Here is a 115343-nt window from a genome sequence, read left to right as displayed (position 1 = left end):
CTCTACGCAAAAGTAGTGCCGTAGATGAGGCCACGTGCATTTCTTTTAAGGCGAGTCCTAATGTAGTATAAATATAGCTTTATCGCAAAGCAGCGCGTCTGCTAAACAGTAAACAGGCTGCTCGCCTGGTTGTTTTACGCAAAGCCTCACTTCTTTATATAACTGTTATCCATATTTTTTCGTTTCCGAAGCATGCTTATACCTGAAGATCGAAGCCAACTATTTGTGTCATGTGCGTGGTGCAGGCACTGCCTTCGTACAACTATGACATTGACCAAAGCAGGTATGTGAATAGGTATAGCCAGGGCCAATTGACTATGAAAACAATTCTTTTTTTCGGGGATAGCTTAACGGCAGGGTATGGGTTGCCCACGGCTCAGGCCTACCCGTCGCTGATACAGCAAAAGCTGAAAGAAGAAGGATATGAGAATCATACGGTGATCAATGCAGGTATAAGCGGCGATACCACGGCGAGCGGTCTGTACCGAGTGGATCGTTGGCTTTCTGCTCCGATTGATATCTTTGTGCTGGCACTTGGGGCCAATGACGGATTGCGTGGCATACCTGCCCGCGAAACGTCTCAGAACCTGCAGCAGATCATTGACAAGGTCAAACACAAACATCCTGAAGCAAAGATTATCCTGTCAGGTATGGAGTTTCCTGACATTGTACCAGGGCGTTATGCGGCGGAGTTCAGGAAGATTTTCAGAGAACTGGCTATCAAAAATAACGTGACGTTTGTACCATTTTTGCTGGAAGGAGTGGCGGGCATGCGTCATCTTAACCTGCCGGATGGTGTGCACCCCAACGCGGAAGGGCAAAAAATACTGGCCCGCCATACCTGGACAGTACTGGAAGGCTTGCTAAAGCAGGGAGTCTAACAAAACAGGCGATGCTACCAGCATCGCCTGTTTTGTTAGATCATTAGTTCTTGTAATCCTGTCTCGAACGCATGGCGTTTTCCATCTGAGCCCGAATCTCCTTCGTTGTATTGCGCGCCCATAGATTAAAGGTCGTATTATCAGTCTCCTCTATATCCTTTACGTTATCTTCAAACTCACTGAGTGCATCTTTATGGGCATCTACTACGGTGTCCCAATAAGCACGGTCAAACTCGTCTGTGTTTTTGTCACGGAGTTCCTGCACACGTCCGGCATGGTCTTCTTCCATCTGCTGTGGCAACGTCACACTATACTGTCCTGACATCTCCTGTAGCTCGTCGAGCTTTTTAGAATACAGATCTACCATCTGCTGACCATAGTCGCGTACCTGCGCAGTCACACCTTTTTCAGAGGCCAGTTTGCCCAGCTCTACCTGCTGTGTGCTGATACTGTGTGCCTTGCCCATAAACTCGCGCTTGTTCTCGTTAAGCGTAGAGTCAGTAGCGGCGGTTGTATTCAGCTCAGTGTCTACATTAGTGGTGGTGTCAGTTTCCTGTGTATCAGAACTACAGGATGCAAAGGCAAGCGCGCCCAGTGTAAAGGTGGCTGCCATCCATAGGTTTTTCATAGTCTTATTTTCCTTTTTGTAATTTCTATATGTTTTAAGGGCATACGGAAAAACGGTAAGTATATGTTCAGTTTATTCTCTGGCTGGCAGTTTGTGCAGGGTGACGGGCACTTGCTTTGGTAGGTATAAAAAGCAAAAGCTCGACTTCTCCACAAGGGAAAAGCCAAGCCTTTGATTTCCTTAAGGCATTAAGCCTTAGTAATAAATATGCTCTCCGCGATTCTTCTGGAAATGATCCTCAAAGTAGCGGGCGTCTTCTGCTGAATGCGGCTTAAAGCCCAGCACGATATTACCTTCTTTTACGCCTTCTTCATATACCTTGGCGCGTTCTTCAGGTATACCGGCACCTACCAGCGCACCAATCAGGCCGCCTGTCAGACCACCGGCACCGGCACCAGCCAGACCAGCCGCTAGCGGACCTGCCACAACCAGACCCAGACCAGGTATAGCCACTGAAGTACCAATGGCTGCCACGGCACCCACAATAGCACCCAGCGTACCACCGATAGCGGAGCCAGCTCCGGCACCTTCCAGTGATTTATTTCCTAGTTCAGTATCACCGTCACTGTCTACTTCATCACCAAAGTGACGCTTGCGGCCCTCGTCCGACAGCACCACGTTAATATCATCTTTGTCGTATCCACGTGCACGAAGTTCTTCATAGGCGCGCTCTGCGCTGTCACGGTCTCGGAACATGGCTGTCATCATGTTCGCATTGTCATGTCTGTCCATAGCTTATTTTTTTAGTTTGTATTAGTTTGATAAAGAATGTTCGGTCTTTTTGCAGACCAGTTTATAGTAACGGCTGACCAACTCTATGGTTGCAAAAAGCGGCTTTCCGTCGTATATATATGCTATTAAATTAGCGCCCGTACTAGGCTGATAAACAAAAAAGCCTTCCTCTGCGGAAGGCTTTTTATATAGTTTGAATTTATATCAATTACTCTTCAGATACACGGTCAGCAGTTACAAGCACACGGTCTACCACGTGGATTACACCGTTGTTGGCTTCAATGTCAGACTCTACGATGTTGGCACCGCCAATGGTGAAGGCGTTAGGATTAGATCCTAGAGTACCAACCTCAATATAGTCGTCCTGACCTACCTGAATACGCTGATTTGATTCAAGCTGAGCAGTCGTTACCTTACCTGCAATAATGTGGGCCTGAAGCACCTGGATCAGTTCGTTTCTGTTTTCAGGCTTCTTTAAGTATTCCAACTGACCGGCAGGTAGTTGATTGAAAGCTTCGTTGTTTGGAGCAAAGATGGTGAACTCACCGTCTTGTTCAAACGCTCTGGAGATGTTGGCAGCTTGTACCAGTTCCATGAAAGTAGAGATATCGCTTTTGGTTCTGGCTGCGTCAAGAATAGCCATAGAGCTAGTCTCGGCGGTAGCATCCATTGTAGCAGAAGCTTCCATATTAGTAGTACCAGTGGTAGCATCAGTGCTAACTTCAGTATCCATAGTGGCATCGTTACCGGCCATAGTGGTTGTTTCGCTCATGGTTGTTGTTTCGTCCATGGCAGTAGTATCCATTGTGTCGTTGCTACTAGCGCAGCTGTATAAAAGGCCTGCGGCAAATACAGCAGCAAGAGGTTTTAGCATTCGCATTTTCATAGTTGTTACTTTATAGTTCAAGATTAAATAAATTGTACATCCTTCGTCAGAATATACATTGTTTATTTAACTGTATCTTTTTAAAAAAGTTATAAAAAAAAAGGACTATCTGTGTTTGAGTTACAGATAGTCCTTTATCATATTGTAATATAACAATAATGCGCTGCCTTAATTATAGACTTTTACGACAAAAATATAGTCCTGAAGTTTCTTAAGTTGTTGTGTGCGGGAAGTGCCGCTCAGGTTGTTCTGCTGTGGTAGTGTCACGGCAAGTCCGGCTTCTTTCTCTTTCATTTCACTCACCATCTGCAGCAGGTATGATGACTTCACTGCAAAAGCAGCGCCCTCCTGACCAGCCTGTTTGCCATTAATTACCCCAATCACATTGCCTTTCTCATCGAGCAGTGGGCCGCCGCTATTACCAGGGTTGAGCGGTATAGAGATCTGGTAAGAAGTAGTGTCGCCTTCAAAGCCGGAAGCAGAACTCAGTGAGCCTTCCCCGAATACAATGTCTTCACGTGGGAAGCCAAGGGTATACACGCGCTCTCCCAAATCAGATGAAGCAGTTTTGAAAGTATAAGGCAATTTGCTGAAGCCAGCAAAAGCAGGATCTTCTACTTTCAGGATCGACAAGTCATAATCCGTATTGCGGTGCACCTCGGTCACCTTATACTTAAGACCTGCCTTGTTTTCGATCAGGATAGAGTCAGCCCCCTGGATAACGTGCGAACTGGTAACGATGTACCCATCCGGGCTGATGACAAAGCCTGTACCGCTAAAGCGGGCAGAACGTGGGGCAGGTACGGTAACATCCGCACTGGCAATACCATTGATAATGGCACGCTGTTCTTTTTTGATTTTTTCGACTTCACGACGCAGCTCGATGTAGCGGGCGGTTTGCTGTTGTACAGGCGTTTTGATTTGCTGTACACTCCACAATGTGCCAAATACTGACAGCAGGGAAACACTGGCAGCGACAGCCATCGTCTGGGCATGCTTCTTAAAGAAGACCCTCCAGGCATTTAGCTCACTGGTGAGCGTCCCTGAACCGGTTTCCATCTCCTGGTGGATATTATTAAGCTTATGACGGAGTTGCTGGCGCTGTCCATAATGCTGCATCGACTGCAGTACCTGTCTGTGCTCCTGTACCTGGTCGGCAAGCCGCAGGTCAGTGAGCAGCAGCGCTTCAAAGGCGGCTCTCTCCTCAGCTGGCATGGTGCCGGCCAAGTAGCGCTCTATTTGCTCGTATATGCGGTAGTCAAACATGGTTATATAAAAATACCTTCCTATAAGGTGCTAAAATTCATTTTGGCTATTCTATACCTCTGGTTTATAAGAGGTGAAAAATAGCTTCTTGAGGCGTTGCAGGCACTTATACTTCTGGTTTTTGGCTGTATCCGTGTTTGTGTAGCCAAATTTCTCCACAATGTCCTGCATACCTTGTGCCCGAATATAAAAGTCTTCGAGCAGGGTACGGCAGGGCTCTCCGAGTTGCTCCAGGGCCTCTGCCATTATACCAAACTGTCTTTCATTCTCCTCGTGCTGCGGCACATCCTCCTCCAGGTTCAGGAAGTTTTCTGAATCCTCGATGCGGTTGGCGTAGCGTCCTTTCTCGGCCAGTCGCTTGAGCCAAAGCCTGCGACATACTGAGTAGAGGTAGGTCTTGATCTGGCAGCTCAGTTCCAGGCTGTTTCCTTTGATCTTCTCGTAGAAGACAATCACGCCTTCCTGATAAATGTCTTTTGCTTCATCATCAGTTCCACTGTTATTGATGATGAAATGAGATATCATTGGGAAGTGCAGCTTATACAGATGTGCGAGTGCGCGGTCATCGTCATTTCGAATCCCTTCCATGATCGCCTCATCCGTCTCATACAAACTCTTCCTCATGCCGTTCTATTTTTAATACGCCAGGCCGCTTTTTGTAACCCAACAAAAAAATAATTTAAAAAAATAAAAAATACCGGGTTACCTATCCGGGTTTCCGGTATGAAGTTCAAATTCGAAACCAAAACACTTAATCACAAACACAAAATGAAAAATTTGTTCAAATTCGCTTTCGTAGCATTCGCCCTGGTAGCTTTCACAGCTTGCAACACTGAAGAAACTGCAACTGAAACTGAAGCTGTAGAAACTGAGGTTGTTGAGACTGAAGAAGTTGTTACTGAAGAAGTTGAAGCTGACACTACTGTTGAAGTTGAAGCTGACACTACTGTAACTGTACAGTAATTAATAGCAGAACTACAGAGTATACCTTATAGTTCTAAACACATAAGAAGGCCCTGCAGCAATGCAGGGCCTTCTTATTTTTATGGCAGATTAGTTCATCATCAACTTAGGTATAGCTACAGATTTTTTGTGACTAGCCTACCATTATAAGCAGAGCGCCAGATCTTTTCTAGAAACGCTTCACCTTTTTGCGGCGCTCCATCTCTTTGCTGATCAGCCCGAACTCACGGCTGCTCTGACCGGCAATGGCTGTATTTTCGTTAGCGCGACGCAGCAGGTAAGGCATCACCGACTCTACTGGTCCGTACGGTACATACTTCGCTACATTGTATCCGGCGTAGGCCAGGTTGTAAGACAGGTTATCGCTCATGCCGAAAAGCTGGGCAAAGAACACACGTTCGTCATCAGTTGCTATACCTTTCTCCTCCATCAGTTCCATCAGCAGGTAGCAGCTGTCCTCATTATGGGTACCAGCGCAGAACGAAATGCGGTCAATGTGGTCGATGCAGAAGCGGAGTCCGTCGTTGTATAATTTGTCGGAAGCCTCTTTGGTTGGATTGATCGGGCTCGGGTAGCCTTGCTCTTCGGCACGCTTGCGTTCTTTTTCCATATAGGCACCACGCACAGGCTTTGCACCCAGTATATAGTCTTTAGCTAGGGCGTTTTCGTAATCGCGCACCAGAGCATCCAGTCGGTCGTGACGGTAAAGTTGGTACGTATTGTAAACGATGGCCTTCTTCTTATTGTAAAGCTCCATCATTTCATAGGCCAGGTTGTCGATCGTTTCCTGGAACCAGCTTTCCTCAGCATCCACAAACACGCGCACATCCGCTTCGTAGCAACGCTTGCAGATGTCATTCACACGCTGACGGCCGCGCTCAAAAGCGGCTTGCTCATCAGCTGTCATCTTTTCGCCTGCCTGCACTTTCTCCAGCAGATCTGTTCGCATTAGGCCCGTTACCTTAAACACCGTGAATGGGATGTTCCTGTTGCCACGTGCTTTTTCTACGGTGTGCAGAATCTCATCACGGGTTTCATCAAAACTTCTGTCCACACCCTCACCCTCTACAGAGTAGTCCAGGATAGTGCCGATATTGTACTTGGCCAGTTCCTGGACGGCGCGCTCCGATTCCTCAATCGTTTCGCCACCGCAGAAGTGGTTAAAAATAGTCGGCTTGATGATAAACTTAACTGGCAGGTGCAGCTTAATAGCCGTGTTCAGCAGATTGCCACCCAGTTTAACAAATTTGTTGCTGTTCATGGACTTGAACAGCAGATACATTTTATAAAGCTCAGCGTCTGACTTGGATGAAAAAGCGACAGCTGTATCGTCAAAAGAAACGTTGGTAACCGGGTTCATGTAATAGCGTGTTAATCGGCGCAAAGATAGTGTATGCGTTAAAGTTATACACTATGGACACCTGGTACTTAAGGTATATTTTTGTACTGTTTTTCAGTGCAACATTCCCTTAAACTAGATCCGCTGCATAACTGTTGTAATTGTCGTACCTTTGTATGGACAATTGACACGAATGAACTTTAAGAATAAAGACACTTATTTCTCAGATTTGCTAGCGGAACGGGGTAGACCACTGGTCATTGCCGGGCCTTGCAGCGCTGAGAGCGAACAGCAGGTGATGCAGACGGCGGAGGCTCTGAAAAAGCTGAATGTGCACCTGTTCAGGGCCGGTATCTGGAAGCCGCGTTCCCGCCCCAACACATTTGAGGGTATAGGCCTGCAGGGACTGGAATGGTTGGGCCGCGTGAAGCGCGAACTCGGTATGCGCGTAACGACCGAGGTAGCCACCGGCAGACATGTGGAAGAAGCTCTGAAGCAAGGTATAGATGTGCTGTGGATCGGTGCCAGAACTACCGTAAACCCATTTGCCGTGCAGGAAATAGCCGATGCATTGAGCGGTGTGCGAGTGCCTGTGATGGTAAAAAATCCCGTGAACCCGGATCTGGCACTGTGGATTGGAGCAATTGAACGCATTTACCAGGCAGGAATTACTGATTTGGCAGCTATTCACCGTGGTTTCTCTTCTTACCAGCCTTCCAAATACCGCAATGCCCCCGTTTGGCAGATCCCGATCGAGCTAAAGGCACGTTTTCAAAATTTGCCTGTAATCGTGGACCCAAGTCACATTGGTGGTACGCGGGAGCTGATACACCCCATTTCGCAACGGGCGCTTGACTTAGGCTATGACGGTGTCATGATTGAAACACACCCGAACCCTGCCGAAGCACTGAGCGACGCGGAACAGCAAGTGACGCCAGCGTCTCTGGCTGATATTCTGGGCAAGTTGCAGGTGCGCAAGACCAATTACGACGATGCCGAACTGGTCAACCGCGCCGAGGAGCTGCGCCTGAAGATCGATGCCGCCGACCATGACCTGATTGGTGCTTTGGCGCAACGTATGGCCTTGGTAGAGCAAATAGGAGAGTACAAAAAACAGAACAACGTGCAGGTACTGCAGCTCGAACGCTGGAAAGAAATTTTCCAAACCCGTGCTGACTGGGCCTCCGAAGCAGGTATAAACCCGGTCTTTGTGGAAGAGCTCTACAAGCTGATACATGTGGAGTCTATCCGGAAACAGACGATCATTATGCAGACCGGTAATCAGGAAGAAACACCTGAGGTCAAGCCGGAACAGGCTTCGTAAGCGTATACCTGAACATCGGTCAGCAGTCCGACGTTTTTCCTGAACCTATACCTATCAAAATAAAGTAGCGTGACTGAAAGCATATACATTGGGCGGGATGTACTGCCGCAACTGAAAGAGGTGCTGCAAAACCTTGCCTTCTCAAAAGTAGCCGTACTGGTGGACGAAAACACCTTGCATCACTGCTATCCGCAGGTAAAGCCTTATTTGCCTGAGCACGACATCATCCAGATACAGAGCGGGGAAGAAAATAAGACCCTGCAAACCTGCGAGCACATCTGGCAACGCATGACTGAGCTTAATCTGGATCGCTGGTCAGTGCTCGTGAACCTGGGTGGCGGTGTGATCGGTGATATGGGTGGCTTCTGTGCGGCCACGTTCAAGCGTGGGATGTACTTTGTGCAGGTGCCTACTACCTTGCTTGCTCAGGTAGATGCCAGCGTGGGCGGCAAAACAGGTATAGACTTCCACGGACTCAAAAACCACATCGGGGTATACAAAGAGCCGAAAGCCGTGATCATTGATCCCTCTTTTCTAAACACACTTCCGCAGCGCCAACTCAAGTCAGGCTATGCTGAGATCATCAAGCATTGGCTAATCGCCGATGCAGCTGCCTTTGAAGAACAGCGCCATGTAGGGCTTTTCACCGAAGACTGGGATGCTTTGATTCGTCATTCGGTAGGTATAAAGTCAGCCGTGGTGGAGGCCGATCCATTGGAAGGCGGCTATCGCAAGGTGCTCAATTTCGGCCATACGGTGGGTCACGCCGTAGAAAGCTACCTGATGGAGAAGCCCGGTCGTGAACTGTTGCACGGAGAGGCCATTGCGGTGGGGATGTTATGCGAGGCCTACCTGTCCATGAAGAAAGAAATGCTTAGTAAGCGAGAGCTGGACCAGATCGAGACTTTTCTGGTGTCGATCTATGAGAAGGTGAAGCTGACTGAAGAAGATATCCAGGGCATGGCCAAACTGGCCTTGCAAGACAAGAAAAATACCCGTTCCACTATCAATTGTACCCTGTTGCAAGGTATAGGCAAGGCTGTATGGGACCAGCCTGTTACTCTATCCGAAATACAGGATTCTTTGCGCTACTACCAGCTACTATGACCAAAACCGTTACTATTTCTCACCCATCGGGTGTTTTAAAAGGCCGTGTACAGTTGCCTGCCTCCAAGAGCGAAGCCAACCGTGCACTGATTATCGCAGCCCTGGCCGGTGGAGAATCCGAATTGCAGAACCTCTCCGAAGCCAATGATACCCAACTCCTGCAAAGACTTCTGAAAAGCGATGCTGAGACTATCGATGCCGAAGACGCGGGTACCGTTATGCGCTTTTTGACTGCCTATTATGCCGTGACAGGGCAGCAAAAAACGCTCACCGGAACCGAACGTATGTGCCAGCGCCCCATCAAGGTGTTGGTGGAAGCGCTGCAGGAACTGGGTGCAGGTATAGCATACCTGGGGGAGGAGGGTTATCCACCACTTAAGATCAGTGGTTTCGAAGGCAACGGCAAGAAACACCTGAAAGTGCGCAGCGATATCAGCAGCCAGTATATTTCAGCTTTGATCATGGTAGCACCTTTGCTTCCGGAAGGGTTGGAGCTAGAGCTGGAAGGTAAGATCAGCTCGCGGCCTTACATCGAAATGACTTTGGCCTTAATGAAGCACTTTGGTGTGGAGGCGAGCTTTGAAGGGAACACGATCAGGGTGCCGCACCAACCGTATCAGCCCGCTACTTTTGCAGTGGAATCGGACTGGTCGGCCGCCAGCTACTGGTATAGCATGGTAGCTTTGGCCAGGGAAGCTGACATTACCTTGCTTGGACTGCGCGAAGATTCTCACCAAGGCGACAGTGCCATTGTAGAGATCATGCGAAGGTTAGGTGTTTTCACTGAATACAAGCAGGAAGGTATACGGCTTACCAAGAAGCACTCTGAAAAACGCCTGTCTTATGACTTTAGCAACTGTCCGGATCTGGCTCAAACTATCGTGGCCCTTTGTGCCGCCACTGGTGCCACACTGGAAATGAACGGTGTAGAGAGCTTGCGCATAAAAGAAACTGACCGCATTCAGGCGCTTCAGATTGAAGTCTTAAGTATGGGTGCTTCTTTAGAGGAGAGGACCCCCGGCATTTTCCAAATGAAACCAACCCTGATGATTAACCGGGAGTTGAATTTCAGAACCTACGAAGATCATCGTATGGCCATGGCCTTTGCACCGATCGCCCTGTTGCAGCCTATTCAGATACAGGAGCCACATGTGGTACGTAAGTCATACCCACGGTTTTGGGAGGATCTGGAAAAGATGGGATTTGAGGTAAAGATGAATGGAGAATAATGAATAATAAGTGATCCATGGGAAAGCGCTATTTGTATGGTGATGCCAGCCTGATTGAGGTGTTACTTCCGCAGTTTGAACTGATGGAAACAGCTGAAGGCGGATATGCCGCTGTTTACAAAGACCCGCTGACCAATTCCTTTTGGTTGAAATATTACGCAATGGCAGCAACGCAGGGTGGTGGCTATCTCACCTTAATGCGACTGCCTGCTCCGTCCATTGAAAAGCTAATTAGCCTTGCGATCGACTCTGTTTTCGAAGACGAATCAGTCGCTGCAGTGCTACGCATGCTTGATGAAGAGTCGATTGAAAAGAAAGATTTTCGTCTGGAACTGATGGAGAAACTGGAACAGGCAGTTGAAGAGGGAACAATACAGCCATCAAGGGCGATGAAGATTATCAAATTTGCAAATCTAACTGACCCGCTGAACAAACGTGAAGTAGTTGGTAAATCACCCACGCAGGTGGAGGAAGACGCAGCTTTTTTCAGAGGTATAGCCGAAAGAGCGGATAGGTTGTTGGCACAAGTAGGGAATTAGTAAGCCTGATGAACTTTACTGTCGGGAGCAGTTATTGTAAATTTTGCAACAACTGCTTTCTGAATCAATGCTTCAGATTGAATTCGGTTTCGTAATTAAAGACTTCTCCTATACCTGATATCGCTTTCATCATGATCTCTAAAGCTTTCACCTTTGTGCTAGTTCTTTGATTATACCTTGCAAATACTCCGGTGCCTTTAGCAAGCGGCTGCCATACCAGCTAAACATCTCCCCGTCCACCACTTTTACAATTGCCTCGGGGCATATTTTCTGAAATTCCCCGAAATGTTTTTCCTGAAAAGGGTAGGGCTCTGAGGACAGCAGGATCAACTGCGGGTTAGCAGCTTGTAGTTGCTCAGACTGAATTTCCGGATAGCGTGACAGGTCCGCAAATACATTCCGAAAGCCACAGCGCAGCAGCATATGGTCAATGAAGTTATCACTGCCCACAGCCATGTAAGGTTTGCGCCAGATGAAGTAAGCAGTAGGTATAGAGGATTGCATAGGCTGCACCTTTTCAAAGCCATTGGCTATACCTGTTATGAGTTCCTGTGCTTTCGTCTCTGTGCCTGTTAGCTGACCAACCTGACTGATCATCTGCAGGGCGTCTTCCAAGGTATAGATATCACTCATCCAGACAGGATATTTCTCCTGCAAAGCAGCTATACCTTCTTCATAGTTCTCCTCTTTGTTCCCAATGATCAAATCGGGCTGTAGTTCATCAATCACATCTAGTTTAAAATTCTTGGTGCCGCCGATGATGGCTTTTTGTTTCACCTTCTCTTTAGGGTGAATGCAAAACTTGGTGACACCCACAAGGCGTTCTTCCAGTCCTAAGTCAAAAAGCAACTCAGTTTGAGAGGGCACAAGCGATACAATGCGCTGCGGGCGGTGCTGCAGCGTAACGGTACGGCCCATTTGATCGATGTAAGTCAAGCGATGAAGTATGCGTAATGATGAAAGATTTATCAGGAATATCTAGGGCTTAGAGAAGTAGAGTCTTTGACGTTCTTTAAAACCCCAGAAGAATACCTGCGCCTTGAGTACTTCTTTTATAGTTAACCCGACGGTTCTTCTGCGAAACTCAAGAATAGTGCATAAGTAGAGAAATAAACTTACAAAGATGCTTGTAGTGATCTCAGCCTCTACACTCATTTTGATGTGAAGGGTGATAGCTATCCAAGGCAGGACCATCAGGATCCAAAATATGTAGCGATTCATAGCAGGTCGAGTTAAAATACAGTTCAATATACGTAAAAGCGGGCGTAAAAAAACCACACAAGCCAGTCAGGCGCTGTGTGGTTCTCTAGGGCTAAAAGCGATTTCTTACTTCAGGTATCGGAAATCCTGCTTGTCCTCGATTTTTAGCAATGTCTCGTATATCAGTTTCGTTACGTTTTCCACATCGTCTTTGTGGACGGTCTCTACGGTAGTGTGCATATATTTCAGCGGCAAGGAGATCAAGGCTGAAGCAACACCGGCGTTAGAGTATGCAAACGCATCCGTGTCGGTTCCGGTTGCACGTGAAACGGCAGAACGCTGGAAAGGTATCTCTTTTTCCTGTGCGGTACTGATGATCAGATCGCGCACATTGTTCTGTACGGCAGGGCCATAGGCAATCACAGGACCTTTACCACAGTGGATATCGCCGCTGTTCTTTTTGTCATACATCGGTGACTGTGTATCGTGCGTTACGTCGGTGATAATGGCCACGTCTGGCTTGATGCGGTGCGCGATCATCTCAGCGCCACGAAGACCAATCTCTTCCTGCACAGCGTTCACAATGTATAGGCCAAATGGCAGCTTGTGCTTGCGCTCGTGGATCATACGGGCCACTTCCGCAATCATGAAGCCACCTACGCGGTTATCCAAGGCACGGCCTACATAGAACTTGTCGTTCATTACGGTAAACTCATCTTCAAAGGTCGCTACGCAACCCACGTGTATACCCATTTTTTCTACCTCTTCACGGTTGCTGGCGCCACAGTCCAGGAATACCGTTTCAATGGTAGGCGCTTTGTCATTTTCCACCTTACGCACGTGAATGGCCGGCCATCCGAAAACAGCTTTTACAATGCCTTTGGTGGTATAGATGTTCACTCGTTTGGATGGAGCGATCAGAGCGTCGGAGCCACCGTTACGCTTCAGGTAGATGTAGCCCTCTGGTGTGATGTAGTTCACAAACCAGGAGATCTCATCAGCATGTGCCTCAATGACTACTTTGTACTCTGCCTCGGGGTTGATTACACCCACTACAGTGCCATAAGTGTCTACAAAGTAATCTTCTATGTATGGCTTGATGTACTCCAGCCACAGTTTCTGGCCTTCAGACTCGAAGCCGGTAGGAGAGGAGTTGTTCAGGTATTTCTCTAGAAAATCGAAAGATTCTTTTCTCATTGGGTCAGTTTTCAGTAATGTATACACAATGGTTGTTAAACATAACGAGCATGTACAGCCAGATGTTCTGTGGCTGCGCATGCTCGCTACGTAACTTATTAAAGTGGAATGTTGCCGTGCTTCTTGCGTGGCAGGCTTACCGCTTTGTTTTCCAGCATTTTGAATGCTTTGATCAGCTTAGCGCGTGTTTCGCCAGGCATGATCACCTCATCGATGAAGCCACGGTGCGCGGCACGGTATGGCGTCGCGAACTTGTCTTTATACTCCTGTACCTTTTCAGCCAGTTTAGCAGCCGGATCTTCGGCTTCCGCAATCTCACGTTTGAAGATGATCTCAGCGGCTCCTTGTGCACCCATCACCGCGATTTCGGCAGTTGGCCAGGCGTAGTTCATATCGGCACCGATGTGCTTGGAGTTCATTACGTCGTAAGCGCCACCGTAGGCTTTGCGGGTGATCACCGTTATGCGCGGCACAGTGGCCTCGCAGAAGGCGTAAAGCAACTTAGCACCGTTGGTGATGATGCCCCGCCACTCCTGGTCTGTGCCCGGCAGGAAGCCTGGTACGTCTTCGAGTACCAGCAAAGGCACATTGAAGCTATCGCAGAAGCGCACAAAGCGGGCAGCCTTGGTACTGGCGTTGATGTCGAGTACGCCGGCCAGTACGGAAGGCTGGTTGCCTACTATACCGATGCTGCGGCCACCCAGACGGGCAAAACCCACCACGATGTTCTCACCGAAGTTTTTGTGCACTTCAAAGAAAGAGTCAGCGTCGATGATGCCTTCGATCACCTCACGCATATCGTAAGGCTGGTTAGGGTTTTCAGGTATAATGTTGTCAAGTACGGCACGTGTTTCGTCAGCGGCTTCCTCGTAGGGTACTGACGGAGGCAATTCCTCGCAGTTCTGCGGCACGTAGCTCAACAGCGTTTTAATGTAGTTGATACACTCCACTTCGTTGGCGCAGGAGAAGTGCGTCACACCGCTCTTGGTGCTGTGCGTGCTGGCACCACCGAGTTCTTCAGACGTAACGTTCTCGTGCGTTACTGTCTTCACCACGTTCGGGCCGGTCACAAACATGTAAGACGTGTCTTCCACCATCATGATGAAGTCAGTGATGGCAGGGGAGTACACAGCGCCACCGGCGCATGGTCCCATGATGGCCGAGATCTGAGGGATAACGCCAGACGCCAATGTATTGCGGTAGAAAATATCCGCATAACCACCCAGTGACACCACGCCTTCCTGAATACGGGCGCCACCTGAGTCGTTCAGACCGATGACAGGAGCACCGTTTTTCATGGCAAGTTCCATAATCTTCACGATCTTTTCGGCGTGGGTTTCAGAAAGCGAACCGCCCAACACTGTGAAGTCCTGCGAGAACACGTAAACGAGACGGCCGTTGATGGTGCCGTAGCCGGTCACCACGCCGTCGCCGAGGTAGTACTGCTTGTCCAGACCGAAGTCTTTGGAGCGGTGCATCACAAATTTGCCGATCTCCTCGAAAGAGTTCTCATCCATCAAAAGGTGAATGCGCTCGCGGGCCGTCAGTTTGCCTTTTTTGTGCTGTGCTTCTATTCTGTCCTGTCCGCCGCCTAGTAGTGCCTCTGCGTTTTTGCGGTCCAGCGTTTCAATCTGGCTCTGTCTGATTTCTCCTGCCATGAAATGGGGTATAGCTGTTTGATTAAATATCGATTGATTAATTGTCAAATTTAAAAACTATCAGCCGAAAACGGTTATAATAATGGTAGATTTTGAATCTATATCGGTGTAAATCTTTCAGATAAGGGCAAAAAATAAGGGCTGCCCATTGTTGGACAGCCCTTATATGGCAGGTCTTATACCTTATTTGTCAGTTTTCTCACCGTCACCGGAAGACTTGGTTGGCTCTGTTTCTTCCTCACCATCATCCAAAGCGCTCTTGTTCTTTTTACCGTTGCTCTTCTTTGATGTGAAAGTCAGTTTTTCTTCACCTTCCTTAAAGTCTACCATCATGGTGTCGCCTTGTGCGATTTCGGCTTTCAGTATCTCTTCCGCAATCGGATCTTCGATATATTTCTGAATAGCACGGTTTAGCGGACGGGCACCATACTTCGGATCGTAGCCTTTCTCAGCCACAAAATCCTTGGCTTTGTCAGTAAGTTCAATCTTATAGCCAAGTGCATCAATGCGCTTGAACAGCTTGCCAAGTGACAGTTCGATGATCTTGTGCATGTCCTCACGACCAAGTGAGTTGAACACAACCACATCATCCAGACGGTTCAGGAACTCAGGCGAGAAGGTTTTCTTCAACGCGCTGGCTATGGTACCTTTCATGATGTCGTCTACGTTCTCCTGCTTGCTCTTCGACATGAAACCGATACCGGCGCCGAAGTCCTGCAGGTCACGAGCACCAATGTTGGATGTCATGATGATGATCGTGTTACGGAAGTCCACCTTGCGGCCCAGACCGTCCGTCAAAATACCATCGTCCAGCACCTGTAGCAACAGGTTATATACATCCGGGTGCGCTTTCTCGATCTCGTCGAGGAGTACTACTGAGTATGGCTTGCGACGGATCTTCTCTGTCAGCTGACCACCCTCTTCGTAACCCACGTAGCCTGGAGGCGCTCCCACCAAGCGAGATACGCTGAATTTCTCCATGTACTCACTCATGTCGATACGTACCAAGGCGTCATCCTTGTCGAATAGGTACGTAGCGAGCACTTTGGCAAGCTCCGTTTTACCTACACCAGTCGGGCCCAGGAACACGAACGAACCAATTGGCTTTTTCGGATCTTTCAGACCTACGCGTGTACGCTGGATGGCTTTCACCAATTGCTTGATGGCTTTCTCCTGACCGATTACTTTTCCGCTCAGTTCTTCTGCCATGTTCAGCAACTTCACACCTTCGTTCTGTGCAATACGCTTCACCGGTATACCTGTCATCATGGCAATAACCTCTGCCACATTTTCCTCTTTTACCGTGTAGCGCTTCTTCTTGGTCTCTTCTTCCCAGCTCTTTTTAGCTGCTTCGAGTTGATCAATCAGTTTTTTCTCTTTGTCACGCAGTTGAGCAGCCTCTTCGTATTTCTGGCTTTTCACTACGCGGTTTTTCTCTACCTTGATGTTCTCGATCTGCTCTTCAAGCTTCAGAATATCTTCAGGTACCACGATGTTGTTGATGTGCACACGCGCACCAGCCTCATCCAAAATATCGATCGCCTTGTCCGGAAGGAAACGGTCGCTCATGTAGCGGTCCGAAAGCTTCACACAAGCCTCAATAGCCTTATCGGTATAGTTCACATGGTGGTGATCCTGGTACTTGTCTTTGATGTTGTGCAGGATCTCCATCGTCTCCTCCGGTGTGGTAGGATCTACCATCACGATCTGGAAACGACGGGCCAACGCACCATCTTTCTCAATGTACTGACGGTACTCGTCAAGCGTGGTTGCTCCAATGCATTGGATCTCACCACGGGCCAGGGCCGGCTTGAACATGTTGGAGGCATCCAGCGAACCGGAAGCGCCACCAGCACCTACAATCGTGTGCAGCTCGTCAATGAACAGGATCACGTCCGGAGACTTCTCAAGCTCGTTCATAACGGCTTTCATGCGCTCCTCGAACTGACCACGGTACTTTGTACCAGCTACCAGAGAGGCCAGGTCAAGGGTCACCACACGCTTGTTGAAGAGCACGCGGCTTACCTTTTTCTGTACGATGCGCAGCGCAAGGCCTTCAGCAATAGCTGTTTTACCAACGCCCGGCTCACCAATCAGGATCGGGTTGTTCTTCTTACGGCGGCTCAGTACCTGTGCCACACGTTCGATTTCTTTCTCACGACCCACAATCGGGTCGAGTTTGTCGTCTTCTGCCAGTTTGGTCAGGTCGCGGCCAAAGTTGTCGAGCACCGGAGTGCGCGATTTTTCGCCCGGCTTCTTGCTCGAGCTGCTGCCAGCGCGGGAAGAAGAACCAAATAACTTGTCAGAATCATCACTGTCGTCTGTGTCAGACGATGCCAGTGGATTATTGCTATGATAATCCAGGGAGTCTCTTATCGCTTCGTAGTTCACGTTGAATTTCGCTAAGATTTGTGAAGAAATATTGTCTTCATCCCGAAGGATGGATAATAAGAGGTGTTCAGTACCTATTATATCACTTTTGAAGATTTTGGCCTCCAGATAAGTAATCTTAAGCACCTTCTCGGTTTGCTTGGTAAGCGGAATACTGCCTGTGATATTGCTGTTTTGTGAAGCAGTGTTTCGTGTAGCTTGCTCTAAAGCGTACTTCAGTTCATCTATCGAAACGCCCAGCTTCTTCAGCAAGGCAATGGCAGTACCTTCTCCTTCCCGGATCATGCCCAGCACCAAATGCTCGGTGCCTATGTAGTCATGCCCAAGACGGATAGCTTCCTCACGGCTGAGTGAGATAACCTCTTTCACTCTGTTTGAGAATTTAGCTTCCATGTATACTCTATAAAAAAAATGTAAAGGTCTAAAAATGTTGTAACTGGTTGAAGCTAACAGGATAAGCCTCTGTTTTTAACAAGTCCTGCAGTACAAAGGTTTAGTTTTGCAGTGGCATTATTGTAAGTAGGAAAGCGACTTCGGACCCTGTGTAAACAACAAGTCAATTATACTAAGGTCTTGTACAAATTGTTTGCCAAATACTTGAGTATAGGGTTGTACGTACAAGTTGTCAGGAATGATTTTAGGATGTATCCTATTTCTGAGGTCGAGCACCCCCGCTGGCTGCTCTGTTTGGTAACTGTCTGTGAACCCGATTCGCCGATCCAGTTTCAGAAATTTAAGATAAAGCCGCAAAAAATCAACGTTCAGGTCAAATAAATATTTCGGCTGTCGCTCATATACCTCCCGGATGTAGTCGCTGTAAAATTCAAAATACGGTGCCCGACCGTAGGCAGCCTGTATTGTGCGCCAATGCACGTTGTACCATTTCTGGGTATAGTCGATCTCTATTTCAGTGATCCGTGTCTTGTCTTTGCTATTGCCCCGCAGCACCGGCACACTGAGCGGCACCATCCCTTGTGTTGTGAGCACGTGGCAACGGTTGCGGTAGCTCTGCTTTACGTAATTCTCGTGTTTTTCTAGCAGCAAGCCATCAGCCCGGAGCACTTCCGCAAAGTACTGGACGGGCGGGTGGTACATTATTTCTGTGAGGAGGAGCAAATCAGTAAGAGAGTTAAAAAGTTTGAAGGCGTCTATCTTATACCTGGGATACGGTGCGAAATAAGCACGATTTCTTTAATTTCATAATGCAAGTATAGCTCGTACCTTTGCAGGCGATCTATACCTGTGAAGAAATCTCCAAACATACCTGCGTTATACTACCCGCTTTGGCTGCTGCTTAAAGGCCTGTCTTTGCTGCCGCTGCCTGTACTATACCTACTCGCTGACTTTTTGTTTGTGCTAGTGTATTATGTGGTCGGCTACCGCAAAAAAGTAGTGCTCCAAAACCTGCGCAATTCCTTCCCTGAAAAGTCAGAGCAGGAAATACAAGGTATAGCCAGGGCTTTCTACCGTCAGTTCCCGGACTTGATCGTGGAAATCATAAGACTCGCCTCGATGGATGAAGCTGAAATGCGCCACCGTATTGTGTTTTCTAACCAGGAGGTACTCGACGATTTCGTAAAGCAAGGCAAAACGGTCATCACAATGGGCGCTCACTCCGGCAACTGGGAATGGGTCTTGCCGGCAGGGGCAGTTCAATTTGGGTTTCCGGCGGAAGGCGTATACAAGCGGATCAAAAATCCCTTCTTCGAAGAGTTCATGCTATACCTGCGTGGTCGTCTTGGTGCCCGCCTGATCGAAATGAAAGACACCATGCGCGACTTTGTGCGAAACAGAAAGACGCCACGAGTGGTAGCCATGCTCTCAGATCAAACGCCCCCTTACGGCGAGATACAGTTCTGGACGACTTTCCTCAACCAGGATACCCCATTCTTTGTGGGAGCCGAGAAACTGGCCCATGCTTTTGGATGTCCGGTTCTCTTTCTGGATGTAGCTCGCATCAAGCGTGGCCATTATCGCCTCACTTTTGAAGTACTCTCCGACGGTAGCACTAAAGCCGAAGACGGCACATTCCCCATCACCGAAGCTTTCGCGCGAACATTGGAATCATCTATCCGCCGCAATCCCGCCGACTACCTCTGGACCCATAAGCGGTGGAAACATAAGAGAGTTTAGGAGTTAGAGAGTTTGGGAGTCTAGGAAGTGTAAATTTTGAAAGAAACGATTTTTCTATTCACCTCTCTATCATAGATTCAGACCTTTAGGGCCGTTTCCAACTACCTCTTAACTCTTGCTTTCCAAACTCTTAAACTCCCAAATTCCTAAACTTAAAGGAATTCCTCAATATCACCAGCGCCTTCTCGTAGTACTTCGAAGTTATTAGCAGCATCTACTACAGTAGACGCTACGTTATTGCCCGGGCCACCATCGATCACGGCGTCCACCAGGTTTCGGTATTTCTCATAGATCAGTTCCGGATCCGTGCTGTACTCAAGTACTTCGTCTTCGTCGCGGATGGAGGTGGAGAGAATCGGGTTGCCGAGCTCCTGCACCAGCATCAGGGCAATCTTGTTGTCAGGGACGCGTATACCAACCGTTTTCTTTTTGCTGCCGGCATAGCGCGGCACACGGCTGCTGGCGTCGAGTACGAAAGTGAATGGACCGGGCAGCGCCTTTTTCATCACCTTGTAAGTAGGCGTGTCGATTTTGGCATAGTCGGAGATGTGTGTCAGGTCAGAGCAGATAAATGAGAGGTTTACCTTATCGGGTTTCACACCTTTGATCTGGCAGACCCGCTCGACCGCTCTTGTGTTGTGGATGTCACAGCCAAGGCCGTAAATGGTGTCGGTCGGGTAGATGATAATGCCGCCGTTGCGGAGAATTTCGACGGCTTCCTGTATCTTTTTCGGCTGTGGATTTTCCGGATGTATCTGGAGAAAAGCAGCGTTGGGCATAGTTTTGTTTTGTAAGGTTGAGTAGTAGGTATGGCATACTGATTAAAAGCTCACTGCGTTGCAGGTATAGCCTTGCAGGCTGATAAATAGCTTGTTTAGAAGAGATGCCGTTTCAAAATTAGTCAGATAAGCAAGATTAGTGTTATTTTTGTAGCCTAAACTAAACAGGGCCGGAACCTAACATCCTTATCCGGACTTTTGAATTACATTATGGCTAACGAAGTCACTCCACGCAGACGCGTCAAAAAAGAGAAAAGCATGTGGATACCCGGTATTATCGTGCTGGTGCTGTTCCTGTTTGTAAGCTTTTCCTACTATGCTTACCAGATCGTGTATACGGCCAACGTAGACACCAAAGGGCAGGATACTTATGTTTACATACCCAAGGGTGCTAATTATAAGCAAGCCCTCGACTCAGTAGAGGCAACAGGCGTAATCATCGACCGCCTTTCGCTGCGCTTCATGGCCAAGCTCATGGACTATGATGAATTAGTAAAGCCGGGTAGGTATAAGATCGAGAATGGTTGGGGCAACCGGCAACTCATTGGTGTGCTGCGCCTGGGCGAACAGTCACCGCTCAAAATTACTTTCAACAACATTAGGTTGCGCAGCCAACTGGCCGAAAAACTGGCCGCCGCTGTAGAGCCTTCTGCTGCCGAGATTGACAGCCTGCTGAATGATCAGGAGTACCTGCAAACACTGGGTTTCGACACCGCAACAGTAGTGAGCATGTTCATCCCGAACACTTACGAGGTATACTGGACCATCACAGCGCCAGAGCTCATGCAGCGCATGAAAACCGAGTACGATCGCTTCTGGACGGCTGAGCGCAAAGCCAAAGCTGAGAAGATGGGACTATCCCCGAAAGAGGTCTCTACGCTGGCGTCTATTGTACAGGCCGAAACGATCAAAAACGACGAGAAGCCACGAGTGGCCGGTGTATACCTGAACCGTCTGCAGAAAGGCATGAAACTGGAAGCCGACCCTACTGTGGTGTATGCTGTGCGTGACTTTACCATCCGCCGTGTGCTGAACGTCCACCTGCAGCACGACTCGCCATACAACACATACCGCTATGCCGGCTTGCCTCCGGGCCCTATCAACGTGCCGGACATCTCCAGCATTGACGCTGTGTTGAATCCGGAAAAGCACAATTACATTTATTTCTGTGCCAAGGAAGACTTCTCAGGCTATCACAGCTTTGCAGTTACCCATGCCGAGCACATCGCCAACGCCCGCCGCTACCAAAGAGCACTAACCCAGCGGAATATCCTTAAATAATTGCTGATTGTTAATGGCCGATTGTAGTTTATATAAATTTGAGTAGGTATAAAATCCCCGAAACTCAAGCTAGCTAGTCACGCTGTACACTCCACAATCATTCTTTATCAACCAACAAACGACAATTCATATGTTCGAATCAGAAGTGCAGATACGCGTACGCTACGCCGAAACCGATCAGATGGGCTATGTTTACTATGGCAACTATGCTGCCTACTATGAAGTGGCCCGTACGGAGGTATTCAGAAGACTAGGTATACATTACAAGGAGATGGAGGCGACAGGCACGATGATGCCCGTACTGGAGCTCAAGTGTAAGTATATCCGTCCGGCCAAGTACGACGATCTGCTCACGATCAAGCTCTTTCTGAAGCACAAGCCGCATGGCTCGCGTATAAAGTTTGAGTACGAGGTGTATAATGAGGAACAGGTGCTACTGAATGTAGGGGAGACTACCATGGTGTTTGTGGACATGAAGTCAGGACGCCCGACGGCTATACCTGCGCTCATACACCAGAAGTTGGACGGATACTATAGCGAATGAAGCTAAACCAGCAATATCTGAAACGCCGCAGGGCGTATCGCAAGTTCATCGTGTTTCTGAAGAGGTGGCGTTTCAACAACGGCCAGTCTTCGGTATACGATGTGGCCGATGTGTTGCTGGGCGAACTCAGGCTGGACTCCATTACCAAGCGTGCTTCCTACATGGCCTTCAACTTTACGCTGGCCATTTTCCCGACCATCATCTTCCTGTTCACGCTCATACCTTACATGCCCAGCATCCTGTCACTGGACCTGGGGGAGAGCATTCTCAACTTCCTGGCAGACTTCCTGCCCGAAGAAATGTATACTGTGGCCTATGGTACGATTGACGATATCGTGAACAAACCACGAGGGGGACTGTTGTCTTTCGGTTTTCTCTTTGCCCTGATTCTGTCTACCAATGGCATTATGTCGCTGATGGATGCCTTTGATAAGAAGTATCATACCTTCTACAAACGGCCATACCTCAAAAAGCGGGTTATCGCTACGGTACTCACCATTGCCCTTTCCTCGATTCTGTTTCTGGCGGTGGCGGCCATCTTCTTCGGGCAATGGATACTGGATGTGTTGGTTTTCTACGAGATTGTAACCGAGAGCTATACCTATACCCTGATCGTGATGCTGAAGTATGTGGCCATTATACTGCTTTTTATGCTGGCTACTTCGCTGATCTATTACTATGTTCCTGCTATCCAGGACAAGTGGCCGTTTTTCTCAGCAGGTGCGGTTGTAGCTACTATTTTGATCTTTGTGGTGTCGATGATCTTTTCGCTTTACATCAGCGCTTTTGATACTTACAACAAATTCTACGGATCTATCGGGGCGCTCATCGGTTTGATGATCTGGCTCGACTTTGTGTCCATGATCCTGATTCTCGGCTTCGAGATCAACGTGAGTATCGATACAGTGACCAAACGACTAACCCGCAAAACGGCACAGAATGCTGAAAAAGCCACTTCAGCAGCGGCGTAACAGAAATTGAAGGTAAAATTCTCCAAAAGTTATTGTAACCAGTGACTATGCTCTAAAATTTTCCGCTTCAGAATCAGTTGCTTATGTTTTTATGGCCTGAACTCGTGAAAAATATTTGCGTATAGTTTTGAAAATTCGGCGCAGTACTATACTTTTGTGCACGATTACTTACAGAGAGTTGGCAGAGTGGTCGAATGCGGCGGTCTTGAAAACCGTTGACTGTAACAGGTCCGGGGGTTCGAATCCCTCACTCTCTGCTGGTAGTGATACCATAATCATCTAAAAGCCTGCAAATCAAGCGATTGCAGGCTTTTTTGTTTTGGTGTATACATCAAATTATTCACTTTTTCGCAGTATTGTGGTGAGTAAAGCGGTGAGTACACCAGAGCAATATTTTTACTCACCAGATTGTGTGTAACTTACTGGTAGTCAAGGTGTACAATCACGGTACATCTTGATTCGGTGTGACTGCAAGGCTAATTTTGTTTAACCTTAAAAGTCATTGCCATGAACATTAACATCAGTATTCTCCTCTACCTCAAGAAACCCAAAAACTATCTTTCAGGACCGGTGCCGATCTACCTACGCGTGACTGTAGCGGGAAAGCGCGCGGAGCTGGCGACTGGCAGAGCCATTGAGCCGGGCAAGTGGAATTCTGCTGCAGGCCGCGCCTTAGGCGCAAAAGAAGTGGTCAGGTCCCTGAATGCCTACCTGGACAGCCTGCAAGCCAAGCTCTTCGAGGCACATCGCCAGCTGATAGATGCCGATGCGCCGGTGACGGCAGAAAGCCTGAAGAATAAGTTTTTGGGGAGGGAAGAAAAGGGAAAGATGCTTGTTAAGGTATTTCAGGACCACAACCGGAGGATGGCAGATTTGGTGGGGAGTGAGTTCTCTCCGGGTACGCTGGAGCGTTACGCCACCTCCTTAAAGCACACACAGGACTTTCTTTTCTGGAAATTTGGGGTGAGGGATATCGATATTCGAAAAATAGACCATGCCTTCATTACCGATTATGAGCATTACCTGAGAAGTGTTCGCAAATGCTCGAATAACACGGCGGTCAAATACATCAAGAACTTCGGGAAAATCATCCGCATCTGCCTTGCAAATGGTTGGCTTGTAACAAGTCCGTTCATGAACTACAAATCTAAGATCAGGACCGTGGACCGCGTCTTCCTATCAGAAGAAGAGCTACAGCGGATGGCGGAAAAAGAGTTTCCATCAGAGCGTCTGGCTCAGGTTCGGGATATTTTTCTCTTCAGTTGCTTTACGGGATTGGCATACGTGGACGTGCAGAAACTACGTTTTACTGACATACAAAAAGGTATAGACGGGGAGCAGTGGGTACATAAGAACAGGCAGAAAACAGATACCCCTTCCCGCATCCCTTTGCTGCCAACCGCGCTCAGGATCATTAACAAATATAAGCAGCACCCGCAATGTATCCATGAAGGGAGGGTGCTCCCGGTGCCGAGTAACCAGAAGATGAACGCCTACCTGAAGGAAATAGCCGACGTGTGCGGCATCAATAAACAATTGACTTTTCATGCCGCCCGCCACACTTTTGCCACGACAGTTACACTTTTAAATGGGGTGCCCATGGAGAGCGTGTCCAAGATGCTGGGGCACACCAATCTCAAAACCACGCAGCACTACGCCAAAATACTGGATGTGAAAGTAGGGGAGGACATGCAAAGGCTTCGGGAGCGGCTGAAGCTGTGATTCACTTATTCATGGAAGAGTTACTTCGCTCCATGTAGGGCTGCCAGTTCACGATCAGCACCTTGTCCTCGGGCAGCAGTATATAGCAGTGGTCGTAGCAGAAGTGGTAGGTGTTGCCCTGGCGGCTGAGGTAGAGGTGTATGAAGTAGCTGAGGTCAGCCTGTCCTCTCAACCACTTATCGGTAAGTGGTTGTTTTACCCTGCTCTCAAAGGGACGAATTTCGATCCAATTCATTGAAAATTTGAGTTGCATCATGCAGAGCACATTTATGATCCTGCCCGTGATGCCGTTCCCGTTGTAGAAAGGGTGAATGCGCTCGAACTAGTAGTGCTGCATGGCCATCTATACTAGGATCGAAACTTCTTCCGGCTTTTCGTCGGGTAGATCTCCATGTTCAATATTAGGTCCTGGATCACATGCTTGTCATGCGGTGGAGTATAGATTGTCTCCCTTATTAAGTCGATCCTGATAATCGCCACAGCCTCGCCTCATTCTCTTCGAGGATAGCTTATAAGCGGCAGAGGCTGTTGGTACTCATGAGCCCGTGGATGGTTGCCTATCTATACCCGTATGGAAGCGCCTCCCAGTAACTCAGCACCTATTTTGTGGTTGGGACGGCCTAGATAGAGGTCTCTGTTAGGGCTTGGTAAAGCTTATCTTGGGACATAATGCGCATGATATACTGTCTCAGTGAACTGAGATTCTTTAGCATGTCTTTTGGGGATATACTGTCTGACTTTATTTATGATGAATAGATTTTAGTCATTTTTTAGGCTGCTGAACAGGAGAATATATAGTTTTACCGTCGTTTCCTTAGATGGTTAGCCTACCCTCTTTTTAGTTCATGTATCGCGAAATGTTAACATGGTGTTACTCTTTTAAATATAGTACTGGTAAGAGCGGATGTCTCCCAATTGAGACAAGAACCAAACGCTTATTTAACGAGCATACGGTCAGGCACTAATAAACGGTGGAAGCAATGGCTTGCTGCCCCAAGGCAGTTGCTTCCTTGCCCGGTATACTGTCAGTTACTGCCAGTCGCGTATGAAAAAGCCCTTTTGCGTCCGTCCATGCCTCGAAGCAGGCCCTGTCTCGATAGAAATAGTCTAATCGTCGCCGTATGTTATTCAAGCCAATCCGGTGTCCTTCCTGCTGCTGATGCAGGCACAGGTTCTCCGTGGTAATCAACAGTGTCTCGTCCTCATACCGTAGCGTGATCCGAGCCGGGCTTTCCGGCAGGAACAGGTTACCGTGCTTGAAGATGTTCTCCACCAGCGTCAACAGCACCAGGGGGATGAATTTTACGCCAAACAGAGTTTCTTCATACTGCAACTGGACATGAAACCGATGGTTGTGGCGCACCTGGTGTAAATAAATCAGGTTCTCCACCTGTTCCACCTCCTCCAGCAGGGGGACTTCCTGGTCTTCATGCCCACTCTCCAGGGCATAGCGCATCATCTGGGACAGGGAAAGAATAGTTTCGGCAGCCTCGGTAGATGTTTTGCGGACGCTATTGTAAATAAAGTTCAGCGTATTGAACAAGAAGTGGGGATTTATCTGTGCTTTGAGAAAAGCATGCTGGGATCTCATCAACTCACCCTGGAGTTGCTGTTTCTCAATCAGGTGAAGCAAATGTTCCTTTTCAGCCTGATCAGCCCGACGCCTTTCCTGCAGTGTTGTGACGAGAAAATAGTAGCCTGTCCCAAAGCCCATTAGGTAAACGGCACGCCACGTGGACCGCAGGCAGTAGTGGTAATCAAATTTGAACGGACGAATAAGTTCTATTCCCAAATAGTTGGTTAGGAGGTGTTCCAAGCTGTAGTTTACGGCAATGTAAGCGGTAACCTCTCCCAGGATTAACATCGGAAGAAACCAGTAATGGAGCTTTCCTTTCCGGAGAGCCCAGGGAAGGATGACGCTGGCGTGCAGGTAAAATAACCCGATGTTCACGGCATAATGTGCAGCATTGTCCCAAAAAGAGCCAAAGCTTTCCGTGATGGTACGCACCAGGAGCATCTCATATAGAATGAAAGCACCCCAGCATATAATATGGGTTTTATGTCGCGCGATATGATTCTGTAGAACTTGCATCGTAGAATTCAGGCTGTTGGTCTAACCGTTTGTCAGGTTGGTGTAATATTTTGTCAAGGTTAAAACGTCCTTTGTAACTTACATTTAAAAAATATGGAAAAACATCAACTCACACCGCTCACTTTGAATAAGAAAACGATTGTTATTTTTCCCGGAAACGGTGAGGGTAAGAACACGGACAGCACGGAACGGACCACCATTACCTTTACCATGACCTCCCTGCACACCATCCTCAGTAACAGGAAGTAGAAGCCTTTACCGAACGCATGGTCTAGTACCTAACGGCCGGACAGGATAACCCGCCTGGCAATGTAATCCTGTATGTCCTGCCGGAATGTTTCCCCGATAGGCACTTCCAAGTGATTGGTGAGCAGGACCGTGCGGCCTGCCACGCGTTGTATGTGTTGCTTTGCGATGATGAAGGATTTGTGCACCCGGATAAAATTGCCGGAAGCATTTAACGTGTTTTCCATCTCCCGCATGGTTAGGTAAGCGACGTGCTTTTGCGTTATGGTCGTAATTTTAACATAATTTTTCAGTCCTTCCACCAAGACAATATCCTCCGGGGATATTTTAACATACTTGTTTTTTTGGTCACTTTTGATAAAAAACGAGGTGTCTTGGCGAGTAGGTGGACGTGCTGGCTCTTCCCGACGCTTCAGCAGCATATCAATGGTCATGGCAAACTTATTCATCCCGATAGGCTTTAGCAGGAAATGGTCCGCGCGTACCTCAAAAGCCTCCACGGCATACTTTGAGTGGGCCGTCGTGAATACCAGGAAAGTGGTCAACGATCGGAGGGACTTTGCCAGTTCCATGCCGGAGAGGCGGGGCATGTCAATGTCGATGAAAATAAAGTCGTAGTTTTCCTCTCCCTGGCTTTCCATCAGCGCGGCTACCGGGTCTTGGTACGTTTTTGTCAGTTGTAGCCGGGGAATGGCCTGAATGTAATCGGACAGGAGCTCAATCGCATGGCTTTCATCATCAATCACCATACAGCGGTAAGTCTGTGTCATAGGCAGTATCCTGTGTTTGTTCTCAATGGTATGTTTATCTAAGACGCGACTTGTTGTAAAGTTTCTCTTTTCAGGAATAAAACGGGTTATCCCGAAGGAAGCAGCGTCAGAAGCTAGGGTAATATAAAAATTATTATGCTGATAAAGTACTTTTTGCGGAATATAACATAGGGTAGCCGGCTCCTGTCAGTCCTGCTCTACCTGAATCGGTCAGGAGCCGGCCGCTTTTGAAGCCATTGGCGTTCTATTCGATGAGGAGGTGTGGCAGCGACTCTGGTCTTCACCCATGGCAAGACATGGGTGAAGACCACGCTGGTGTAAGCTGTCGGCCATGGTAATTCGGAAAGTTTACTCATGAAAGCAGGAATTGCATACCGGCAAGCTTAAGACGAGACAGCCCTGCTATCTGTCGACTGTCGTTCCCGCACACTACAATAAAGGCACGTACTTTTACCTCTTTCTGAAAAACCATCACAAAAAAAGCACAGCCCCCTATGGGGGACTGTGCTTTCCATACGATTCAAGTTAACAGACTACTGGTACAGGTATCTTAGGGCTGTTCTGTCGTTGGAGTTGAAGTAGCGGTTCACGCCCGTGCCGATACAGGCCAGCATCCATGAGTTAGGATCGGCGCCTGTCGGCGTGCCCGGGATGTGCACGGCACCTACAGTAGAGGCACCCTCGTTGTAGTACGAACCACCGCAGCTGTAGGCTCTGTTCATGTAGTCGGTGTGGCGGAAACCAATGGTGTGGCCGATCTCGTGGGCCAGAATCGTGGCCAGGTAGTTGGTGCCCGGGTTGGAGCCCAAGTAGTCTGAGTTCACCACCACGGAGTTGTACGGGTTGCCACCGGAAGGGAAACCGGCAGAGGCCAGGTACGAAGCACCGCTTGGCGCCTTCGATACCAAGATGTTGTAACCGGAGGACACGCGGCGGAACTTCAGGCGAAGGTTCTCTGCGTTGAAGCGGCGGATAGCTTCGTCCAGCGCTGTTACATAAGAAGAAGGCAGGCTGGTGGTGATGGCCACGTTGATCGTGCGGCTAGTACCCACACTTACCAGGTTGTTGGTGCGGTACTGCTCCTCTTCACCCACGCGCAGGGCAGTGGTTTCAGAAGAAGCTTGCAAGTCGCTGTCAGAGAAGAAGATGTCACCTTCCACAATGTAGCCACCCTCCGTGCGCTGCACATTGTCCGTGTTGAAACCCATCTCTGAGATTTTGGCCATGGTGAGGGGGGAAATCTCGTTGGCTGTTACTTCTTCCTCTTCATTCTGGCAAGAGGAGAAACCAAACATGACCGCCAAGGCCAGGAGCGAAAGTAAACGTAATTTTTTCATAAGGAACTGGTTTTAAGTGAGATGATGATTTGATTACGAGTAAGTTGCAAAAGGATTTCGGTGGTTGGTAATTTATTACACGAACTCCCGGGATCGTAGGACAAACACGCTACAATTCTTGATTCTCTGTGGTATTGTATGCGGCGGTAAACAACTCTGCCCTGCTTTGCGAAGTGCCGGGGTTAGACCGATGGAGGGCTGCTGCCTTGCTGGAAACGCCGAACCAATGCCTGGAAAGGTAAGGTAAAATATGTGCCATCGGCAATCAGGGTTTCAAGGGCGTTGCGCAGTTCATCAGGGTCCGTATTCTTGAGTACAAACCCGCGAACACCATATTCCAGAAGTCGCCAGATGACTATCGGGTCACATTCCGAGGAGAGCATCAGGATCTTTAACTGCGGGTAGTGCCTCGCAAGCCATGAGGCCGTTTCCAAGCCATCCATAACGGGCATGCAGATATCGAGCAGGACGAGGTCCGGTAATCGCCTGGAACCGAGTTGAAGCACCAGGTCTTTCCCGTGCGCTGCCTCAATGGTAACGGAAAAGCCGTTCATTCCATTAATTAAGGCGACCATTTCCCTGCGAAAGCGCGGGTGATCGTCCACTAAGGCTATGTTACAAATGACTGGATGCATGGTGCGTTCCTTTTACTGGGTACTGAACCTGGGTGGTGATAGGCGGCATGCTGCCATTGCCTTAAGGAAAGGGACAATACTAGCCAGAAGATACGGCGCTCGGTCTTTTTTTACACCAACGCTAACCTGTCTGGGACAAAGGGGATGTTATGGCCGGAGGCCTCCCTGTATCTCTGCAGTGAAAGAGGGCTACTGGGTAGCCTGTTGTTTCCAAAGGCCTATACCAGCTTTTTTTCAACTGCCATCTCAGCCGGAAATCTTGAGTGAATCTTGTATCAGCTGCGGCATTTATAAAGGTCTTCGGGGGCAGCTCAGGCGGCAGGCTGCGGAGCATATGCCAGCTTGCCTTTCAGGGTATCTACCAGTTGCGTGCATGACCTGAAATCATGCTGCGGAATGCCGGGTTGGATGATAAGTATAATTAGAGAAGCGTTGCCCTCGCTACCCGATCAGTAGTATGTGAAAACCCGCTTTCTCCCAAGCCACTAACTTTCAGCAGCAGCCTGACGCTTACTTTGTCTAAGGCTTTGACAGGTTAGTCTAATATTCTTTCTATTTCTTTCCATCCGTGCTTGCTTTAAACCATAAATCGCGGACAGGGTGCGGATCTGATGCGAATCCGTCTCATTCCGGTGCTTAATTGAAACCTTAAACAATACAGTATGAAAACGAGAGAAAGATTCCAGGCGATGAAGTGCTGGCTTTTGCTTATCACGGGGCTCTCCCTAGTGGGCTCTCTGCAGGCCCAGCATGTGATTTCCGGCAAAGTGCTGGAAAAAAACAATAGTGGCGTGCCCTTTGCCTCGGTTACCCTGCTAAAGGCCAGTGATAGCACGCTGGTGAAGGGGGCAATGACAGGGGAGGACGGTCACTTTCAGTTAATGCAGCCTGTGCCGGGAACATATTTCCTGGCAGTATCCTATGTGGGATTCTCCAAACACCGCAGTGAGGTTTTCTCATACGCCGGACAGGAGCTGGAGCTTTCCCCCATCATCCTGCAGCCAACGTCTAATACTTTGGGGGAGGTGACCATCCAAGCGGAACGTCAGGTGGTTCAGCGAAAGGCAGACCGTTATGTGATGGACGTGACGGCCAGTTCTTTTCAATCGGACAACCTGATTGATATTTTCCATGCTTTGCCCTTTGTGCAGGTAAAAGGAGAAGAAATCACCATTAATGGCAAAGGAGGCGTGTTGATCCTGCTGGACAATGTGCAGATGCCGGGCGCCACGTTGAGTACCGTCCTGGAGACCATGACAGGAGACGAGGTAGAAAAGATCGAGTTTATCACAAACCCCTCTGCCCGCTACCCGGCCAGCGTCGGAACCGTGATCCAGATCACAACCAAAAGATCCAAGCAATACGGTATGACGGGTTCTGCCCGGCTTACTGCCTCTCAGGGCAACAGGGGCAGGGTTCTCGGAGGCACCTCCCTGACATTTCGGAGAGAGAAATGGGTGGCCAATGTGAACCTGAACCATACTATGGGAAACGCACTGTCAGAGAACAACGGCTACCGGGTTCTGCGATCAAACGGACAGCGCGTGGTCCTGCACCAGGACCTGATCTCCTCTTTCAACACACAGAAGCCCTCCCTGCGTGGAAGCTTTGAGTATACCCTCAATAAGAACAATACGTTGGGTGTGCAAGCCTCCACTGCCTATAGCAGGACAATGGATAACAGCCTGACGCAGAACAGAATTCGTTTCTCGCCCGAAGTAAACGGAGCGACCGACTCCCTGCTTTCCACTGACTTCAGGGATTACGGCCACAGCCTGTTACAGAATTACAGCGCCTACTACAAGCACAAATTCGGTAAGATGGGCAAGTCCTTTGACCTGATTTTTACCTATACGCCGGTAGAGCGCAGGGAAAACACCGAAATGCTTTTCCAGGAATTGCTGAACCCGCAGGGGGGGCTGATCCGGCCTTTGCGTACCGTTCGGAACACCAATGCGAGCCAGGCCGATATCCTTGTAGGACAGATGGATTGGGAACTCCCTTATCAGAATGACTGGAATATTTCCACAGGCGCCAAAGTGACGCACTCCAAAAATAACACCCGGCCCACGCAGGAAGTGCTGTCCGATAGAGGGTTTGTCCGGGAGGAGGAGTTCAGCTTCCGGAACAACTTTGAGGAAAGTATTCTGGCGGGATACGCCTCCGTGAACAAAACGGTCAACAAAAAAACCCAGATCAATGCGGGGCTGCGGACAGAGTATGCCTTGATGCAGGTAGATAATCTGACAACCGGTGCCAGGGTGGTGGATCGGAACTTCCTGGATTTTTTTCCGAACCTGATGGTCAATTACACGCTCTCGAATGATCTGCAGGTCACTGCAAATTATAGGGCTACCATCCAACGGCCGGGATTTCAGTCGTTAACGCCGTTCAGGACCTACCTGGATGACTTTACCATCACGGAGGGAAATCCGGCCTTGCGCCCTAAATACACTAGTTCTTACGCATTGAATACCGTCTACAAGGGCAATCTATACCTTGAGATGGAGTACAAAAGTGAAAAAGATATCTATACCCAGCTGCCGGAGGCGGTAGGGGACATCACGATTTGGAAGGACCGGAATTTTGACCTTAGCTCCTACAGCCTGGTCGGAAATTACAGCTATCGTTTCACATCCTGGTGGTCTGGAAGCGTGTTTGCCTACGGAGCTGTTTTTGAGGCGGCAATCGATTCAAAGGATTTCAACAAGGTGACCATACCACGTAGCCTCTACCATACTTTTGGACTGGAGAATACCTTTTCGCTTCCGGCGGGCCTGCGACTGGAAACCTCTTTCAAATACACGGGCCCCTTCCGCTACGGGATGATCGATATCGTCTCCAACAACTATTCCCGCATTGCCTTGAAGGGAGACCTGCTGGATAAAAAGCTGCAGTACACATTGGCTATAACGGACCTATTTAGAGGTGATGTGACAGGGGGGGCGATTAACGCGTTCAACGTGGAGACCAACCTGGTGAATTACTATGATGCCAGGAGAATCCAGCTTGGTCTGGTCTATCGGTTCGGAAAGAATACGGTCAAAGATGTTCGAAGCAAGAAAATGGGGAATGAGGATGTACTGGACCGGGTAGAGTAGTAGAAGACGTCTATTCTCCAGCTTTTTAAGCCCTTCAAATACCTTTTACTACACATAATATGGAACTACTATATAAGCTTAATACAGCAATCACTGAAAGTGACAGGAAGTTTAAGTATGCAAAAGTGCTTACATTTCTTCAAAACCAGGAAGTAGATGCGTTGGGGCTTTCCGCGGATTTAAAAGGGTTGTATGATCAGTATAGTGAGCAGATTAGAGCAATCAACGGGGAAATGTTCAGACCGCAGGCGGATTACCAACAGATTCTGGCAAATCTCCACGCCGTGGAGCAGGAGGTACACCAAGATAAACGATTGACTCCTGCCTTAAGGAAATATATAGCAGTGCAGATATTCCCTAAAACAGCCTATTGCTATTACAAGCTAAAGGATTTATCACAGGCTGAGCACTATTTGGAACAAAAGTTCCGGCTTGGGATTGAGCTGGTGAAGGAGGGGAATTTTTTCGAATTCTATGACCTGTTGGAGCAGGTGCTCAATCGTAACAAGGTGTTGCTTGCCCAGAATAGGATGGGTGAATGTATCCAACACTGGGCTGAACTGTTCAGTTTCCTGCTAAATGGGAACAGTTCCAGTTGGCCGTTTTTACACGTTGACATTTCCTTTACGGAGTCAGGGCTCTTCAAAATACTGAAAGAGTACACCGTGTTTAACTTCCTGAATGTCTATATCAATGACTATATGAAGTTTAATGTATACCCCAATCCTTCCGTCATATTCTCTCCCTGGTACAGTGACATGGAGGTGAATACAACCGAGAGACTGGCCATTTACAGGTATATCAATCTGCAGGAACGCGCACCTGAGACTCCGCTTGACAAATTTATCGGCGAGGTAGTTGAATTCACGCAGCTTTTTGAGAATAAGAACTACTTGAACCTGAGGTGTTCCCTGATCGCCTCCCTGGTTGATAAGCTGGAAGGGGCTGCCATACCCGCACAACAGAAATCTGTCCAGGCTGCTTTCCTGATTGATTACCTGAAGGGTCTTACTACTGGAATTGTATGGGTCCACAAGTTGACTGCCAGACTTGAAAAACTGGTGTCGGCACAGGGAGTCCTGGCAAAATGTATTGAAAAAGAGCGCTAATAAACTTCAACTGTCAATGATGAACGAACTACTTGTAAAGGAGCAGGTTCCGGTGTCAGCTGTTTCACAGGCTGAACTGAGTTCCTTGCTAACCAGAATAGAAGCCAGTGTAAGCAGCAATATCGCACACTTAGAAAATTCCACGTTGAGCAGTGGTTGGTTAGGAGCCTGTCTTTTTCACTGCCAGTACGCGCAGTTTACCGGCAACGACCTTTATTTTGAAAAAGCTGAAACGTACCTGGATAAAGCGCTGGAACGGATTGATTACAAGTTCTACAAAAGGATTTATCCCACAGACTCATACGATGCGAACATAGCAGGGCTAGGCACTTTTCTGCTCAAATCCGCTGAGCAGGGGTATCTGAAGTTTGATGCAAGTTCCTGGCTGGAATATATTGAGGGTACCCTACACTTGCTCTGCAAAAATAAACTTGAACAAGCGGATTTTAGTATTTTTTCAGGCGCCTTAGCCACAGGTAATTTCCTGTTGTCAGCGCCGGACTCAGCCCCTAATCAACAACTACTCGCTGAGATAGTGGAGTCCATTGAGCGCCATGCGATACCAGATCCATCAGGGGGGATATACTGGACCAGTCCCAGACTGCATAACAAGGTCTACCTGGGAATAAGCCATGGCAGCTGTATGATCATCTCCTTCCTATGCGGTGTGTTTGATCGGGGATTACTAAAGGACAAATGCCAAACACTTATTGAGCAGGCGGCCGCGTTTGTTTTGAAATGCAAGCGAAATAATCCCAAAGGATTGTTTCCCCATGTTCTGGGCGAAAGGGTTCAGGATACCCAGTTCAGCCTATGCTACGGCGATTTGGGCGTTGGGTACGGCCTGCTGAAAGGAGGTCTTACAATACGTGATGAAAACATAGTAGCTGCAGCCAGAGAAGTACTGGAAAGATGCCTGGAAAGAACCTATGAGGATGGGCTGACCTACGATGGCAGTATGACGTATGGCGCCTCGGGAGTGGCCTATTTGTTTCGGAAGCTTTCAAAACTGGATCCAGCGGAAGCGAAATACCACCAAGCCTACCAGTATTGGATTCAACAAATTCCCCGCTATGCAATGGGAAGAAACGATTTTTGTGGATTTCGGTCTTTCTTCAAGCCTGAATCCGGCCTGTTCAACCTGTCTTATGGGTGGGGAATCATTGGGATAGGGGTTGCCGTGATGCAATTTCTTAATGAGGATCTTCCTACCATTGAAGGGATTAACCATGGTATATAGTATCAGTGAGGCAAGCGTCACGGTAGAGGAAATCGCCGGGAAGCTGGAGGATGTAAGTGTTTACGATCCGAACGAGTCAGATGCGCTGTATATGGGCAATTTAGGCAAAGTTGTCTCGCTTCTGACATTGTCAGAGTATTACCAAGATGCTGCATTCGGCAGCCGCGCGGTAGAGGTTTTCAAAGCGGTCACCGGGCGGGTAGGGGATGAGCAAGGAATAAAATTTACAACCGCCATGAGTAACGGATTGAGCGGGTACGGTTACACGCTGATGCTTTTGCAGAAGAGTGGCATTCTGGCGTGTGATCAACAAGCCCAATTGCTTCTTGACTGGACCAGTGAGAAGGTTTACGAGAAAGCAAAAGCTGAGATTGAGACTGGTAACTTGGATCCTATGTATTCTGCTATGGGTGGCCTGTACTTTCTATCGAAGTCCGTCTGCGTCAAGCCTTCGAATGCGGCCTACTGCATAGAGCTAGTGCAGCTACTGGAAAGTCGGGTACAGGAAGATGCGCATGGGAAATACATCGCGAACAGAAGGTACCAGCGGGAGGGGACGTATGTGATCAATACCGGGTTGGCGCACGGTATCTGCGGAATGATTCTGGTCCTGGTTGCTACCTATCAAGCTTTTCCTCATGCTCCTGTCGAAAGGCTGATAAAGCTGCTTTTGGACTACCTGAAGCAACTCTACATACCTTATTCCGAAACAGAGGAAGACTTTCTGTTCCCACGTTACGTGACGGATGAAGGAATCCCCTTGTGTCAGCCCAGGAAACTCAACTTAAACATTGGTTGGTGCACCAGTGACCTTTCGATTGCCTATGCTTTCCTAAAGGCTGGAGTTAGCTTGAAGCATCAGGAAACAACAGCTTATGGTAATCTGCTGCTTTCAGATTTTTTGAAATTTGATCAAATCAGATTGCCTATTTATGAACCCAATTTTTGTCATGGTTTTGCTGGTTTCTCGTGGCTCTTTACGAAATGCTATGAGTTGACGAAACGATCCGAGTGTCTGGACGCTGCGCAGTATTGGCTCCGAAGATCCCTGGCAAATCCGTATGCTGTAGACAACAATAACCTGTTGGATGGGAGTCAGGGGGTTTACAATGTAATCCTGCAAAGCACCGGTATGAAACGACAGCAGTGGGATGAAGTCTTTTTTTTATAAGGGGAGAATAAAAGTATGAAAATAAGTCTATTAGAATTTGGAGAGGGGGATTCCAGGTCAAACAGCCTTGTCCGTCTAAGCAATGTGTTTGACTACGCGATGAAAGCTGATGAACTTGAGTTTAACAGATTCTGGTTAGCGGAGCATCATCTTAACAACAGAAAGCGTGCCTGGTGCAACCCAGTAGCGATCGTGCCGGTGATTGCAAGCATCACACAGCAGATAAGAGTGGGAACAGGGGGGATCTTATTGAAGATTCACGATCCGTTTGATACAGCCTCCCAATTTAAGTTGTGGAATAACATTTATTCAAACAGGATCGATCTTGGCTTGGCGAATGGAGGCACATTAAATATCGAATCGCTTCACCATTCCGGCCATCCCAGCCCGACTTTTGATGAAAGGTTCAGCAGTATCATTTCTTACTTTCATGAGGAGGAGAAGCTACGGGATCAAAGCATTGTTATTCCTCCCTATCAGGGTACTGTTCCCGAGGTTTGGGCTTTGGGTGCATCCGCCCGCGGCTTCTACCGGTCCCTCCTGCATGGCACCAATTATGTTAGGTCAATTTTTCATGAGCTGGCCGAACTTGAACCACAGAAAGAAATTTTTGAGAGCTTTAAAATAGATTTCGAGCAAAGGCACGGAAGAAAAGTAAAGACCATGCTCTCCATTTCCGGGAGTTGCTTGAGAAACGAAAGACGTCTGAAGGAATTGCGCACTGAAGCTGATAAGGATGATAAAAACCACTTCATAGGAACAGTTGCGTATTTTGAAGACAAGCTGCCAGAGCTATTGCAGGAATACGGGGCGGATGAAATTCTGTGGAGGGACATGAATAAAAACGTAGAAGAGAAATTTGAATCCCTTGAATTACTGTCCGCGTTCCTTACTAAGGATGAGCCGGAAGAGGAATGCTGCCTACAAGCTTAAAGGGCTTCCCGGATTCAGTTACTGCCTGTAGGAATGTACACCTAAGTGGCAGGGCGTTTCCCTCGACACTAGCCTTTTAAATTATAGTTCTGTGTAATCCTGACCAGTTACCTGTAGGTATCGCCTTTCCCAGGCACTGTTTTCTATTCCTTGTTGGCTGCCACTATAGCCAGCGGACAGGATTGGAGTATGTTTTGAATCATCCACTGGCGGGCTAGCCCATTGTGGTCTTGCCCCAATTTTACTACATCCTCCAATTAAATAGCTTCTTTTAACCGCTCTATCCGCTATTGACTTAGGTCCCCCGGGCTGCTCTTGCTAAAGAATCTCCTTCTTTTAGCACGCTTATCCAGCGCTTTTTATCTTAGAATGCGCTAAAAAAAGCATAGTAAGGTGCTTTCCTGTATCCGTGTCTGAGATGCACCCGTTTCCTGTCCGGTTTTTATATGGAATTGCCAAATAAAGCCTTTGGGAGCGGATGAAGGATCAGGGGCCTTCTTTCCATATCCAAACCGGTATCAACCGGATTCAGCGGGTCTGTTTCAGCCTGATCCGTTTATGATGGAGGCAGGGTATTTTCCGTTTTCAATATTAGTAAGTCTGTGGTTGTGACGTTGATGAAAGATTGGTCTGGGAAAGGGTGCTCCTTCTCAGGTGTGGAAGCAAATTGGTCCAGATGTCACTAACGTTACTGCGAGAACAAAAGCCGCTTTCACTCCTCTTGTGGGATTGCTTTTGATACATCTCCCCTTGCCTTTCTCTGGCAGACGGGTATGCGATTTCCTGATTCCCCCGTTTCTGACTCCGCCTCTTTTCAATAAGTGTCTTGCCATCTTCAATCGGTACCTGTGTTAAATACCTCGTCATATTGCGGCTGCTTTTAGGGAGCTGCATCAAGCGTTTTGTACTATCCGTTGCTGCATCGTGTATTAAAGGTCCAATAGGTTTCCTTCACTTTAAATTCTACCTGGATTTACCACAGCTGGTTAGGCCCTAGTCGCAGACCTTTAGACTCTGGTGTACACTACGCGGAAGATGAAGTAAATGCAATCATGCATCGACAGTGCTATATGGCTTTCTGTTTGAATAGCAAAGGCAGACAGGGTAGCAGCATCAGGGTGCTGTCAATATAAAACCAATTCATTCCATATTTTTCATAGAAAATGAGTTTAGACGAAGTTGAAATACGCGCAAACCGCCACTTTGTCTAAGGCAGGGGCGGGTACGTCTAAAGAGTTGCCGCGCCAGAAATGCAATGCCTACCTTTCAAGTGTTAATTGATCAATAACAGGAAATATTTTTAACCCTTAAAAACGAATTAAGATGAAAAAGAAGAACGTAAGCCCCCTGAACCTGGACAAGGAAACAATCGCGCGACTGGACCAAAAGCAGCTGGACGCCCTGGCGGGCGGCGCCGGCGATCCGGATAGCGGCGACGAGGCCACCTGCTTTTTTGCTACTAGGAACACTATCAAAAGCGAGGATGAACTGGAGCCGGCAGATCCGGGCGTTGCTGCCGACTGCTGCATCACAAAAGACTAGTTAGCGCAAGCTTTCTCGAGGACTTTCCTTAAAGAGTTCGGGGCATCACGTTCCGAACTCTTTTGTTTTTATCCCAACCCCTGTCAAGATCGTAGGGCGTTCTGCCAACTAGGTATGGACTGAGTGGCTTGCTGGTGCTGCAGCCGAAATCGCCCACCGGAGTGGAGCCTTCTTCCTGTTTGCCTTGGTTGGGACAACTGATTTAACCGTCTTATGCTTAGGGTAGCAGAGTTTAAGGTATACCGTGTAAGCGCTGTCCGACCTGGATGGAACAGACGAGATTTTTCAGAGAAAGTGGATTTAGACGAAGTTGAAATACGCGCAAACCGCCACTTTGTCTAAGGCAGGGGCGGGTACGTCTAAAGAGTTGCTGCGCCAGAAATGCAATGCCTACCTTTCAAGTGTTAATTGATCAATAACAGGAAATATTTTTAACCCTTAAAAACGAATTAAGATGAAAAAGAAGAACGTAAGCCCCCTGAACCTGGACAAGGAAACAATCGCGCGACTGGACCAAAAGCAGCTGGACGCCCTGGCGGGCGGCGCCGGCGATCCGGATAGCGGCGACGAGGCCACCTGCTTTTTTGCTACTAAGAACACTATCAAAAGCGAGGATGAACTGGAGCCGGCAGATCCGGGCGTTGCTGCCGACTGCTGCATCACAAGAGACTAGTTAGCGCAAGCTTTCTCGAGGACTTTCCTTAAAGAGTTCGGGACATCACGTTCCGAACTCTTTTGTTTCCATCCCGACCTCTCAAGGAGCGTGGGAGAGGGCAGCCGAACGGACTTGGTGATGGGTGACTTACCTGTTCTGGCTCTGGGCTAGGTCTTACCCCAGTGATGCCCTTTAGTAGTTAGACTACTAGCCAAATACTAATATAGGATAGCGGCTTCAATCTAATGCATGCTCTGCCATCCGGAGAGCACCCGGCATGCCCTATAAGCGATGTACAGCATAGATGGGGCCGTTCCAGTTGCTTAGAAGGGGTGGGCCAGAAAAAGAAGAAGTACGCCTGAATCGGGGCTTTGTCTAAGGCAGGGGCGGGTACGTCTAAAGAGTTACCGCAACGAAGCTTTTGTGGCTACCTTTCAAGTGTTAACTAATCGATAACGGGAAATACTTTTAACCCTTAAAAAGGAATTAAGATGAAAAAGAAGAACGTAAGCCCCTTGAACCTGGACAAGGAAACAATCGCGCGACTGGACCAAAAGCAGCTGGACGCCCTAGCGGGCGGCGCCGGCGATCCGGATAGCGGCGACGAGGCCACCTGCATTATCACCATAAGACCTAAGGAGGGAGAGGAGCTGCCACCGATTCAGCCCACTGCTACCGACTGCTGCGCTTCCTACAGATAATGCTGTGATTTAAGAATATTATAAGCTACCGGTGCGTGATAATTTGAAATAATCCTTATTTCTGGAATGTGGCAGCTCAGCCAGAGGCTGGCCCATTGGCAAGACAGAAAAACAAAGCTGGTACCGAACCAAAGTGCCTGTACGGAAACAAAAGGAGGCTGACGGGATATGCAAGCTGGCACAAAGGAACGTGCATTGCAAACGCCAGTTAGGCACCTAAAGGGCATGCAGGTTGTGCTGCTTTCCTACCGGCACAGGCGGCGGTTGGGTGCCGACCTGCCAGACAGCAGCATTACATGGATATTCAATCTACACCATCATCTTCTCTGATAATGCGCAAAGGCCGGATTTAAACTGCATTCATCAAGTAGAGTAGTGCCAGCATGTAATCAGCTTGCTGTGCAGGAAAACGCCCTTTATTAAGATTAAACAAAACCTGGTTATGAAATTATTTCATTCTTTAGAGTATTACCTGTTAAGAACTTCAGCCCTCCCCATCGAGGAGTCTTTTGAATTCATGGAGAGCGGAGGAAGTCCGGCCCTGCAGAATATTAGTTGCAAAATTTCAGAACCCTTCATCAGAAGCGCATTTTTCCTGGCTTCCCCGGATTTTACGAAGGCGCTCGATAACTTCCTGGCAAGTGGGAAACCCTTTTCAGTTAACGAAAAAATAATAAAGTCCTTCTACAAGTACTATGTCCGCATGAGCAGTCGCTGCACACCCTTCGGGCTGTTTGCAGGATGCGCCATTGGATCGTTTGGTACGTCTACCCGGATCGAATTCGGAGAAGACAAGCTCAGGACGATCTCGCGGCTTGACATGTATTACGTATCAGCACTTTCGGAATACATCAACAGAATCCCAGGCATTAAAAGGCAGCTCCTGTTTTACCCGAATGAGACGCTTTATGCAACCGGGAATGATTTCAGGTATATTGAATTCTCCACTTTCAAATCTACCCGGAAGTATAGGCTGTCCTCTTTTAAAAGTAACAGTATTATTCGGGATATTTTGCTGTTGGCGCAGACGGGTGTTACCTACCCAGCCCTGATCCAGTCTTTAACAGACCAGAACTTTGAGGAGGCGGAAACGATCAGGTTTGTAGATAACCTGATTGAGTCACAGATCCTGGTAAGTGACTTACTGCCCTCCATCACAGGGAAGGAGTATTTCGGCCTGCTGATCGAGCGGCTGAAAGCACTAGAGGATACCGGTCAGCTGGTTACTGACCTGGAAACCGTAAATCAGCTAGTGAAGTCCGGCAATTGGACGGAGGAGTCGAGCGAGAAGGTAAAAGGTATACTGAGCAAGTATGTGCCTACCCAGACGAAAGACATTGTGCAGACGGACCTGTTCTTCAATACCAGGCAGAACTCCATCAGCAGTGGCGTCATCAAGGAAATTGCTGACCTGGCAGGAAGATGCATGACCCTGCAGCCTTTCGGACAGGCTCCCGGCTTACGTCAGTTTATTACGAAGTTTGAAGCGAAGTACGGAGAGCAGGAAGTACCTTTGCTGGTAGCTTTGGATTCAGAGAATGGTGTTGGCTACAACGTGACAGACCCCGGAGCTTCTGCCTTCATGCCCCTGTTGGAGAATATTCATGTGCCGCCAGGCAGGCAGGCACGCAATACTGCCTGGGGGGCGGACAAAGACCACGCGTTGCGCCTCATTCTGGATGCGATCCAAACGGGAAGCAGGCTGGTCGACCTGCAGCATTCAAAAGTTGACGCCGCGGTAAGCGACAGGAAATCAAATCTGCCGGCTAGCATGTTCCTCTTTGGAAGCCTGTTGGCAGGATCTTCCAAAGAACTGGATGAAGGCAATTTTCAGTTTTTACTCAGTAGTGCCAACGGCCCTTCAGGAGCCAATCTCCTGACACGTTTTTGCCATGGGGATGAGAAACTGGAAGCGAGTGTCAAAGAGACGCTATACGCGGAAGAGCGCTTGCATCCGGACGTGATTTTTGCTGAGATCGTGCATCTGCCTGATGGCAGAACCGGGAATGTAATCATGCGTCCTACCGTGCGGGCCTATGAGATACCGATTCTGACACAGCCTTCCGTTGAGGATGACTTTGTCATCCGACTGTCGGACCTGACAGTTTCAGTTAGCAGTGGGATGGTAGTATTGCGTTCAAAGAAACTTAAAAAGCAAATCATTCCCAGGCTCACTAATGCACATAACTATGTGCAGGGGCTCCCCATTTACAAGTTCCTGTGTGATCTGCAGAACCAGGGAATGGACAGTTTGCAGCTTTGGAACTGGTCTGTCTTTAAACATCAGCCTTTTCTGCCACGGGTACAATATGGGAAGATAATTTTGAGCCGGGCAACCTGGAATCTGAAAAAATCAGATTTCCTGAAGGCAACGCGCCAGGATTCCACGCAATCCTATTTCGAAGAGTTGCAAAGCAAGTTTTGCATTCCAGATAAAGTGGCCCTGGTGGAGGGGGACAATGAGCTCCTGTTAAGCATGTCCTCGCCGCTTAGCCTTCAGATTCTTGCAGATAAGCTAAAGAAAAGAGATGTTATCCTACAGGAGTTTCTGTTTACGCCCGACAATTGCTTTATCAAGGACGAACGGGGAAGCTATACCAATGAACTGGTTATTCCATTCTTTACACAGCATGAAACCGCGACGGCCGAACGGCGGGCGCAGCCGACGCCACCGTTTGCTGAAACTACAAAGCGCGACTACCACCTGGGAGAGCACTGGCTGTACTTTAAAATCTTTTTGGGAAATAAGACCGCTGACAAAATCCTTATTGAGGCCATCAAGCCCCTGGCCGAGACCCTCCTGATTGATGGGGTGATCGAAAAATGGTTTTTCATCCGATATGACGAGCATGGCCATCATTTACGGGTCAGGTTTTTTAACGGGAGCAACGAAAAGTTCTGGAGTACGGTCATTGACCGCATGAAATTCCTGCTGCAGCCTTTCCAGGAGAACGGGCTGATCCACAAAGTGCAGATTGACACCTATCAGCGTGAGCTGGAAAGATACGGCAGTCATACCATGGAGTTAAGTGAGAGCCTGTTCTTTTTCGACAGTATCGCCGTCACAGAGTTTTTAGAGCTCATTGACGGCGACAGTGGTGAGGAGTACAGGTGGCTGTTCGCCCTACTGAATGTAGACCGCTTGCTGGACGATTTTGGACTGTCCTTATATGAGAAGTTTCAGCTCATGAGCCAACTACGGGAGTACTTCTACCAGGAGGCGAATAAAGGGAGCCAGTCGAAGCGGCTATGGATCAGTTTGAATGATGGTTACAGAGCAAAGGCAGCGGATATCCGGGAGCTGCTGGATCACAACAGGCATAAACAGGAGGACGTGTGCGAGGCGATCGACTGTTTCAAGCGCAGGTCAGAACGGAACAGGCTGGTGACGAAGGATATTGTGGATATTCTGAAACAGGCCCACAACCAGAAGGAGGTTTCGCTGTCCAGCCTGATCAGCAGTCATGTCCATATGACACTGAACAGGACCTTTATTGCCAAGCAGCGGATTCACGAAACCGTTATCTACCATTACCTGGCCAAATATTATGATTCTAAAATAGCCAGGGAAGCAAGTGCTTCCAGGAAAAAAAATGAAGAAGTCACCGCATAAAGAAAGAACATGATGCAACGTAGCGCCATTAAAATGCTTTTTTCAGTGTTCCTGTGGAGTGTCTCCTTCTCCGGTCAGGCACAAAACTCCCTTGCTTATCAAAAACCTACCAGGGCCCTGGATGAGTTGATTAACCTGCCGACAGAGCCGGTCATGAGCCTGAGCCCTGACAGGAGAATTATCTTACTCTGTAGCTATGACCGATTTTTATCCAGTCCCCAGGGAGGGGAGAGGCGGACTGTAACATTGGCTGGAGTCAAGTTTGACACGCATTCCAACCTGCCCGCAGACAAGTCATGGTATACTGCCATCTCGTTCAAATACGCCAACAGGGATTCTGCGACCTACCCCATCAAGGGATTGCCTGCCCATCTTCAGTTAGTGGACTATAAATGGTCCTATGACAGCCAGCACTTGGGCCTGGCCGTCCTGGAGGAGAAGGGGGTGCGACTGTGGGTCGTGGATATCAAAACCCGGAAAGCGAGAAGAATTTACGAGGGGTACCTGAACTTTTCACTTGTTGAAGAAGAACTCTTTGCCTGGCTCCCCCAGGAAAAGGCCATTGTTTTTGCCGCAATTCCGGATAGGGGACAAGCCGAACCCATGGCATCGTCCCGCAAGCCCGCCATTTATGAGAATGACAGGCACACCTTGCCCCAGCGGACCTACCAGGGGCTGCTGAAGAGTGAGGCGGATGAGGCGCTTTTTGAGTATTACGCCACAACACAGCTGAAAAAAGTGGATTTGAAGGGAAGGGTGTCAAATGTAGGGAGGAGCGGAATTATCGCCAGCTTTGCGCCTTCCCCGAATGGGAAGTACCTCAAGGTGCATTATGTGAAGAAACCTTATTCGTACACGCTGACCTACCACCGTTTTCCTTCAGAGGTCGTTCTCCTTGGAAGGGATGGGAAAGAAGTCGCCAGAAAAGAGCTTTCCGCCGTGATCCGGCCGCTGGGCAGGGACGCGGCCTACCAGGTGCCCCGGGATTTTGCCTGGAGAACGGATGTAGGCGCGACATTGACCTGGGTCGAGGCAAAAGATGGAGGAGACCCGAAAATCGAAAGCAGGGAGAGAGATCAGTTATGGGCCTGGCAGGCGCCCTTCGATAAAGCCCCCCGCCTGCTGCAGGCGAGCAGCCTGCGGGCGGAGACCACCTACTGGGTGAATGATTCCCTGGCAATTATGGTAGAGAAATGGTGGGCAAACAGATCGGTCAACTGGCTGCTTTTTAATCCTTCAACAGGCAGAACACTTGATACCCTGATGATTTCTGGGAATCAGGGGCCGACGATCGATCCGGGAATACCGGTGCAGGTGAAAACCGCGGGGCTGAAAAAGCTGCTGTTCCAGGACGGTAGCATCTTCCTTTCCCGGAAAACACAGAATGAGAAGGGCGAGGTGGTGCCCGTATTGGAGAAATTCCACCTTACCCGTAAACGCAGCGAAGAGATCTGGCGGTCCAGCGCGCCCTATTATGAGTACCCGGTTGCGTTTGAAAACGGCCCCGGATCCACGACCTGGATTATGGCCCGGCAGTCCAGAACCATCCCGAACAATCTGGTGCGGCTTGATCTGGAAAATCTGCGCGAGGAAGTGTTGACTTACAACAGCGACAAGCTGTCGCTGTTAAATACATCCCTGGTTAAGAAGGAGCTTTCCTTCCTCAGGGGTGACAGCATCCCGCTGCAGGCTACCTTGTATTATAACAAAGACAGTGTGCGGGATGATCGGCTGATGGGATGCCTGATTTATGCCTACCCGCTAGATTATATACGCCCTGCCGATGCCGGGGCAGTCACGGCTAACCCCTACCGGTATGAAGCTAACCTGTCCCTGCAAAAATTACTGGCCTTGTCTGGATACGCTGTATTGGATAATACCTCCTTCCCGATCATAGGGCGGAAGGGGAGTCATCCCAATGATACGTATTTAGAGCAGATCGAACTGAATGCGCAGGCAGCCATCGGGGCTGCGGGGAAAACGGGGCTCATCGATACGGGGAAGGTAGCGGTCATAGGACATTCCTACGGGGCCTTTATGGTGGCCAACCTGCTGACCCACACCAATATGTTTAAAACCGGCGTGGCCCTGAGCGGGGCTTACAACAGGTCGCTTACACCCTTCGGTTTCCAGCGGGAGTACCGGACATATTGGGAAGAACAGGCCCTCTACCACCGGCTATCGCCGCTTCAGAACGCTGACAAGCTGGCCCATCCCATCTTGCTTTTCCATGGGGAGCTGGATGAGAATCCAGGTACGCATTATAGCCAGTCTGAGCAGTACTTCGCCGCTTTGAAGGGCTTAGGCAAGACGGTGCGTTTCGTATCGCTGCCGGGTGAGCCGCATTCTTATGGTTTGCGGGCCTCTTACCTGCATATCCTCTGGGAAGTTGACCATTGGTTGAGGAAACACTTCCGGGAGGATTCGGCTCTCAAGGCCTCCAGTTGGACGGATGAAAAATAGCCTTTGTCTAAGCCTTCCTGACTGTTGGTCTAATAAAATTCTTTTTTGACCAGTTCTTCATCAATTTAATCGAAAAGAAAGAAAACATGAAAAAGCTATTCAACTTCAAAAGCAAGCGCAAAGGTCTGGGAGACTTTCACGCGTTGTCCGTCGAAGAGTCGGAGGCAAACCGATTGAGCGGAGGCTTCAAGGAATACAAGCCGACCATCTACAGTTCGGACAAGCACCAAAGCGTGCGGATAAAGGTCAGTCAACTGTTGAGTGGCATGGAGGAAATAGTATAACCTAAACGGATATGAAAAAGAGCAAAAAAGTGAAAGACAGGAAAACGATCGAAGAGCTCAAGCGGTTGCGCCTGTTTGGCGATGCCGAGGGACAGGAGCAAAACGAAGACACGGACCTGGACAACCTGGCGGGTGGAAACGCCGGCCCCACGGTGGAGACCCACTGGCCGACCACGACAAACAAATTTCCTAATCAATAGCGCGGGTAATGCATTCCAAGTATAAGTTTTATAAGCAGTTGGACTACATGGACTGCGGTCCTACCTGTTTAAGAATGGTGAGTGCATATTACGGGAAAGAATATACCCTGGACTACCTGCGGTCCATCTCGCATATCACCAAGAATGGCGTGAGCTTTCTGGGGCTCAGCGAGGCCTCCGAAAAGGTCGGGTTCAAAACGCTGGTAGGCAAACTCTCATATGATCAGCTAAAGGAAGAGGTGCCCCTTCCCTGTATCCTGCACTGGAACCAGGACCACTTTGTGGTGCTCTACGACGTAAAGGAGAAGTCCCTGCTACGGCGGGAAGAAAAGCTGGTGATCGGGGACCCCGGCCATAACCTGGTGGAGGTGGACGTGGAAACGTTCAAGAAGTGCTGGGTCAGCACGGAGGACGGGAGAGGGGTCGCCCTCCTGCTGGAGACTACGCCGGAATTTTACAGCCGAGACTCGGATGAGGAGCAGGAGGAGAGTTCCTCCAGCATTGGCTTTCTGTTCCAGTACATCAAGCCCTACAAGGCGTTTATCTTCCAGATTTTCCTGGGGATGATTCTGTCCAGTTTTATCAGCATGTGCTTTCCTTTCCTGACGCAGAGCCTGGTGGACTTCGGGATCAACAAGCAGAATATTGGCTTCGTCCACCTGGTGCTGATTTCCCAGCTGGCCCTCTTCATCGGAAGCCTGCTGGTCAACCTGATCCGAAACTGGATTCTGCTCCATGTCAGCACCCGGATCAGTATCACGATTATCTCCAATTTTCTGATAAAATTAATGAAGCTGCCCATCAGTTTCTTTGAGTCGAAGAACATTGGCGACATCACCCAGCGCATCAGCGACCACCACCGTATTGAAAGCTTCCTGACAGGCTCCGCGCTGAGTACGCTTTTCTCCATCATCAACCTGGTCATTTTCTCCATTGTGCTGGGTATTTACGACATGCGGTTCCTGCTTGTATTCTTTGTGGGGAGCAGCCTGTCTGTGGCCTGGATTTTCCTTTTTCTCAAGCGGAGGCGCAACATCGACTACAACCGCTTTCAGCGGGCACGGGAAAACCAGAACAGCATTTATGAGATCATTACTGGCATGCAGGAGATCAAACTCTACAACAGCCAGAAGTCCCGGCGCTGGGAGTGGGAGAAAATCCAGTCGAAGCTCTTCAAGATCAACATCAAAAGCCTGGCCCTGGAGCAGTACCAGGAAATCGGCGCCACCTTTTTCACGCAGCTTAAAAACATCCTGATTTCCTTCATGGCGGCCCTCTTGGTGATCGAAGGGCAGATTTCCCTAGGGGTGATGCTGAGTATCTCCTATATCATCGGGCAGATGAATGGTCCGCTCAACCAGCTTATCCAGTTCGTCAAGACCGTCCAGGACGCCAAAATCAGCCTGGAGCGGCTGGGGGAAATCCACAATAAGCAGAATGAGGAAAAAAGCAGCCTGCAGGTAGCTGATGTGCACGAGGAGGACTTCGGACACTCGCTCAACCAGGTGTTCTTTGCCAAAGGGCTTAACAGCAGGTTCAGGCCGGGTATCACGCTGGACAATGTCAGTTTCCGGTATGGACACGCAAAGTCCGCCCTGGTGTTGAAGAACATCAGTCTACATATCCCCAAAGGACAGGTGACGGCCATCGTGGGCGCCAGCGGGAGCGGGAAGACGACCTTGATGAAACTGCTCCTTAAATTCTATCCTCCCACCGAAGGGGAGATCCTGGTGGATGGAAGTAATCTCAACGACATTTCGGCCAAGCTGTGGCGAAGCCAGTGTGGTACAGTGATGCAGGACGGTTACATCTTCTCTGACTCCATCGCCCGCAACATTGCCCTGGACGGTAATAAGATCGACGAGCTCAAGTTAATGAACGCGGTGCACGTGGCCAACGCGCATGACTATATCTCACAGCTCCCGCTGGGTTTCACGACCCGGATTGGAAATACGGGCTCCGGCCTGAGCGGTGGCCAGAAACAGCGGATCTTCATTGCCCGTGCCGTTTACAAAGAGCCGGGGTACATGTTCTTCGATGAGGCTACCAGCGCGCTGGACTCCAACAACGAGCGCATCATCATGGAGAACCTGGACGAGTTTTACAAAGGCCGAACTGTGCTGATCATCGCCCACCGGCTGAGCACGGTCAAAAAAGCCGATCAGATCATCGTGATGAAAGACGGGGAGATTGTGGAGCAGGGTACGCACCTGGGCCTGGTCTACCAGCGCGGCTACTACTATGAGCTTGTTAAAAATCAATTGGAACTGGACGCCGCCTAAACTGAATATAAAATGCCAAACCACAGTCCCTTAAACGCAGAAGAGCAGAGCCATGAGATGGAGGAAATCATCGGACGGGTGCCGCACTGGATCACCCGGTGGGGTATTACCATCCTGTTCATCGTCTCGGCCATCGGTATCTTCATCAGCAACACAATCGCCTTTCCGGACAGTGTGCCGGCCGAGGTGTTGATCCAGGCCAAGGAGCAACCCGGAAAGGTTTCCCTCAAGCGAGAGGATGCCGGGCAGGAGTTCATTTTCCTTGTGAAGGACGAAGAATGGGTGCAGCCTGGAGACACTCTCTTCATTCACCGGAACACCTCCAAAAACATCAATGAACCCATTATCACCCCCATGTCCGGTCAGGTTTTCATTTCCAAAGGGATAGATGACAGTAATACACAGGACTATGTGGTGTGGGTCGTGCCCAAAACGACCGATTTTGAAGTTAAGCTGTTCTATCCCGTAAAAGGATCCGGGAAGATACAGCTCGGACAGGAAGTTGTCATCACAGTGGACAACTACCCACCCTCGGACTTTGGCTTTCTAACCGGTCGAATCACCAAGATTCTCCCGGTTCCCGTGGACGGGAAGGTGCAGGGCTATGTAACGCTGGATCACCGGCAGCTGCAGACGAACCTGGGGAAGGAACTGCCCATCAAGTACCTGATGATCGGGAAGGCGGAGATCGTGCTGGAAAGAAGGACCATCGCGGGCAGGATCTTTGGGAATGTCCTACCCCTTTAACCGGACTGAAAGAGGCGCAGCGTCCCGCATCATGTTGAAAGAAGCATTTTTAAGTTGAAAAGATGGGTTTTCTAAAGAAATTTCGGCAACTTGACATATCGTGCTGGCTTGGACAGATAAATTTCATCACTCGCTGTCCCGGCTGCCCGTTCTTTTAGCATGGGTGAAGCATGCGGAGCAAACCAGACACAATGCTGTCAAGCTGTGGTCTGTTCCGGCTCCCGTTTCCACTTCCATTGAACCGATTAACCTTGTGAACAAACTTTGTAGGACGCATGAAGTGTATAATAATTGATGATGAGCCCCTGGCACAAGAGGTGATTGAAAAACTCGCCGCGAAAGTGCCTTTTCTGGAAGTGATTAAGAAAGCCGGAAACGCGATCGAGGGATTGCAGGATATAGAGAATCTGAAGCCCGATCTTGTCTTCATGGATATTCAGATGCCGACCATGAGCGGTATTGAGCTGATTAAAATACTAAACAACCACCGACCGCAGATCATTCTAACCACCGCCTCCCCTGACCATGCCCTGGAGGGTTTTGAGCTGGACGTGGCCGGCTATCTGCTAAAACCGATCTCATTCGATCGTTTTCTTAAAGCGGTCAATAAAGTGCACAAGTTGATCAGTCAGGGGAATCAGACGAGGGAAAATACCAGCGACGGGCAGATGCCCAACTCCCATTTCTGGGCGAGAGTGAATGGAAAGCTGTTACTGATTAAATTTGAGGATGTACTCATGGTGAAAGGTATGAAAGATTATGTCCAGATTTTTCTGAGGGAAAAGAAGATCATCACTTATTTAACCATGAAGCGGGTTCTCGAAATCCTGCCTCAACAGGATTTTACGAGAGTGAGCAGGTCATTTATTGTGCGTACCTCTTCCATTAAAGGCATTGATGGCAATGTCCTGGAAACCACCATATCGGACGAAGAGATCATTATAGGCTCAACTTACCGGGAAAGTATTAAGAACGAGGCAAATAAATGGTTAAAGTAACTTGGATTGGTGCAAAGATCCAATGCGGAACCTGTTGTGTTGCGATGATGAAGAGCCGGTATGCCCTGCATCCTTTTCTGATTTGACTGTAAGGTGACTAAACCCGGTTGGGACATCCGTATCCCATAACACAAATCGCTTTAAGCAGGTAGCGGATGAATATCTGCTGCATCCCCACTGTGTAGTTATTAGACAAGTTCCTAGATTGTCCCACCCTATATGCACACGTTACTGGAAATGCCACATGGGGGTAAAAGTTTCGGGAAAAGCATTTCCTTAAGAAGCTTTACTCCCTCATCGCTATTGTGCGGACTTTCCCGCTATTCTGTTGAAGCAGTTGTAGCACGGGTTTCACTTGGCTTTTTACCATATAATTTGAATATTCTCTATTTTGGCAATTGTCATTTGTTTTGAACAGAGAGACATTACTTAAATACACTTGTTTATGCTCGATCATTTCGGACAATTTGTGGTGCGTAGCCCGCTATTATCATATAAAGATATTCGGAGCGACGCCACGCATAGTTTGGAGCAACTGCTGGAGGAACATTTAAAAAACGACCTTTTTCTGGAGGCAATCTATTGGGCTTCCCAGGCGCTTTATGATGAGACTGTCAAAATGCTGCAAGGAGATGCTCGAAACAAAGACAGGGTCCTCCGGAGTTTGAAAAAATATCTGATCAGGGCCTCAAGCCGCTGTACCCCGTTTGGTATATTCGCAGGCTGTAGCGTGGGAGAAATTACAGATAGGCAGGGATTGGCTGCGTTCTTACCTGTCTCGGCTTCCCTGCATAAAGCTATCCGAATGGATATGCACCTGCTGTTTACGCTTATCAGCCATATCAGCAGGGACTCCGCCATCAAGCCGTTACTCACTTATTACCCAAATAATTCCCTGTATGAGATAGGAGACACCTACCGATATATCGAGTTTGAGGTGGAGCAGGGGGTGAGAAGCTACCGGATCGCTTCCGTTGAGAAGGATTGCCTGCTGGAGCAGATATTTTTGGCTGCGAGGACAGGCCTGAAATTGGGAGGCATCATGGCATTGATCGGGCAGGAGGCTGAATCCTCCGAAAAGGAAGATTTTACCCTGGAGCTCATTGACTCACAATTGCTGGTAAGCGAGTTGGAAATAGCAGTGACTGATCCGGACCCGCTTGCCACCCTGCTGGGCAAACTAAAGAGAATGGCCCCCCGTGAAGACAATAGGCAGTTGGAGCTATACATCCAGGTACTGACGGACTTGCAGAAAGCGATTGTTTTGTTGAATGAGAGCACTGCGAGGTCAAACCGGGATCAAGTAGCGGGTATATTCAAGCGGGGCCTAGCAAGCATAGGCGTAACGACCTACCACAATAATTTCTTTCAGGTAGATCTTTTAAAGAAGTCTGCCAAGCCGCTGGCGATCACAGAGGCAACTGTTGCAAACGCAGTGCAGGGAATAGAGGTTATGAGTCGCTTCACAACGGGAAAGTCAAGGCAGGAGAGAATGCTGTCCGATTTCAAGAGGGCCTTCGTGGAGAAATACGAGACGGAGGAAGTGCCTCTCGCTGAGGTGATAGACGCTGAGACAGGAATTGGTTTCCCGGCCCTTTCTAGTATTGGAAATATTACGACCACCAGGTTGGGCAATACGTACCGGGATGAGATACCAAAAGAGCAGTCGATAGAGCCCTGGCATACTTTTCTAAAAGGGCTATATGAAGAAGCCATGCGCCAAGGGCTGGATGGTATTGCGCTTGACGATGAGAATATTAGCCAGTTCCCCCAGAAAACGAACCAGCTGCCGGTAACTTTTGCAACGATGTTTTCCATCGTGTCCTCCGGCCATAGGCAGTTGATTTACCTACAGTCTGTTGGTGGAGCGACAGCGAATACCCTTTTGGGAAGATTTTGCCATTTGGACAGTGGGCTCCATATGCTTGGACTGCAGATTGCTAAAAAGGAGCAGGCATCCTATCCAGGCTCAGTATTAGCTGAAGTGCTGCACCTTCCCGAGGCCCGGGTGGGCAACATCCTCCAACGACCTGTTTTAAGGGAATTTGAAATTCCCTTTTTGTCAGGAGCGTCGGTGGGGGAAGAATTTCAATTGCCGGTTACGGACCTAATGGTTAGTGTTGTCCGGGATACAATAGTTCTCCGCTCCAAGCGGCTGGGGAAAAGAGTAATGCCAAGACTGTCGGCAGCCCACATGTATTCCCTAGATTCTCTTCCTGTGTACCATTTTCTATGCGCTCTTCAACATCAGGGAAAGACGGCTCTTCAGGTTGATTGGGGAAGCTGGGCGGAAGATTTGAAATACCTGCCACGGCTCTCATACAGGAATGTTATTCTTGCGCCTGCTTCCTGGAGGTTCACATCAGCTGATTTAGCGCATATTACAGCAGGTGACCGCACCTATGAGAAACTGGAAGAGTTCTTTAGGAAGTGGAAGCTGCCACCAACAGTTGCGATCACGAAAGCAGATAACCAATTGGTCCTGCATCTATATAAAAGGGAGTACCAGGAGATTTTAATCCGGGAGCTTAAAGAACAGAGAAGCCTGAACCTGATTGAATGGCTGCATTTTGCCGAAGGCCAGGACCAGGAAAGCTACACAAATCAAATAGTCTTGCCACTATACCAAACGGCACCCGAAGCGGTAGAGGTTACCCCTATAGGCTCAGCGCAGGGCACTGCTATACAACGTGTATTCTTTCCTGGTAGTGAATGGCTGTATGTAAAATTGTACTGTGGTGCGCATGTTTCCGACAGGATCCTGACAGGACCCCTAAAAAAGATCATGGACCGATTAGTAGCTGAAAGTTTTATTACAATGTACTATTTCGTACGTTATACTGACCCGCATTATCATATCAGGTTAAGAATGCATGTGGGAGACGGTGCAGGAAATTTTACGGAAGCCTTGAACCGAGTGAAGGCTGCTCTGGATGAATTTACGAGACAAAGGTTGGTATGGAAAATACAGCTTGATACCTACGTTCGGGAACTGGAAAGGTATGGTGCCGCTTACATGTCCCAGTCTGAGAAGATTTTTTTTTACGATTCTGACTTGTTTCTTGCTGCAAGTGAGCAGATTTCCTTGGACGAGGGGGAGGATAGCCGTCTCCTGTATGCAATCCAAAATGTAGCAGGGTGGCTGGATACATTTCAATTAGAGATTAACGAGCGCCTTGCTTTCATCCAATCCGTATGCTCTTCACTGGGAAACGAATTCGATCAGGGACTCAAAGTGGAACTGGATCAAAAATACCGGTCATTACGACACAGGGTGTCCCCAAATCAGGGCCCTAATACAATGGATTTGCTTTTGGCACTTCGTAGGAGCCTGATTGAGAAAGAAATAGCTCCTGTTTTGTCCAGTAAAGCGCATCCGCTCATTAGGAACCTGAGTAGTTACATCCATATGAGCATGAACAGGTGGTTTAATACCGATCAACGGCTGCAGGAGTATATCGTCTATTATTTCCTACAGAAATACTATACTGAAAAGCTTAAACGGAAAGGTGTACGATAAAAATTTGTTTTCATGAAATTAGATTTCAAAACGTATAATCCCATTACCAGATTCATGCTGCATGCAGCCATGTGGATAGGGGTGTACTGCATGCTCATGCTACTGCTCAAACTGCCTCTGCAAGGTAACATTGGGGAAGTCTCATTTAATGCTTTTATACTTTTCTTGCTGTTAATGGTGGTTTCTATCCATTATACAATCGCTTACGGCATTTCAGGGTTTATCGAAAAGAGGAAGTGGATTCATGTACTAGTTGGTTTGGTCAGCCTATATCTGCTTTCAGCCATTATCTCCAGCCTCGGTCTTGCTATGTTGGCAAAGGCGTTTCCTGAAAATATAGTTTTAGGGGGATTAAGCGCGCGATACAGCATAAAAGAGGTGGCAGATCTCTTTACACTCAGCACATTTCTTTGGATGATGTCCTTTATATTTCCCTTCTGTATGCTGACATTGCTTTTGAAGTTCTACAAGAAGCATGTTGAAACGTCAAGAAGGATCATGTATTTGCAGAAAATTAATTCTGAACTGGAGCTAAATTTTCTTCGCTCACAGATGAATCCCCATTTTTTCTTTAACACGCTGAACAGCCTGTATTCCCTTGTATTTGACAATGATCGAGCTGCCAAGATCATATTGGATCTCTCTGATATGATGCGTTTCTCTCTTTATGAAGCGAAGGCGGAGCGGATTCATCTGGTGCGTGAGATTACTTTCCTGACTGATTACATTGGACTGGAGACATTGCGTCATCATGACCGGGTGTTTATTGATTATACCTTTGAGCTGAATGGGCACGATCAAGCTGAGATACCACCATTGCTTTTGGTAAATTTCATTGAGAATGCATTTAAGCACGGCGTACATAACACTGTAGAGAAGGCATGGGTTGATATCAACATGGTGTGCCAGAAGGGGATGATGACCTTTAGTGTGAAAAATAGCAAGCCCCCCACAGAGAAAACCAAGTCGAAGCTTGATTCCGGAATAGGACTTGAAAACACTAAAAGACGCCTCGACATTATCTACCCGGGTAGACATAAGTTGGAAATTGCAGAGGAAGCGGAGACATTTAGTGTAGTACTTCAAATCCAAATAAGCGAGGCTGCCTGGCCTAGCACTATTGATAAACAGATTGCCTAAACAAGTTAGCTCCAGGGAGACGGCAACCGGGATGATTATGCCACCTCGGTTCGCCTTTGTTAGGTTCTATACCAGAGCTGTTTTTCAATGGAGAAAACCCTCGTGCAGGAAAACATTTAGACGTAGTAGAAGAAAGGTTTTGTGAAGGGATTCGCTGGCTGTTAAAGAAAAAGCCATTATTTCCTGTAGCATCATGATAATTTGAGCGGGGTGTGAACGGGCAAGAGAGCCCAGAAAACCGTTGTAGTGGATGCAATGAAATAATAAATTGTCTTAGGTTGGGGCCGACAAGGTATTCTAGACCTTTTGCGATGCTTTCAATTACTCTTTCGCCCGGTTCATGCGCTTAGTCAGCAAACTTTCCTCGGATTCTTAGAATGCTGGATAATCAGGTGCGGTTAAACACAGCTCATTAAATTTCCTCTTCTTATTAAGTTACCCTTGCGCTATTAAGAGAAGACTATTTACCATCGCAGCCTTAACCTTACTCTCTGAATGCAAAAAGCGACCTCATAATAGCGCTTTGCTACTATAAATTGTAAACTGATTCCCCAATTGAATGATTGTGCTGGTAAATACTCTGGCAAGCTGGGTAAGGAACACGGACGGAGTATGCATGGGTGTTGGGCGAGACGATCGATGGAACATCCGCTATTGTCAGGTTCTTGCTAAACAATCGACAACTTCCAGACCCATCGGACTATCTGTTACCAGTCCGACGAAAGGGATTAATCATTAAAAAATTGTCATGTATCCGGCCGAATGATAGCTGGCATTCCCGGAAGGAAAGGATCCATCGGAAAGTATGTCGTGTTATAACACAAGTTCATCTAGGTAGTTCCATGGTATATCTAATATGTTATATAGATACGATATAATTATTTATGTTTGAATATATATAAACATGCCTAAGAGATATGAAAACGAGACAATTACTTCTAAAAAAACAAGTAGTACTTACACTGAAAGAGGCTTCTGGCAAGAAGGGGAAGTCCAACAGGATTTACAGTACCTCAGGTTTACCCACCGTGTCATCAGAGTTCGGGAATTAGTTAAGAGTAATTTTCTGATCGACAGTTACACTGCCAGATTTTTTAACCGACCTGAAAAGTTTCACTTTGATAACAAGGAAAACGAAATTCATGTTGTAAATCCAACTGACGAGTACAGAGCGGGTATCCCGCCAGGATTAAGGACTCTCAGCGCTCCAAGGAACCGAAATAGAGTCACCAGTAGCTGAAAAAGCAGCTTTCATTCTTGTCAGGGACTAGATGCTAACTACTATATACCATATTGGTTGTATCCGGTTATGGGAGATGAGGTTGTGTTAGCAGTAGCCTTGAGAGGCAACACTTTCTAAATGGTATCGAACAAAGCCAATTGTGAGTTATGTCTTAGGTGCCTGCCAGTCAGCTCCAAGGGAGGGTGCAAAGGACACCGCTGGATTCACTTCCGGTAAATATCCCCTAAAATGTACGTTCTACATTACCTGTTTCAGCCACATGCACGCGGGTTGGGATTAACCGTGGTGTAGGTTGTTTAACAGGAGAGCTTAGTAAGTGTGTGCCTGTGTCTGGTCAAGGTGCAACTGTATCAGGCTGGAGTAGTTTTTCTGCAGCCAATATACAAGATGTCACTCTAAGTGTTGCAAGGCCATCCCGGCGAAGGTCAGCTTATTCGTTTCAGCTTAAGATCAGTATGCTGTTTGAAAAATCGTTTTCCATTTATCGGGACAGCTTATTGGTGTAAAATTTTTTGTTCCAGTGCCCTTTATATAGCCTGAACAGGTCAGCCGCTATGACCCCATGAGTACAACCCAACTTAGGGTGTTAAAAAGCAGGATAGCCAAGAAAAGCTTCCATTGGAGGCAAAGTAACGCTATATAGGCAGCTTCATGAAAAATATTATTTCATTTACTCATCACCAGATAATAGTTAAGACAAAGCCGATGCTGCAAAACCTCAACAATGAATTTACGCTCGTTCATAAAAATTATCTTATGAATTTGTTAGGCACGCTGTCACAGCTGAACCCGGTGTACTCCTCTCATCCTCTGTGCTTTATCACCAGTAAATTGCTGCTGAGAAACGGAATACGGGTAAATGCCAATCTATTAGAAGAAAGACTCATGGAGCACCCCTATTTCCCGAGCCTTCTCAGTATTAGTGAAGCTTTGGACAGTATTGGAGTGGAGAATCAGGCCTTTAAATCAAATCTGGATAGCCTGGAAGTAAGTGATAATCTACACTTCTTGGTTTTCCTTAAAATAGAGGGTGGAAAATTCGCCGTCGTCGAGAAGATTAATAAAGTAGAAGGAAATGTGAAAGTCTTAACAGAAAAGGGTGACAGGATTACATTCAGAAGCGAAGACTTTGTTCATATCTGGGATGGGATTGTCCTGCAAGTGATACATGGTACACCTCGAAATAAATTGCAAACCTCTGACAGAGAAGGGAATTATCCTGCTTATCTTCGTTATAGTCTCTATGTCTGCTGTTTCTTTATAGGACTATACCTATTTCAGCCCCAGCATTTATTTTATGCTCCTTTACGTGTGACACTGATTGCCCTTAATAGTATCGGTTTAGCAATTTCTTGGTTATTGGTGTTACAAAACCTGCATGAAAACAATACATTAATGAACCGGGTTTGCCAGACCGATGAATCTAAGGGTTGTGGTCCTGTATTGGGTAATAAGGCTGCAAAGCTTACTTCATGGCTTAGTATGGCCGAAGCAGGTCTGATGTATTTTGCCGGTATAGTTTTTCTGCTCTTATTTTCTGCCGAACCTACCCTAATTTTCTGGCTAATCATTACGGTGCCTATTTTCTCACTATATGCAATTTACCTGCAAGCAGCTGTTATAAAGCATTGGTGCAGGCTGTGCCTGGTAGTGCATACCGTAGTGTTTGCAAGCTCTAGCATCGTTCTGGCGATTTTCATAACCTCATCGATACAGTTTGAATATCCTGCCGTAACACAGGGTATCGTGTTCTTGCTGCCCGCTTTGGGGTGGTTATGCGCAAAGCCTTTCATCATTCATTTCAGGGAAGGAAAGAAGTCTAAGTTAGAATACAAAAGATTAAAGTCTGACCCTGATTTATTCAACACACTGTTAAGGAGACAATCTAAAATCAATGTGCCAGAAGAAATCAAGGTGTTCTCCTTTGGGGATAGTGAAGCCGAGCATGAGCTGGTTCTTGTCTCAAATCCTTTTTGTGCACCATGCGCCCGTGCCCATGCTGTGGTTCATGACTGGTTGAAGAGTGAGCTTCCCTTTAGAATCGTCCTCATTTTTGTTCACGGCAATGATGGGCAGGACAAGAAACAACGTTTTGTCAAGGCTATTTCTAGCATCGATGATAAAACAAGGTTGTTACATGTATTGAGCGATTGGTTTAAGAATGGACACTTGGAACTAGACAACTGGATCAGCTTAAATGGTTTAGAGGAAGGAAAGTTGCCGTATGATGAAGATCAATACGAAAACTGGTTGAAAACCGCTCCTTTGCCAGGTACTCCTTCCTTTTTTGTAAACGGCTATAGACTCCCTGATACTTATAAACTAGAAGACATTAGACATTTAATAAGTGAGGTGCAGGAATGAGGAAACCTGCCTCTTAAGCACGCTCATCATAAGAGATTGTTTGGCCAACAATGAAGTTGCCTGACTTCAAAAGAACAGGATAGGGAAAGCCGAACCCGAAAAATGAGGTATAATATAAAAATAAAAAGTTATGAAGAATTTGTTTCCAAGTAAAACATTAGGATTAAATGAACAGCAATTGCTGTCAAAGTTAGAAATGAAAAAAGTAGTTGGAGGAAGCTGCACATTAGGGGATAGAACCTATTATTCTTCCGGTGGTACATGCGGATATGATACTGTAGCAGGAGGCACAGGAAACGGTGGCTGCGCAATTACAATAGATACTGAAGAGACAGGCCCTTGCGGAATGGCGTAATCATTATCTGATTAAACTAGGTAAAAGCTTCCTTATCGGAGTGTGATAAGAGTAGGCAGCAGGAGAGATGATTATTTTTATGCTTGTTACTCCATAAAAAATAATTTCCCTAAAGCCCTAAAAAGGGATTGTATGCAAACTGTTATTTATTCTGATGAGGGAGCCTTTATATAATTTATGATATGCTAAAGAGATGCAAGGAAGGAAGTGTTCTCATAATCAGTGAGAATAGGGATGTCTCCACCAATAAAGTAATGGAGTATTTAAGCTACTTTGGTCAGAAGGAGGTGGCAAGGATAAATGTTGAAGATGCACTCGGGCTAAAAAAGATCTCAATAGGAGGGGAGTTAAAGGAAAACCAGCTTTCTGTTTTTTCTGAAACAGAGGTGGTGAAGTATGAAAATATTAAATCCGTTTGGTACAGAAGAGGTGGGCTGTCACTTGCACCATTCAAGGCAGAGGGTATTGATTCCTCTTTAAGAGAACAGCTCCTGGGATTTTTAAATCTGGAATGGGAAAGTATTAAGCATTTTCTGTTGACCAGAAAGGGTAAAGAAGGAAAATTCTTTCTAGGTGATATGGATAAAGAAATGGGCTGTAACAAGCTGGTAAACTTGGTAATAGCCACTAATGTAGGATTAGCTGTACCTGAAACCCTAGTTACTGCTAGGAAGGATGAATTAACCAGGTTTGTAGAGAAGCATGACAAAGTTATTACAAAACCTATTACAAACACACCCACTTTTCAGCACGATGGTCATCTGTATTCCAACAGTGGAACAAAAATGCTTGTCATGGAGGACATGGAAAGTTTAAGCTCTGTCTTCTTCCCAATCCTCGCTCAGGCATACATTAAGAAAGTATGTGAAATCAGGATATTCTTTATTAAAAATAAGCTGTTTTCAATGGCGATATTTTCTCAAAATGATGCTCAGACAGCGCTTGATTATAGGAATTACAATTACCTGAAACCAAATAGGTTGGTGCCTTTCAAGCTACCACTAGAAATTGAAGAGAAGCTAACCGCTTTTATGCTGGAAGTTGACATGGATACTGGATCCATTGATTTAATACTATCAGACAATGAACAGTATTATTTTCTGGAGGTAAATCCCTGTGGTCAGTTTGATTGGCTATCGTTAAACTGTAACTATTATATTGAAAGTGAAATCGCAAATTATCTGATGAATGGAGAAGCTTGAAATTGACTTGGGAAGACATGCATCATTTCTTCCAGTAACAATTCACAATTTGAAACTGGTGCAAAAGTTACCTGCAACTCATAGAATCCGGATTTCAGATGGAAAAATAAATACACTTCAAGTCAGGAAAGTAATTAGCCAGAAATTTTACAAACCTATTTCTAAACTCAATTAGTTTATCTAACACATTGCGTAGCATGCTTGACCAGAGCCAATACCCTTTACTTTACTCATGTTGCATACCTGTCAGAGGGGCTAAAAGAACTATTATTTGCGATCTTCAAAGGCAATCTTATATACAGGTTCCGAGCGAGCTTTATGAGTTGATGGCACAACTAGGTTCCAGGACGGTGCAAGAATTACAGGAGAGCTATTCAACCGAGGATTTTAAGGTTTTACAGGTTTTTCTAAATTATTTATATGACAACGAATACCTGTTTTATACAAGCACACCGGCATGCTACCCAAGTTTAAAACTGGACAAATGGGACGAACCTGCAGCGATTACGAATGCTATCATTGATCTAGATCAAAACAGCTGCTACGACTTTGAAAAGGTATTCTTTGAGCTCAATGCCTTAGGTTGCAGATATATTCAGATTAGGTGCTTTTCACCGAAAAAAGTAGATTTCTATCATGAGCTGCTGATGCACATTGGTAACAACCATGTCTATTCCATTGAGCTGATACTAGCTTTTGATGAAACCCTTAACGAAACGAGTATAGGAGCCCTTCTTCATAAGTTTGCTTTTATTACCTCTATATGTATTCATCGCTCACCGTTTTGCAGTTCTTATGAATTAGAACAGTGTGACATCCGCTTTGTGAAAGATGAAGTAAGAGATGAGAGCCATTGTGGAGTAGTTTCCAGTGACTTGTTTGCCATCAATATTAAACTTTTTACTGAGTCTCAAAGTTGGAATTCCTGCCTGAATCGAAAAATTTCTGTTGACAAGAATGGCAACATCAAAAACTGCCCGTCCCTTGACACATCGTATGGTAATATAATGTCTAACTCCATGATTGAAGTGGTACAAAAAAAAGAATTCAGCAGTATCTGGAGTGTCACTAAAGATCAGATTGAAGTTTGCAAGGAGTGCGAATTCCGGTACATCTGTAGTGACTGCAGAGCATACACGACCACCGGATCACTTGTCTCAAAACCCCTGAAGTGTACCTATGACCCTTACGCTGAGTAAGAGTGTAAAATTCCGATGATGCTATGTATACTGTTATGATAAACCTAGTTTTTGCCCTTACAATATTGGCTACATGTTTTACCCTATTCAGTCAGACCGGCGAAATCATCATCCGTCCAGCAAGTCCATGCTGGAGTTCAGGGCAGGATACTGTAGCAGCCCAAAGAATAATAGCCCCGAAAAGGTATTTGATATTTGACGGTGAAGACGAGTATGTTAAGATAATCGGTGGGCTGCTTTCGGATAATGCGGAAGACTGCCTTGTTCAGGACTTTTTTATTGTTTCAGCCCCTGTTAAAAAGAAAGCTTATAACTGGAGCATATCCAGGGGAGGTACGGGTATACAATTCCAAGCATACCAAGTTCGAAGAACTTGTCTATGATTAAGTTGCGACAAGATACGATCCTTATCAAGCATATGGAAATAATAACCGCTTTAAGCTTCCATTCTTAAGCAATCATAAGAGCCGGCAGGGGTTCATAGGATAAAAATATACTCCGTCCTGTTATTGCTGCTCTCGTTGCCTTGTCTATTCAGAACAATGCCCTGATGCGACATTTGCCTTAACTGGCACCAGCATTCCCTGTAACACCAGTTGTTACTAGGTAATGAAAATAAGAAGAGATTTTATCTTTTAACAGGTATAAAATATAGACAGATTTTGAGAACTCCATTTTATAAACAGCCCGACCAAATGGATTGTGGTCCAACATGCTTGCGAATGGTAGCAAAGTACTACGGCCAGAACCATGGCATTCAGAAGTTACGGGAGCTGGCTGAGATTGGGAAAGAGGGTGTGTCTATCTTAGGAATCGCAGAAGCAGCAGAGAAAATTGGTTTTCGAGCTAGTGGTGCAAAGTTGGACTTGGAACACCTAAAGGAGGCCAATTTGCCTGCCATTCTACACTGGAACCAGAATCATTTTGTGGTTCTCTATAAGATTAGTAGAGACAAATGTATTGTAGCTGACCCTGCAAATGGAATTATCCAATACTCCCATGAAGAATTTTGTGCGAGCTACTATAGCTACAAGAACAATAGCAATTCACATGGAATTGCTTTATTGCTGGAAACCACTCCCAGCTTTTATAAGGAGGAAGAGATTGGGCAAAAAGCCGGATTTATAACCTTCTTTACTTATCTGCGACAATACAAGAAGCTTGTCGGCCAGTTAATGCTCGGTTTGTTAATTGGTACGCTGCTGCAGCTGATACTTCCGTTCCTCACGCAATCAATTGTCGATACAGGTATAATTACACAAAACTACAATTTTATTTTCATTGTTCTAGTTGCCCAGTTTATGCTGTTACTGGGGCGTACAAGCGTTGATTTTATTCGTTCCTGGATATTACTTCATATCAGTACTCGTTTAAACGTTTCTATTCTTGCGGATTTCCTCTCAAAGCTGATGCACTTACCCATTAGTTTTTTCGACTCAAAATTGATGGGAGACATTTTGCAACGAATAAATGATCAGAAGAGGATTGAAAGTTTCCTGACCAATCAATCGCTTAATGTCCTGTTCTCCCTGTTTAACCTAGTCCTCTTTTCCTTTGTGCTGGCCTTCTACAGCTTAATGGTTTTTTGGGTTTTTTTAGCGGCCAGTCTGCTCTATACAGTGTGGGTAGTTGCTTTCTTAAACAGGAGGAAACAGTTGGATTATAAAAGCTTTTCTATTTCTGCACAGAACCAAGGAGCCTTGATACAGTTGATATCAGGAATGCAAGAGATCAAGCTCAGTGGCTGCGAACAGCAGAAGCGTTGGGAGTGGGAGCGCATTCAGGCTAAATTGTTTAAGTACAGTGTTAAAAGTCTCAAATTAGGCCAGTATCAGCAGGCAGGGGCTTTTGTTATCAATGAAAGTAAGAACATCATCATTATTTTTCTGGTAGCCAAGTCCGTGATTTCGGGGCACATGACCCTTGGTGCTATGATGGCCGTTCAGTATATACTAGGTCAGCTGAATAGCCCGGTAGAGCAATTACTTGGTTTTATCCGCTCATGGCAGGATGCCAAAATCAGTATGGAGCGTTTAAACGAGATTTATGAATTGGAAAATGAAGAGGCTGCATCAAAATCTTATCAGGTAGAGCTTCCTCATATGAGAAGTATTGGTCTGCAGAAGTTAAGCTATAAATACCCTGGAGCAGGAAATGATTTTGTGTTGCAAAATATAAATTTAACTATTCCTGAGGGTAAAACTACGGCTATAGTAGGGATGAGCGGAAGTGGGAAGACCACAATCCTGAAGTTGCTTCTGGGCTTTTACACCCCTAGTAAAGGAGAGATCAGGGTCGGCGAAACTGCATTGGCTAATATAAAACCTTCTGTCTGGCGTAAAAACTGTGGCATCGTCATGCAAGATGGTTTTATATTTTCTGATACAATTGCGAATAATATTGCCGTCTCTGATGAACGTCCTGACATGATACGCCTTTGGCAAGCCTTAAAGGCAGCGAACATTCATGAGTTTGTGCTGTCACTACCGCTAGGTATTAACACTAAAATCGGATCCGAGGGCCATGGAGTTAGCCAGGGACAGAAGCAGCGCATCTTAATAGCACGTGCAGTATACAAAAATCCGGAGTACATACTTTTCGACGAAGCGACCAATGCCCTTGATGCCAATAATGAACGAGTGATAATGGACAATCTGAACCATTTTTTTAAAGGACGCACCGTTGTGATAGTAGCACACCGCCTGAGCACTGTTCGAAATGCGGACAACATCATAATGTTACATAAAGGTAAAATCATTGAAACCGGCACTCATGAAAGTCTGGTCCAGCAGGAGGGGGAGTACTTTATGTTGGTCCGAAACCAATTGGAAGTGGGGATATGAGTGTCAAAGCGTAATGCAGCACATGAAAGGCTGCTTACCTTCAGCTGGATGAAATATATCCTGATTTAATTAGGCAGAGCAAGACGTTAAACAAGACAAAGAAAATAATAAATGTCAGTCATTCACACTATCTCAGTGCAACACAGTGAAGAAGTGCAAGAAATAGTTGGAGCGGTTCCGCATTGGCTTGTCCGGTGGGGAATTAGTCTGTTCTTCCTTTTGCTGCTGCTTATCTTCCTTTTTTCCTCCGTTATTAAATCACCAGATCTTGTGTCTTCCAGACTCAGGATTGATGCTGAGAACAGACCTCAGGAGGTTATAGCACGGAAAGAGGGCAAGCTTTCCAACCTTTTGGTGGAAGCGGGGCAGCCTGTGCAGGAAGGCGAGCTACTGGGTTTGATGGAAAGTTCTGCAGACTATGGGGATGTTAGGTTGCTTAGCAAATTGATAGAGACACTGCAGGCAGAAGTTTTGCAAGACAATTATGCTTTCGTGCATCAGGTTGTTTTACAAACGGAGCGGCATTATGGGGAACTACAGCCATCTTTTCAGGAATTTTATATCGCATTTTTGAAGTTCAGGAGTTATGCGCCTGGTGGCTTATATGCCAAAAAAGTAGAAATGATCAGGCAAGAAATAGTAGACCTAAACTTGCTGGAACAGCAGCTATATGAGCAACAGGAGATTAACCAGGAGGAGCTCACCATGGCCTTGAAGGAGTTTGAAACAAGTAGAGCACTTGCCAATGCTATGGTAATCTCAAGGAAGGAATTAAGAGAAGAAGAATTAAAGCTTCTAAGGGCCAAACTTCCATTGCAGAATACTAAATCTGCCATCATCAACAGTAATCTAACCCAGAGCTTAAAGCAAAAAGAACTCATGGATGTAGCTCAACAGATCACTGAGCAGCAGGCATCCTTCCTAGCTCATATCCAACGTCTGAAAAGTGAGATTGTCACTTGGGAAAAAAGGCATGTTTTATTAGCTGAACGCAGTGGGAAGGTAGTCTTTCAACAACCATTGGAACAGAACCAATGGTTGGGGTTAAATGAACAAGTGATGTACATCGCTGGTGAGCAAGAGATAAAACCGTTCGGTGTACTGACACTGGGGCAACAGGCCTTCGGTAAAGTAAAAGTGGGGCAGGATGTTTTGGTTAGGTTGGATGCATACCCAACTCAAGAATATGGGCTTTTGAAAGGTAAAATCACCTATATTTCCCAAGTTATTTCAGGCGACTCGACTTTTACAGCAAAAGTGTCCCTGCCCCAACATACGACCTATAACAAAACGGTGAAGCTACAGATCGGTTTGGTAGCAAACGCTGAGATCGTAACGGAGGATCGGAGTTTATTGATGAGGATTTTCAGCAGCACAAGGGATATGCTTTTAAACAATTAGATATATTTGATTTATATCTGGGCCGGCGTATGCTATTGACCTGGAATCATCCGTTCGAGATGTTTCCCTGGTGGAAAGTTGAGTTTGTGGTTTATCAGGTTGAACCTTAATTAGTTGCATAGGAATGTGACAAAGACGTGGTAATAAGCAACTGTCATGAAAGTATCAGCAGCCTGGTGCATGATTTAGCTTTAATATAAATTTAATACCTGCTATAAGCAGAAAGAACAAATAAAGACACCAAGGCCCACGTATTAAATTCGGCCGACGGCATACAATAGAATTATACACAACGAATAAAAATTAGCTATGCGAACAAAATTTTTTATTACAGGCATCTTCATCGGTGCGGTTTACTCCACTGGCTATGCTCAGAAGGTAGTTGAAATAAACATGAATGACGAGAACTGCCTTCATGTGGTAGATGGTTTAATTTCATCTCCAAATGAGAGTTTCCCTGACAACCTTGCTCACTTCGAACAGGCGGCAAGCCAGGAAAAGTTGGAAAAGCTTGGTTTTAGCAACAAGCAATGTGTAATAGTGAAATCGTCGGGTGACCTCGACATTGAGAACTATATTTATAAACAAGTACATGAGCAAATACAGCTGATTGGAACCAAGTATAAAATTCCAATTGCAATCAATGGAGAGCTCATATTTAATCACACAGACAGACGGAACCAGCTGAGTCAGCTGAGAACTGAACAAGTGAAAAAGATTAAATTTTTGAACAAGTCAGAAGCACAGGCAAAGTACGGTGACAAGCTCGTCTTTGGATTGATAGAAATTACAGTATAAGAATGTCGCTTGCTAACGTGACGCGCTTATAGTTTTTCATACTGCAATTTTCATCATGTTAAGGGATTATACCAGATGCCAGCATGAAGTTCACACAGGTATTGTGCCGGGATACGCTTCCCTGTGGCATGGTCAGCCTGGAGAAGTTGATCTCCTGGACAACGAGGTGCGCTGTATGGAGGCCTTGATATCGAACCAACTAAAACTGGGCAAACCTGTTTGGGTACAGCTTTTATTGCTCCGAGTAAAATCTGCAATGAGCAGACCGTAGGTTGCTTTGAAATCCGGCACCATGGTTTAACTTGACAGTTAAGCATGGGATATACTAGAATTTGAAAACAGATTCAGTGCGATTGTAGCAGCACCTTGGATCATATACTATTCTCGCAGTGTTATATCAACGCTCTTTCTGATTAAAAGACTTGAAACACTATTTTTTAACTAGTCTAACCGGTCAGGGCATAAACAGTGATGTAGAAAGTGGCTATACCGAAAGAGTATCTTAAAGCCTATTCACCGCATCAGCCTCTGGAAGAGCCGAAACTGACCAAATGAGCGGAACGGGGACTAGGCGGCACACCGAGGGTTGAGACAGGTGGGTCGGCTCGATAAAGCCGACCGACTGCCGACCGTTTTCTGTCAACAGAAGGTGAAAGGCATTGTCTCTGCGACCTCCAACGCCAAGCACCCCTGCCTGCTGTGCCCAAAGCTGTGTTTGTGTGAAAGCCAGAGGGGCAGGTGGCATACCGCACCGCAATGTCATCTGAGCCAGCAAAAGGGGAGCAACTGTGTAGTCCTGGCCTAATTTGGTGCAAAAGTACTGCTACTTGAATAACCGCATTTCTACAGCCGATCGCTTAAATTTATTCTTTTATTTAATTTTAGGAAAAGCAATCTATAAGTATGCTTTAATTCTTGTATAGCTTTTTTTGTCACTATAATGCACTCACCACTGATTTCTGAAGTTTAAGTGTACTCAGGTTTTATAATGGCATTTTAATAAAAACCAAATTGAAGACTAGGGATAAGGGAGATTCAACCTATTTTCAGATGGCCATTGGATGAACACGTTGATTTTCTTAAATTCTGTATAATACATTAATGAATGAATAACATTACGAGAATTCAGGTACTGGTTTCTTGCCCGAAAGATGTGGAAGGCGAAAAAGAGGCTGTTAAGAGAATCTGTAGCAGAATCAGTAAAAATTTGCGTGTTGAAGAATATGATATAGATGTTATTGTAAAAGAATGGAGGGATCTCATAGGAAGCGTCGGGCCGCTTCCTCAAGCAATAATCGATGAGTACATAAAGGAATACGATATCTACATCGGTATCTTATGGATGAGATTCGGAACCCCCACTGGTATGATAAATGCTGAAACAGGACAAGGATTCGGTTCAGGAACTGAGCAGGAGTTTTACGAAGCTTATCGTAAATGGGGGGTAAAACACCATTCTATAGCCTTACATCTCTTTTTCAAGGAGCCTGTCGCCACCATGGATAGGGAGGTACTCAAGCAGTTGGACGCCGTACTCAAATTCAGGGTAGAAATAGAACTTGATAAGAAGTGGATTTCTGATTTTAGCAGCCAGCAGGAGTTTGAAGATGCGGTTTCATCTATTATAGAACAGCGTGTTTATAGGGTGATAAACCAGCAAAATTTATTTACCAAGAGAATAGTCGTTCATGCCAATGATAATAAATCCTTAAATGAAGCGGATCAGCTTGTAGTTGATTTATCCTTGTTTACACAAGGAATAACAGAAACAGAGTTTAAAATAAACAGGTGTTTTAGAGAATATCGAGCTCATGCATCCCGACATGCTTTTTCTGAAGGAAATGGTAGCCTGGAGCTTATTGATATGGTCCAGAAATGCGGTAGGATTGTCATTCTAGGAGATGCGGGCTCCGGTAAGTCAATCGAGATGCAGCAGTTAGCGTCCAAGTTTTTATCTGAGGATAAAGCGCTTATTCCGATTTATAAGCGCTTCAATACCTATACAGATGAGAGCTTGGAAGATTTCTTGCCTGCCGGCTGGGAAAGCGTGGAAAAATCACTTTTGCTCATTTTAGATGGTTTGGATGAGGTTCAGCCTATTCATTTCAACACAGCTGTTAGAAAGGTTATTTCTTTTGCCGAAAACCATCCTGCCGTTAAAATCGTGATCTCTTCGAGAACGAATTTCTATGAGTTGCCGACGAAGGATTCGTCCGGTACACTTCAGGGGTTTAGTGTTTTTACGCTCAATGATATCAGCCTGCAGGACGTTCAACTATTTGTTGATAAGAAGTATGGGATTGACGGTGCTGCATTCATTCGAGCAGCAGAGCGGATGGACTATACAGAACTGCTGCAAAGACCATTTTTCCTGAAATTACTAGCGGAGACTTATCTGAAGATGGGGGATTTAACTGGTAGCAGGGCGAGCATTTTCGCCCATTTCATAGATTCCAGGATAGCCTATGACAATGAGCATTTTAAAACGACCGTACCGCTTCGGAACAAGAAGGCTGAAATTTTAAAACTGCTGGAGAGAGTAGCCTTCGTGATGGAGGCCTTCGGACAAAACACCTTAAAAGGAGAAGATGTTTTGAGGATAGTGGGGAGCGAAGAAAATTTCAACCTGTTAAAATACTGCACCGCTTTTAACAGGCAGGGTGATGAAACCGACATTTGGGCGTTTGAACATAATAACATCCAGGAGTACCTAGCCGCCAAGGCGCTTTCTACCTTACAGGTCGATAAGATTAAAGAGAACATTTCTTTCAAACCGGGCTATAGCAAGGTCAAGCCAACTTGGGTCAATACCCTTTCATTTCTGGTAAGCATTATTGAAGGTGACCTTTTAAAAGAGTTGACAGAATGGCTGATCATAAATGATCCCGAGGTCGTCGTGAAATTTGAACCAGACCGATTAGCCGAAGCCGATCGTGTAGAAATTTTTATAAAGATTTTCAACATCTACAAAGACAGAGGTATTTGGCTCAGTTCAAATAAGTTTGAGAACAAAGAACTTGCGCGTTTTTCCCAGTCAAATACTACAATAGCGTTTCTCATCAAGCAGCTAGAAAGCCCAGAGTGTCCAAGAATTATTGTTTTAAACGCTTTATCAGTACTTAAATACCTGGAATTAGCCTTTAGCAATAGGACACCAGTAAAGGAGGCACTGTTAAGCTTGTTAACTAGGTATAATGCTGACAATGGAATAGTGCATGCCGTGTTGCAAACATTAGCCAAACTTAAGCTTAACATGGAGGATGTGATTGAAGAAGTCTTGCAAAGGCTCCAGGAGCACAGGAACCAGTATGTTCGCGCCGGGTTGTATAAGCTGATCAATTCAGCAGCGCTTTCAGACAAATATGTAGAAGTTTATTTGGCAGGTATCGCCCTACTGGATTCAAAGGACTTTCCAGAGGAGAGAGAATCGGTCATTTTCTGGGATGAGGAGTTTAGTCTTCAAGAGGGCCTTAATTCATTGAAGAAACCGGAAGCAATCAAAAAGCTCATCACCTACTTTACAAAACCATATGGGGTTAGGCAGAGCAGGTATGCGGGCAATCTTGAAATTTTCCGGGTAATGGTCAGTAAGGCAATTGAGGCTTATGACAGGGAAGCAAGTGTTTTCGAGGACATGCTAACGCTTTTCCATGCCTATGGCAAGATTTACGAACGGGAGTTCTCCCGCATAGTAGCGACTTTTTTCACTGAAACTGGCACGCAAGTGGAGGCGTTCAACAGAACGTGGAATCACCAGGAACTGGAATGGATTGAGAAAGACTTTTTAATGGCTCCATTCATTAACAGTCAGGTAGTTGAAAGTTTTGTCGCAGACTATAAGAGCAGAAACCGAACAAACGCTGAAGCAGAGAAATTTCACCAATTATTGCAAAGAAACCTTCAACCCGATACAGAGAAGGCATATTTAATTCAAAATTTAGAAGATGGAGTGAATGAGGCTGCTGGTATAGAATTCTTAAAAAGAATGCCATCGATTGATTATAGTGTCCTGGAGAAGGAGAAAATGCAGCAGAACTTTAACCTACTGTTCAATAAGTCCAAATTTTCTTTAGAAGTTGAAAGGGTATTTGAAGCCTTGGAAACTGATTCTCTCGGTTTTGATGATTTGTGGGAGTATAAAAAGCAAACAAACAGCTACATTGACCAGGATTTTGCAAAATCCCCTTTGAACCTGCTACGTGATTTTACGCGTGGCGAGCGAAGCATAGAGAAAGATGAAATCGGGAAGTGGTTGGAAAGAGGCAAGAACTTCGAGACCTACCAAGTCAGCGAAATTTATTCCTCTCTAAAAAATTACAGCTACTTGACTGTAAGCCCAGAGCAGAAAGACTGGATAGCATCTTGGACAGGCAGATCGCTTCAGGAGCTGGATATGAAGCAGGCGGTAAAGTTGAGAGACGGTGACGGTGATTCCATTACTATTTCAAATACAGCTATTTGGGCTTGGTTTTTCACCAGGAGGTTTGACTTGGAATTAAGAGAAGAAAAAGCACTGGACTTTACGCTCTTTACCAATTTTGAACAGACAGATGACAATGCACTTTTTATAGCTGGGCTTGAGAAATATGTTAACAGGAGCGATTTAGAGCAGCGTGTTTTGCAAAATCTGAAGGAAGGTATAGCCAGTAACATCGTGTGGGAGAATAATGTGCTATATGCCCTTGACCATCAGATCGAATTGGCGTATGATAGTATCATAGATGAATTGCTGCATAGTGATCGACCTGATTATACCAGAGCAAGATTACTAAGGAAATTTCATGAAGCCACGCAGGATGATGCTTTGCTCCTTACAATACTTGGATCAGTTAAGGATGATAAAATCCGCTGGACATTGCTTGATCTTCTCCTAGCTGATTCCAATAACCATGAGCAGGCGGCCTCATACTTACTGCAAATGCTAAGCCAACAGGGGAAAACTGTAGAACAGAAATTAGAAGCCTCCAAATACCTGGTCATGATGGACCGGGTGGAAGGGTTAAAGTACTATGTTAACTACGTTAAGCAGCACCGGGATGCTTATTTCGAGTTTCATAATCTTCACTTCCTGCACCATTTGAGAGATACTGGGGCCATCCCGCCATTAATTGAACTTTACGCGCTAGGAAAAGATCCAGCTTTCCCCCAGGATGAGTTTAATAGGTTGGACTATGAAGCCATCAATGCGCTTTATGCCATCGGGCTCTTGAGTGAGAGGAATTTGGTACTGGTGAAGTGTGCTTTGATTTCATTTATAGAAGAGTGGAAGGATACAATAGCTAATTTGAACTTCTTATACCATACCATTGATAAGATGGAGCACCAATTTTATGTGAGTAAGTCCCAGGAGTATAGTATCGCTGATGCTATACAGGCAGCTGATCAACTGAGGTAGCACACTAGTGAAAAAGCATGTCTTAAAATTTAGGTTTACCGAAGTTATTTTTATTGAATCTCATATTTGAAGAAATGAAAAATTCTGCCATGTTACCGGGAGCAAGTCAAGCTTATGACCTGATTGAAGAGAATAAACACATTCAGAGTCGCACCTTAGATCTTAGTAATTGCGGAATGGATAGTATTCCACAGGAAGTGACGGAGTTAGGCTGGCTGGAAGAGTTGATAATCGGTAACGAAAGATACTTCGATCTAATGAGGAATAGCTACGTCTTTTCATATAATACCGGTCGTACAAACAAGTTTTCAAGACTGCCGGATGGATTAGACAAGTTAAAAAACTTAAAGAAAATAGTTATCACCGGCAGAGCTGATAAGCAACTGTTTATCGAAAACATCCATGAAATTGCCAAGCTTAAATCCCTGACAGCCTTATACCTGAATAATGTTTTTATAAAAGATGCACAATTTTTATCCAATTTGAAAAACCTGCATATTTTAAGTATATCTAAAGGGAATCTGAGCAGTTTTTCGATCACTAATTTAGCTAACCTGTCAAAACTCAGAATATTGCGCATTAGTGATAACAGAATAGAGAATATCGACCCACTCTCCCGACTTAAAAATCTAAAGCAATTGCATTTCAGCAATAACCGTATTGAGGATTTATTGCCTTTGCAATCACTCACAAACATACATACGCTTCTTTTCAATAATAATAATGTAACAGATTTAAAAGCGTTAAACCAGCTTAAAGGCCTCAGGCGAATTCATTTTAATGAAAATCAGGTAAGACAAATTAAACCTCTTACTGAATTCCCCAGTCTTGAAGAGTTTTCCTGTTTAACATGCCCGGTCGAGGATTGCCCTGCGGATGTGTTTGAGTCAGGCGATCCGATCCAATTGAAGGCCTATTTTAACGCTCATGAGAAACCCCGATTCATTTTCCATGATTTCATTCCGGACTACCATGCGCTGGATGATACTAAGGCAAATATTTTAAAAAGTTATCCGGGACGTGATTTGGCTGGACTACCACATGATCCAACCCATGTGTTTTACCAAGATCTTAAAAAAAACACCATTGTTCTTGAAAAAACACGGGATGTTAAAGTGGTATTGCTTGGTAACAGTAATGTAGGAAAGACTAATCTTGTCAATTATTTGAAGTCAGGTAGTTTCACAGGTGAACGAAATTCAACCCATGGGCTTGAAGTAACCCGGTGGTTACCAGATGAAAAAGCATTTCCCGAGTTAAGGAACATAGCCGTAAGTTTTTGGGATTTTGGTGGACAGGAATACTACCACGGGGCATACAGGCTATTCTTAAGTGCCAATTCGGTCTATATTGTATTGTGGTGCAGTGAAAATGACAAAAACGGTAAAATCAAGACAAAGCTGCATGATACGGATCCTCATCAGTATGAACTGGAAAATTTTGAACTGCAGTATTGGCTGGATACCGTTAAGTTCTATAGCTGTGGCAGTAAAGACGTCACTTTAATTGCTGTGCAGAATAAAACTGATGACCCTATTGAAGATAAGCAGCGAATAGATCAACCTAAGCATGATAAATATCTTATAAAAGATTCCTTTCACATAAGTCTTAAGAAAGGAAGCGACAGGAACAATATCCGTCAGTATAATTCACTGCAGCATTTTATATCAGAGTTAGGGTTCTTAATCTCGAAGAGCGCTGACAGTGCCCCCATTCCCCACCACTGGCATAAAGTAAGGAATGAAATATTGTTTCTCAAAGAATCTGATGAAGTAAAGTTGCAAAATAACCCTTTTCATCAAGCGCTTAAACATAATCTTTGGATTCAGGTTGATGACTTTGAAAGAATTTGTAATGCTGTCTTAGATAGTCCTCTCACACAAGAAGAGGTATACACTTTGCCCCGATGGCTTGACAGAGGAGGCATTGTCGTGTACTTCCCAACAATAGAAAATCTGAATGATAAGATTTTTTTAAGACCTGACCTGTTGGCTAAGACAGTATATGAGGTTTTAGACAAGGATGTACATGCAAAAGGCGGAGAGTTCTGTGAAAGTGAAATTTTACTGGAGGCAGAGGAAGATGTAAGAAAAGTCTTCTTAGAGATAGCTCGTCATTTAGATTTAGTGTTCAGCCATCCTGTAAAAGGAGAGAATTTTTTTCTTGCTCCTCAGTATTTGCCGGATAATCATCCGATTGAAGATCTTTTCAAGATAGCTTCCAATGCTGCCTGGGATTCTTCGCTGTGGGTTAAAATGCCCGTTTTCTATTATAAAAAGGTATTACACGGCCTGTTAATTTATTTTGCCAAGGACAGTAGTACAGAGTTTCGATACTTTTGGAAACATGGCATCTTATTTAAAAAGAACAACCTCAGAATTCTTATCAAAGGCTTATACCCCGATGGAGACCCAAATAAAGGAGTCATCATGATAGGCGTAGAAAAAGACGACAATAACCAGCTAAAGCTCATAAAAGAGGTATTCGAAGAGATACTCGTTTTACTTAATGTTAAAATGCAAGCCACATCAGCAGCCTCTCTACCCATTTCCTCCAATCAGAACTTTAGTAACCAGCTAAAAGATCTTGAGCTGCAACTATCCTATGATGGAAAAAACTACATTAATTATTCAGATCTGGTGTTACATTCTGTTGAAGCAAAAATTAAAGCAAGTAATACAAACAAATGGCTTATCACAAAGAAATTTGCTTTAATCATGGATTTGCCGGTTCCGGAAGCGAAACGGGTGTTTTTGTCTTACTCCCATCAAAACTCTTCTTGGCTAGTCAGGCTACGGACCCATTTGGCGGGTCTCCGTCGTGCTAAGGAAATTGAAGCATGGGATGATATGGAAATATTGCCGGGAGAGTTGTGGGATACTTCCATAAAGAAAAAATTAAACGAGGCAGATATATTTATACTTCTTCTATCGGCGGATTTCATTGCCAGTGATTACATCTGGACCAATGAGCTCAATCTTGTGTTCGAAAATTTCAGGAAAAGAAACGCAACCATTATCCCCGTACTCCTGGAACCTCTAGATTTGGCAGGCATTCCCCATATCAGCTCAGATGATGAAAGTCAGTCCTTTAAATTGAGTGATTTCGAGATTATTCCTAAAAACTCAAATGGCTATTTGCAACCAGTCAGTCTCTGGCAAAACCAAGAGGCAGCATTAGCCAAGGTCGCAGAGCGAATTCGGCTGATCGTGAAACAATAATAGGATTTATTGAAAAGTAGAAGACGTCATAGAAGTCCGTAATTAATGCACTAAAGCAGGGTTGAATCCTGTAAGCAGAAAATTGTGAAAGGTAATGTTCCGACAGTTTGACTATGTAGGCCAAAATAGTTACGGCACAATTTACTCAATGTTTAGGAGGGATGCCTATCCTATACGGTAATCGGGGACTTCGATTGCGAAAAACAATACAGGTTGTTAGGGTGCATTTTGACAATATAACCACAATGCTATATGCCTTATATCTATGACATTTTCCTTAGTCACAATGGTGCTGACAAGCCCTGGACGGAAAAATTAGCCTTTGATATCGAGAATGATACGCAGGGTCCCCCATTAAAGGTGTTTTTTGACAAATGGGATATCAGACCCGGGGCTAATCTACCGGAAGAACTCAACAGGGGCCTGACCGGTAGTAGGTTTCTAGGACTAGTACTGTCCCCACAAGCTTTGAGTTCCGATTGGGTTGTATTGGAGCGCTCCACCGCCATCATGCGTGACCCTGCGGCAAAACTTAGAACGATCATCCCTTTACTCAGGAAATCTTGCGAAAAGCCATCCATTCTTGCACCACTGATTCATATTGACTTCACAAATGACAGTGAGTATCAAGAGTCACTTCAAGAGTTGATCAATGTCCTAAGGGATAGAGAACCTGAAAGAGGTGGACCAAAGTCCTTTGAGACGCTATACCTGCAAGAAGATAAAAAACTTCTCGAAAAGCATTTAACCGCCTTTGAAAGACCTGCTTTCAGAGTGTCCTGTATTTGGGAGCTGTTTCTTGACCAGTTAATAGAAGCAGTAGATGACACACAGGCTGCCCTGAATACCGGCAAGCTTTATAGGAGGGATAAAGTATTGGTTGAGGCGTATTTTAAAATGTCTGAGTTTAAAACGGAGCAATTTAAATCCAGTTTCATAAAGATTGCATCTTTACTGACTGAGCTAAAAATGATTATAACCCTGTTTGGGACTAATTTTTATCACGAGAATCCAAGCTATAACCATCATGCTAACTTCTATGCAATGCTTATGGCCTTAGGCTTGGAAGGTGATAAAACAAAGATTCGCAAGGCTGTTGAGAATATGGATCTGATTGATGGAAAAAGAAACGAGATTATTATGCTCCTCAACTTTTTGCTTACTGGAACAGGTAAATTCCTGGTGCCGATTGTCCCCTCAAGTAGGATTATAAAAGAAGAAAATATTGGTGGTGCTGATTTGATAGCAAAACATCTTGTTTGAAGCATCATGATTTTTACAAGCTGGGCTTTTCAGGTTACCGAATGAATAGAATAAGTGCTCCATGATCCTTCTCTCCCTGATACTCTTAAAAAGGTGGAGTACCTGTAAGGCCGCTGAATATGTGCATTTGTTACAGGACTTGGAGATATGGTTTATAGGTTTTGTGGGTCGCCTGGAGGGCACCTACGATGTAGGTTAAGTTATAGCAATTGAAGGGTTTGCGCCGCTGGAGCACGAACATGCCACTTCTATAGGGCTGTAAGCCCGAATGTATTCAAGCTTACTAAAAGCGATGCACCTGTCACGGCACAAATGAACGCAAAGGTACGTGAGATGAAAAAGAGGCAAACCAACGTGCGGTATTATGGAAATATTCAAGCCGTAGATGATAAGGATAGCAAAACTTATATATTTAATGAAGACTACTTGAACAAGTTTAGTAAGATTAAGCTACCTGATACGAAGCTCAAGCCTCTGCCACAGTTACTTTCATAGGCTATAGGAGAGTTCAAAAATTCAACCGCATTTTCAAAGAAGCTGAAAACGCTGGTGATAGATACATCGAGCTTGAAGAGTATGATGTATTGCAAAGGGAATTACCTGAAGATTTTACTTATAAAATAAAAGACTTATACTACGGATTGGAGAAAGAGAAATACTCTTTCCAAGATATGGACATAGATTCCGGAGAAAAGGGCTTTTATGATATTCTAAAGTCTATCGCTATCAGGTATGGTTTTACCTATCTTGAGGAGAAGTTGATACATCTTCCTAAGGAGGTTAAGAAGGTTGTAGACGATAATTAGCTATGAATGATCACCCACCGATAGCAAAGGACGAAGGCTGGACATAGTAACGGGGGCACCCCGCACCTCCCCCTCAATATCGATTATCCCTTCCCCTTTTCTGTTCCTCAGCAGAGAAGCCCGTTTTTTTTAAAAATTTTAGAGAGTTTTCCCTAGTAACACCGCATACAGATACTATTAAGTAATTTGCTTCTTTTCAACTTTGAAAAAACACATCCCTTGATATATTCCTTCCTGATGTGTACGAATCGAAGCTAAGGTTTGTGGAATGTCTGCTCTAGTTGAGAGATAAAAATTTAGGATCAATCTGAATGCCGATAGTAGTTGCGTTGTTGTTTGTTATACTTTTTTCGGAAGAGTATAATGGAATATTCACTGCTATCCGGAACCTATTGTCTACCTCAATACCTACAGTAGCTTGTGATAGCCAAAAGCCGTGACGGATACTTTCTAGTTTGTCATAAAATTTACTTCCACCATCTATATAGCCAATCTTAGCATTAGTAAATATGCTTACATTATCGTCAGATGACGTATACCGGATAGGTAACCTTACATACATTGAGGTTGAGGCCTCCCCAAAATAGAATGTATCATCTGTGGAGGTTTCATCATTAACAGCAACATTGTCAATTGAGCCCTTTATACTTATTGGGATGTATACAGCGATATGCTTATTCGCTCGATAAAATATTGGATAGCTGAGTCTACCATTTAGCAGAGCGCCGTATAGAAGTTTGTTGTTGACTATTTCGTGGGCGGTGGTATCACTGTTATCATTTACAGTGGTAGAGAGTGTAAATTGAAATACCGCTAAAGCGCCACTAATCAAATCAGAGGAAATTGCAGTTTTATTTAAGTTGCTCTGAAGTACGAAGTTGGATAAGAAATCAAAGTTCTTGCTCTGAGGGCCCTGATAAAAAAATCTTGAATGCGCTGCTCTTTTTACTGGAAAAAAACTTGCTCTCTTTCGTGGTACTCCAGTAAACTTATTGACAGATGAATAATAATTTCTAACTTCCCTGATGAAAGCAATACTATCTCGAAGTGCTATGATTACATTGTTCTTTTGCTTTAAAGAAAGTTCTGGCTTTGCTTTTGTTAACTCTATCGCCTTTAAATAAATCTTTTCTCTACGAATTGCCGCATTAGCGATGTCATTTGCGAATGCTGCATCGATACTATTACCAATAGAATATTTATCGCGAAAAGGCTTCGTATTAGCGCTGCTGTCTACATAAACTCTGTTTCCTTCAAAATTCGCAAAAGCAGGGAATTGAGCCTTACTTGATATTGGTAGAATGAACAATAGAATTAAAAGGTATAACTGTTTCATATTGTTAAATAAATTATTAGTATTATTCAATAATTATCATATACTTGGAATGTGAAAATTTGTTGGTGCGGTTTTTACATTCTCTTTTAAGATGTTTAAAAGTTTGACCCTCCTTATCCAGCGCCATATTAACTTCCAACAAAGAATTTTAGGGATTATGATCTGATTAGTGGCCAATAGCGCTTCAAGCCGAAACAAATTCAATTATTATTTAAAGTAGTAATTAGAGTGAGAAGTATGTAAATAAAAAAGCCACTTAACAATACTATTTGCAAGTACTGATTTTCAGGTGTCACAAAGGGTAAACGCGGCTTTTTCACAAAGAATTAAGCTTAATCAAAAGTGCCTTTCACATGCTACATACAGTGATTTCTTACAATAATTCGATCAAATTTCTTTGTTAATATTCACTTCTGTCAGCTCAAGTATGCCGCAGAGTATAGTGTTTAGTTCTTAAGCTTGGCTGAAAGAATTCCTAAAGCACAAGAGTTAGTTGTGTTTTAGGAAGGGAAATGTATATCTTATGGGAACGCTGACGATCTAAACAGGAAGAAACATGTTAGTTCAGCAACAGTCACAAACATCAAGATTACAATTTGTGTTGTTAGGTCTGGATCAACTCTCAGGAATCAATAGTCTATATGAATCTGCAGGGATTAAAATGCTATTGCCACACATTAAGAGTACTGTAGCAAGCTCTTTAAACGATACATAGGAAAAGAAACTGCTGGTTCGTTAGGCGTTTCTAAAATCACGCTTCAACACTGGATGATCTTTGGCAACTAATACCTCTTAAACCAAGTGTTGGGAGAAGGTGCTTGTATACAGGGCAACAGATAGAAGCATTTCTAACATGGAGAACAGACGAGGATCTTTCATTCTAACGTGTTTCTATAATCAATCATTCCTAATTGTGCATCATCGGCTTCATGCTGCTGATGCCACTTACTGTGTATGTACAATTACGCACATAATATGCTTAAAGTATTTCTTGTGTAGAGTATAGTAAAAACTTAAGCATAGGCTTAGTCCTTAATATGAGTTAACAAAGGATATACGGTCAACCACTACAGAGTAGATATACACCTATCATTTCCGAATAGTATGACCTGTGAACCAGTAGTATTCCAAAGCTCTTGTTTAGCGGTAATAACATTAAGCTTGCTGGTATCAAAAAAGCAATTGAAGTTGTTGATGTGGTGTCAGAGTTGTTAGGACTTGATTTTCCTGATTTCAGCATTTCAAGACTTGATATTACTACCAGTGTTCTCAGCTCATTAAAGTTTAAGGTTTTTGGACGGAAATTCCTTGTGTTATATCCTGACTTATAGTATATTGCTATATAGCTATAACTATTACTTTCCAAACATGATATACGTCATACAGCTTCGAAGTGCCTCAATAGCTCGGTTTAGCCTCTTTCTCTTTCAGGTTCCTGTGCATGTTAAAGCCTTAGGCCTTTCGGTTACCGAGGCCAAGCTGAGGCGGATAAACCACCATGTTATGCGATAGGTAGTAGAGCCCCCTTTACATATGACTCTGTAAGGTTTGACGCTATAAATAGAGTTTTTAGAAAGTAAACTAACCTGCGGTCGCACAGCGTGCTGACGGCGACTGTTGAACACAAGCCCTTATGAACACAACCCCTTATATGAAAATAATTTTCAGATCATCCCGCTTCCCGATTTTCCGAAATATGCTTCTGGCGCTTGCTGTCGCGCTCTCCCCGCTATGCAAGTCTTGGTCGCAGACCAGTGCACCGACTCACAGCCAAATCCCCTCTCTCAACATTGTTCCCGCCTCCCCGGAGGCGGCTTCGTTAGGCAAGTACGGGGACGTTCCGGTGGGACTGTACACCGGCGTGCCCAATATCTCCATCCCGCTCTACACACTTGAGCTTAAGGGTGTCAGCGTGCCCATCAGTCTCAGCTATCATTCCGCCGGGGTGAAAGCCGATGAAGTTGCCAGTAACGTGGGGCTGGGCTGGTCACTGAGCTACGGCGGGTCGGTCACCAGCTCGGTGCACGGCATCCCCGACGACTTCTCCGGCGGCGGCTGGCTGCATGTCCCGGAAAGCTCCAGGCTACTGCAGGATGATCCGCTTCCCAATTACTGGGACAGTCATAACAACGGTTGGCTGAACGATCCGGACTATGAATATATGTCCTACTTCGCCGACGGAAGCATCGATTCGCAGCCAGACCTGTACTACGTCAACCTGAACGGCAGGAGCTTCAAGCTTTTCTATGACCAAAACGGCAAGCCCTATACCATGCCTTTCCAGCGCGTGGGGATACAGGGCACCGGCGGGGAGATCACAGTCTCCGACGAAGGCGACAACGTCTACAAATTTCAGGAGATGGAGACGGCAACTACCCACTATGTCTATTGGGGCTACGGGGACGCCAACTCCAGCCCTTCAGTTACATATTACCCGCATAACACGTTCTATGTCAGTAGCGTGGAGACGCCCTACGGGGAGCGGGTGAATTATGAGTATGAGGCTTACTCTTACCGCTTCAAGAACCAGCCCTCCCAGACACGGTACGCTGCGGTGCCCGGTGAGTTCTTTAATCAGCCCCTGCCGGCAGAGAAGCGCACCGAGAGCGTCACATACGTGACGGGCAAGCGTATCAAGCGCATCACGACCAACAGGGGGCATGAGGTGATCTTCACCTACGGCTTCGCCAGGAAGGACCTGCTCGGTGCCGGCGGTATCCCTGCCATGGCCCTGACGGGGGTGCAGGTGCGAAATGCCGAGCAGGAGCCCGTAGTAACCTACACAATGAGCTATGACCATTTCAGCGCGCCTGGTGACCAAAACGATCCTGACACGCACCGCCTGAGGCTGCTTTCAGTCGCGAAGGAAGGGCTTCCCCCGCACAGGTTCGAGTACGGCGTCACTCCGCCAGCCAGGCTGAGCAGGGGGCAGGACCACTGGGGGTATATCAACAACCTGGAGACATTCACCACGGGCACGCTGCTGCCCGCAGACCCTGCCCGCGGGTTCCACAACGGAGCGAACAGGGAGCCTGACGCGACGGCAGCGCAGGCGGGTATTCTGAAGAAGATCACCTACCCGACTGGCGGCAGCACGGTCTTTTCCTATGAGCCCAACAAGGCGTTTGTGACAGAGTACGTTCCGGTTTACGGCACCAAGCAGGCGGCCTACCTTCCGCGCCAAGGCAGCGACGGCACCGCCGTTTGGGCGGACACGACGATACAGGCGCACTTTGAGGTAGCGGAGGGAGCCGGGAACCTCTACGTCTCCTACGAATCGCCGGGGGGAGACGTGCAGAACCCGGACATGACTATTGGGCGCGGCACGGTGACGCTTTACAGTCTGGACAGAAGCCAAATGTGGAGCTTTTCGGGCCAGGGCCACTTGGAGCGCCAGGCCTTTTCGCTGCCGCAGGGTCAGTACTTTATTGAGATCGTCACGCAGAACCTCCAGTCCTCTGCCTACCTGCAGCTAAAGTGGGAGGAGCCCGGCTATAACCGCGTGATGAACAAGGTCGTGGGCGGGCTGCGGGTCAAGTCCATCACCGATCACCCGGTGGAGGGGACGCCCAAGGTGCAGCGGTTTGAGTACCACATCCTGGGCGACACCACCAAGTCGAGCGGCGTTCGCAACTTTGCCCCCGATTACGTCTACCTGCACCACGTGGATTACCTGTACGGAGAGAGAATGTGGCTCCGCTACCCCTTCTACGCCCAGTCCTCCTCCAGCCTCGCCCCCTTGGGCACCGTGCAGGGAGGGGCGGTTGCCTACACGGCGGTGACAGTCTATACCGAGGATAAGACGAGGGGATACACCACGCATAGTTTTTCCCATGGGGGGGGCAGTCACGGAATGTGGCAGTACCCCTTCGGGCCCGTGATCAACAACGACTGGGTGGACGGGTTGCCGCTGGAGACGGTGGACTATGCCTGGCGGGGAGAGACCGGGACATATCAGCCGGTGAGGCGGGTGACAAACAAGTACAAAACTGCCTTCGGGGAGAACGACCCCGATCAGGTCAACTCCGGGGCCGTGCGAGGGGCCAAGGTGCTGCTGGAAGTGACGCCCGTGGTGTACACGCCTGTGGACGGCCCCCTTCACGATCCGAGGGCTCCCTCTTTTGGCATCGCTTACTACACGCTGTTCTCCTCGTGGAGCTATCCCACAGAAAGGACAGAGGTGTTGTACGACCCCGCTGACAGCACGCAGAAGGTGACCACGCGGCGCCTGTTCCATTACGACAACCCGGCCCACATCCAGCTTACCCGGGAGGAGGTGACGAAGGGAGACGGGGAGAAGTACCTGATCACTTACCGCTACCCGCTGGACATCGACGGGCAATTTTCCTACAACGCGAGCCCGGTAGTGGAGAAGCGTGTCTTCCTGAATGGTACATCGGAGCTCCTGAACGCAGAGCTCACGGAGCATGAAAACAGGGCAGGTGCCTTTCCGCTCGCTTTTTACGCGCTCCAAAACACAGCCCCACTCGCGGGCACAGCTGTGGCGGAATACGCCGGGACACCGGCCAGTATTGACCCCGCTTATGTGAAGCGGCTGTCCTATACTTACAGGGAGAGCGGGGATACCCGCGAGCTGGCCTCGCTCGAAGCAGAGGGAGGGATGCAGAAAGCCTACCTGTGGGACTACCAGGGACTCTATCCCGTGGCCGAGGCGGTGAACGCTGCTTCGAACGAGATCGCCTATACAAGCTTCGAGGCGGATAGTAAGGGAAATTGGGCCTTTGTCAGTGAAGGGGTGCCCTCTGCATCGGGCTACACGGGCAGAAAGCACTACGGGCTGTCAGCCGGTGACGGGATGCTGCGGGATGGGCTCAACCCTGACAAGGAGTATATCGTGTCCCTGTGGGTGAAAGGGAGCGGCTCACTAACCGTAAGCGGCGCAGCGGGCAGTACAGTGAGCCTCCCGAGGGGAGGGGCGACAGCCGACGGCTGGAGCTACCGGGAGTACCGGGTATCGGGCAGCACGTCAGTGAGGATTAGCGGCACCGCCTCGGTGGACGAGGTGCGGTTATATCCCGCGGGCGCGCAGATGAGCACCTTTACTTATGATCCCCTTACGGGAGTGGAGAGCGTGACTGCTCCTAACGGGCGCACCAGTCGCTACGAGTACGACAGCTGGGGCCGACTGAAGTCTGTGAAGGACGATGCGGGCAATGTGTTGAAAAGTTACGAGTACCATTACCGAGGCCAGTAATTCCTGACATTATGAGAAACCGATACACTCTTCTGCGCCATGCAGGTGCTCTTGTTTTGCTGTTTATGTTATTCCTCTCCCAGCTAGGCGCGCTTGCCCAGACGGGCCCGGGCAAGGGCAAGGCGGCGGTGCTGCCGCCGGGCAACTGGTCCAAGTCCGTGCGCGACCAGGTGGCGGCCTCTTCGCTGCTGATGCCCGACCCGGGTAACGGGGGCTATACCTTTACCATCTCGGGGCCAACCACCGTGTGCGTCGGCTCGACCTACACCTACACCGCGATTGGAGAGGTGGGCTGCTCGGCTGACTTCTGGAGTGTGAGCGGGGGCACCTACACGCAGAGCGGCAACTCGGTGACGGTGACCTGGACCTCCACTAGCGGCTCCCTGCAGGCGGCGGGCGGCTGCCCGAGCCCGGACGGCAACTTCTACATGGCCACGGGCTCGCTGTCGCTGCAGCCCAACCCGGCGCCTAACGCCTACAGCGTGACGGGCGGCGGCAGTTACTGCGCCGGCGGCAGCGGCGTGGCGGTGAAGCTCCAGAGCAGTCAGAGCGGGGTGCGCTACCAGCTGAGGCTTAACGGATCAAACATTGGGTCTCCTTTGACAGGCAACGGAGGTGAGGTGAATTTCGGCAACCAGACGGCGGCGGGCACCTACACAGTGGTAGGTTCCTTCACCACGGGCTGCGCGACCACCATGGCCGGCAGCGTGCAGGTGGCGGTGAACCCACTCCCCCCGGCCACTGTCACTGTGAGCGGCTCGACTACCTTCTGTTACGGAGAGAATGTGCAGTTGTGGGCTCCGGAAGGGGATTATACGTACCAGTGGCGGCGCAACGGCGTTAACCTCCCAGTAAATGCCACGGGCAGGAACTACAAGGCCACCGAGGCGGGCTCTTACACCGTGGCCGTGACCGTGATCGGTTCTGGCTGCACAGCGGTGTCAGCTGCCGTGCAGGTGAGCGTGACCACAGTGGATCAGCCGATCAACATGCCGATCATATCTACCAACGTCTGCGGACCGAAGACCATCACGCGGGACCAGCCGCCTTCCGGCATTTCCTGGTTCTGGCAGCTCTCGGCGACAGGCAAGGACACCTATCCAGTCAACAGCGCCGAGACCTTTACGGCCACCCAGACAGGCACTTATTTCATCCGTGCCCGGAATGATGCAACCAACTGCTGGGGGGAAGCCGTGCCTATCCAAGTGACGGTGAATCAAATACCTCCTGCCCCGGCTGTGCCGTCTGTGTCGACCAACCCCTGCGGAAATAAGACACTGACGCGTACTGTCAGTCACACGGCGGATGTAACCTGGTATTGGCAGGGACAGAACCCTGATGGCATGAACGCTGATCCCGCTAACAGCAACGCTACCTACACGGCCACTTCGAGCGGGACCTACTACCTGCGCGGGCGGTCTAGCAACGGCAGCTGCTGGGGCCCCGCCGTGGGGGTGCAGGTGGCGGTGTACCCGATTCCGGCTACGCCCACCGCCCCCGCAGTGGCCCGTTTCGGCCCGGGGGAGGTGACGCTGGCCGTGCAGTCCCCATCAGGGAGCCTAACCTACCGCTGGTACAGTGCCTCCTCGGGCGGAACGCTACTGCACATAGGACCGAACTACACGCGGTCAGTGAATTCGACCGCTACCTTCTACGTTGCTGCCCGCAGCCAGGGCCTGCAGGAGTGCGAGAGTAGTCGTCGCGCGGTGAAGGTGACAGTGCACACCGTTCCGGTAGTCACCGTTGTCAGCGGCTCCACGACCTGGTTGCCGGGGGCCAGCGTCACGCTGTCCACTAATGTCGCCTACTCCTCCTATCAATGGTTGCGCAATGGGACCGAGCTTACGGGCAAAACGGCGCGGACGCTGACGGTGTCCGAGCCGGGCCGCTACAGCGTGCGGGTGACCATGGGAACCCTCTCGGCGACCTCCGCTGAAACAAGGGTGGCGCGGGCGCGGGACCTATCGGACATGAACTACATTGTGGAGAACACGGTGCAAAAGGCGGGCGTAGACAGCGCCGAAGAGGCCGACGCGCTTATGGATTCCCTCTCACAGCAGATTACTTACTTTGACGGACTGGGCCGGCCGGTGCAGACAGTGCTCACACAGGCCAGCCCCTTGAAGCAGGACATCGTCACGCCGGTCACCTACGACGCGATGGGCCGTGTGGACAAGGCCTACCTGCCCTACGCCAAGGGCCAGGGCGGGGCTTACCGAGCGAGCGCTGTGCCGGAGCAGCTGGCTTTCTACGATCCGACGGGCACAACGCACCTTAATGTGGCCAAGGACGCCAAGCCCTTCGCGGTGCCAGTGTACGAGGCCTCGCCGCTAAGCCGGGTCACGGAGCAGGGGGCGCCTGGCCTGGCCTGGCAACCGGGCACGGGGCACGCCGCTCAGGCAGCCTTCCGGTTGAACAGGCCCGGAGAGCTGCGAGAGTGGGAGTACGACTTTGGCAGTGGGGACTTTATTCTCAAGGGGCACTATGCGGCTGGAGACCTGTTGGTTAGTGAAAATCGGGATGAGCACGGCGCACTGACGGTGGAGTACAAGGATCGCTTCGGGCGTGTGCTGGGCATCAAAGCGCAGGAAAAGGCAGGCACCATCACAGACTCATGGGAGGAGCCGGAGAGTTCCTTCCTGATCTCCCAGCACGTGTACGACAAGCTGGGCAACCTCCGGCTGGTGATCCAGCCCATGGGCCTTCGCGCCGTAGCGGAGTCCTCCCTTACGAGGTTGGATAAAAGCTTCACCGCCAAGTGGTGCTTCCGCTACGAGTACGACGGCCGCAGAAGAGTGATCAGCAAGCAGGTGCCGGGAACAGGGCTGGTGGAGACGGTTTATGACGGCCTGGACCGGCCGATTCTGACAAGGGACGCCAACCAGGCGGAGAGGGATGAGTGGAGCTATGTGAAATATGATGCGCTCGGGCGGCCGATCATGACAGGCACGCTGTCCGAGAGCAGGAACCGGGAGGCTCTGCAGCAGGCGGCCGAGAGCTACCTACTGCAGGCCGGGAAGCACCTGTTCGAGGAACGGAATGGATCCGCCTTCGGGTATTCCCTCAATCTCGCGTTTCCGGCGGCGGACACGGCCAGCCTAATGACGGTCTCCTTCTATGACGACTACGACTACGCGCCTTTGAGCGGCTATGCCTTCGTGCCGGAGGCGGGTGTGGCCCAGGCGCAGGACGCAGTGATGCTCCGGGGGCAGGCCACCGGCTCGAGTTCGCGCAGGCTGGACACGCGCGGCTGGCTGAGCGGGGTGAGCTATTACGACGACAAGTACCGCCCGGTGCAGACCATTGCGCAGAACCACCTGGGCGGAGAGGACAGAACCACCACGCGCTTCAGTTTCATCGGCAACCCGACGGAGACCCTCACTACCCATGAGAAAGGCGAGGCGTGGTATACGGTCCGAAATGATATGAAGTATGATCACCAGGGACGCCTGCGGGAGACGTGGCAGCGCACCGGTGGAGGGGACCGCGTACTGCTTGCGCGCCTTGACTACAACGAGCTGGGACAGGTGGTGGACAGGAAACTGCACTCCACCGACAGTGTCACTTTCCTTCAGTCGGTAGACATGCGCTATAACATCCGCGGCTGGCTCACCTCCGTCAACAATGGCACGCTCACTGATGACGGCGGTGCCTCGAACGGCGACGCAGGCGAGAGCCTCTACCCGGACCTGTTCGGGCTGGAGTACGGCTACAACACGGACCTGCTCCTGATTCCGGGTGAGCCGGGGCGGGAGCGCTACAACGGCCACGTGGCGGAGATGCGCTGGATTTCTGCCGGGGACAGGGTCGGCAGGGGCTATGCCTACAGCTACGACAGAGCCAATCGGCTGGCCGGGGGCGATTACCGCATGCGGTCCTCCGGCGCCTGGGCCATGGGGGCGGAGGACTACTCGCTGGCTGGTATGCGCTACGATGCCAACGGCAACATTCTCTCGCTGCAGCGCCGGGGTATGCGGTCGGGACAGGCGCAAGACCGCTCCGCCGACCGCGTCTTCGGCGTGGTAGATGAGCTTGGGTACAGGTATGAGGGCAACAGGCTTATGTCGGTGAATGACACAGCTACCGTAAGCGGCCCGGCGGGCGATTTCCGCGACAACGGAATGAACCGGCTGTATGCGGCTGGGGACACGGCGACGGCTGAGTTCACCTATGACGCCAGCGGCAACATGACCCGTGACCGCAACAAGGGCATCAGGGTGAGCTACAACCTGCTGAACCTGCCGGACACGGTGCACGTGGCGGGCAAAGGCTATATTGCCTACGCCTACATGGCCACGGGCGCCAGGCTGCGGAAGACCGTTCACGAGGAAGGCAAGCAGCCGGTTGCTACCGACTATTCCGGCCTGTTCGTGCACCAGGGTGACACGCTCTTTGCCCACACCTCCGAGGGCAGGGTGCTGCGCGAGCCGGGCAAGGGCGACGGCTGGCGCTATGAGTACAGCATCAAGGACCACCAGGGCAACTTGCGCCTCACCTTCACCGAGGCGGACACGCTGATTTATCTGGCCACCATGGAATCGGAGCGGCCCGATGAGGCGGAGGGGTTTGACGGCTTCGGCACCGGCGCGGTTCGGGTCCCTGTGGCCGGGATCTTTGACCATACCCACAGGCATCCGGACAGGCAGCGGCTGGGGCTCAGCACTGGGGAGGCTTTTGAGGCAGTCAGGTTCCACAAGGGCATTGACAAACACGCGGTGCGGCCCGGCATCAGCCTGAAGGTGATGCCGGGGGACACGGTGCGGGCGAGGGTGCGCGCCAAGTACCTGGACTTGCGGGAAAGCCACGTCGACTTCTCCACCGTGATGTGGGCGCTGGCGGGAAGTGGGGGCTATGCCGTGGTGACCGATGCCGGCGTGACGACGATAACTGACGGCGCGGGCAACCTCCTGGCCACGCTTCAGGGCGGCAGTGGTTATGGGGGCGTGCCCCAGGCCTCGCTGGACTACCATCTCTTCGATGAGAGGGGAGACACGATCACCTCGGGCTCTGTGCCGGTGACAGCCGCCGCCGCGGTGTTTGACGTGGCCAGCGCCAATGCGGCGCACGAGGAGCTGCTGCTCACCGTGCCGGGCATCAGCAGGGCCGGTTACCTGCGCATTGAGCTGAGCCACAGCATCAGCGAAAAGCTGGAGGTGTACTTTGACGACCTGGAGGTGGAGCACCAGAAGGGGCCGATGGTGCAGGAAAACCACTACGACCCGTGGGGGTTGAACCTCGCAGGCATTGAAAGGCAGGGGTCCCCGGACCACCTTTTTCAGTACAACGGCAAGGAGCGGGAAACGGACCTGGACCTCAACTGGATGGCCTACGGGGCCCGCATGTACGACGCGCAACTGGGCAGGTGGCACGTGGCCGACCCGTTGGCCGAGACGCAGGCGGCCTTCACGCCCTATCACTACGTGTATAACAACCCGCTCAACTTCATCGATCCAACGGGCATGTACGGCGAGGGCATTAGCATGGAGGCTGAGCAGCGGATGAGTACTGGTGCTTTAATAGATGACTCGGATGAGGGATGGATTGAGACTGCAATTGGATTTGAAACCAGCGATCAGGGTAAGATAAAAGCCTTAATGCAGCGATTACAAGGTCAGAGTAGTGGAACAGAGGATGGTGATAAGGACAAGGAGAAGAATAAAACAAAAGATAAGAAATCGTCTGAATTGTTACAATTAAAGGAATCTAATCCAAGGTCATGGGATAGTAACCCTTATATCGAGAGTGGCGATTATTTAAATGGTTTCTTATATGACTTAGGAACAATTTGGGAGCGTTTTACTTATGAAGATCCTAATGTGGTTACAGGAGGACCTGATTTTATAGGTGGGCCATTAAGAAAGGGACAACAAGCCCTTAGTATAGGTAAATATCTACTTAATCCTACTTATTTCCATAGGGTAATTAAACCCAAAGTTTTAAAGAAAGTTGGTGACTACGCAAAAAAAGTTGGGGATAATCCAGACATAACAGTAAAAGGTACTCAAATTATTTTGCAAGGTTCCAAGAATGGACCTTTTAAAGGAAAGACTTACGATACAGGATTAAGTGTTCTAGAATTTTTTAAATAATAAACATATGAAAACTTATTATAGTCTTAGAATAGCTGCAAGTGAACTTTATCACGATAAAATTTCTGCAGTATTAGGTGTCAGATCTAATAACGAAACAGGAAGTTGGATATATGAAGTAGTAGAAGGCGAAGCTGATCCACATTTTGATTTTATCAAGGAGTTTACCACACTTGTAGAGAGTAAGAGGCAAGAACTTAATGACCTTGGGATTAAAAATGAAGATATTAAAATCTGGATGATATATGAGTATAAAGGGCAATGCAATATGGAGTTCCATCCTGAAGATATGTTGCGTCTTTCGAAGAATGAAATAAGCCTTTGTATTTCTTGTTACGCATCGGGTTTAGTGTAGTTGAAATTTCCTCTAGTTCGAATTTTTTGGGGATATGCCACTTGCTCGGATCCAGCGATATCTACAGGACTAGTTTCAGCCGGTGCTCATCAGGTTTTATATTTGGGCCAAGGGCATGGTGCCTAGATTATCTATAAGAGTAGATGTAGAATATATCTTAGGTGTTGAAAGTAGTAAAGTTATTACTCTCATACTTAGTGGACCATCATTTAGTAATATATTTTATTTTGGGACAGCTCGGGCACTCAATTGCTGCCAGGGAGTTTAAAAAGATCTCCTTCATGCGATCCACGTTATGGAGGTAACACGCGATCAGAATTAGAACAACTAACGAAACAAGGAGATAAAATAGTCGGGAAAATGAAAAAGCTCCTTGATAATATTCCAAGACTATTAGATAAGAACAAAAATAAATAGATATGATAGACGCATTTGTTAAGGAATTGATGGAATTTCAGAATAAAGTTAAAGCTCTTTTAGAACATCAACTTCCGGATGAATATACTGATGATCAAATACTAAGTTTTTTTACCGAATTAAAAGACTCAGGATTATTGGCAAATTCTGCATTAGCTCAGAAAGCTGCAGACTATCTTCAATTGCTAAATGATAAAAGGAATTTTGAACAGGTGTCTCTTGCCGGTATTGGAGAGATATATAATATTTTATTAAAAGTTCACCCTTATGATATCTCACTATACGAATCAATTTATTATTATTTTGATAGCGTTCTAGTTGATGAAAGGACGGCCAATAGTATACTTAAAAAGGGTGTACAAAAGATTGAAGAACGCTTGAAAACCTTAAGGTGAGCAAGGTAAAAGTTTACTTAGACAGTAGTTGCATTAATGCTTCCATGAAAAACTGATTGTATTAAAGTAGTTGTGAGAGGGATCTTGGATATGCTGTCTCTGATTAATTAAACTACTGCTTTAATTACAACAGCAAGGATTGGCAGAGTGAGCTGGGCTGAGTAGACGGACTTTGAAGCCAAGATATGTGCCACTCAGATCGACAGGTTGCCCTATGTTCAGTACTAGCAGTTATGATACATATAGTATAGCAGTACTCACAAGTATCCGTTAGTGCTACAAAGATTTAGTAAATTATTCTATCATCCTGCTAAAGCATTGGGTGAGTCTAACACTCTATGTTAAATAGGATTGTCCATCTAAATGAAAGGATCATAAAGTAAAAGGAAGAAAAGTTGGATTGTCTAAAAGTTTGATGCTTAAAAATGAAAAAGGACTAAAGTAGCATATCTTCATCTACCTTTTTATCTGGCTCAGGTCTAAGATCATACTAGTGGTTAAATAAAATAGGTTAAAATGAGTGCTAGGTACCAAGAGCTTGCAATTTTCTTTCAATTACTCTAAACATGATAAGAGGCTGTAGGACTATACAATCTATATTATTCTATATGGGCTATAAACATTTACTATTCCTGATCGCTTTACTTTTTTCTTTGACCTCCTTGGCCCAGCAAGCGGTGGCACCTGAAACCATTCAGAATATACTACAACAGTTGCAGCAAGTACGTGAGCAGCAAGAGAGATTAAGAGAATTATATGTGGTCCAGCAGGACTTAGCGGCAAAGCATACAAAACAGGATAGCCTCCAAAAAGCTGATTTTTATTCCAGTGTATCAGAAGCCCTCACAGACAGCGCACAACTTCCTCTTGTAGGTTATCAGGATGTCCTGAGAAGGCTAGAGGTAAAAGAGGAACAGCTCCTACAGCAGTTAGGAAGTGCAGTCTCAAAACTTAACATGGAAACTCTGCCAGAGGAAATACAGGAGGTGGTTCATCGAGCTATCCAAAAAGGTATTCCAACGAGTGGTGTTTCTACAGGACATGGCTCATCAAGTATCAAATCATCCTTTCAAACCTCTGTCTTGCCTCCTGCGCCTGCCATTACGCTGTCGACTTTGACAAAACAGGGTGCAAGCATTGCTAAGCAGCCGGGCATTGCTTCAGCACAGTCTTTTTTCTCTAACAATAAGAGTAACCTAAAACAGGCAAGGCAAGAGCTGGACAAGTACAAGGCGCGGTACGGCAAAATAGAGAGCCTGAAGGACATGCCAAAGGGATTCTTCAAGGCAAACCCGCTCAAAGGAAAACCTTGGCCAGAACGCGTGATGGTGGGGACACAGTGGCAGCTGGGCAAACAGGACCGCTACCTTATAGACCTTGGCCCTTACTTCGCCTGGCGGTTCACCGATAGACTCTCCTCCGGAACTGGCTTTCAGTACCGACTTTCAGTAAGCGTGGAGGAGAAGCCTTGGGTGAGCGCCTCGGACAAGGTGCTAGGCTACTTCGCCTTTACGGACGTGGAGGTATTAAAAGGCTTCTTCGCGCGAGTGCACTACGAGAACCTGCAGGCGGATGTGCCTCGTCTGAACACCGCCACCCAGGCAGAGGATACGGAGCGGGAATGGATAAACGGCCTGTCAGTGGGGGTGGGCAAGAGCTACACCTTCTATAAGCGAATCAGGGGCTACGGCGTGATGCAGTATAACCTCATGCACGACCACGGCAAGACACCCTACCTACAGCCTTTTCAGGCAAAGATCGGCTTCTACGTATTGAGCGGCCATCTTCTTAGAAAAAGCAAAGAAAAAGCTGCTGGTAATTAAGCATCACCGTTCAACAAAGGCAATGAAGCATGGTTTCACAATGAATCGCCTTTAAAACAGAGAATCGCTACCTGAGGATCTCTACTCAACTCATGTACACCTTTTTAGTAGACGCTTCGTGGAGCTCGATACAATAGACGTCAGCGCTTTGCTTTTGCCAATTCCAGTCATTTTAATGTCACTCCGGCCAGCTACTGTCCTTTACATTCAGGTACAGGCCCTTCCCATAGTTACTATTTGGCCTGCTCAGAATAGGAATTTTTGATATGTTTTTGAACTGGCACTAGACAATTAGGCTAGGAGCTAACATACAGGTAAACACTCTCCAGCCTATTTTGATAGAGTACCTCCCAAAAGTAACTCCCCCTATTTTGACTAAATTACTTAACAAGTTGATATGGTATAAAGATCAGAGGTTTTTGATGATTTTGTCAGCTGTTTATCTAGCATACGATCTTTCCTGTCATATCTAGAGCCATTGTCAAGTACAGTAGGCTTCGCCTGTTCCCTCAACCGGACTGCATTTCCGTAAAAGCAAGGTTAGATGAGCTCCTGCTGGCCGACCTGCGGTGATCCTCGCAGTTATTCCTATTTTGTTTATGACGGTGTAAAATGTCTGCGGCAAGAAGCGGAAAACAGAAGCCATAGCCCGGGTTATGCTCACCTGCCGTTTAGCACTTGTATAGCAGGACAAACCGGTGCCTCGGGCCATTTTCCAATTGGACTTAGGTATTAGCGACATACCCAAACTAGAGAATTTGCACCAACCCATGACGGATGGCATAGACCGCTAGGGCCGTGCGGGTTTTAACGCCGAAGCGTCTAAAGAATTTCTCACGCTTCGCCTCTACTGCCCTCCCGGTAATATTAAGGGGAGCCTCAAAGGCCTTGTAAGGCAAATCCGTGCAGATAAGCTCCAGGAATGCCAAGTCCTCATTTGTCAGGGCAGGGGCGGCAGGTGAAGGGTTGATCATATCCAACCGCAACACCTCGCTGACGCTCCCGGTGAAATAGCTACCGCTGATTTCCAGGGCGTCCAGTGCCATCCGCATTTCAGCGGCGTCCCCACTTTTGAGGATGTAACCATCCACACCGCATTTAAGCATTTTAAGGATCGCGCCGTGGTCATCCCGCATGGAAAGAGCGAGCAACTTAACGCTGGGATGATGCTCTCGCAGCCAGCGGGCAGTTTCAAAACCGTCCATCTCCGGCATACTGATGTCAAGCAAGGCAATATCGGGAATACGGTCAGGGAAGAGCTTCCGGATGAGATCCTTCCCATTATCAGCTTCCAGGGAAACGCTGTAGCCACTGAAACTATTGATAATCTCTTTGAGACCCTGCCGGAAGAGGCGGTGGTCATCTACTAAGGCAACTTTGGTGCTAGTAAGTGTTGTTTCCATGGGGTTTAAGTTAAGAGTAGATCTATAAAGATAAATGTTCCTGCACCAGGTTCGCTCTCCATCCTGAGCCGGGCCCCTATTAGTTGTGCCCGGTTTCGCATGTTTTTGAGTCCTGTTCCTGTCTCACTGAGGCTGTTTTCAAACCCACGGCCATCGTCCTTTATCTGCAGATGCAGGCTATTGCCGACGTACCGTAACAGAATAGTAATGGAACGGGCTTCGGCATGACGCAGAATATTACTGAGCGCTTCCTGCACAATGCGGAAGAGGAGAAGCTTTTTCTCAGATGGGAGTGGTTGTTTCAATCCTTCCACCCGAAGGTCCACCCGGTGCGTGCCGGCCTGGCGGATAAGTTCTACGTGTGCCTCCAGTAAGTCAGGAAGTTCTTGCTGGTCTATATAGAGGCTGTTATAGCGCCTAGAAAGTGCCCGTACCTCGTCCATGGCAAGGTCCAGGGTCCCCCGACTTTTAAAGAACACCCCAGACGCCTGCGCTGTAGTTTCCACACTCACTCCGAGCTGCAGCCGGGCTAGCAGAAGAAGCTGCCCGATATTATCGTGCAGTTCCTGTGAGAAGTGCAGGAACGTCTGCTCCTGCACCTCCAGCTGTGCTTTCAGGGTTTCCTGCCGGTAATCAGCCGCCAGTCGCAGGATATGCTGCTGATGCTGCAGTTGCTTTTTCTGGTAGGACAGGGAAATCATAACGATGATCAGGCCAAGCGCCAGCATTAGTGCTGTGCCGACAATAATGATAATAGGTGTCTGAGGCATATGAGTATGTGCTTATACGCCAGCCTGTGTTGATGAACAGGCGGAACTACTCTTGCGACCGGATAGTAAGAAGGCGATAAGCGTCATCAAATAAAGCAAAAAACTCAGAAACACGCCGATAAAATAAAATGTATGGGCAGCCTCAAAAGACTCCCCCAGCATTGTATTCATCAGGCCATCGTTAAAGAAACTGCCCAGCGCATGAAAAAGAAGGCCGCTGGCTATCCAGAAAGAAGGTTCCCGCTCCAGCCGATCAACCTTCATGAAATGGAATACCTCCCGGATATAGACTAGGCACCAGACAGCTAAGAGGAGATGTTTCAGGGACAGCGCGTAAGAGTTGAACTCCTCAGTAGCCTGGAACCAATAGGTGATCAGCAGCGTGAGCAATACATAAAGTGGGATGGACCAGGCGATGGCTTTTCGCCAGCCGGTCCCTAAAATCGTGAGTCCCAGTGCGGCGGCAAAAAGGGCATATTGTGCCGGGGCAAGGAGTTGATAAATGTGCAGGTTGCGTACCTGCCGGAACATCAGAAAGGCACTGTAGCCCTCCATCAGAAAGGTCACCAGGAGCGCGCCTCCCAGCAGGTGGAGCGCGGTGGTATGATGACGGAACCGTGCCAGCCAGGCAAGCAGATTCAGCGCCAGCAGGCTGAAGTAAATCCATAAGTCCCACATAGGCAAAAGAGCAGGAGGCAGGCTGTTGCCTGCCTCCCGTTTTTAATTAATCTCCCCAATCCAATAATTCATCCTTCGGGCAGTTCAGGCGAGGCGGGCAGTGACAGCAGTTCTCCACGTAGAGACTTTCCTCGCTTTCCGTGGAAAACGAAGCGACTGCTTCTTCCTCCTGTACGGGTCCCATGAACAGCAAGTGCTCCCCGTTCTCCCGCACGCCATAGTAGACGCGGAAGAAAGTTGCGTCAGGGTGCGCACTCAGCAGTTGCTGCAAAGAGTCTGCAGTGAAGGAAGAGGCACGGATCATGGTATCAGCCAGAGCCGGGGCCTGCGTCTGCAACAACTGCCAGTAACGATCACAGTTCGCTTTGAGCTCGCCAGGCGTGACTTCCTGCGAAAGTTGGACATTATTTTCCGGATTGCCAAAATCACACGGTGGTGTTTCGGTGAGGGACCCTGAAAGGGCACGTGTTAACAGCTTCGGCATAGTTTTACTTAGCTTTTAGTTAGAAATATGTTGTGCCTGAAGTTGTCCGTCCTTACGCCGGAATTCAACCGGGATACCCGGGTTGTTTTATGTAGGATGTGTGTAATTGATTTATTTTCAGATTCTTAGTATTAGGTTGTAGTGAATTTACTGAACTGATTGTCATTTTCCCTATTGGCGAGTGGTGTTATACCCGTCAATGGTCAGGATATGCTACCAACCCAGTTGTGAAAATTCACAGGGTGAGTTGATTGGAAAAGATTGTCAACTTGTTAAAGAAAAGCAGTCTTCCACATTTATAAAGCAGCGGGCGTTGCCTGTGTAAAGGAAGCATGGGGAAGCGTTTATCCGGTACCGCACTCAGCCTACTCTACCTACCAGCAGGTGGGCCAGGGCCGGGTCCTGCAGTATGCGGTCCATTTCATTGTGGAGCAAGTTCTGAATGTCCTGCCGGATCTGCACGTAATTCCGCTGTACCGCCTCTGACGAGAGGGTGCGTACGGCTGGGAGCGGCTTGTAGGCTGCCTGCTCGCGGTGCAAAGCCTTGTGGTCGTTCAGTATCTCTGCGTGAAAGGCCTTCAGTTCAATCCTGCAGTCCGGATCATCCGCTACCAGTCCCACGAACTCCCCGGAACTCAGGTTTGCAATCCTTGAGGCAGGAATAGCCGCCTCCAGTTGCCGGGAGCGGCTGACGGAGGTGTCCCCGCTGTTGACTGAAATGCTTTGGCGGTCCTGCTGGATTCTGCCGAAACGGTCGGAGAGGAGTCGGGCAGTCTCCCCCGAGGCCTGGCCGCAGATGACATTGCCGGCAATGCCGGTGATCACATCCGCCTGTTCGCGCCCGTAGTCCTTCCGCAGCTGGCTGAAATCCTGCAAACCCAAGCAGGTAGCAACTTTGTTGCTGCGGGCCGTGGCCATCAGGCTGTCCATGTTACTCAAGTAGAGGGTGGGAAATTCATCAAAGACGAGGCTGCAGGGCTGTTTCCCTTTCTGATTGACCAGCTTGACCAGGCGCGTGACATACAGGGATAGGACGGCCCCGTAGATCTGGATCTTCTGGGGGTTATTACCCATGCAGATGATCTTGGGCTCCTCCGGGTTGTTGAGGTCCAGCGTGAAGTCGTTGCCGGACAGCACATAATAGAGCTTGGGCGATGAGAGGCGGGCCAGTGCCACCTTGGCGGAGGCAATCTGACCCTCCAGCTGCTCCATCACATCGTGTTGAAAAGCATTGACAAACGGATTGATCAGCACTTCGATTTCCGGCTCCGTGCGGAGTACGGTGAAGAGCCGCTCGTAGTCGGCCTGCATCAGCTCGATGACGTGCGGCAGGGTGCAGAACTCCCCGTCCCGGTACCTGCGGAGGAACCAGATGATTGCCGTGAGAAAGTTAATAGGGGACTCGACGAAGAAATCTCCCTGGCGCCGGATCCACTCCCGGTTCAGGCCGAGTAGTACGGTGCGGGCCGACTCTGCCGCGTCGGTAATGTCGGTCATGGTGCCCGGAGCCAGCGGGTTGCAGCGGTGACTGCGGGAAAGGTCTTCGAAGTTGATTGCGTAAAAGGCGGGGAGTACCCGGTGCTTTTTTCCGTACCGGAGCCAGGCATTATAGGCAATCAGGGAGAGGTCGTCGAACTTGAAGTCATAGACGAACATGGCGAAGCCCTTCTGGATGTGCTGGGTGATCACGTGCCGTATGACAAAGTAGCTTTTGCCGGCGCCGGGTGTGCCCAGCACCAGCAGTCCCCGGAAAGGGTTAATGATGTTGATCCAGCTTTTCCGTAATCTGTTTTTCAGCCTGTAGCGGGCGGGCAGGTTGATGCTGTATTCGTTTTCCAGCAGCCGCTCCTCCTGCGGGAAGGTTTCATTCTCGCGGTTGAAGATGTCCGTATCGTCCAGACGTGTGCGTAGAACGCGGGTGAGCAGCACACCGCCCGACAGCGTGAAGAGGTAGCCGACTGCCAGAAGCAGCATATACCCGATAGCTGCCTGCTGCATTGGTAAGTTCAGGTGTAGGAAGAAATAGCTGCCAAAGTAGAGCAACAGGCCGCTCAGCAAGAAGGCAAATCCGCCTCGATAGCTTACTTTTTCATGTTGCTTACCCTTTGCACCAAGCAGGGACACAAGCAGGAAGCCGAAGGCCAGGCCTTTGGACCTGTGAAAGGTGTCAAACAGCCCGGTCTCCCGGATTGTGCGCAGCAGATGATCTGTAAACGGATGGGTGCATTGCCACTCCTCAAAAACCGAATAGCAGAAATAGTAGACATGCCCCAGTAGCAGGCTGATGCTGATCAGTCGGGTCATGTCGAGGATTTTACGCAGCGCCTGTTCATTTTCGCCTGTCTGTAGCGCCATGATGAAACTGTTTACCTGTGTGAAATGCGTTTTGACTTTTTCTTCTTTTCTTTTCGCTTCAGCTGGTAGGGGACGTATTCCCCTGCTGGTCCTGCCTGGAGCAGCATGGCCGGTAGGCCGTCTTCCCCGATAGCCGGAGGCAATGCCTTGAGCAGTTCGGGGCCATGCTGCAGAGTGGAAGGCAGGGCCGGATCCGAGGACTGTGGGGTATTATCCCGTGCCTGTTGCCGGTCAAGCCGATTCACTGGATCCCTTCCTGCCGTGAACCCCTCCACGTGCGCCAGGACAGCCTGTGCGCTGTAGCGTTTTCCAAGGGCACTGCCATTGAAAACGCAGCACGTCCGGTGGTCTACATAGGTCATTCCGTATACCCGCCCTGTTTCATTCCGGCGGAGCACCAGGTGAATGCCTTCCTTTTCCAGTGTCCGCCGCATCTGTTCCAGTGATTTTTTGGGCTGGCGCAATGCGAATTCCACGCGTTGGCGTACCGCGTTTTTGTGGTCAAGTCGGGCCGATGCGTTCTGCTCAAAGCATTGTTTCAGGTGGGATAATGTAGGCTTACCTACGAAGTCGCTGGCTTTGACGGGCACCCCGATTTTTTTTCCCTTCTCGTCCAGGACCCTGTAGACCAGGCCCCGGTTGCGGTATGTGCGGGAGTCCTCGCCGCCACGGTCTGCCGCTACCCGGTAGAGGCCGAGCACGGCGTTCAGCTCGGGCAGCGAGGTAAAGCGGTAGCGGGGCAGCACGGCAGCCAGGACCTGCTGGATGGCCCTCCTGGTTTCCATGTGCCCATACTGTACAATGCGGGGGGAAACGGGCGCCTGCTGTAAAGCCTGCTTCTGTCTGCCCGACTCGGCCCGGACGAGCCCGAAACGCGCTTCGATTTCTTTTCGCGTGCTTTCCGACTGTCTGCGCCCAACGTTGTGCATGTCGATGCGGCTGCCGTCGGACCGGACCTTCACGGAGACCAGGTGGAGGTGCGGGTGCCCAGCATCCTGGTGCTGGTAAACCAGGAAGGGCTGCTCCCCGAAGCCGATACCTGCCATGTAGGCGCTGGCAATCTCCCGCAGCCGCTCATCGGAGAGTTGTTCGGAAGGCGCGAAATTCAGTGAGATGTGCACGCTGTTGCGTTTGACCTGCTCGTTAAGCGCCGCCTGGTGCAGCAGGCGGCGCAGCCGCTGGTCCCGGGTCAGGTGTTCCGTGTCCTTGGGGTAATTGGCCGCCAGCAGGCAGCGTGCCACTCCTTCCACCACTTTCTGCTCATTGTAGTGGAAGATGCGGCGGATGGAGGAGCCCGTTTTGATCACTGCAACCATTGGTCGGCAATGCTGTTGAGTTTCTGCTTGATGGCCGTCACCTGGCGTAGAAGCTCTTCGCGGTCTGCATCCCAGGTGAGCAACCACCCCCGGAACTCGGGAAGCTGGTGGAGGCTGTGCAGTTTTTTCACTGCCTGGTTGAAGTTACCCCCCAGGCGGCTAAGCTCTGCCCGGAGCCGGATCATTTCTGTCATGAACTCGTCGAGGGACTGGTTGCGGTAGCGGAGGGTGATTGGCTTGTTGAGCAGCCGGCGCCGGGCGTACTGGCTCATCTTTCGGCAGGTCGTTTGCCGGAACTGCCGGTCGAGGTGCTCGTATTCAGCGGGGGTAAGCCGCAGGTGCAGCCACCGGGTGCGCTTGTCTTCCTGTTCTGTCATCCGTTGAGTGTTATAGTTTGTCAATCCTAAGAAAGCAATAGCCCACGACTCCGGAGCCTGGGCGTTTACCGCGGTTGTGATACAACCGGACATCTTGCCGATTGCGGCAAGGCAGGCAATCCAGCCTGTTGGCGGCCTAGGGAGAAAGTCCTTTCCGTTTTCCACGGCGTTGCACAAGCCATTCGTTTAGGTCCTTGCAGGGAGCAAAACGCCCGCTTTCATCCCGGTAACGGGAGGAGTGGGAAAGTGCTTGCTGGGTGCAGCGGCTGCCAGCGGCATCCCGGTCCAACCAGAGACGGATGGTCTCGTGTTGCTCAAGGAAAGGACGGGCCCGTTCAAAGAAGGCGAGGGAGTTCAGGATGACGAAGCTAACGGGGGCTGCAAGCTTATCCGTGTAGTGCTGCCGGAAGGAAAGAAAGTCCATAAACCCCTCCAGGACGATGACCTCGCGGGCTGCTTGGTCCCGTGTCGTCATGGTTTTGGGGGAGCTGGAGGCTTTAAAGCTAGGTGTGCGCAGTTCATAGCCTCCCGCATCATTCGGGAAGCCGATGGCCTGGTATTCCCGGTCATGCAGGCGAAAGTGCACCTCCTGGCAGTACTGGCGGGCCAGTGACAGGGAAATCCCCCTGCTCATTACGTAGCGGCAAAGCAAAGGGGCCTGTAGCGGACCTGTTGACAGAATTTGGATTTTCCCTTCCGTGGCTTCCTGCTGTACCTGCTGTTGAAAATACAGGTCCGTTGCCTGTTTGGCAGCGGTGGCATCCGGTAGTTTTTGCAGAAATTCCCTAACACTGCAGCCGTGGTAGAGAATCCCGAAATCCACCAAGGTGCCCCCACATCCCAAACCATGGTCATACCAGCGGTTGAGCCGGCGGTTCACTTTAAAGGAGGGACGGCGCTCCTCCCGCAGGGGGGACCGGTACCAGTAGTCCGGTGGGCGAACCCTGGCAGGGCGGTGCCCCAGGCTACCGAGGTAGTCCACCAGGTCGATCGTATTCGCCTGGCGGCAGGAAAGAAAGTGCTCTTGCATGGCTTACAGTGCTTGCTCTCCGGGTAAGTTAGCAATGCACCGGGGCATTGTCCCTTCCTCCACCAATTTGAAGGGGGAAGGAACAAGGTGCCAAGCCGGTTACCTGATGGATTAGCCAGCCATCCACCTGCGAAAAGCCGGCGCTTTGCCCTGGCTGACGGTAACCGGCTCGGAAAGTGGGGGGTGCAGGGTCAGGAGCAGTTTCCCGTAAGAGGCGGACTTATAACTGATGCAGGCTTTGCGTTGCAGGATCAGGCGCCGGTTTACTTGGAAAAATAGGTCTCCATTAAGCTGTTCCATCACCTCACGAAGGGATTGGGGCAGCAGGTACTCCGCCTTGTCAAAAGTGCGGAGCAGCGTGTGCCGTCCCACCCTATAAATACAGCATACCTGCTCTACAGGAACAGACAGGCACCTGTCCGCGGAATGCACCAGTAGGTAGCGGCACCCTGGTGCAGGGAGCGGTGTGGTAGCGACCGTGGACGATGCCTGGGAAGCCAGTGCCGAGGTAGTCCAGGTGAGCAGGCCGCCGGTCAGAAGCGACAGCAACAGGGCCGTGAGAGGGAAGGTATCCTCCCATCGTGTAAAGCACAGGGTGAGCAGCAGGTGACACGCCATCGTGGTCAGTAGTGCGCGCCACCAGACCGGTGGCAAGAGAGTGGAGCGGCGTAGGAAAGAGGTCAGCCAGGGGCGATGTGTAGAGGTGTTCTTCATAGCAGTGAACATTTTAGGGTGATATGGGAGCGGCCAAAGAGTAGCCGGAGAAAGTCCTCCAAACAGATTGGAGATACATACCCCAGGCACTGTAAAAAAGATTTGGAGGGTGGGCCGCCGTTACACTCCGCTATATTAAAATATGTTAATATGGGCATAGTACAGCCCTGTTTATAGGTGGAAACTGCTATTTCAACCCCTTTACGCTGTGTTATAACAGGTGTGGCTTGTGTTAAATCCTATACTTGCGCCTGGGATTTTTCCGTATGGGCACACTGGTTTTCCTGTACCCGCTATTGTATTTCCCGGCAAACAGGTCCTTCCAAGGTACTAGGATGCCTTCTGAAGCGCTCTCTAGGTTTGCGTGTCATTCTTTCCCTCTTCAGCCTGTTTGTACGCATGCTTGGTTTTCCTGAATTTATCAGGGAACTCAACTATCCATTTACCAACAAGCACATGAAAACAAGCGAACTTTTTAAGACCCTCGATTCCTACTACCCGTTGGGACAGGATTTCCGTGAGGCCCTGACAGCGGTCATTTCCCAGCAGCGCCTGCCCCGAGGACACCTGCTGCTGCGGCCAGGGCGGACACCCACGCACGCCTGGTACATCTGCAGCGGCGCGGCACGCGGGCTGACCTACGACGAAGTGCGGGAGGAGGAGGTCAGCATGTGGTTCTGGCTGGAGGGGGAGGTAATGGTGGCCCTTGACAGCTTCTGCCGACAGGTGCCCTCCAGTTTCAGCATTGAGCTACTGGCAGACAGCGAGCTGTTTGCCGTCTCTTACCGGTCGCTGGACCAACTCTCCTCCCAGGTTCCGGGGTACCGCCTGTTGGAGCGGCACATTGTGGAGGCCTCCCTACTACGCATCTACCGGCACTATTACGAGCGAAGCAGCCTGCCGGCAAAGGCCCGTTACGAGAAGCTGATGGTGGAACGGCCCCAGCTTTTCCAGGTGGCACCCGTGAAAGCCATTGCCTCCTTTCTGGGTATGTTCCCGGACACGCTGAGCAAGCTACGGGCGGGAACATGAACCGGGGCGTTACGGAATACTTCATTTTAAGTTGTTGATAATTAGGCTGATTTCCTGTTTTAGAACAGAAAAGGCTACCCAGGACCCACCTACCTTTATGCCATACCATCAGAAAGGAGGAGCACGAAGCAATTTTCATGAAACGGATGCTGCCCGCCGCCAGGCGCTGGGCAGTGCAGGGGAGGCCAAAAACCTGAGAAAAGAGTAGGCACTGTATGATGTAACAAACTAAAGTTTTTCGCTTGCTTTTTGATTTATAAAAGCATCCTGTACGATGAAAAAATATATGTTAAGTTTAGTGGCGCTGGTGGTGGCCGCGGCCGCCATGGCCTTTACGAATGTGTCTACGCCGGCAGAGGTGACTGAAAAGGGATCTGCCGTGCATTACCAGTTCAATGGCACGGACATGAACGAGGTGTACAACCTGAACCGTTGGTCTGAGGTGACAGGAAGCGGGCCATCCTGCGGTGGCGGGGACCTGCCCTGCGTGGTAACGATCGACAGCGGTACGCTGGAAGACTGGCTGGATGAGCGCAGTCAGGCTAAAATCCTGGAAGACGCCAGCTCCCGCAAACCATAATTCCGGTCAGTATAGGTAAAAAACCCTGTACTGCGCTAACCTAGCGCAGTACAGGGTTTTTTTGTGGCGGGTGCTGGGTTAGCGGGGATTCTGGGGCATGCCCGACAGCTCGATCACATCCTCAGGAATGGGCAGGGCAAAGCGTGGGTCCCGGGCGGGAAGCTGAAAAGCCTGGGAGCCGAGTGATCGGTGCAGCGTGATACCGGCCCCTTCCGCGTTGAAGCGCTTGATGTCCATCCAGCGCAGGCCCCGCATCAGCAGTTCTTTGCGTCGCTCATCGAGTACCAGCTCCAGCGCCTGGCCGGGACTCTCGGCAACCAGTGGCTCAAAGGTGCCCGACTTCCAGCGTGCGGTGAGCAAGCGGTTGAGATCCGCCAGGGCGTCTTCCGTTTTCCCCAGGCGGGCCCGTGCCTCTGCCCGCATCAGGAGCACCTCGCCAGTGGCGATTCCCGAGAACAGGTTGTTGTTTCCCTCGAAACTCCCCCTGAAGCCATACGTGCCGGGCCCGTTGGATCGGAAGAAGACCGTCCTGCGCAGGTCATCCGCCGCATAGGATTCGTAGAGTTCTGGCGCAATCTTGCCCCTGCTAGCAGCCAGGGGGGAGGGAATGTTGATGATGCTGCGGTAGAGAATTTCACGGTTGGAGTCAGGGATGGGGAAGGCGGCGTTTGGGTTCAGCTCGTTGAAATCCAGTAATGTGCTGAACAGCTGCAGGGAAGAGTCCGCGTAGGCTTCCACCAGGTCATACTGTCTCATGGAAAGATGAGCCCGTGCCAGCAGGCCAAAAGCAGCAGCGCGGGAAGCACGGATCGGGTGGGGAGAGATGGCCGGCAGCAGCCCGGTGGCCTGTCGCAGGTCAGCGAGTAGGTGGTGGTAGGTTTCCTGGAGAGAGGGGCGGGTAGACTTCGTTTCAAAGTCCGTGCTGAGGCGGAGCGGTACGCCCAGGGTCGTGCCCGCTGTCGCCTCTTCGTAGGCGGGGGACCAAATAATGGCTGCCTGGAGGATGGATTTGGCCCGGATGAAGAGTGCCTGCCCTTTCAGGTTATCATAAGCAGTGGCGTTGCCAGGCGTCCGCTCGATGCGGGGGAGTGTCTCCAGCACGGTGTTGGCGATGTAGACAGGGCGGTAGGCGTACAGCCAGTCGTTAGAGCCGTCGGGAAACAGGTGGTCCCGCTCCCAGACATGCATGCGGCGGAATGGCTCGTTGAGCCCGGCCCAGTCCTGCTCGGTCAGGTAGTAGTTGTCGGCACTCACCTCACCGGCGCCAGGGTCGCTGTCATTGATGATGTTGGAGCGGTCGATTAAGGCCTGCAGGTCGGCCAGCGTGGATGGTACCACCTGCTGCCTGTTGGGTTTCTCGTCCAGGAAGTCCTGGCAACCTGCTGACAGGCAGATCGATACCAGGGCGAAACATAAGGTAATTAGTCTATTTTTCATCTGTTTAATAGTTTTAGGGTTAAAAGGACGCTTTGAGACCAAGCGTATAGTTGGCAGGGGGCGGCGGCATACTACCCCCCGGTTGAAAGTCAGGATCTATTCCCCTCTTGTTGGCGGTCCACAGCAGGCGCAGGTTGCTGGCGCTGGCATAGGCCTGGATGCTGCCAAAGGGCAGCTGCCGCCAGCGATCTTTCGTGAGCGTATAGCTGGCCGTCACGTACTGAAGCCGCACATGGTCTCCGCGCTCGACAAGCACCTCTGATCCCGCGTAGAATGTGTCGCGGCGCGAAACAGCGGGGTAGGGCTGGGAAGGGACCTGGGTGAGGTTTTCGTCACCGGGCTGCTGCCAGCGCCGGGCGTAGTCGCGGTGGCCGATGCCGTTGGCGTAGAGCGCACTGTAGTTGATCGACTCGCTGCGGAAGAAATAGCCCAGCTTGTAACTGATGCGCGCCGTAAGCGAGAAGTTCCCGTACGAAAAGGTGTTGCCCAGGGACCCGAACACGGTGGGCAGGGCCGAACCGTGAAAGCGGAGGTCCGTCACCTGGGTGCTCGGCCCTGTCAGCAGCAGGTAGTCTTTGCTCGGCTCCCCGTCAGCGAAGCCCATGGGGTCACCGGTTTGCGGGTCCAGCCCGGCCCAGCGATACGAGTAGATCGCATACACCGGCCGGCCTACCAGCGCGGAGATGTTTGGCACAGACGTCACAAAGCTACTGCCGTTGAGGCTGCTCAGGTAGTATTCGGTTACCTCGTCCTTAGCCTGGCTCAGGTTGAGGTGAGACATCCAGCGGAATTTCCCTGCCTGCAGGTTGATGCTGTTCAGTTCAAGGTCGAATCCTCGCCCTTTCATGCTGGCGGCGTTTTTGACCACCGTGGAGCCGATGCCGGCCGTGTAATCCACCAGAGCCCTCCCCAGCAGATCGGTTCCCTTCTTGCGGAAGAAGTCCAGGCTACCGGTCACGCGGTCGTTTAGGAAGCCAAAATCCACGGCCAGGTTCAGCATGCGGCTCTTCTCCCAGCGCAGATTGGGATTGGCGTAATTATCAAAGACGGCAGTGGGGGACTGAATGTATGCGGAGGGCGCCGAGTAAAGCATGGTGGAGACGGCGGTACGGCTGAGGTCGATGTTGCCGCTGTAGCCATAGGTGGCGCGCAGGCGGAGGGTGGGCAGGAAGGACAGTCCGTAAAAGGGCTCCTCCGACAGGCTCCAGGCCGCACCGGCCGACCAGAGCGGGTTCCAGCGGTCGTTGGCCTCGACCCCGAAGGCGTTGGAGGCATCCTGCCGGGCGCTGGCCGAGAGGGTATAGCGGCGCTTGAAAGTGTAGGCGGCATTGCCGAAGAGAGAGACAAAGCGCTGCAGGTGCTCGCTGCGGCTCTGGCCGTTGGCGACGAGGGCCGAACTGCCGGTGACAAAGGTCGGGTGGCGGTTGACATAATCCACTTGCCCGAAGGTCAGGTTCTCCTGGTTGTAGCCGTAAAAGCGATTGGCGCTGCCGGCCGTGCGTGCCTGCCGCATTTCCCCGCCGGCAAGTGCGGCCACTTCGTGGTCGCCCCAGGCACGGTCCAGTTTCAGTTGCGCCCGCCCGTTGTGGGCCTCCAGCAGGCTACTGCGCTGGTGCAGCATACCGCCGGGCGGGATGGCGTAAACCGGCGCTCCCGTCACCGGGTCCAGCTGGGTGTAAAGGTTGACCAGGTGACGGGCGGCATAGCTTTCAGCATCCTGCAGGTGCTCGGTGTCCATAAGCTGGCGCTGGTACTGGTAGCGCAGGGAAGCCTCCAGCCCGAAAGGGAGACGGTAGGCAAGGCCGGTGCTGGCCAGCAGGTCCAGCAGGTCGGTCCTGCTGCGGTCCTGCTCGTGGAAGCGCAACGGGTAGAAATTCCAGTCGAGCAGTTTTCCATCCCCTGCGGTCGCTTTCCAGGCCTGGCTGTGATCGCGCGGCATGGGCAGCGGGTTGCCCGCGTCATCGGCGAAGCGCTGGTAAGGGTACATGCGGGCCCCGCTGAAGCGCTGGTCCCCATAGCCCAGGCGACCGCTGCCGCGCGCACTCTGGGTCAGGTACAGCCCGGTGCTGAGCTCCAGCCGATCTGAGATTTGGAAGGTATTGCCAGCGTTCAGGTTCAGGCGGCGGTAGCCGGCCCCCAACTGGTCCAGGTTGCGGTCATGGCCCACTGAGAGGTGCCAGGCGTGCCTGGCGGCACCCCCGCGCAGGGAGAGACTGTACTGCTGGTTGATGGCGCGCTGGTACATATGGCGGTTGAACTCGTCCCGAATGTCCAGCTGCCGGAGTCCCCGGAGCGCCGTCTCGGCCTCGTCTGCCGTGATGGTGCCCGCCTGGCGACGGCGCAGGAGTTCTACCACAGGGGAGAGGGCGGGCCTACTTGCGGAGTTGATGCTGCTGTTGTAATAGCCCCTGTCAAAGAGCAACTGCTCTACATCCAGGTAGTCGGCGGTGGCCATCAGGGGCAGGTAGTCGAGGTCGGGTTTGTCCCCTATGGTCAGGTTGCCGTTGAATTCCACGCGAAGCGGCTGTGCGAAGCGGCCCTTTTTGGTGGTGATAACGATCACGCCGTTCCCGGCCCGCGCCCCCCAGATGGAAGCGGCTGCCGCGTCTTTGAGGACGCTCACGGATTCGACGTCATTGGGATTGATATTGTCGAGATCCCCCTCGTAGGGGAAATTGTCCACGACAATCAGCGGCGCCTTCGGTCCCTGGATGCTGCTTAGGCCGCGTATCATAAGATGGCCGCTCCCTAGCGTGCCGCGGTTCACGGTCAGGCCGTTGGCCACAGCCTCTAGGCGGCTGATGACGTCGGGCGTCACCTGCTCGTTGAAGCGCTCATGGCTCACCTGGGCAAAGGAGCCGGTGGCCCTTTCGCGGGGGATCTGCTGGTAGCCGGTGCTCACGACCACTTCCTGCAGCTTGTTCTCGCTTTCCTTCAGGGCAATGGCCAGGGGTTCAGTGGGCGGTGCTGCCAGTTCGATCTCGGTGGGTTGGAAGCCCAGGAAGCTGACCACCAGCACGCTGCCCTCCGGCACGCGGGGAAGCGTGAAGTGACCCTCGGCATCGGTGGTGACACCGGTGCTGGTGCCCTTGACGGCCACGCTGGCCCCGGGCAGGGGCGTCTTGTCTTTGGCGGAAGTGACCTTTCCGCGGACCTGTTGCGCCATGCCCGTGAAGGAGCAGAGCAGCAGGCATAGCATAAGTACGGTTCTTTTCATTTTGATTATTGCTTAAAGAGGTTAAAAAACGTTTGTATCGCCCTGTCGGAATAGGACCGGCAGGGCGGGAAATTTAAAAAGCGGAGGCGGAGGCGACCGGCAGAGGCGGCGGGGCAAACAGCCGCACTCCGGGAGGCACCCCTGGACTAAACCTTAAACTATTCTATCCCAGTCCATCACCTCGGGTACCTGCCACCCGAACAGCCTAAACAGGCCCGGTCGCCCCTGCCTCCGCTACCAATGGAGTTCTAAGGCGCCTCGCGCAGCACAAACAGGGGCACTTTGCGGCGCGCCGGCCGGAGGTCCAACCCATAGGCCCGCAGCTGCCTGCGCAGCGCGGGCAGGTCGGATAGGGGACCATTCAGGGTAATGTCCACCGGCCCGCTGTAGCCCGTGTCGTCCACCACCAGCAGGGGCAGGGTGTTGTTGCTGTTGAGGCGGGCCACTAGCACGCGGAGCGGCATGTTCTGCAGGGCCGGGGTGTGGCGGCTGAAGAGCCTGTTGGCCGGCTCACCGCCTTTGCTTTGGAGCCTATCTTTCCGGCCCCTGCTCACCAGCCGCAGGCATTCTGTTTCCCGTTCCTCCAGGCCGGCCACGTAGCCCGCGTGGCGGTTGAGGTCCTGCAGCAGCACGCGGTAGGGGTACTCCGTACTACCCGGGGGCAGCAGCAGGTCATAGGCGTAGGCATGGCGGGACTTCCACTCAACTGCGGACAGCGCTGACTTTTCAGGGAAGAGGCGGGCGGAGTCGCTTATTTCCAGCATCAGCCCTTTGCTGCCCAGTTCCGGGTAGAGCTGGCGTTTGGCCGAGGCATACAGCTCCAGCAGCGACATGTTGGCGAAGACCAGGCCCCGCTGACCGCTCTCGTTATGGCGCTCCTGCATCCGGGCAGGGCCGTCATCGACGGTGCCCTGCAGCAAGGTGGCGTAGTAGTGGGGGGCAGGCGAAGGAAGCGAGGCGCTTGCCAGCAGGGGGCTATTCAGGTCGAGGTCCGGGCGCAGGGAGGGCGGCACGATTCCTTCGTGGATGGCCCTGCGGATGGTATGGGCCGTGACCTGCTCCGCGCGGGTAATGGCCCGCACGGTGCCTTCAGGGTCCACCCACACAAAATGCGGGATGGGCTGGTGGGGGAAGAGCCGGACGAGGCTGGTGTCCTCCACCACGGAGGGCAGTCGGTAGCGGGCGCCGCCCGGTTTGCGGGACTGGTCGAAGAATCCTTCTACGCTGGCCCTGCTGTCGCGAGCGGCGGTGTAGCTGACCAGCAGCACTTGCAGCCGGTCCGGGTGTGCCGCCTGCAGGGAATCGAGCAGGGGGAGCGGTGCCCGGGAAGCGCTGCACCAGGTAGCCCAGAAGTCAAGCAGCAGCCACTTGCCCCGGAAATCGGCCAGCGTGGCAGTGGGGGCCGGGTGGTTGACGAGTAGCAGTGGCAGGTGCCGCGGCACCTGCTGTCCCGGTGTCAGGCCTTCGGCAAGCGGGGCCTGCGCCCGGCAGACGCTGGGCAGGAAGCCCGGCAATAGCTGGAGCAGGAGCGCCAGCAGCAGGAAAAGAATAGGCAAGAGGGGGCCCGGAAGCCATTTTTTTAGAAACATGGACTTAAGAAATAAAGGTAAAAACAGGATAAGGGCGGCCTACCTATGGGGAGGCCACTGTGGACTCAGGCCGGTTCAGCCTGGTAGGCCTGGTGTAGCCCGGTCGGCGGTGCCGCGCTCAGCCCGGGCTGACCGGTAGCTCGTAAAGCACGGTGATCAACTGTTCCAGGTGCCCGTAGAGGGCCAACTGGCGGTCAACTTCCTCGCCCGGTGACTGGGAGGTGAGCTGCAGCAGGCGCGGTTGCAGGCACTGCCACAAGGCGTGCTGCGTCTCCTCTTGGGTGTAGGTCTGGCAGAAAGCCTCTAGGGCCTTTTCCGGCGTCTTGCCGTCCAGTAAAGTGGTAGATGGTACGGTCATGGATTTATCGGTTTTATGTGAAGTATTTGCTTTAAGGGCAAGAGAGCAGCCCGGTGACCAGGCTGCCGCCTGTTTTGGTGGGAAGGGCTACTCCGGTGGGCAGATCAGCAGGATCCAGTTGGCTGACACGTTGGCGTGCAGCGCCTCCAGGGCCCCGGACAGGGAGACCTGCTCAGAAGGGACCGGTGCCTTGTTTAGGAACGGCGCACCCGGTTCGGTTTGGCCGGGCAGGTCATGCAGCTGATATACAGCCGAAACAAGCGTTTTAAGATCTTCATAGAAAGTGATTAATTCAGTGTTGCGCCGACAGGAGACAGTGCGGCTGTCCTGGAGGGCGAGGCTAAACCATTGCCGGAGCCGCTGTTGGGCCTCGGCCTGCGGGTAGCGGCCGCAGAAGTCGAGCAGGGCCTGGTCCGGCTCGGATAGTTTGAATTCAGGTAAGGTGTAGGGCATCATAGTATTCAGGGGTAATGCGTAAAAATTGAGAGAATAAGGTTCCTGCCAGCTTCTGAATGAAGCCGGACATGCCGGGAAGGGGAAAGGGGACGGCTGCCCGCACAAGACTCTACAGCCTGTGTCAGCGGACAGCGACGGGGAGGAATCAGCTCACTCTGGCGGTGAGATCAGGAGCACCCAGTCACGGATGCCAGGTATGGTATAGGGAGAAGCCACGGTAACGGGCTTCATGTTTGGCAAAACAGAAAAGGCAGGGTGAAACAGGTGCCAGGCCAGCAAAGGCAGGCGCAGCAGCAGGGAAAAGTAAAGCGCGGGACTCCCGTGGACATTACTAAGGCTTGAGAACCTGCCGGTCCATGCCAAAGGAGTGCCCGCACTTACTGCTTTTAGATATGGTAAACCTGTTGTCATCGTCTCTTACACTAAGGTTCTCAAGCTTAGTAGGAGAGACATTAATGAGATGTATCAGCTTAGTACAAATATAATGAATTTATATTTTATCTACAAATTTGACGATAAACTTTATTGGCTATAAAACTTTCTTTCGGAGTGAAAAGAAAGTACATAGATTATGAAGTTGCATTCGGCAAGAATGTAAAGAGGCTAAGAAAAGAGAAAGGTTTAACTCAGCTTGAACTTGCCTCAATTGCTGAGATACTGCCTAATCAGGTATATCGTGTTGAAAATGCTAAACATGGTGCTACTCTATCTACTATAATAGCTGTGGCGGTTGCACTCGGTAAAACACCTGAAGAGCTTCATAAGGATGTTAAGTGTAAGCTAGATTTGAATACAAATTTTATTCCTACCTCAACAAAACCTAGAAAGAATGCTGAATTTGTCGATAAGTTATTAAAAACTGGTTTTTTGGATACCCATAGGGAAGTGAAGGAAATTATCAAGCAGATTGAAAAATTATATGAAGTGAATTTAGCAAGTTCTGCAGTTTCTGGTGTTTTAAGAAAACTTATGAATGATGGAGTCTTAGAACGTGTTCCTTCTTCAAGGAACAGCTACAAATACAGAAAGTATAGCTTGAGTTAACTAGATGTTAGTATGAAGAGATTTTCTCTTTACAAATCACTTTAGTAACATCTTGGAGTTGATTCACATACTTTATCAGATCACTTAATTGCTGTCCAGTGATAGGGAAATCCATTTTATATTTTGCACCTATGTAGGCTTGTTTTAATAAATTAAACAAGTCAGCCGTATAGCGATCTTTAGGATCTACTGGAAATACACTGTCTAAGGTGATAGAAATACCTTTGACATGATTCCTGTAAGTATCAAGATTATGAGTCTTAGGTTTGTAGTTAGTACATACCAGAAGGACAGTTGAGTAAAAACCTTCAACAGCCTGAAACAATTGATAAGCTGCCATGTTTAACCTTCCACCAGTCGCTACTGCTTTTTTATATGAATTTGTTGCTATCTCTAAAAATTCAGAAGATAAATCAAACCAGTAATTGAAGTATTCTTCGGCTATTTCCTTTTTCTCTAAATTAGATAATTCTATAGGTTCTGCAAATACCCCTTCTCCAGAATCATACAGTAGAATTCCTGTTTTTAGAATATCAGAGAAAAAATATTGGCCTTTTTCTAAACCTGTATTTATATATTTTAAACTGTGCACTAAAACATTAATGGGCGCTTTCGTTGCGCACCTATTTCTAACTCTATCATAGATGCCAGTAATTTCTTCATTTTTATCATTGATTACCACCAGTATATCATAGTCACTATTAAACTCATACAGTGTAGAGTTCTTATGATACTGCCCTTGTTGCCAGTTTCCTTTAGCATAACTACCAAATAGAATAACTTTAGAAGGTCTGAACTCTTTGATCACTTCTAGTATAGTTTCTATTTCCTTTTGTTTGTTTTGTGGCAGGTAATCTAAGCTTGTTTTCATCATTCATAACATAGGGTGGTATAAATTTACAAATAATGCTTGATAAAAGGAATAGGTAAGGAGTTAGGGGGACACCATCAACCATTTTACTTAGATTGTTACTGTTATTTCAAAAGTGTGATAAGTATAGGCAGTATCATTGCAATCAAATCCTAATAGAATTCTGCTCGTTTTGTACAGTACCATCTTTTGTCGGAATTACCACCACATCATCTTCATATATTTGCACGTCAAATACCTGACTTTGCTCCTTCAAGATGTCGCCCTTTAAGGCTCGAAAGTGATGAGTCACTTCTCCAATGATGACTGAAATGCTTCCATTCTTATTTCGCTGTATGGCAATTGTATCAATGTCGCTGTATGAGATAGGCTGATAACCTTTAAGTTGTAGATTATTGTAGTGGGCGGTGATTTGGTTTTGGATCAGTTGCTGATTCTTCAATGTCGTATCTTGGTCAGACGTGCAGCTGATGAAGATAGAAAGCAGTAGGTGTAGGATTATTGTCTTAACAATTTTCATCTTGTAATTACAAGTAGAAGAAAGCGGTAATATGTTTAGTTAACAACCATATAGCTTCGGTAGTGTAAAATACATTAGCTTGACTGATTTTGTTCAACTATATTAGACGCTAACGTTGAATTGATTTATAGGCTCGTGCAATGGTCATGCGAAAAGACTCAATTCTATAAGGCGCTGTTTTTGATATACAAAAGTTGATATGGAGACAGAAGACTCTCTAACTGTCTCAACTGTCTATGCGACTAATAATGCTTTACTATATTTATAGTTGCAAAGTATTATCTATAATATGAAATTGAAATCTTCCCCATTGAGCCGCTATCTACATGAAAATGAACGAAAAAGGTACAAGGTTACTTTGGCTGTTGCTAAGCATATTTATGGGCTTGTTTTTATACGCAGTCTTCCAAGGGAGTAGGGCCTTTATGCTTAGTTATGCTTTAAGCACCGTCTACATCGCATACAATTTCAAGGGGAACAGTCTGAGGCGCTGGAGCTGGTATCTGATTATTTTCTTGTTGATTATTTTTCTCCTCTTTTTAGTATTTTATTTCAAATCGAACTCCTCCCTGGGCCGTCTTTTGATATATAAAGTAGCATTCGGGATGTTAAACGATCACTATATCGGAGGTGTCGGAATAGGGAACTTTAAGGTACTGTATGGACAGTATCAGGCGGCATATTTTGAGGCAGGGCAGTACAGTACAAATGAATTGCTGCTAGCTGATAATACTTATTATGCATTTAACGATTACTTCCAACTACTAATTGAGACCGGAATAGTCGGCTTCATATTCTTGTTGGTACTAAGCTACTCCCTGTGGCACCTAACTAAAAGGGCACACCAGCGGGTGGTATCTTCTTCCTGGTCTTTTGCTTGGGTGGTCGGCAGTTGTTCTCTTCTAATATCGCTTGCAGTGGCGGCTTGCTTTACTCATATTAGTGAACAGGCGCACCACCAAACTGTTTTCTTTTTTGCACTGTCTATTCTATTGTATTATGCTTACGGAGTGGGATACTTGAGTTGGGCAAAATATTTGGGTGTTTCACTAACATGTTTTTTGTTGATAAGCGTACTTGTGAATAGCTCCCGTTTAAGGCAACCTGAAGTTTATAAACAGTGGGAAAAGGCTCGCGTACTCCGGTCTGCTGGGTACAGCTCAAAAGCTCTCGAATTGTATCAGCAGTTATATGGAAATTTAAAGAAGGATGGGAATTTCCTTATGGCATATGGGGAATTGTTGCTTATTAGTAATGAGCAAAAGGAGGCATTGAAGGTGCTTGAAGAAGCAACTCAACTGAAAACCAGTAATCATCTATATATGTTATTGGGGGAGTGTTATGAAAAATTAGGCGAGATTACTAAAGCAGAGCAAGCCTACCAAATGGCCATCTTCATGGTGCCCAACCGGTTCACCAGCCGTTACCATTTATTTAATTTCTATGAAAAACAGGACCGAATTTCAGATGTTCTTTACTGGGGGAATTCCATTTTAACTTTACCAGTAAAAGTGCCCTCACTTCAAGTAGACAGCATCCGAGCAAACGTCGCAAAAAAAATGAAACATTACCAAAGCATTGAAGTGTAATGCATGTAATGTTAATTTAAATAACAATCTCAGAGGTGGGAAAACCTAAATTAATTCATTATTAAGTCTATCTGCTGCCATTCAGTGAGAATATTTTAAAGTACATCATTTTGTGTAGTAAAAATAGTTTTTGTGTTATGGTTAAGTATTTATATATTAGTATATTTAAATACTTAACCATAACGTAAGCCTACATGAAAACAAAAAGATGGGGGAAATCCCTTACAAATGCCTTAATGGCATTGGCGGCCTTG

Annotated in this window: 84 protein-coding genes and 1 tRNA gene (1 of these 85 only partly in view); 50 read left to right on the top strand and 35 right to left on the bottom strand. The window is 48.5% G+C overall.

What is annotated here, in order from left to right:
- Positions 1-317 precede the first annotated feature (317 nt).
- A complete protein-coding gene (locus tag AC5FX6_RS11630; protein ID WP_493597221.1) occupies positions 318-881 on the top strand; it encodes an arylesterase in 564 nt (187 codons plus the stop codon).
- Positions 882-924: 43 nt separating this feature from the next.
- Here AC5FX6_RS11630 and AC5FX6_RS11625 read toward each other — a convergent pair whose 3' ends face one another.
- The 5 genes from AC5FX6_RS11625 to AC5FX6_RS11605 form a co-directional block, all read right to left on the bottom strand.
- Positions 925-1509, bottom strand: a complete 585-nt coding sequence (locus tag AC5FX6_RS11625) for a DUF4142 domain-containing protein (protein WP_493597220.1) — start codon at positions 1507-1509, stop codon at positions 925-927.
- 195 nt (positions 1510-1704) lie between these two features.
- Entirely contained in the window at positions 1705-2241 is a 537-nt protein-coding gene (locus AC5FX6_RS11620) for a hypothetical protein (protein WP_493597219.1), read from the bottom strand.
- A 208-nt stretch (positions 2242-2449) separates the two neighbouring features.
- Positions 2450-3046, bottom strand: coding sequence for a fasciclin domain-containing protein (locus AC5FX6_RS11615; protein WP_493597218.1), 597 nt, complete (start codon positions 3044-3046; stop codon positions 2450-2452).
- 249 nt (positions 3047-3295) lie between these two features.
- The gene (locus AC5FX6_RS11610) at positions 3296-4393 is read right to left on the bottom strand and encodes a trypsin-like peptidase domain-containing protein (RefSeq protein WP_493597217.1); all 1098 of its coding nucleotides are present in this window, start codon (positions 4391-4393) and stop codon (positions 3296-3298) included.
- A gap of 51 nt (positions 4394-4444) precedes the next feature.
- A complete protein-coding gene (locus AC5FX6_RS11605; protein WP_493597216.1) occupies positions 4445-5017 on the bottom strand; it encodes an RNA polymerase sigma factor in 573 nt (190 codons plus the stop codon).
- Positions 5018-5116: 99 nt separating this feature from the next.
- Here AC5FX6_RS11605 and AC5FX6_RS11600 point away from each other — a divergent pair, with 99 nt between their 5' ends.
- Entirely contained in the window at positions 5117-5356 is a 240-nt protein-coding gene (locus AC5FX6_RS11600) for a hypothetical protein (protein WP_051017693.1), read from the top strand.
- A gap of 169 nt (positions 5357-5525) precedes the next feature.
- On the opposite strand, the gene AC5FX6_RS11595 is transcribed toward AC5FX6_RS11600, so the two are convergent.
- On the bottom strand, positions 5526-6716 hold the full coding sequence (locus tag AC5FX6_RS11595; protein ID WP_493597537.1) for a proline dehydrogenase family protein: 1191 nt from the start codon (positions 6714-6716) through the stop codon (positions 5526-5528).
- A gap of 172 nt (positions 6717-6888) precedes the next feature.
- On the opposite strand from AC5FX6_RS11595, the gene AC5FX6_RS11590 reads away from it, so the two are divergent.
- The 4 genes from AC5FX6_RS11590 (at position 6889) to AC5FX6_RS11575 (ending at position 10894) form a co-directional block, all read left to right on the top strand.
- Positions 6889-8019 (top strand): chorismate mutase, encoded by a 1131-nt coding sequence (locus AC5FX6_RS11590; protein WP_493597215.1) that lies wholly within the window; start codon positions 6889-6891, stop codon positions 8017-8019.
- A 69-nt stretch (positions 8020-8088) separates the two neighbouring features.
- Positions 8089-9126, top strand: a complete 1038-nt coding sequence (gene aroB, locus AC5FX6_RS11585) for a 3-dehydroquinate synthase (RefSeq protein WP_493597214.1) — start codon at positions 8089-8091, stop codon at positions 9124-9126.
- Positions 9123-10355: a 3-phosphoshikimate 1-carboxyvinyltransferase gene (locus AC5FX6_RS11580; RefSeq protein ID WP_493597213.1), complete on the top strand. Its 1233-nt coding sequence runs from the start codon at positions 9123-9125 to the stop codon at positions 10353-10355. Before aroB ends, AC5FX6_RS11580 begins: the two co-directional genes overlap by 4 nt.
- Before the next feature lie 17 nt (positions 10356-10372).
- A complete protein-coding gene (locus AC5FX6_RS11575; RefSeq protein ID WP_493597212.1) occupies positions 10373-10894 on the top strand; it encodes a hypothetical protein in 522 nt (173 codons plus the stop codon).
- 147 nt (positions 10895-11041) lie between these two features.
- On the opposite strand, the gene AC5FX6_RS11570 is transcribed toward AC5FX6_RS11575, so the two are convergent.
- The 5 genes from AC5FX6_RS11570 to AC5FX6_RS11550 all read right to left on the bottom strand — a co-directional run bounded on the left by AC5FX6_RS11570 (position 11042) and on the right by AC5FX6_RS11550 (position 18456).
- A complete protein-coding gene (locus tag AC5FX6_RS11570) occupies positions 11042-11812 on the bottom strand; it encodes an ABC transporter substrate-binding protein (protein WP_493597536.1) in 771 nt (256 codons plus the stop codon).
- 408 nt (positions 11813-12220) lie between these two features.
- The gene (locus AC5FX6_RS11565) at positions 12221-13291 is read right to left on the bottom strand and encodes a M42 family metallopeptidase (protein ID WP_493597211.1); all 1071 of its coding nucleotides are present in this window, start codon (positions 13289-13291) and stop codon (positions 12221-12223) included.
- A 98-nt stretch (positions 13292-13389) separates the two neighbouring features.
- Positions 13390-14949, bottom strand: a complete 1560-nt coding sequence (locus AC5FX6_RS11560; protein ID WP_493597210.1) for an acyl-CoA carboxylase subunit beta — start codon at positions 14947-14949, stop codon at positions 13390-13392.
- 183 nt (positions 14950-15132) lie between these two features.
- Positions 15133-17733 carry an ATP-dependent Clp protease ATP-binding subunit gene (locus tag AC5FX6_RS11555; RefSeq protein WP_493597209.1) on the bottom strand — a complete coding sequence of 867 codons (2601 nt, stop codon included), beginning with the start codon at positions 17731-17733 and terminating at the stop codon, positions 15133-15135.
- Between the two features lie 117 nt (positions 17734-17850).
- On the bottom strand, positions 17851-18456 hold the full coding sequence (locus AC5FX6_RS11550) for a WbqC family protein (protein ID WP_493597208.1): 606 nt from the start codon (positions 18454-18456) through the stop codon (positions 17851-17853).
- Positions 18457-18582: 126 nt separating this feature from the next.
- On the opposite strand from AC5FX6_RS11550, the gene AC5FX6_RS11545 reads away from it, so the two are divergent.
- Entirely contained in the window at positions 18583-19473 is an 891-nt protein-coding gene (locus AC5FX6_RS11545; RefSeq protein ID WP_493597207.1) for a lysophospholipid acyltransferase family protein, read from the top strand.
- Between the two features lie 152 nt (positions 19474-19625).
- Here the strand turns inward: AC5FX6_RS11545 and AC5FX6_RS11540 are convergent, their stop codons facing one another.
- A complete protein-coding gene (locus AC5FX6_RS11540) occupies positions 19626-20252 on the bottom strand; it encodes an L-threonylcarbamoyladenylate synthase (RefSeq protein ID WP_493597206.1) in 627 nt (208 codons plus the stop codon).
- A gap of 210 nt (positions 20253-20462) precedes the next feature.
- Between AC5FX6_RS11540 and mltG the strand changes: the two genes are divergently transcribed.
- The 5 genes from mltG (at position 20463) to AC5FX6_RS11515 (ending at position 24770) form a co-directional block, all read left to right on the top strand.
- Positions 20463-21533 (top strand): endolytic transglycosylase MltG, encoded by a 1071-nt coding sequence (gene mltG, locus AC5FX6_RS11535; protein WP_493597205.1) that lies wholly within the window; start codon positions 20463-20465, stop codon positions 21531-21533.
- 130 nt (positions 21534-21663) lie between these two features.
- Positions 21664-22077 (top strand): acyl-CoA thioesterase, encoded by a 414-nt coding sequence (locus tag AC5FX6_RS11530; protein ID WP_493597204.1) that lies wholly within the window; start codon positions 21664-21666, stop codon positions 22075-22077.
- Positions 22074-23048, top strand: coding sequence for a YihY/virulence factor BrkB family protein (locus tag AC5FX6_RS11525; RefSeq protein ID WP_493597203.1), 975 nt, complete (start codon positions 22074-22076; stop codon positions 23046-23048). Before AC5FX6_RS11530 ends, AC5FX6_RS11525 begins: the two co-directional genes overlap by 4 nt.
- 172 nt (positions 23049-23220) lie before the next feature.
- A tRNA-Ser gene (locus AC5FX6_RS11520) sits at positions 23221-23305 on the top strand.
- A gap of 250 nt (positions 23306-23555) precedes the next feature.
- Entirely contained in the window at positions 23556-24770 is a 1215-nt protein-coding gene (locus tag AC5FX6_RS11515; protein ID WP_493597202.1) for a site-specific integrase, read from the top strand.
- A gap of 1 nt (position 24771) precedes the next feature.
- On the opposite strand, the gene AC5FX6_RS11510 is transcribed toward AC5FX6_RS11515, so the two are convergent.
- Both AC5FX6_RS11510 and AC5FX6_RS11505 read right to left on the bottom strand, forming a co-directional pair.
- Positions 24772-25026, bottom strand: coding sequence for a hypothetical protein (locus AC5FX6_RS11510; protein ID WP_493597201.1), 255 nt, complete (start codon positions 25024-25026; stop codon positions 24772-24774).
- Positions 25027-25731: 705 nt separating this feature from the next.
- Positions 25732-26862: a sensor histidine kinase gene (locus tag AC5FX6_RS11505; RefSeq protein ID WP_493597200.1), complete on the bottom strand. Its 1131-nt coding sequence runs from the start codon at positions 26860-26862 to the stop codon at positions 25732-25734.
- Positions 26863-26955: 93 nt separating this feature from the next.
- Here AC5FX6_RS11505 and AC5FX6_RS11500 point away from each other — a divergent pair, with 93 nt between their 5' ends.
- Entirely contained in the window at positions 26956-27111 is a 156-nt protein-coding gene (locus AC5FX6_RS11500) for a hypothetical protein (RefSeq protein ID WP_493597199.1), read from the top strand.
- Between the two features lie 29 nt (positions 27112-27140).
- Here AC5FX6_RS11500 and AC5FX6_RS11495 read toward each other — a convergent pair whose 3' ends face one another.
- The 3 genes from AC5FX6_RS11495 to AC5FX6_RS11485 form a co-directional block, all read right to left on the bottom strand.
- On the bottom strand, positions 27141-27878 hold the full coding sequence (locus AC5FX6_RS11495; RefSeq protein ID WP_493597198.1) for a LytR/AlgR family response regulator transcription factor: 738 nt from the start codon (positions 27876-27878) through the stop codon (positions 27141-27143).
- A 533-nt stretch (positions 27879-28411) separates the two neighbouring features.
- Positions 28412-29215 carry a M57 family metalloprotease gene (locus tag AC5FX6_RS11490; RefSeq protein ID WP_493597197.1) on the bottom strand — a complete coding sequence of 268 codons (804 nt, stop codon included), beginning with the start codon at positions 29213-29215 and terminating at the stop codon, positions 28412-28414.
- Between the two features lie 182 nt (positions 29216-29397).
- Entirely contained in the window at positions 29398-29850 is a 453-nt protein-coding gene (locus tag AC5FX6_RS11485; protein WP_493597196.1) for a response regulator, read from the bottom strand.
- A gap of 662 nt (positions 29851-30512) precedes the next feature.
- Between AC5FX6_RS11485 and AC5FX6_RS11480 the strand changes: the two genes are divergently transcribed.
- The 27 genes from AC5FX6_RS11480 to AC5FX6_RS11350 all read left to right on the top strand — a co-directional run bounded on the left by AC5FX6_RS11480 (position 30513) and on the right by AC5FX6_RS11350 (position 76833).
- Entirely contained in the window at positions 30513-32951 is a 2439-nt protein-coding gene (locus AC5FX6_RS11480) for a TonB-dependent receptor (RefSeq protein WP_493597195.1), read from the top strand.
- A 59-nt stretch (positions 32952-33010) separates the two neighbouring features.
- Positions 33011-34060 carry a hypothetical protein gene (locus AC5FX6_RS11475; protein ID WP_493597194.1) on the top strand — a complete coding sequence of 350 codons (1050 nt, stop codon included), beginning with the start codon at positions 33011-33013 and terminating at the stop codon, positions 34058-34060.
- A 16-nt stretch (positions 34061-34076) separates the two neighbouring features.
- A complete protein-coding gene (locus AC5FX6_RS11470; protein WP_493597193.1) occupies positions 34077-35300 on the top strand; it encodes a lanthionine synthetase LanC family protein in 1224 nt (407 codons plus the stop codon).
- The gene (locus AC5FX6_RS11465; protein WP_493597192.1) at positions 35290-36471 is read left to right on the top strand and encodes a lanthionine synthetase LanC family protein; all 1182 of its coding nucleotides are present in this window, start codon (positions 35290-35292) and stop codon (positions 36469-36471) included. The genes AC5FX6_RS11470 and AC5FX6_RS11465 overlap by 11 nt, the downstream gene beginning before the upstream one ends.
- A 15-nt stretch (positions 36472-36486) precedes the next feature.
- A complete protein-coding gene (locus AC5FX6_RS11460; RefSeq protein ID WP_493597191.1) occupies positions 36487-37404 on the top strand; it encodes an LLM class flavin-dependent oxidoreductase in 918 nt (305 codons plus the stop codon).
- A gap of 1323 nt (positions 37405-38727) precedes the next feature.
- Entirely contained in the window at positions 38728-38946 is a 219-nt protein-coding gene (locus AC5FX6_RS11455) for a class I lanthipeptide (RefSeq protein WP_493597190.1), read from the top strand.
- Between the two features lie 454 nt (positions 38947-39400).
- A complete protein-coding gene (locus AC5FX6_RS11450) occupies positions 39401-39619 on the top strand; it encodes a class I lanthipeptide (protein ID WP_493597189.1) in 219 nt (72 codons plus the stop codon).
- Between the two features lie 473 nt (positions 39620-40092).
- The gene (locus AC5FX6_RS11445) at positions 40093-40302 is read left to right on the top strand and encodes a class I lanthipeptide (RefSeq protein ID WP_493597188.1); all 210 of its coding nucleotides are present in this window, start codon (positions 40093-40095) and stop codon (positions 40300-40302) included.
- A 442-nt stretch (positions 40303-40744) separates the two neighbouring features.
- A complete protein-coding gene (locus AC5FX6_RS11440; protein WP_493597187.1) occupies positions 40745-43915 on the top strand; it encodes a lantibiotic dehydratase in 3171 nt (1056 codons plus the stop codon).
- A gap of 9 nt (positions 43916-43924) precedes the next feature.
- Positions 43925-46378, top strand: coding sequence for an alpha/beta hydrolase family protein (locus AC5FX6_RS11435; RefSeq protein ID WP_493597186.1), 2454 nt, complete (start codon positions 43925-43927; stop codon positions 46376-46378).
- Positions 46379-46464: 86 nt separating this feature from the next.
- Positions 46465-46662 carry a hypothetical protein gene (locus tag AC5FX6_RS11430; protein WP_493597185.1) on the top strand — a complete coding sequence of 66 codons (198 nt, stop codon included), beginning with the start codon at positions 46465-46467 and terminating at the stop codon, positions 46660-46662.
- A gap of 11 nt (positions 46663-46673) precedes the next feature.
- Positions 46674-46862, top strand: coding sequence for a hypothetical protein (locus AC5FX6_RS11425; protein ID WP_493597184.1), 189 nt, complete (start codon positions 46674-46676; stop codon positions 46860-46862).
- Positions 46863-46870: 8 nt separating this feature from the next.
- Positions 46871-49144, top strand: coding sequence for a peptidase domain-containing ABC transporter (locus tag AC5FX6_RS11420; RefSeq protein WP_493597183.1), 2274 nt, complete (start codon positions 46871-46873; stop codon positions 49142-49144).
- A gap of 12 nt (positions 49145-49156) precedes the next feature.
- Positions 49157-49891, top strand: a complete 735-nt coding sequence (locus tag AC5FX6_RS11415) for a hypothetical protein (RefSeq protein ID WP_220627767.1) — start codon at positions 49157-49159, stop codon at positions 49889-49891.
- A gap of 275 nt (positions 49892-50166) precedes the next feature.
- Complete coding sequence (locus AC5FX6_RS11410; protein WP_493597182.1) at positions 50167-50889, top strand: LytR/AlgR family response regulator transcription factor; 723 nt, start codon at positions 50167-50169, stop codon at positions 50887-50889.
- A gap of 445 nt (positions 50890-51334) precedes the next feature.
- The gene (locus AC5FX6_RS11405) at positions 51335-54409 is read left to right on the top strand and encodes a lantibiotic dehydratase (protein ID WP_493597181.1); all 3075 of its coding nucleotides are present in this window, start codon (positions 51335-51337) and stop codon (positions 54407-54409) included.
- Positions 54410-54421: 12 nt separating this feature from the next.
- Positions 54422-55549, top strand: coding sequence for a sensor histidine kinase (locus AC5FX6_RS11400; protein WP_493597180.1), 1128 nt, complete (start codon positions 54422-54424; stop codon positions 55547-55549).
- 1894 nt (positions 55550-57443) lie between these two features.
- On the top strand, positions 57444-59156 hold the full coding sequence (locus AC5FX6_RS11395; RefSeq protein WP_493597179.1) for a vitamin K epoxide reductase family protein: 1713 nt from the start codon (positions 57444-57446) through the stop codon (positions 59154-59156).
- A gap of 130 nt (positions 59157-59286) precedes the next feature.
- The gene (locus AC5FX6_RS11390) at positions 59287-59511 is read left to right on the top strand and encodes a hypothetical protein (protein ID WP_493597178.1); all 225 of its coding nucleotides are present in this window, start codon (positions 59287-59289) and stop codon (positions 59509-59511) included.
- A 182-nt stretch (positions 59512-59693) separates the two neighbouring features.
- Entirely contained in the window at positions 59694-60713 is a 1020-nt protein-coding gene (gene gwsG, locus AC5FX6_RS11385; RefSeq protein WP_493597177.1) for a grasp-with-spasm system ATP-grasp peptide maturase, read from the top strand.
- A 197-nt stretch (positions 60714-60910) separates the two neighbouring features.
- Positions 60911-61912: a grasp-with-spasm system SPASM domain peptide maturase gene (gene gwsS, locus AC5FX6_RS11380; RefSeq protein WP_493597176.1), complete on the top strand. Its 1002-nt coding sequence runs from the start codon at positions 60911-60913 to the stop codon at positions 61910-61912.
- Between the two features lie 662 nt (positions 61913-62574).
- Entirely contained in the window at positions 62575-64755 is a 2181-nt protein-coding gene (locus AC5FX6_RS11375; protein ID WP_493597175.1) for a peptidase domain-containing ABC transporter, read from the top strand.
- A gap of 111 nt (positions 64756-64866) precedes the next feature.
- A complete protein-coding gene (locus tag AC5FX6_RS11370) occupies positions 64867-66156 on the top strand; it encodes a beta-barrel domain-containing protein (RefSeq protein WP_493597174.1) in 1290 nt (429 codons plus the stop codon).
- A gap of 309 nt (positions 66157-66465) precedes the next feature.
- Positions 66466-66954: a hypothetical protein gene (locus AC5FX6_RS11365; RefSeq protein WP_493597173.1), complete on the top strand. Its 489-nt coding sequence runs from the start codon at positions 66466-66468 to the stop codon at positions 66952-66954.
- 1105 nt (positions 66955-68059) lie between these two features.
- Positions 68060-72349 carry an NACHT domain-containing protein gene (locus AC5FX6_RS11360; protein WP_493597172.1) on the top strand — a complete coding sequence of 1430 codons (4290 nt, stop codon included), beginning with the start codon at positions 68060-68062 and terminating at the stop codon, positions 72347-72349.
- Between the two features lie 74 nt (positions 72350-72423).
- Positions 72424-75570 carry a leucine-rich repeat domain-containing protein gene (locus tag AC5FX6_RS11355; RefSeq protein ID WP_493597171.1) on the top strand — a complete coding sequence of 1049 codons (3147 nt, stop codon included), beginning with the start codon at positions 72424-72426 and terminating at the stop codon, positions 75568-75570.
- A 252-nt stretch (positions 75571-75822) separates the two neighbouring features.
- Positions 75823-76833, top strand: a complete 1011-nt coding sequence (locus tag AC5FX6_RS11350; RefSeq protein ID WP_493597170.1) for a toll/interleukin-1 receptor domain-containing protein — start codon at positions 75823-75825, stop codon at positions 76831-76833.
- Positions 76834-77916: 1083 nt separating this feature from the next.
- Here AC5FX6_RS11350 and AC5FX6_RS11345 read toward each other — a convergent pair.
- Positions 77917-78975 carry a hypothetical protein gene (locus tag AC5FX6_RS11345; protein WP_493597169.1) on the bottom strand — a complete coding sequence of 353 codons (1059 nt, stop codon included), beginning with the start codon at positions 78973-78975 and terminating at the stop codon, positions 77917-77919.
- Between the two features lie 1633 nt (positions 78976-80608).
- On the opposite strand from AC5FX6_RS11345, the gene AC5FX6_RS11340 reads away from it, so the two are divergent.
- The 5 genes from AC5FX6_RS11340 to AC5FX6_RS11320 all read left to right on the top strand — a co-directional run bounded on the left by AC5FX6_RS11340 (position 80609) and on the right by AC5FX6_RS11320 (position 93269).
- Positions 80609-84190, top strand: a complete 3582-nt coding sequence (locus AC5FX6_RS11340; RefSeq protein ID WP_493597168.1) for an RHS repeat domain-containing protein — start codon at positions 80609-80611, stop codon at positions 84188-84190.
- Between the two features lie 11 nt (positions 84191-84201).
- Positions 84202-90279 (top strand): DUF6443 domain-containing protein, encoded by a 6078-nt coding sequence (locus AC5FX6_RS11335; protein WP_493597167.1) that lies wholly within the window; start codon positions 84202-84204, stop codon positions 90277-90279.
- 7 nt (positions 90280-90286) lie between these two features.
- On the top strand, positions 90287-90634 hold the full coding sequence (locus tag AC5FX6_RS11330) for a hypothetical protein (protein WP_493597166.1): 348 nt from the start codon (positions 90287-90289) through the stop codon (positions 90632-90634).
- A 419-nt stretch (positions 90635-91053) separates the two neighbouring features.
- Positions 91054-91446, top strand: coding sequence for a hypothetical protein (locus AC5FX6_RS11325; RefSeq protein WP_493597165.1), 393 nt, complete (start codon positions 91054-91056; stop codon positions 91444-91446).
- Between the two features lie 956 nt (positions 91447-92402).
- Positions 92403-93269 (top strand): hypothetical protein, encoded by an 867-nt coding sequence (locus tag AC5FX6_RS11320; RefSeq protein ID WP_493597164.1) that lies wholly within the window; start codon positions 92403-92405, stop codon positions 93267-93269.
- A gap of 749 nt (positions 93270-94018) precedes the next feature.
- Here AC5FX6_RS11320 and AC5FX6_RS11315 read toward each other — a convergent pair.
- The 9 genes from AC5FX6_RS11315 to AC5FX6_RS11275 all read right to left on the bottom strand — a co-directional run bounded on the left by AC5FX6_RS11315 (position 94019) and on the right by AC5FX6_RS11275 (position 102396).
- On the bottom strand, positions 94019-94672 hold the full coding sequence (locus AC5FX6_RS11315) for a response regulator (RefSeq protein ID WP_493597163.1): 654 nt from the start codon (positions 94670-94672) through the stop codon (positions 94019-94021).
- A gap of 5 nt (positions 94673-94677) precedes the next feature.
- Entirely contained in the window at positions 94678-95442 is a 765-nt protein-coding gene (locus tag AC5FX6_RS11310; RefSeq protein WP_493597162.1) for a sensor histidine kinase, read from the bottom strand.
- 12 nt (positions 95443-95454) lie between these two features.
- The gene (locus AC5FX6_RS11305; RefSeq protein ID WP_493597161.1) at positions 95455-96120 is read right to left on the bottom strand and encodes a hypothetical protein; all 666 of its coding nucleotides are present in this window, start codon (positions 96118-96120) and stop codon (positions 95455-95457) included.
- A 46-nt stretch (positions 96121-96166) separates the two neighbouring features.
- Positions 96167-96604 (bottom strand): hypothetical protein, encoded by a 438-nt coding sequence (locus AC5FX6_RS11300; RefSeq protein WP_493597160.1) that lies wholly within the window; start codon positions 96602-96604, stop codon positions 96167-96169.
- 360 nt (positions 96605-96964) lie between these two features.
- Complete coding sequence (gene mobC, locus AC5FX6_RS11295) at positions 96965-98959, bottom strand: conjugal transfer protein MobC (protein WP_493597159.1); 1995 nt, start codon at positions 98957-98959, stop codon at positions 96965-96967.
- Between the two features lie 11 nt (positions 98960-98970).
- Positions 98971-100275 (bottom strand): relaxase/mobilization nuclease domain-containing protein, encoded by a 1305-nt coding sequence (locus AC5FX6_RS11290; protein WP_493597158.1) that lies wholly within the window; start codon positions 100273-100275, stop codon positions 98971-98973.
- A complete protein-coding gene (locus AC5FX6_RS11285) occupies positions 100263-100745 on the bottom strand; it encodes a plasmid mobilization protein (protein WP_493597157.1) in 483 nt (160 codons plus the stop codon). Before AC5FX6_RS11285 ends, AC5FX6_RS11290 begins: the two co-directional genes overlap by 13 nt.
- Before the next feature lie 43 nt (positions 100746-100788).
- Positions 100789-101682: a DUF8464 domain-containing protein gene (locus AC5FX6_RS11280; protein WP_493597156.1), complete on the bottom strand. Its 894-nt coding sequence runs from the start codon at positions 101680-101682 to the stop codon at positions 100789-100791.
- A 111-nt stretch (positions 101683-101793) separates the two neighbouring features.
- The gene (locus tag AC5FX6_RS11275) at positions 101794-102396 is read right to left on the bottom strand and encodes a LytR/AlgR family response regulator transcription factor (RefSeq protein ID WP_493597155.1); all 603 of its coding nucleotides are present in this window, start codon (positions 102394-102396) and stop codon (positions 101794-101796) included.
- A 222-nt stretch (positions 102397-102618) separates the two neighbouring features.
- Here AC5FX6_RS11275 and AC5FX6_RS11270 point away from each other — a divergent pair, with 222 nt between their 5' ends.
- On the top strand, positions 102619-103428 hold the full coding sequence (locus tag AC5FX6_RS11270; protein WP_493597154.1) for a Crp/Fnr family transcriptional regulator: 810 nt from the start codon (positions 102619-102621) through the stop codon (positions 103426-103428).
- A gap of 274 nt (positions 103429-103702) precedes the next feature.
- Positions 103703-104008, top strand: a complete 306-nt coding sequence (locus AC5FX6_RS11265) for a hypothetical protein (protein WP_493597153.1) — start codon at positions 103703-103705, stop codon at positions 104006-104008.
- A 78-nt stretch (positions 104009-104086) separates the two neighbouring features.
- Here the strand turns inward: AC5FX6_RS11265 and AC5FX6_RS11260 are convergent, their stop codons facing one another.
- From AC5FX6_RS11260 to AC5FX6_RS11235, 6 genes are all read right to left on the bottom strand, one after another.
- Positions 104087-105445, bottom strand: coding sequence for a RagB/SusD family nutrient uptake outer membrane protein (locus tag AC5FX6_RS11260; protein WP_493597152.1), 1359 nt, complete (start codon positions 105443-105445; stop codon positions 104087-104089).
- A gap of 19 nt (positions 105446-105464) precedes the next feature.
- Positions 105465-108662 carry a SusC/RagA family TonB-linked outer membrane protein gene (locus AC5FX6_RS11255; RefSeq protein WP_493597151.1) on the bottom strand — a complete coding sequence of 1066 codons (3198 nt, stop codon included), beginning with the start codon at positions 108660-108662 and terminating at the stop codon, positions 105465-105467.
- 248 nt (positions 108663-108910) lie between these two features.
- On the bottom strand, positions 108911-110251 hold the full coding sequence (locus AC5FX6_RS11250) for a TlpA family protein disulfide reductase (protein ID WP_493597150.1): 1341 nt from the start codon (positions 110249-110251) through the stop codon (positions 108911-108913).
- Positions 110252-110369: 118 nt separating this feature from the next.
- A complete protein-coding gene (locus AC5FX6_RS11245) occupies positions 110370-110609 on the bottom strand; it encodes a hypothetical protein (RefSeq protein ID WP_493597149.1) in 240 nt (79 codons plus the stop codon).
- An 87-nt stretch (positions 110610-110696) separates the two neighbouring features.
- Positions 110697-111065 carry a hypothetical protein gene (locus tag AC5FX6_RS11240; RefSeq protein WP_493597148.1) on the bottom strand — a complete coding sequence of 123 codons (369 nt, stop codon included), beginning with the start codon at positions 111063-111065 and terminating at the stop codon, positions 110697-110699.
- Between the two features lie 150 nt (positions 111066-111215).
- Positions 111216-111476: a hypothetical protein gene (locus tag AC5FX6_RS11235; RefSeq protein WP_493597147.1), complete on the bottom strand. Its 261-nt coding sequence runs from the start codon at positions 111474-111476 to the stop codon at positions 111216-111218.
- 138 nt (positions 111477-111614) lie between these two features.
- On the opposite strand from AC5FX6_RS11235, the gene AC5FX6_RS11230 reads away from it, so the two are divergent.
- A complete protein-coding gene (locus tag AC5FX6_RS11230) occupies positions 111615-112109 on the top strand; it encodes a helix-turn-helix domain-containing protein (protein WP_493597146.1) in 495 nt (164 codons plus the stop codon).
- A 7-nt stretch (positions 112110-112116) separates the two neighbouring features.
- Here AC5FX6_RS11230 and AC5FX6_RS11225 read toward each other — a convergent pair whose 3' ends face one another.
- Positions 112117-112983 carry a hypothetical protein gene (locus AC5FX6_RS11225; RefSeq protein WP_493597145.1) on the bottom strand — a complete coding sequence of 289 codons (867 nt, stop codon included), beginning with the start codon at positions 112981-112983 and terminating at the stop codon, positions 112117-112119.
- Between the two features lie 142 nt (positions 112984-113125).
- Complete coding sequence (locus tag AC5FX6_RS11220; RefSeq protein ID WP_493597144.1) at positions 113126-113500, bottom strand: hypothetical protein; 375 nt, start codon at positions 113498-113500, stop codon at positions 113126-113128.
- Positions 113501-113826: 326 nt separating this feature from the next.
- Between AC5FX6_RS11220 and AC5FX6_RS11215 the strand changes: the two genes are divergently transcribed.
- Both AC5FX6_RS11215 and AC5FX6_RS11210 read left to right on the top strand, forming a co-directional pair.
- Positions 113827-115089 (top strand): O-antigen ligase family protein, encoded by a 1263-nt coding sequence (locus AC5FX6_RS11215; protein WP_493597143.1) that lies wholly within the window; start codon positions 113827-113829, stop codon positions 115087-115089.
- Positions 115090-115283: 194 nt separating this feature from the next.
- On the top strand, positions 115284-115343 hold the 5' portion of the coding sequence (locus tag AC5FX6_RS11210) for a hypothetical protein (RefSeq protein WP_493597142.1). Its footprint extends 1410 nt past the window's final position; the window shows 60 of its 1470 coding nt (coding positions 1-60); its start codon is at positions 115284-115286; its stop codon lies beyond the right edge, outside the window.

The organism is Pontibacter sp. LHS2 (genome assembly GCF_058932845.1).
Note: the sequence above shows the minus strand (reverse complement) of the source record. Positions and strands in the feature narration are given on the sequence as shown.

Excerpts from the sequence above, each read along its gene's own strand:
- AC5FX6_RS11395 (WP_493597179.1), top strand. The coding sequence starts at position 57,444 with ATGAAAAATATTATTTCATTTACTCATCACCAGATAATAGTTAAGACA.
- AC5FX6_RS11480 (WP_493597195.1), top strand. The coding sequence starts at position 30,513 with ATGAAAACGAGAGAAAGATTCCAGGCGATGAAGTGCTGGCTTTTGCTT.
- AC5FX6_RS11275 (WP_493597155.1), bottom strand. The coding sequence starts at position 102,396 with ATGAAGAACACCTCTACACATCGCCCCTGGCTGACCTCTTTCCTACGC.
- AC5FX6_RS11435 (WP_493597186.1), top strand. The coding sequence starts at position 43,925 with ATGATGCAACGTAGCGCCATTAAAATGCTTTTTTCAGTGTTCCTGTGG.
- AC5FX6_RS11600 (WP_051017693.1), top strand. The coding sequence starts at position 5,117 with ATGAAGTTCAAATTCGAAACCAAAACACTTAATCACAAACACAAAATG.
- AC5FX6_RS11515 (WP_493597202.1), top strand. The coding sequence starts at position 23,556 with ATGAACATTAACATCAGTATTCTCCTCTACCTCAAGAAACCCAAAAAC.
- AC5FX6_RS11450 (WP_493597189.1), top strand. The coding sequence starts at position 39,401 with ATGAAAAAGAAGAACGTAAGCCCCCTGAACCTGGACAAGGAAACAATC.
- AC5FX6_RS11330 (WP_493597166.1), top strand. The coding sequence starts at position 90,287 with ATGAAAACTTATTATAGTCTTAGAATAGCTGCAAGTGAACTTTATCAC.
- AC5FX6_RS11290 (WP_493597158.1), bottom strand. The coding sequence starts at position 100,275 with ATGGTTGCAGTGATCAAAACGGGCTCCTCCATCCGCCGCATCTTCCAC.
- AC5FX6_RS11530 (WP_493597204.1), top strand. The coding sequence starts at position 21,664 with ATGTTCGAATCAGAAGTGCAGATACGCGTACGCTACGCCGAAACCGAT.
- AC5FX6_RS11580 (WP_493597213.1), top strand. The coding sequence starts at position 9,123 with ATGACCAAAACCGTTACTATTTCTCACCCATCGGGTGTTTTAAAAGGC.
- AC5FX6_RS11345 (WP_493597169.1), bottom strand. The coding sequence starts at position 78,975 with ATGAAACAGTTATACCTTTTAATTCTATTGTTCATTCTACCAATATCA.
- AC5FX6_RS11305 (WP_493597161.1), bottom strand. The coding sequence starts at position 96,120 with ATGTGGGACTTATGGATTTACTTCAGCCTGCTGGCGCTGAATCTGCTT.
- AC5FX6_RS11405 (WP_493597181.1), top strand. The coding sequence starts at position 51,335 with ATGCTCGATCATTTCGGACAATTTGTGGTGCGTAGCCCGCTATTATCA.
- mltG (WP_493597205.1), top strand. The coding sequence starts at position 20,463 with ATGGCTAACGAAGTCACTCCACGCAGACGCGTCAAAAAAGAGAAAAGC.
- AC5FX6_RS11610 (WP_493597217.1), bottom strand. The coding sequence starts at position 4,393 with ATGTTTGACTACCGCATATACGAGCAAATAGAGCGCTACTTGGCCGGC.
- AC5FX6_RS11360 (WP_493597172.1), top strand. The coding sequence starts at position 68,060 with ATGAATAACATTACGAGAATTCAGGTACTGGTTTCTTGCCCGAAAGAT.
- AC5FX6_RS11300 (WP_493597160.1), bottom strand. The coding sequence starts at position 96,604 with ATGCCGAAGCTGTTAACACGTGCCCTTTCAGGGTCCCTCACCGAAACA.
- AC5FX6_RS11420 (WP_493597183.1), top strand. The coding sequence starts at position 46,871 with ATGCATTCCAAGTATAAGTTTTATAAGCAGTTGGACTACATGGACTGC.
- AC5FX6_RS11240 (WP_493597148.1), bottom strand. The coding sequence starts at position 111,065 with ATGATGCCCTACACCTTACCTGAATTCAAACTATCCGAGCCGGACCAG.
- AC5FX6_RS11505 (WP_493597200.1), bottom strand. The coding sequence starts at position 26,862 with ATGCAAGTTCTACAGAATCATATCGCGCGACATAAAACCCATATTATA.
- AC5FX6_RS11605 (WP_493597216.1), bottom strand. The coding sequence starts at position 5,017 with ATGAGGAAGAGTTTGTATGAGACGGATGAGGCGATCATGGAAGGGATT.
- AC5FX6_RS11340 (WP_493597168.1), top strand. The coding sequence starts at position 80,609 with ATGAACACAACCCCTTATATGAAAATAATTTTCAGATCATCCCGCTTC.
- AC5FX6_RS11490 (WP_493597197.1), bottom strand. The coding sequence starts at position 29,215 with ATGAAAAAATTACGTTTACTTTCGCTCCTGGCCTTGGCGGTCATGTTT.
- AC5FX6_RS11445 (WP_493597188.1), top strand. The coding sequence starts at position 40,093 with ATGAAAAAGAAGAACGTAAGCCCCTTGAACCTGGACAAGGAAACAATC.
- gwsG (WP_493597177.1), top strand. The coding sequence starts at position 59,694 with ATGCTAAAGAGATGCAAGGAAGGAAGTGTTCTCATAATCAGTGAGAAT.
- AC5FX6_RS11430 (WP_493597185.1), top strand. The coding sequence starts at position 46,465 with ATGAAAAAGCTATTCAACTTCAAAAGCAAGCGCAAAGGTCTGGGAGAC.
- AC5FX6_RS11225 (WP_493597145.1), bottom strand. The coding sequence starts at position 112,983 with ATGATGAAAACAAGCTTAGATTACCTGCCACAAAACAAACAAAAGGAA.
- AC5FX6_RS11485 (WP_493597196.1), bottom strand. The coding sequence starts at position 29,850 with ATGCATCCAGTCATTTGTAACATAGCCTTAGTGGACGATCACCCGCGC.
- AC5FX6_RS11560 (WP_493597210.1), bottom strand. The coding sequence starts at position 14,949 with ATGGCAGGAGAAATCAGACAGAGCCAGATTGAAACGCTGGACCGCAAA.
- AC5FX6_RS11470 (WP_493597193.1), top strand. The coding sequence starts at position 34,077 with ATGATGAACGAACTACTTGTAAAGGAGCAGGTTCCGGTGTCAGCTGTT.
- AC5FX6_RS11500 (WP_493597199.1), top strand. The coding sequence starts at position 26,956 with ATGGAAAAACATCAACTCACACCGCTCACTTTGAATAAGAAAACGATT.
- AC5FX6_RS11400 (WP_493597180.1), top strand. The coding sequence starts at position 54,422 with ATGAAATTAGATTTCAAAACGTATAATCCCATTACCAGATTCATGCTG.
- AC5FX6_RS11570 (WP_493597536.1), bottom strand. The coding sequence starts at position 11,812 with ATGGGCCGTACCGTTACGCTGCAGCACCGCCCGCAGCGCATTGTATCG.
- AC5FX6_RS11370 (WP_493597174.1), top strand. The coding sequence starts at position 64,867 with ATGTCAGTCATTCACACTATCTCAGTGCAACACAGTGAAGAAGTGCAA.
- AC5FX6_RS11615 (WP_493597218.1), bottom strand. The coding sequence starts at position 3,046 with ATGGATACTACTGCCATGGACGAAACAACAACCATGAGCGAAACAACC.
- AC5FX6_RS11460 (WP_493597191.1), top strand. The coding sequence starts at position 36,487 with ATGAAAATAAGTCTATTAGAATTTGGAGAGGGGGATTCCAGGTCAAAC.
- AC5FX6_RS11350 (WP_493597170.1), top strand. The coding sequence starts at position 75,823 with ATGCCTTATATCTATGACATTTTCCTTAGTCACAATGGTGCTGACAAG.
- AC5FX6_RS11440 (WP_493597187.1), top strand. The coding sequence starts at position 40,745 with ATGAAATTATTTCATTCTTTAGAGTATTACCTGTTAAGAACTTCAGCC.
- AC5FX6_RS11595 (WP_493597537.1), bottom strand. The coding sequence starts at position 6,716 with ATGAACCCGGTTACCAACGTTTCTTTTGACGATACAGCTGTCGCTTTT.
- AC5FX6_RS11425 (WP_493597184.1), top strand. The coding sequence starts at position 46,674 with ATGAAAAAGAGCAAAAAAGTGAAAGACAGGAAAACGATCGAAGAGCTC.
- AC5FX6_RS11630 (WP_493597221.1), top strand. The coding sequence starts at position 318 with ATGAAAACAATTCTTTTTTTCGGGGATAGCTTAACGGCAGGGTATGGG.
- AC5FX6_RS11455 (WP_493597190.1), top strand. The coding sequence starts at position 38,728 with ATGAAAAAGAAGAACGTAAGCCCCCTGAACCTGGACAAGGAAACAATC.
- AC5FX6_RS11315 (WP_493597163.1), bottom strand. The coding sequence starts at position 94,672 with ATGGAAACAACACTTACTAGCACCAAAGTTGCCTTAGTAGATGACCAC.
- AC5FX6_RS11265 (WP_493597153.1), top strand. The coding sequence starts at position 103,703 with ATGAAAAAATATATGTTAAGTTTAGTGGCGCTGGTGGTGGCCGCGGCC.
- AC5FX6_RS11355 (WP_493597171.1), top strand. The coding sequence starts at position 72,424 with ATGAAAAATTCTGCCATGTTACCGGGAGCAAGTCAAGCTTATGACCTG.
- AC5FX6_RS11620 (WP_493597219.1), bottom strand. The coding sequence starts at position 2,241 with ATGGACAGACATGACAATGCGAACATGATGACAGCCATGTTCCGAGAC.
- AC5FX6_RS11590 (WP_493597215.1), top strand. The coding sequence starts at position 6,889 with ATGAACTTTAAGAATAAAGACACTTATTTCTCAGATTTGCTAGCGGAA.
- mobC (WP_493597159.1), bottom strand. The coding sequence starts at position 98,959 with ATGGCGCTACAGACAGGCGAAAATGAACAGGCGCTGCGTAAAATCCTC.
- AC5FX6_RS11235 (WP_493597147.1), bottom strand. The coding sequence starts at position 111,476 with ATGACAACAGGTTTACCATATCTAAAAGCAGTAAGTGCGGGCACTCCT.
- AC5FX6_RS11410 (WP_493597182.1), top strand. The coding sequence starts at position 50,167 with ATGAAGTGTATAATAATTGATGATGAGCCCCTGGCACAAGAGGTGATT.
- gwsS (WP_493597176.1), top strand. The coding sequence starts at position 60,911 with ATGCTTGACCAGAGCCAATACCCTTTACTTTACTCATGTTGCATACCT.
- AC5FX6_RS11540 (WP_493597206.1), bottom strand. The coding sequence starts at position 20,252 with ATGCCCAACGCTGCTTTTCTCCAGATACATCCGGAAAATCCACAGCCG.
- AC5FX6_RS11285 (WP_493597157.1), bottom strand. The coding sequence starts at position 100,745 with ATGTCCGGTTGTATCACAACCGCGGTAAACGCCCAGGCTCCGGAGTCG.
- AC5FX6_RS11465 (WP_493597192.1), top strand. The coding sequence starts at position 35,290 with ATGGTATATAGTATCAGTGAGGCAAGCGTCACGGTAGAGGAAATCGCC.
- AC5FX6_RS11250 (WP_493597150.1), bottom strand. The coding sequence starts at position 110,251 with ATGTTTCTAAAAAAATGGCTTCCGGGCCCCCTCTTGCCTATTCTTTTC.
- AC5FX6_RS11325 (WP_493597165.1), top strand. The coding sequence starts at position 91,054 with ATGATAGACGCATTTGTTAAGGAATTGATGGAATTTCAGAATAAAGTT.
- AC5FX6_RS11245 (WP_493597149.1), bottom strand. The coding sequence starts at position 110,609 with ATGACCGTACCATCTACCACTTTACTGGACGGCAAGACGCCGGAAAAG.
- AC5FX6_RS11320 (WP_493597164.1), top strand. The coding sequence starts at position 92,403 with ATGGAAACTCTGCCAGAGGAAATACAGGAGGTGGTTCATCGAGCTATC.
- AC5FX6_RS11255 (WP_493597151.1), bottom strand. The coding sequence starts at position 108,662 with ATGAAAAGAACCGTACTTATGCTATGCCTGCTGCTCTGCTCCTTCACG.
- AC5FX6_RS11565 (WP_493597211.1), bottom strand. The coding sequence starts at position 13,291 with ATGAGAAAAGAATCTTTCGATTTTCTAGAGAAATACCTGAACAACTCC.
- AC5FX6_RS11625 (WP_493597220.1), bottom strand. The coding sequence starts at position 1,509 with ATGAAAAACCTATGGATGGCAGCCACCTTTACACTGGGCGCGCTTGCC.
- AC5FX6_RS11390 (WP_493597178.1), top strand. The coding sequence starts at position 59,287 with ATGAAGAATTTGTTTCCAAGTAAAACATTAGGATTAAATGAACAGCAA.
- AC5FX6_RS11575 (WP_493597212.1), top strand. The coding sequence starts at position 10,373 with ATGGGAAAGCGCTATTTGTATGGTGATGCCAGCCTGATTGAGGTGTTA.
- AC5FX6_RS11555 (WP_493597209.1), bottom strand. The coding sequence starts at position 17,733 with ATGGAAGCTAAATTCTCAAACAGAGTGAAAGAGGTTATCTCACTCAGC.
- AC5FX6_RS11280 (WP_493597156.1), bottom strand. The coding sequence starts at position 101,682 with ATGCAAGAGCACTTTCTTTCCTGCCGCCAGGCGAATACGATCGACCTG.
- AC5FX6_RS11510 (WP_493597201.1), bottom strand. The coding sequence starts at position 25,026 with ATGATGCAACTCAAATTTTCAATGAATTGGATCGAAATTCGTCCCTTT.
- AC5FX6_RS11415 (WP_220627767.1), top strand. The coding sequence starts at position 49,157 with ATGCCAAACCACAGTCCCTTAAACGCAGAAGAGCAGAGCCATGAGATG.
- AC5FX6_RS11475 (WP_493597194.1), top strand. The coding sequence starts at position 33,011 with ATGGAACTACTATATAAGCTTAATACAGCAATCACTGAAAGTGACAGG.
- AC5FX6_RS11215 (WP_493597143.1), top strand. The coding sequence starts at position 113,827 with ATGAAAATGAACGAAAAAGGTACAAGGTTACTTTGGCTGTTGCTAAGC.
- AC5FX6_RS11495 (WP_493597198.1), bottom strand. The coding sequence starts at position 27,878 with ATGACACAGACTTACCGCTGTATGGTGATTGATGATGAAAGCCATGCG.
- AC5FX6_RS11220 (WP_493597144.1), bottom strand. The coding sequence starts at position 113,500 with ATGAAAATTGTTAAGACAATAATCCTACACCTACTGCTTTCTATCTTC.
- AC5FX6_RS11525 (WP_493597203.1), top strand. The coding sequence starts at position 22,074 with ATGAAGCTAAACCAGCAATATCTGAAACGCCGCAGGGCGTATCGCAAG.
- AC5FX6_RS11310 (WP_493597162.1), bottom strand. The coding sequence starts at position 95,442 with ATGCCTCAGACACCTATTATCATTATTGTCGGCACAGCACTAATGCTG.
- AC5FX6_RS11335 (WP_493597167.1), top strand. The coding sequence starts at position 84,202 with ATGAGAAACCGATACACTCTTCTGCGCCATGCAGGTGCTCTTGTTTTG.
- AC5FX6_RS11365 (WP_493597173.1), top strand. The coding sequence starts at position 66,466 with ATGCGAACAAAATTTTTTATTACAGGCATCTTCATCGGTGCGGTTTAC.
- AC5FX6_RS11260 (WP_493597152.1), bottom strand. The coding sequence starts at position 105,445 with ATGAAAAATAGACTAATTACCTTATGTTTCGCCCTGGTATCGATCTGC.